The sequence below is a fragment of the Arthrobacter oryzae genome, assembly GCF_030718995.1.
Lineage (GTDB): Bacteria > Actinomycetota > Actinomycetes > Actinomycetales > Micrococcaceae > Arthrobacter > Arthrobacter oryzae_C.
The window spans coordinates 2,662,833-2,774,761 of record NZ_CP132204.1; the positions used below are offsets into that span (position 1 = coordinate 2,662,833).

Consider the following 111,929-nt stretch of genomic DNA (forward strand, 5'->3'; position numbering starts at 1 on the left):
ACGCCGGCCAAGAAGGCGGAGCATTTCTGGCCGTCCGCCAAGCGCATGATGGGCCTGCTGAAACCCGAATCCGCCGGCATCGCCCTGGTGCTCGCCATGGTGACGGTCGCCGTCGTCCTCAACGTCGTGGCTCCCAAAATCCTGGGGCAGGCCATGGATGTCATCTTCGGGGGCGTGGTGGGAAAGCAACTGCCCGCGGGGGTGAGCAAGGACCAGTTCGTGGACGGGCTGCGCGCCCAGGGCGAAAACAACTTCGCTGACATGGTCGCCAAAATGGAACTTGTCCCGGGTTCGGGAATCGACTTCCAGAAACTGTCGTTCCTGATCAGCGTGGTGCTGGTGATGTACTTCGTGGCGAACATCTTCACCTGGCTGCAGGGCTACGTCCTGAACGTGCTGGTGATGCGCGTGGTCCGCAAACTGCGTGACGACACGGAGAAAAAGCTCAACCGCCTCCCGCTGAACTACTTCGACACCCGCCAGCGCGGCGACACCCTCTCCCGCGTCACCAACGACGTCGACAACATCCAGCAGGCGCTGCAGCAGGCCTTCGCGCAACTGCTCAGTTCGGCGCTGACGGTCATCGGCATCGTGATCATGATGTTCATCGTGTCGTGGCAGCTGGCCCTCATCGCACTGGTCGCGCTGCCGCTGTCCGGCGTGGCCGCCGGCATCATCGGCTCGCGCAGCCAGAAGCTGTTCGCAGCGCAATGGAAGAACACCGGCCAGCTCAACGGCCAGATCGAGGAATCGTTCTCCGGCCACGACCTGGTGCGTGTCTTCGGCCGCGACGCTGACATCCTGGAACGCTTCGACGAACGGAACGAAGCCCTGTACAAGGCCAGCTTCGGGGCCCAGTTCGTGTCCGGCATGATCATGCCCGTCATGCAGTTCCTCTCCTACCTGAGCTACGTGGGCATCGCGGTGGTGGGCGGCCTGCGGGTGGCCTCCGGCGGCATGAGCCTGGGCGACGCCACCGCTTTCATCCAGTATTCCCGCGAGTTCACGCAGCCGCTGGGACAAATGGCGGGCATGGCCAACATGCTGCAGTCCGGCGTTGCCTCGGCTGAGCGGGTCTTCGAATTCCTGGATGCCGAGGAGCAGGATGCCGAGACTGCCACCGAGCACCTGCCTGCTAAGACAGACGGGCATGTCGAGTTCAAGCACGTCACCTTCAGCTACTCGGAGGACAAGCCCCTGATCGAGGACCTGTCCTTCACCGCCGAGCCGGGCCACACCGTGGCAATCGTCGGCCCCACCGGAGCAGGCAAGACCACCCTGGTCAACCTGGTCATGCGGTTCTATGAGCTGAATTCGGGAAGCATCACCCTGGACGGCGTGGATATCACCCACCTGAGCCGCTCCGAACTGCGTGCCAAAGTGGGCATGGTCCTGCAGGATGCGTGGCTGTTCGGCGGCAGCATCTACGACAACATCAAGTACGGTAACCTCAGCGCCACCGAGGACCAGGTCATGGAAGCGGCACGGGCAACATTCGTGGACCGGTTCGTCCGGGCGCTGCCTGACGGTTACGACACGGTCATCGATGAAGAAGGCAACAACGTCAGCGCGGGCGAGAAGCAGCTCATCACCATCGCACGGGCCTTTGTGGCCAACCCGTCCCTGCTCATCCTGGACGAGGCAACAAGCTCCGTGGACACCCGCACGGAAGTCCTGGTCCAGAAAGCCATGGCTGCCCTCCGGACGGACCGCACCAGCTTTGTGATTGCGCACAGGTTGTCCACCATCCGCGACGCCGACACCATCCTGGTGATGGAAGCCGGACGGATCGTCGAACAAGGCAGCCACCACGCCCTCCTGGAACTCAATGGCGCCTACCACCGCCTTTACATGTCCCAGTTCGCGGGCGAGGACGCTGACGCGGCCGTGGAGAATTCAGCGGATAACGCGACGGCGGTGCACAGTTGAGCGCCGCCCCGTCGGCCGACCGGCGCATCGAGGTCCTCGTACCGATGCGCTGGGGAGACATGGATGCTTATGGCCATGTCAACAACGTTCAGGTGGTGCGGATTTTGGAGGAAGCCCGCATTGCGGCCTTTGGGCCTCCCCGCGGCCCTGGACTGCCTGGCGTCGAACCGCAGGTGTCCCTTTTCAACGACGTCGAAGAGGGCACCATGGCCTTGGTGGTGGAGCACAAAATCCGCTATGTCAGGACGCTCGAATACCGGAATGTGCCGGCAGTGGTCCAGGTGTGGATCGGCGCCGTCAAAGGCGCCAGCTTCGACATCCACTACCTGCTGCAGGACCCGGTGACCCGGGAAGACTGCGTCAAGGCCACCACCCACCTGGCCTTCGTGGATGAGGGCACCGGCAGGGTGCTCCGCCTGACTCCGGAGCAGAAGGAGCGGATGGCCCCCTTTACGGCCTGAGCCCAAAGCCCCTACCCCGGGACAGGGCTGCGTCCCTATGATCGACACTAGATGACCGCCAGCACGAAGCACCAACCATCGGAAGCAAGGAGCACCGGCCATGGCCACGAAGAAGGACACCAGGAAAAAGAAGAAGGCCTGGAAGGACCTGCCGCCACTGGCACGCATCGGGACCGTCATTGTGGGGGCGGTGCAGCTTTCACTCCTGATTGCGGCCCAGCGTGACATTTCCAAGCGGCCGGCCGAACAGATCCGCGGCAGCAAGGCCGTGTGGCGCATGGTCACGCTGATCAACTTCGTCGGTCCGGGAAGCTATTTCGCGTTCGGGCGGAAGAACCTGCCCCGGCGCTCGGCGGCAACTGCCCGCTAGCCCTGCAGGCTGTACCGGCGCCGGTGCCACCGGCCCAGGACTTCTATGGCAGCGCTCCCGGCGGCTCCCACGCCGAGGGAAATGGCCAGCAGATCCGGCGGCAGGGCTGGCAGCTCGAAAAAGTCGGTGGCAGCCTGCAAGGTCAGCAGCCCCGCCAGTCCAGTGAACATGGCGGCAATGACCAGCAGCCGCCAGCCGTTGAGCGGCCGGGACCGCACTGCCAGCACCCACAAGGCAATGACCGAAAGGGCCAGCACTGAACCGGTCCGGATGACGTCCGGGGCCGCCCCGGTCAGGGCGGCAACGACATTCACCGCCAGCACTGCTGCGGCAACAACCAGCCCCGCCGGAACGGAAAATGCCAGTGCACGCCTTAGGAACCCGGGCACGTAGCGTCCGGCGTTGGGCATTAAGGCCAGGAAGAATGCCGGGATTCCAATGGTGAGGGCATCGGTGATGGACATCTGGCGCGGCAGGAACGGGAAGCCCCACAGCAGCGCGCCGAACACTACGGACAGCAATACGGCGTAGGCCGTTTTTGTCAGGAAGATCATTGCTACCGTCTCGGTGTTCGCGATGACCCGCCTGCCCTCGGCCACGATCTCCGGCAGCCGGGAGAAACTGCCGTCCAGCAGCACCAGGCGCGACACTGCCTTTGTGGCGGCAGCGGCAGTGTTCATGGCGATCCCGATGTCCGCGGCCTTCAACGCCAGGGCGTCGTTCACGCCGTCTCCGGTCATGGCCACAACATGGCCCTGATCCTGCAATGCTTTGACCATGGCCTGCTTCTGGGCGGGCGTGACGCGGCCAAAGACGTGGTGTTCCGCCAAGACGCCGGCCAGGGCATCGGCGTCCGCGGGGAGCGTTCGTGCATCGTAACCGTCCGCCGCCAGGCCCACGTCCCGGGCAACGGACTCCACGGTCCGGGGATCGTCGCCGGAGAAAACCTTCACCTGGACACCCTGCCGCCGGAAGTAGGCCAAGGTCTCTGCGGCGTGGGGTCGAACGGTTTCGCGAAAAGTCAGCAGCGCCGCGGCCCTCACAGACCGCGGAGGGCTGTCCTGCCCCGCTTCCTGTGGCGTGAGTGCGGCGGCGCGGTGGGCGAGGACCAGGGTCCGCAGTCCGCTCGCCGCCAGCCCGGCTGCCTGTTCCAGCGCCACACCGTTACCCGGGACCCCAGGGTCCAGCACCAGCTCCGGAGCCCCTAGGACCCAGGTCCCCGGTGCCGGGGTGCCGCGGCCAAGGCTCAGGGCGCTCCATTTGCGGGCTGATGAGAAGGGCACCGACACCAACGGCCGAAGCCTGCCGTCATCGCCAAACACCACGGCGAGGCTGCCGGCGGTGGCGTTGCCTCCGGTGGCGGCCAGCCTGCCCAGGGCCAGTTCCAGGCCGTCAGGCAACGCCGCTCCCACTGGATGCAGGGCATCGAATCTCATGCCTCCCTCGGTAAGGGTTCCGGTCTTATCGATGCACAACATGTCCACCCTGGCCAGGACCTCCACGGCAGGCAGTTCCTGGATCAGGACCATGTTCCGGCTCAACCGGACGGCCCCCACGGCGAACGCCAGGCTGGTCATCAGAACGAGGCCCAGCGGAATCATGGCGGTGACGCTGGCCACCGCGCCCACCAGCGCCTCCCGCCACGTGCCGCTGGCAAAGGCCGGATCCCAGCCGCCGGCGGCTTGGATCTGACCATTGGCCACCACCGCCATGATGGGCAGCAGCGCCCAGGCGATCCATCGGAGCACACGGTTCAGGCTGCCGCGGATCTCAGAGTTGACCAGCGAAAAGCGCCGGGCTTCGGCGGTCAGGCGGCCCGCGAAGGAATCGTCGCCCACCCTCACGGCGCGTGCCATGCCGGAGCCTGCCACCACGCTTGACCCGGAGAGGATTTCAGCGTCGGCGGCCTTGTCAACCGGCTTGGATTCGCCGGTCAGGAGGGACTCATCCAGCTCCAGGCCCTCTGCGCTGAGCACCACGGAGTCGGCCACTACCTGATCGCCCGCCCGGAGCAGCAGCACGTCGTCCCGCACCACGGCAGCGAACGGGATGTCCGTGACTGCCCCGTCGCGGACTACCCGGGCACGCGGCGCCGTGAGGACGGCCAACCGGTCCAGGGCTCGTTTGGCCCTGAACTCCTGGACGATTCCGATGATGGCGTTCGCGGTTGCCGAGAAGCCGAAGAGCGCATCCTTCCACTCGTTGAGCAGCAGCATGATCAGGAAACACGCGGCAATGATTCCGTTGAAAAGTGTCAGGACATTGGCCCTGAAGATATGCCAGAGCGTCCGCGACGGTCGCGTGGAGGACTCGTTGGTGTATCCCGCTTCCGTCCGTGACTGCACCTCGCGGGAACTGAGTCCGGTCAGCGGGCCGTAACTGCGGAGCGGGGCGCCAGCATGTTCAGCGCCCGTCTGCGCCGGATCTGCCTGCGTCACGTCGCGGCTCAGGTGACGGAGTCGTTACTCAGCCAGGATTCGAGGTAGATGCGGCCTGTAATGCTGTCCGGCAGGAGGATCCAGGCCCAGATGTAGAAGGTGAGGGCCGGTCCCGGCACCAGGGCCAGGACCAGGAAGACGATCCTCGCTGCGTTGGGGTCCACGCCAAGTTTGGCTGCTATTCCGCCGCACACGCCGCCGAGCCACCTGTCCGGTCCGCGGCTGAGCCCGGTGCCCCTTATGGCCGTAAACATCTTCTGGGTGACGTCTTGGAAAGTCATGGCACGCTCCTTTTGGTGCCGCCAGCCTATGGCCGGCGCTCCCGGGTTCATAGGGCCGAAAGCCACGGTGGGGCCAAGTAAACATACATAATGCCTAAAGCGCTACCAGGCAGTAACCTGCGGTGTCCGTGGTGCTGCCGCTCAGGTTAACCCTGTAAATTTGAACGCATGACCCCCACCGCGAAGCCTGCCATGACCCGCGCCCCCGGAATCTCCAAGGAGATCGAGGACGCGGCGTGGTTTGTCCTCGGGGCAGGCCTGCAGGGAAAGCCGTCAGCGCTGGACGGACGGACCCAGACGTGGACCACCGCAGCTGCCGCCGAACTGCTGGAACGGCTGGAGCGGGGCGTCGCTGATTCGAAGGCGCCCATGATGACCAACCTGCGGCAAAACCTTTCGGATGCCTCCCGCGCAGCCAAGCAGCTGGCCGTTGAGCTGTTGTTCCTCCAGTCGCTGCCGCTGGCGCACGAGGTCAAGTCGCTGAAGGTCAAGCGTGCCCGGGTGGCTGAGGCGGCCTCCTGGCTGGAGCCGCCGCTGGAACTGCCGGATGAGCTCTACGAGGGCATGACGGACCACGGTGTCATCCGCGACCGGACTGCCGAATTCAACTGGACTATCTGGGACCACCTGAAGTGGCTGTGCCGCTTCGTTCAGCACGTGGACCAGCAGTCCACGAATGCCATGACCAAGGCGTTGAAGGATCCGCTCGCCTTCCACCTGCTCGCGGCCGGGACGCCGGATGACCAGCCGGCGATCCGGCGCAGCCTCGAGTACCTTGCGTGGCCCAGCTACTTCGAGCCGGTGGTGGCCGACGTGGAGCGGCAGGAAATCCGGGATGCCTTCGCGTCGCTGGTGGGCGGCGCCAAGGGCGACAGCGAAGCAGAAATCACCGCTGACATCCACCGCATCCGTCTCTACCTGGACCAGCAGGCGGGCCAGCGCATCGACTGGTACGCCCGCCAGCTGGTGAGCCAGTGGCGCAAGGTGGGGGATCCGGGCCGCCGCGCCTGGCTCCTGCGCACGCACCATGACGTGAAGGACCTCCTCGCGGCGTGGCACGGCGAGGAAAAGGTGACGCTCGACGTCGAACATCTGCGGCTTCTGGACCCCGGGGTCACCGCGGGCGTCGTGCAGCACGCCGTGGACGAGGACTACAAGCACCTGGGCTATGTGGAGCGTGAGGACAACAAGACAGCCATTTTTGCGTTCCTGACGGTGATGAAGCCGGGCGACCTGGTCCTGTACCAGCACGCCGGCGCCGTCCGCCTGGGCGGCGTCCTGGGCGAACCGGAACACAACGAGGACAACCGCCGGATGCGCCGCAAGGTCCGCTGGTTCGACGAAGCCCACAACATGGCCGATCTTCCCCGCCACGTCCAGCGCCAGCTGGCCACGCCGGGGGTCATCGTGGACGTCACCCGGGTGGTGCAGGCGCTGCAGGCGCTGCTGCCCGCCGAAGCGGAGGCGGAGGACGACGACGCCGCCGCGCCGGCCGCCGTCGTCGAACCGGTTCCGGAGGGGTTCCGTCCGCTGACGGAGGAGTTCGCCGCGTCCCTGCACATGGACCTCGAACCGCTGCAGGAAATCGCCGAACTCCTGGAGGAGAACCGGCAGCTGGTGCTCTACGGTCCGCCCGGGACGGGCAAGACCTACCTCGCCAAGCACCTGGCGGCCGAGCTTGCGGGAGACAGCACCGATGAACGCGTCAAGCTGGTGCAGTTCCACCCGTCGTACGCCTACGAGGACTTCTTCGAAGGCTTCCGGCCGGACAAGACCGACGAGGGGCAGGTGTCCTTCAAGCTCGTGGCCGGACCGCTGCGCCGCCTCGCGGAAGAGGCTGCCAAGCCCGGGAACGAAAACAAGCCCTACTTCCTGATCATCGATGAGATGAACCGCGCCAACCTGGCCAAGGTATTCGGAGAGCTGTACTTCCTGCTGGAATACCGTGACGACCGCATTTACCTGCAGTACAGCCCGAACGAGCCGTTCACGCTCCCGGACAACCTGTACATCATCGGCACCATGAACACCGCGGACCGCTCCATCGCCATGATGGACGCCGCCATCCGCAGGCGGTTCTCGTTCATCGAGCTGCACCCCAAGACGGAACCGGTGAAGGGCTCCCTGCTGCGCTTCCTGCAGGCCCGGAACCTGGACACCACCCCGGCCCTCCTCCTCGACGCCCTCAATGATGCGATTGACGAGTGGGACCGCGACCTCATGATCGGGCCGTCCTACTTCATGAAGAAGGCAGCCCAGACTCCCTCCGGCCTGCGCCGGATCTGGAAATACGAGCTCATGCCGCTCCTGGAGGAGCACTACCACGGCCAGCTGAACCGGGCACAGCTGCAGGAGCGCTTCGGGCTCGAGCAGCTGCTGGGGCGCCTTGCATCACGCTAACGGGGTGCTCCCCGACAAGGGAACAACGCCTGTGGCCGTGCCGCCGCGGCCGGCGCGGCAGCCTTCCAGCGCCGGCAAGGCCGTGCGCCACATCATCCTGGACGAGCTGTCCGGGGGAGTCGTGGACAAGCTCGACGCTGCAAGTGCGGCGTTTGTGAACGCCAGCGGCCTGGCCAAGGCGTCGCCCATGGGCATGGGCCTGTTCAGGATCGAACCGGTGGGCATGGTGGGGTCGGTGCGTACGCCCACGGTGCAGCTGGAAGTGCGGCCCAAGGACCGGCTCGGCCTTAACCGGCTGCTGTTCCTCCTCAGTTATGCGGGGAACCAGGGTTTCCGGGACGACCCCGTGGCCGCCGTCGAAGACTCGGACCTGTGGAGTGCGCTGGCGGAATCCCTGGCACAGTTGGCGGACCGGGCGCTGAGCCGCGGCGTTCTGCAGGGATACCTCACCGTCGACGAATCGCTGCGTACGGTGAAGGGCAGGATCCGGATTTCGGACCAGATTTCGCGCCGGCCTGGAATGCTGGTGCCGCTGGAAGTTTCCTACGACGAATTCACCGAAGACATCGCGGAGAACCGCATCCTCCGGGCCGCCCTGGAACGCATGGCCCAGGTTCCGCGCGTGCGGCCCGACGTCCAGAGCCGCCTGCGGCAGCTGAAGGGAAAGCTCGACGCCGTCACGCGCCTCCAGTCCGGGGCTCCGCTGCCGTCGTGGCAGGCCACCCGGATGAACACCCGGTACCACGCAGTGCTCCGCCTCGCCGAGGTGATCCTGCGCAACGCCTCAGCCGAGGCGGGCGACGGAAAGCAACAGACGGCGTCGTTCGTGGTGGACATGGGGCAGGTGTTCGAGGACTTCGTGGGAACCGCCCTCCGCGAAGCCATGGCTGCCCATCCCGGCGAGATGCGGCTGCAGTACAACGCACTGCTGAACGAGGCCGTGCGCGACTCCGACCGGCTGACGGTGAATCCGGACGCAGTGCACCTGCTCGGCGGGCGCCCGGTGGTGGTCTATGACACGAAATACCGGGCGGCCACGGACCAGGGCGCGTCCCTGTCCGCAGACCATTTCCAGATGCTGGCCTATTGCACTGCCCTACGCGTCCCCACCGCCTGGCTTGTGTACGCAGGCGCGGGGGAAATGAAGCTCCGCCGCATCCTGAACACGGACATCGACGTGGTGGAGTACCCGCTTGATCTGTCCCTGCCGCCGGCGGACATCCTGGCAGCTGTTGCCGACCTTGCACAGCAGTCCTGGGGCGAAGTGGTGCGGCAGGCAGGACTTAATCAACGATGACGGGCTCGGAGCGGCCCGGCATTGACATGAGGTGCATGAGCAAAGCCCTCTCAGGGTTGCCTTGGTTCTTGTCAAGGCAACGGCGCAGCTGATTGCGGATTTCGGACCCTTCCGGATCGGTGTCCATCAGGATTGCATTGATGATTTCCCACGACTGGTGACGAATCGGCTCAAGATTCACGCGCCCGCGTGCGGGCCCCCCAACGGCATGGATCCCGGACCGCGCCTGCCGTGAAACGCCCTGATGGGATTCAACGGTTGACAACAATTTCTTCGGCATCTCTTACCTTCCTGTGGCACAAGCGCTCTGGCTCAAACGCTGGGAATTCGACCGACCGGAATGTAGAGAATTTTATCTCAGACAGACAAGTCTGTCTCCCCTCTGCGCTAGACTATTTGTAATGAATCCCACGCCAGACAACGCAGCGGTTGCCGCTGCAGTGGAAGAGCACGCAGTGTTAGAGGCTGCACCGGTTAAGGCCGCCCCGGAGGGCGAGGCGGCCATCAGTGGCGCCGACGCGAGGCAGCGGGTCGTTGATACGGCCTACGAGCTCTTCTCCCGCCGCGGGATCCGGGACGTGGGCGTCAACGAGCTGATCAGCCGCGCCGGCGTGGCCAAGGCAACGTTCTACCGGCACTTTTCATCCAAGGACGAACTGGTGCTTGCCTTCCTCGAACAGCGCGACCGCCATTGGACCGTAGACATGATCGTCGCTGATGCGCGCCGCCGCGGCGGAACACCCGTGGAGCAGCTGCTGGCCATCTTCGACGTGTTTGGTGACTGGTTCCGGCGCGACGATTTTGAGGCGTGCTCCTTCATCAATATTCTGCTGGAAATGGGCGCTAGCCATCCGCTGGGGCGGGCAAGCATCGACTACCTCGCCCGGATCCGCGGCCACATCCAGCAGCTTGCCGAGGAAGCGGGGCTCCGGGACACCGAGGATTTCTCCCGGTCGTGGCACATCCTCATGAAGGGGTCCATCATCTCCGCGACGGAGGGCGATGCGGACGCCGCCAAGCGTGCGCAGGCGATGGCGCGGACATTGATTGAGCAGTACCGGCCCAAAACCTGACGGCGGGCCACTTGCCGGTCCCTAGGCCGGAACCCTGACGGTGAACGTGGTGCCTTCGCCCGGCGCGCTGCGAAGGTGGATGCTCCCGCCGTGCGCTTCAACGATGGCTTTGGTGATGGACAGGCCAAGCCCCACGCCCGGGATGGACGTGTTCCGCACATTGCCGGTCCGGAAGAATTTCGTAAACACTTCCGCCTGGTCCTTGTCGCTCATGCCCATGCCTGTATCGCGTACCTCGCACACCACGTCCTGCCCCTCAGAGTCCAGCGACACCACCACGTCGCCGCCGTCCGGCGAGTACTTGATGGCGTTGGACACGAGGTTGTCCAGTACCTGCGACATGCGCCCGGAATCCACGTGCGCCTCCAGCCGTTCGGGAACGTCCGCCCGGAGCCGCACCTTCGAGGCGGCGGCGCGGGGGAGCGCGGCACTGACGCTGGCGCGCACGAGTTCGGCCACATTCACCGCCTGCGGACTGACGATGAGCTGCCCGCTCCGGCTCGCCAGCAGATCCGACACCAGCCCCAGCAGCCGCTCGGAATTACGGCGGATGATCAGGAGCGGTTCACGATGGGATTCGGGCACTCCGTCACTGTCGTCCAGCAGCAGTTCCGCATAGCCGAGGATTGAGGTCAGCGGCGTCCTGAACTCGTGGGACACGTTGGCCACGAAGTCGTCCTTGGCAGCCAGGGCGTTGACCAGGTCGGTGACGTCGCTGAACACGATCACCGAGCCGGCGAAGGCGCCGTCCTGGTCCCGCATCGCGCGGGCGCTGGTGGTGATGGCGCGCTGTCCGCTTCCGCTGCCAAGCCACACCAGGTTGTCCGTGAAGCTTTCGCCCAGCACGGCACGGCGGACCGGCCGTTCTTCGACCGGTACCTTGGTGGTCCGGTCAGGCTGGAACACCAGGAGCTGTGATTCATTTGGATCGTCGTGCCCCGGAGGCGTGGCGAGCCGGTGGTTCTCCCGCTGCTTCCGGTTCATCAGGACGTCGTGTCCGTCGGCATCCACTGCCAGGACGCCCAGGTGCACTGTTTCCAGCACGGAATTCAGCAGGCCTTCCTGCCTTTTGCTCTCTTTCAACGTGAGCCGCAGTTGGGCGTCCTTTTCTTCCAGGTCCCGTTGCTGGCGGACCATGCTGAGCGTCAGCACGCTCACCGATACGCCGATCCCCAGCATCATCACCGGCAACAGCAGGATACGCGCCAGATCCTGGCCGCTGATGTCGCCGCGGAGGAACAGGGGCACCCAGATGATGCCCAGGGGTGCGAGGAAGGAAACCAGCAGGGAAGCCCGGGGATACAGCCCCGACGCGCAGAGCCAAATGACCGGGAAGACGGCCAGCAGGCTGATCCCGGTCAGACCCTCCTGCCCGCCCTCCCTTCCCAGGGCGATGGAGACGAAGTCAAGGACGGGAATCACCAGGAAGCTCCCGAACGGCAGCCGCTCCCACGGCGTGAGGTAGCACATGCCCAGGATCACGACCTGCGAGGCAAGGAACGCGACGAACAGGGGATTACCCAGCGTCACGGGGAAGAACAGCAGCATCAGCACGGCGGTGAGCCCTGCTGTGATGGAGAGCGGTATCTGGCTGAGGGCGACGCGCCCCCGCAGCGAGTACTCATGGAATGGCCGGCGGAAGAAGAGGATCCGGTCGGATGAAAGGTCCCACGTGACGTTGCGGCTCATGGCTGGGTATTTAAAGACGTGCGGTTTACTGGGCGCATGCCTCCCACGATATCCGCCGAGCGCTATACTTCTGACGGTATCAAGCGGGCTGAGGGGGCTGCGATGAGTGAATCACGTGTGGGTCTGGTAATCGAGGATGATCACGACATCCGTGAACTGGTGCGGGTGGTGCTGGTCCAAGCCGGGTTCGATGTCCAAGTGGCCAGCAGCGGGGCGGCAGGAGTGATCGCCGCCAAGGACCTCAATCCCGCCGTCATCACGCTGGACCTGGGCCTCCCGGACATCGACGGCTTCGAAGTGGCCCGTCAGATCAGGGAATTCTCCGACGCTTACATCGTGATGCTGACCGCCCGCGCCGAAGAACTGGACACTCTTATCGGTCTCGAATCCGGTGCGGACGACTACCTGACCAAGCCATTCCGTCCCCGGGAACTGCGCGCGCGGGTTGCCGCCATGATGCGGCGTCCGCGTTCGACGTCGGACTCCGCCGCCGGGGGCAAGGCCCCCGCCGTCGCCGCGGGGACGGGCCGGACGCTGACGCACAACGGACTCGAGTTCAGCTACGACGCCCGCACCGTGAGCGTGGACGGGCGTGAATTGCACCTGACGCGAACCGAGTTCGACCTGCTGCACGCCCTCCTGGAAGCGGGCCGGATGGTGCGGACCAAATCGGAACTGGTGAGGCGGCTGCGGGACGAACCCTACGACGTCGGAGGCTACATTTCGGAAGCCGATGAGCGGTCCGTCGAGGTGCATATGGGAAACCTCCGCAAGAAACTGGGCGACAGCCCGCAGAACCCGCGCTGGCTGCAGACGGTCCGCGGTGTCGGCTACCGGTTGGCCCCTGCTGAACGCTGATCCGGGGAACGCTGAACCCGGGGTGCGGCCCGGCCGCTGGCTGTTGAAGGTCTAGGTGGCCGGGTACATCTAGGCCGCGGCGGCTGCCGAGAGGCCGGCCACGGTCTGGTCGGTGCACGCGTCCATGCTTTCCAGGAGCGCCAGCTGAAGCCTGGGCGGCTGCTCAGCCACCGTTTCCGGGTGGGACTCCAAATGCCTCAGGATGGTTTCGAGCTCATCCGCGAGCCGGCCCAGGTACGCCGCACCCACCATCATGCTGGAGGTCTTGACGCTCAGGACGGCGTCCATGGCGGCATCCAGGTCCATGGCCTCAACTGCGTGGCGGAGCCGGTCGAGCCGTCTCGGCAGCTGCTGAATGTAACTGTTGACGAACACGGCGCAGTACTCGGCGTCGGGCTCGAGTTCACAGCGAAGGGTCTGCAGCACGGAGGGGTCGACGTACGGGTGGCCGGCGCCATCCTGTCCATCCATTGGACACCCCTTCCCTTGGCCCTGCACAACCGGGATAACGGGTGCGGCCACATCCTTGCCTCTTTACAGTAGGGCTCGCCCGCGTATGGAATGCGCTTTCCGAAAAAAGTTTGCGCCAATCTTGATCAGAGTGGACCTGTTGAGCTTTAGGATCGGGACAAGTGTCTGCCGGCACCGAACTGACCTGTGGCTGTCCGGGCCACCAGCCGATTGCGGGGACCGCTGTGTTCAGGGATTCAAGGTTTCCACCACGGGCACCGTCATAGTCGGGTCCGCCACTTTTTCCTTCAAAACAGCGGCCTCCGGTGCCTTCAGCACGTCCATCACCCTGCCGGTTGCGGCCCCTGGACCGCTGACCATCACAGCGAAGACGTCCTCCATCAAAGCCTCATCCGTTTTCACCCTCACTTCCTCCGCTCCCGCCATCCCTCCCGTCAGCACGGCTGCGCTCCGCTTCGGGGTGGCAACGGCGGGCGGCCCGCTGGCCAGTGCCGAACTGGATGAAGTGTCACAGCTTGCGGGGGAAAGCCCGTCGAGCGTCCTGTTCTACAAGGACTTCCTGCAGGCTCCGCCCATCACCGAGATGAACGCCGTGCGGGCGCGCGGAGCCGTCCCGCTGGTCACGTGGGAGCCGTGGGCATGGGGCGGCGGGCTCTCGCAGCCTGCCTACGCTCTTGACCGGATCGCGGCGGGCGACTTTGACGCCTACATTACGCAGTGGGGTCAGGCGCTCGCGTCCTGGGGCCAGCCCGTCCAGTTGAGGTTCGCGCACGAAATGAATGGCAACTGGTACCCGTGGGCGGAGGGCGTGAACGGCAACCAGTCCGGTGACTACGTGCAGGCCTGGCGGCATGTGCATGATGTGGTGGCGGCCACCGGCGCCAGCAACGTGTCCTGGATATGGAGCCCGAATGTTCCGTACTTTGGCTCGACCGACATTGCGGGGCTGTTCCCGGGCGCCAGCTACGTGGACGTCGTGGCCCTCGACGGGTACAACTGGGGCGCCTCCGCGTCGTGGAGCAGCTGGTTTTCGCCCCAGGACCTCTTCGCACCCGGGATAGCCCAGCTACGGACACGCGCGCCCGGCGTCCCCATCCTGATCGCCGAGACCGCATCCGCTGAGGCCGGCGGCTCCAAGGCGCAGTGGAACACCGATCTGGTGAGCTACCTGGCAGCCCAGCCGGACGTGGTGGGCTTCGTCTGGTTCCACCTGCAGAAGGAAACGGACTGGCGCATCAACAGCAGCGACTCATCGGCGGCAGCGTTCAAAGCCGCGCTGGGGTCCCGCCGGGTGCCGTAGCTGCCGGGTCGCGGTCAGGCCAGGAACTGCTCCAGCTGCTCTTCCAGGGCAGAAGCGTCCTTCAGCTCGCATTCCCAGACGGTGAGCACCTTCCAGCCGGACGCCTCGAGGAGCCGGCGCTGTTCGGCGTCGCGGTTCCTGGTGCGCGTCCGCTTCGCTTCCCAGAACTCCGCGTTGGCCTTGGGCGCGTGCTGCCCCGCCTTGCAGTCGTGGAAATGCCAGAAGCAGCCGTTGACGAAGATGACCTTGTGCCGTCCGGCGAACACCAAATCGGGGTTCCCCGGGAGCTTGCCGCCGCGCGCGCTGCCGTGCAAACGGTAGCGGTATCCTTTCGCGTGCAGGAGGCTGCGCACCAGCAGCTCCGGCTTCGTGTTCTTGCCCCGGATCCGGGACATGTTCCAGCTGCGACGTTCGGGAGTCAGCTGGTCAGCCATAAATCAAGTCTAGGCGGCCGCAGTCCCTAGATTTCCCGCTCCGGATGTTCCCCGAACTGGAAGTGCCGTCCGCTGACAGAGACCGGCTCGATCTCGACGTAGAAGTCCTTCAGCGTGGGCACCCAGGGCTTCAATCCGAGTGATTCCGCGGCCGCGATATCCGCGGACTGGTCAAGGACCCGCGCCGTTCCGCGAAGTACCACTGACCAGGCCTCGTCGGACATGATGCCGTCCGTCTCAAAGAGGACTTTGGCATTGATCGTTAGCTCCGCAAGCTTGTTTCCCGGAGCGGTCCGGAGGTAGAGCTTCCGGTCGCTCACGGCGTAGTTGACCGGAAAGATATCCGGTTCACCGGCTACGGTCACTACCAGCCGACCATGCTTGGTGCCCTCGATGAGCTTCCACGACTGGTCATCGTCAAGATTGAGAATGGGATTGCCGTCTGCGTGTGTGAACATCATGTGCTCATTGTTCAGCCAGTGGCAGGCGTTGGCCAGTGTCTTAAGGACGCATTCTCATTTCGGTGGAGCCGTGCCGGGAGCATTCAGCCGTCCAGCCTGTCGGGGTGACCTGGACTTTCATGCGGCGCCGGCAGGCGGCGCAGTAGCGCGGCGGTTCCAGCGTGAGGCGTTCGCGGCAGCGGCGGTGAACGTCCGACGTCGGGCCGGCGCCGCCGTCGGACGGCTCGCCGCAGTGCCCGCAAAACCCGGCGGTGGTTGAGTCTTGTGAAACCCCGGTCATAGTGTTTTCTGGAGTTCCTTGATGGGCATGTTCAGTTCGACCAGCAGGTTCAGGTCCGCGGTGGCGGGGCGGCCCAGGGTGGTGAGATAGTTGCCGACGATGACGGCGTTGATGCCTCCGAGGAGTCCTTCGCGGGTGCCGAGGTCGCCGAGGGTCAGTTCCCGGCCGCCGGCGTAGCGGAGCACGGTCCGGGGCATGGCGAGGCGGAATGCGGCGATGGCGCGGAGGGCGTCCTTGCCGTCCATGATGCCCTGGTTTTCGAGCGGGGTGCCGGGGCGGGGGTTGAGGAAGTTCAGCGGGACCTCGTGGGGTTCCAGGGCGGCGAGCTGGGCGGCAAGTTCGGCGCGCTGTTCCAGGGTCTCGCCCATCCCGATCAGGGCACCGCAGCAGAGCTCCATGCCAGCGGCCTTCACCATGTTGCAGGTCTCCAGCCGTTCTTCGTAGCTGTGGGTGGTGACGACTTCGGGGAAGTAGCTGCGGGCGGTTTCGAGGTTGTGGTTGTAGCGGTGCACACCCCACTCCGCGAGCTGGTCCACTTGGCGCTGGGTGAGCATGCCCAGGGAGCAGGCGATGTTGATGTCCACGGCTTCGTTGATGCGGTCGATCGCGAACTTGATCTGGTTCATCAGCTTGATGTCGGGGCCGCGGACGGCGGCGACGATGCAGAATTCGGTGGCCCCGGTGGCGGCGGTTTCCTTCGCGGCCTTGACCAGTTCCGGGATGTCGAGCCAGACGCCTCTTACCGGGCTGTCAAAGAGGCCGGACTGGCTGCAGAAGTGGCAGTCCTCGGGGCAGCCGCCGGTCTTGATGGAGATGATGCCTTCGACCTCGACGTCCTCGCCGCAGTGCTTCAGGCGGACTTCGTGGGCCAGTTGCAGGGCGGCGGGAAGGGCTGCGTCCGGGAGGCGGAGGACTTCCTCGAGCTGCGACTGGGTCAGGCCGACGCCGTCTTCGAGGACCTGCCTGCGGGCTGTTTCGAGGATTGGGTAGGTTGTGTTGTCGCTTGTGGCGAGGCTTGCCTGAATCGTCATCGATGGGATCCTTTTGCGGGTTCGGCTGGTCTTCTCTGACGCTAGTTCGGCTTTTTGTTGTCGTTTTTGTGGGGAATCAACAAAGGGTTGGCGTTGACGTTGAGGGAGGAGGGCAGCTGTGGTCCATTCCGGCGATATGACTTTTCATCGGTGGTCCTGAGTGGTAAACCGGGAGAGTTGCCTGTGGATAACTTTGAGCATCAATGTGTGACCTCAGTTACCCTTTAATCGTTGTCCGGAATTGGTGCCGGGCGGCTCGGACGTCTTGAAACTATCGGGGGAATAGCTGCCCATGACATCTCGTACTTCTGCTTTTGCGCAGTGGCGCTATTCCGCCGCCGCAGTTTTCGCCGCTTCGGTGCTGGTGCTCTCGGCGTGCAACGGGGGCGGCAGTCCCCAGGGAACTGGCGGAGCTTCGGAGTCTGCGGCCGCGTCAGCGTCGGCAAGTCCCTCGCCGAGCGCCACGCCCACCCCGTCCGCCGTGTACAAGCCGGCCGACGCCAAGGGCAAAGCGCAGAACGTTCCCGTTCCGGTGCTGCCCGACGCGGCCAAGGCTGAGACGAAGGAGGGGCTGGAGGCTTTCGCGAAGTACTGGTACGCGACCCTTAGCTATGCGTACGAAACGGGCGACACGTCCCTTGTGAAGAATGCCAGCGGGCCTGATTGTGTTTTCTGCAGTGGTCTTGCGGGTGGAGTTGAGAGCGCCTGGCGAGACGGTAGGTGGATTGAAGGCGGAACCATTGAAACTCCTTCGATAACAGTGCAGTACTCTCCAAGTTCCGCTTCCCAAGCAACAATTCAGGTGCTTCAGAAGCAAATTGGTATTCGCAAACCGGATGGCAGTCTTTATCAGGAACCCACGAAGGCCACGAATACAGGAAGTCACGCGACGGCTACCTACGGTGCAAAAGGGTGGATCATCAGCGACCTCGGGCTGATTCGGTAAATCATGGGCTGGGCCAACAAGCTGTCGGTTGCCGTTGCGCTTTCCATGGCTGTCATCGCTGGAACCTCGTCGCCATCGCGCGCAGACGACCCACCAATTGATATTGGCTACGAAGAAACTGCTATCGCCATTGGTGCCGATGATTGGACCGTTGATCCGTCAACAGGCAAGGTCGTCGCCCGGGAACCTGGTGCCCCCACTGCGGACCCCAACCAGTACAAATACGAACTCCAGTGCCACTTGGGCGGAGCGGATTTCGACACTCCGTGTTTGGCGCGACAGTTGGAATGCAAGAACGGCCCCGACGGCAAAGAAGGAATCCCGGTCGTGTGGCTGAAAGCGCCTAAGGGAATCCCGAACCCAGTCTGGACCTTTCACTCAGGTCCAACCTGTCTTTTCGACCCCAGGCCAGAAGACTTGCTTCCCCGCATCGCGGCGATGATCCAAAGCGAGTTCCAGAAGCTTCCCGTAGCCGCAGGAACCGTCACGGCCCAGCCGAGCCCACATACCCTACGCGGAGCCGAGACGAACTTCTTTACGGACTCGGCAGAGCAGACGTTCGACGTCACCATCCTGGCCCAGAAGGTCCAGGTGGTGGCGACCCCTGTCCAGTACACGTGGAACTACGGCGACGGCACGACGTTCGGGCCGCAGCAGTCGGCCGGCGGCCCCCTCCCGCAGGACCGGTGGGGCGAAAAGACCCGCACTAGCCACGTCTACACGCAGACCGGCGACTATCAAGTGGTGCTGACAACCCATTTCCAGGGAACATACTCGGTCAACAACGGCCCGCCGCTGCCCATCCCCGGCCAAGGACAGTTCAGTTCGCCGCCGCAGACCATCAGCGTGTGGCGCTCCATCACGCGAAACTACGCCGATGACTGCATCGCGAACCCCCAAGGCCAGGGCTGCCCGGGAGTGACAGCCCCAGCCCCGTGAACAATTTGCCGGCTCAGGACTGCAGTTCCCGGTCCACTCGTTCCATCCGCGCCCGCACTAACTGAAACCGCGGATCACCCGGTCCGATGAGGCTCGCCATGGCCGCGGCCGCTTCGGTGTCCGACGCGCCCATGTCGCTCGCGCACCACCGCAGCATGAGTTGGACGTCTCCGCTGGAGCGGACCGAGGCGCCAACAGCTTCATTGAGTTCGTCCCGCATCAGCTCGACGGACAGGTTGGTCGAACGGTTGAGCAGCTTCGCGGGGTAGGCGGCCAGCGCTTCGGCCACCCTTCCGTTTCGCAAATGGTCGGCGACCACGGATACGTCCGTGGTCACGCGGATAACCGACGAGAAACGGTAAGGGTTGGGTTCCACCACGTTGCCCAGGACGCTTCGGATCCGATGCATTTCGGTCCTGATCGCCGTGGCGGCGCCGTCCTCGCCATGAAGCTGATACGCCAGTTCATCGGCGCTCCACCCCTGGGTCCGGGAGGCCAGGAGCGCCAGGATCTCGGCGCGGCGCAGCGTCAGCGGGAGCCGCGCGCCGCCGTCGAGCTCGGCACTCGGTTTGTCACCCAACAAAGTCAGCAGCAGCGTGGAACGCACCCCGCCCGTATGCGTGCCACCGCTCTGCTGCCTGGCGGCCGGAGCGCCGGACGACTTCAGCAGCTCCTCAGCCAGCCGCACCCCGCAACGCACCATGCGCAGGCTGTCCGGTGTCACGGATTCGAAGGGGCCGGACACGTCCAGTACCCCCACCACTTCTCCGGTGTACGGATCGCGGATGGGTGCAGCTGTACATGCCCAGTCGTGATGGGTACGCACCAGGTGTTCGGCAGAGAACAACTGCGCCGGCGCGCCGGTCACGAGGGCCTCGCTGATGGCGTTGGTCCCGACCCCCGCTTCGGACCAGTCGGCCCCCTCGACGAACTCCAAGGAGTCGGCCAGCCTCAGCGCTTGCCGGCTCCCCACCCGCCACAGCACTTCACCCTGCCGATCGGTGACGATCAGCAGGTGGCGGCCCGCGGCGGACTCGTCAGCCAGCAACTGGGACAACGCCGGCATCACCGTGGCCAGGCGGTGCCCGGCGCTGAGCGAGCGCGCCTCGGACACGTCGTGCCGGTGAACCGGCCTGTGCTGGTCAGGGTCGATGCCCAGCGCCAGCGAACGCTGCCAGGACTTGATCAGGGACGGAGAAATTGACGGATCAGGACTGCCCGAGATCGTGGCTTCATGGGCCTTGCGCAACGTGCGGGCGTACTCCGCAGGAGCAGTAAACCTCAGGTCGGGAAGATGGGTGATCGCGCCGGTGCCCGTCCGCATCCGCAATCTCCCAACTCGTCATCGAATCGTGCCGGACCGCCCGAAAAACCGGGAAGGGGGCCGTGTCACTCGATTGTAACCCCCGGCGCCTTTTACTTGTGATGCGGGTCACGGGCCGGTCGTCGCGAGGCGGACCGGGCACGGCCCACTGTCAGCAACGAAAAGAGGAATCATGCCTGAGACACCAAACGGCATCGTGGAGGACTGGCTGGCGCAGTTCGATGAGGCGCTGCGCACCAAGGACACGGATGCCGCACTACAGCTGTTCGAGGACGAACCGTACTGGCGCGACTTTGTTTCCTTCACCTGGAACCTCAAGACGCTCGAGGGTAAGGACGACATCAAGCGCATGCTGGATGCCACGCTCGCGGACGTCCGGCCAAGCAACTGGGCACTCGCCGAGGATGCCACCGGCGACGCCGCGAACACCGAGGCCTGGGTGGACTTCGAAACCGCCCAGGCGCGGGGCTACGCCCATTTGCGCCTCCGCGGCGGCAAATGCTGGACGCTGCTCACCACCATGAAGGAGCTCAAGGGCTTCGAGGAGAAGAAGGGCCCCAACCGCGAGAAAGGCGTGGCGCACCACATCAGCAAGGGCCGTAAGTCGTGGCTGGAACTCAAGGAGGAACAGGAAGCCCGCCTGGGCTACGAGGACCAGCCTTACACCGTGATCATCGGCGGCGGCCAAGGTGGAATCGGTTTGGCAGCGCGGCTGCGCAGGCTCGGCGTGCCCACCATCATCGTCGAGAAGAACGAGCGGCCCGGCGACTCCTGGCGGAACCGCTATAAGTCACTCCACCTGCACGATCCCGTCTGGTACGACCACCTTCCCTACATGAAGTTCCCGGACGACTGGCCTGTATTCGCCGCCAAAGACAAAATCGGCGACTGGCTGGAGCACTACACCCGGATCATGGAGCTCAACTATTGGTCCAAGACCGAATGCACCAACGCCCGCTTCGATGAAGCGTCCCGGGAATGGATCGTGCAGGTAATGCGCGACGGCGAGCCGGTCACCTTGCGGCCCAAGCAACTGGTCTTCGCACTGGGTGTCTCCGGATACCCGAACGTTCCCGCGTTCGACGGCGCCGAGTCCTTCCTGGGGCAGCAGTACCACTCGTCCAAGCACCCGGGCGGCGGGGACTGGACGGGCAAGAAGGCCGTGGTGATCGGTTCCAACAACTCGGCCCACGATATCTGCGCGGACCTGTGGGAACACGGCGCGGAGGTCACCATGGTCCAGCGGTCATCCACTCACATTGCGCGGAGCGAATCGCTGATGGACCTTGCGCTCGGCGACCTCTACTCGGAGAAGGCGCTGGCCAACGGCGTCACCACGGAGAAGGCGGACCTCCTGTTCGCATCGTTGCCGTACCGGATCCTGCCGGAAGCCCAAATCCCTGTCTACGAAGAGATGGCCAGGCGCGACGCCGGGTTCTACTCCCAGCTCGAGGCGGCCGGCTTCGACCTGGACTTCGGCGTGGACGGTTCGGGCCTGTTCCTGAAGTACCTCAGGCGCGGCTCCGGCTATTACATCGACGTCGGTGCATCACAGCTGATCATTGACGGACGGGTCAAGCTTGCGAACGGGCAAGTCACCAAGATCACCGGCAACGCCGTGGTCATGGACAGTGGCGCGGAGCTCGAGGCCGACGTCATCATCTATGCCACGGGTTACGGTTCCATGAACGGCTGGCTTGCCGACCTGGTCTCGCCCGAGGTGGCCGACGCCGTCGGCAAGTGCTGGGGCTTCGGCTCGGACACGCCCAAGGATCCCGGGCCGTGGGAGGGGGAGCTGCGCAACATGTGGAAGCCCACCAACGTTGAGAACCTCTGGATCCACGGCGGCAACCTGCACCAGAGCCGGCACTACTCCAACTACCTGGCCCTGCAGCTCAAGGCGCGGATGGAGGGGTTGCCCACTCCGGTGTACGAGCTCCAGGCCACCCACCACAAGCGCTGACCAAGCGGACCAAAGGGGCCGTGACAACTGCATTCCCCGGGACCACACTGGGGGTTACGGCCCCCTGCTGTGACACTCCAACGACATGCCGTGGATGCGCCTGACCGGGTGCATCCACGGCCACTTAAGCGAAGGAAAACACCATGAAAGCAGCACGTTTCCACGCCCGTGAGGATCTTCGGATCGAAGACATTCCGGAGCCGGAGTTGCGGCCCGGTGCCGTAAAGATCGCCGTCGCCTGGTGCGGGATCTGCGGCACGGACCTCCATGAGTTCCTGGAAGGGCCCATCTTCACCCCGCCGCCCGGCCACCCCCACGGGCTCTCGCACGAGGAGGCCCCGGTCACCCTGGGACACGAGTTTTCCGGCACTGTGGAGGAACTGGGCGACGGCGTGACCGGACTGTCAGTCGGAGACAGCGTGGTGGTGGAGCCTTACTTTGTCTGTGACGAATGCGGTCCGTGCAGAGCGGGCAATTACAACCTGTGCACCAAGTTGGGTTTCATCGGGCTTGCCGGCGGCGGCGGGGGACTCAGCGAAAAGATCGTGGTCGACTCGCGCTGGGTCCACCCGATCGGCGACATCCCGTTGGACGAAGCTGCGCTCATCGAACCTCTCGCCGTTGCCTATCATGCAGTGGGCCGCAGCGACGTCAAAGCCGGGGACGTCGCCGTCGTCGGCGGTGCGGGTCCCATCGGGCTGCTCACGGCGGCTGTCCTGAAAGGGCTGGGCGTCACCACGGTGGTGACCGAACTGTCCGCCGCGCGCAAGGAGAAGGCGGCGTCATCCGGCGTCGCGGATCACGTGCTTGACCCCAGCGCGGTCGACGTCAAGGCGCGGGTGCTGGAACTGACCGGGGGAGCAGGTGCGGACGCAGCGTTCGAATGTGCCGGTGTGAACGCGGTGCTGGACACCATGCTCGACGTCGTCAAGCCCGCCGGAGTGGTGGTCAACGTGTCGATCTGGGGTCGCCCCGCCACCGTGGACATGCAAAAGATCGTCCTCAAGGAAATCGACCTGCGCGGAACGATTGCCTACCGCGGCGATCACGCGGCCGCGATCAAACTGGTCCAGGAAGGAAAAGTCGACCTCAAGCCGTTCATCACGGGACGCATTGCCTTGGACGATCTGGTGGACAAGGGCTTCGACACCCTGATCCACCACAACGACACGGCGGTGAAGATCATCGTGCATCCGTAGTGATCCGGGTCTCGTCCGGAATAGTTGCAGGCGCCTCGCAGTTGGCCTCAGTGGACCCAATCCGCTGTGAAAGGAAATGCGCATGCTGTTTTCCCCGTTGACCCTCGGTGAGCTTGAACTGCCCAACCGCCTGGTGATGGCGCCGTTGACCCGCCTCCGCTCCGGCGAAGCGGGCGTACCCGCCCCGATCGTCGCCGAGCACTACCGCCAGCGCGCATCGCTTGGCCTGATCGTCAGCGAGGGCACGTACCCGAGCCCGGCCGGGCGCTCGTACCCGGGGCAGCCCGGCATTGTCACCCCGGAACAGATCGCCGGCTGGAAGAAGGTCACGGAGGCTGTTCATGCCGAAGGCGGCCGGATCTTCGCGCAGATCATGCACGGTGGCCGGGTTTCGCACGAGGACATCAACGGCGGACACCAGGTGGTCGCGCCGAGCGCCATCGCCGTCGAGGCGGAGACCCGCACCTACAAAGGCAAGCAGGCGCACCCCGTGCCGCACGCCCTGACCACCGACGAACTGCCCGGCGTCCTCGAGGAAATTGTCCAGGGATCGCTGAACGCGATCGAGGCAGGGTTCGACGGCGTGGAGCTGCACTCCGCCAACGGGTACCTGCTGCACGAATTCCTTGCCCCGTCGTCGAACCAGCGCGAGGACATCTACGGCGGCTCGCCCGAGAACCGGGCGCGCTTTGTCATCGAGGTTGTACAGGCTGTGGTTGCGGCCGTCGGTGGCGACCGCGTCGGCATCCGGATCTCTCCGGAACACAACGTCCAGGGCGCCCTCGAAACGGACGCCGCAGACGCCCGCGCGACCTACTCGCAACTGGTGGACGCCATCTCGCCGCTGAAGCTGGCCTACCTGAGCATCCTGCACAAGGAGCCCGCCGGCGACCTGGTCCAGTACCTGCGTTCGCGGTTCAACGGACCCTTCCTGGTCAACACCGGGTTCGGCGTCATCACCACCCGCGACGAGGCCATCGCGCTCGTGGCTGACGGCCATGCCGATGCCGTGGTGGTGGGCCGTCCGGCCATCGCCAACCCGGACCTCGTCCGCCGCTGGCGCGAAGGCCTGCCGGTCAACGAACCGGATCAGTCCACCTTCTATGCCGACGGTGCGGAAGGCTACACGGACTACCCGTTCTACGAGGAGTCCGCGAACTAGCCACTTCCGGAACAGGGCTTTCAGAGGCTTCGGGTGCAGGCGGGCGCAATTCAATTGCGCCCGCCTGCACCCGAATTATGACCGGCCAACTCTGCTGCTCCCGGCCAGCCCTATAGGATCTGAACATGCAGCGCCCCTCCCAGATCAACAGTCCCGGCAGCCGCAAGGGCCGGCCCGTGAGCCGCCAGGTGCTCGCCGACCACGTCTACGAGGAACTGCTGGAATCCCTGATGGACGGCCGGCTCGAACCGGGCGCCACCGTCAGCATTGACGGGACAGCGCGGGACCTCGACGTCTCGCCCACCCCGGTCCGGGAAGCCCTGGCCCGGCTGGAGCACACCGGCATGGTCCGCCGGGTGGCACTCAAGGGGTACCGGGTGGCGCCTGTTTTCACCCGCGAAGACTTTGCCGAACTCATGGAAGCCCGGCTCGCCATTGAGCCGGTGAATGCCCGGCTCGCCTGTGCGCGGCTCACTCCGGAACGGCTCGCGGAGTTGGAGCAGGCAGTGACCGATTTGAAGACTGCGCCGCGGGGGCCGTCGTTCGCCGAGTACCGGGACTACCTCGAAGCGGATGAGCGGTTCCACAGGCTCATCGCCGAACAGACCGGAAACCAGTTCATGGTGGCCGCGTATGCTGCCCTCGGTGGCCAGGTTCAGCGGTTCCGGTTGTTCGGCGGCGTGGGAATAACGGACGCGGAAAACGCCATCGCCGAACACCAGGCCGTCCTCGACGCCCTGGCCACAGGGGACCCCGAGAAGGCCGCGTCAGCGATGGCCGAGCACGTCAGCAAGGTCCGCGGCCGTGCGATCGCAGACGCCCCGGAAGGCTAAGCCCGCCCCACCTCCCCAAGTAAGTAGCAGCAGATGTCGTTCTGGAGGCCCATAACGACATCTGCTGCTACGTAGTTGGGCTGACACCCCCCGAAGTGTGACCTTGACAACTCTTAGTCGATAGTAAATCCTATAGGAAACAGGATTCGCACAAAGGAGTGACATCATGGCCTACACAGCCGAGAACTGGCCCATTACTGCGGCCCTGCTTCAGTTCCCGGGCACGGATGCCCAGGGAACCCACATCAACGACGCCGGCCCCGCCGCCTGGGCAGAGGTCCTCACCGAGGTCAAGGAAGCCGGGTTCGCCAACGCGGACCTCACCGACAGCTGGGTGCGCCCCGGCGACCTGGGCAAGGACCGCCTTGCGGAGTTCAAGCAGACGGCGGACAGTGTGGGGATCGGCGTCCCGGTCATCTCCGCCATCCGCCGCAGCGTCATCGAAGAAGGCCACTGGGAAGCCAACCTGGCCTACAGCCACCGCACCATCGACGCCGCCGCCGAACTGGGCTGCGAAGTTGTCTCCTTCGGCCTCCACCAGGCCATCACCCCGGAACAGCAGAAACAGCTCTGGTTCTGGACAGTCGAGGGGTACAAGGACCCGGCTGGCAACAAGGAAGCCTGGGGCAACGCCGTCAGCCGCCTCCGCGAACTGGGCCGGCACGCCGCCGAAGTAGGCGTGCTGCTCTCCCTCGAAATGTACGAGGACACCTTCCTGGGCACCGCGGATTCGTCCGTGAAGCTGGTCCAGGACATCGGCCTGTCCAACGTCGGCCTCAACCCGGACCTCGGCAACCTGATCCGGCTCCACCGTCCTATCGAGGACTGGCGCGAGATGGTGGCCAAGACCCTGCCGTACTCCAACTACTGGCACATGAAGAACTACATCCGCGACGAGGACACCGCCCGGGACATGTACGTCGCCATGCCCGCGCCGATGGAAAGCGGCCTCATCAACTACCGCGAGGCCTTCAAGCTGGCCCTGTCCGTCGGCTTCCAGGGCATCCTTTGCACCGAGCACTACGGCGGCGACGGCCTCAGCGTGACGGCCAGCAACCAGGACTACCTCCGCCGCCACGTCCTCCCCAAAACCGACGGCTACGCACTCGGGCAGAGCCAGGTGGCGCAGGGGCGCCAGCAGCCGGCCGCCGTCGAACTCGCCAGCGCCTGACCGGAGACGGCGTAACCACAGCCCGTCGGCAACCCAACACCGCATTTCCAACACGGATTCGATGAGGAAACCATGACCCAGATCTTCGACAACCCCGCAGACTTCGCGGATGAGGCACTGGACGGCTTCGTAGCAGCCAACCGCGGGTATGTTGCCCGGGTGGACGGCGGCGTGGTCCGCTCCACCGAGGTGCCCGCCGGCCAGGTAGCACTGGTGGTGGGCGGCGGCTCCGGCCACTACCCGGCCTTCGCCGGGCTGGTGGGACCGGGCCTCGCCACCGGCTCCGCTTGCGGCAACATGTTCGCCTCCCCGGCGGCCGGCCAGGTCTACCGGGTGGCCAAGGCATCCAACGCGGGCGGCGGCGTCCTGCTGAGCTACGGCAACTACGCAGGCGACGTGCTCCACTTCGGCCAAGCCCAGCTGCGGCTCAACGCGGAGGGCATCGAAACCCGCACCGTCCTGGTCACGGACGACATCGCCAGCGCCCCGCTGGACCAGATCGAGAAGCGCCGCGGCATCGCCGGAGACCTGACGGTCTTCAAGATCGCCGGCGCCGCCGCCGAAGCGGGACTGGACCTCGACGCCGTCGAACGGCTCGCCATCCGGACCAACTACCGCACCCGTTCGCTGGGCGTGGCGTTTGACGGCTGCACGCTTCCGGGAGCGGACGCGCCGCTGTTCCACGTGCCCGCCGGCCAGATGTCGCTGGGCCTGGGGATCCACGGTGAGCCAGGCATCTCCGAACACCCCATGCCCACCGCCTCCGAACTCGCCGAACTGCTGGTCTCCAGGCTGCTCGCGGACAAGCCCGACGACGCCGGAAACCGCGTGGTGGCCATCGTCAACGGGCTGGGCACGGTCAAGTACGACGAACTGTTCCTGCTGTTCGGCAAGATTGAAAAGCTCCTCACCGGTGCCGGCCTGACCGTGGTGGAACCGGAATGCGGCGAGCTGGTCACCAGCCTGGACATGTCCGGACTCTCCCTGACGCTGCTCTGGCTGGACGACGAACTGGAGCAGTTCTGGGCCGCCCCGGCCGACACGCCAGCCTTCCGCAAGGGCAACCTGGCCCCGCGGGCCCGCCGCGAACTGGCCGGACCGGATGACGCCGTGGCCGGCGAGGTGGAAAGCACGACGCCGGCAGCGGCTGACCTGGGCCGGCTGGCAGCCGCCGTGCTCGCCCAGGTGCAGGACGTCGTCGTCGAGCACGAAGAGGAACTGGGCAGGCTGGATGCCGTTGCGGGCGACGGCGACCACGGCATCGGCATGCGCCGCGGCGTGGACGCGGCAGCCGCGGCAGCCCACGAAACCTCGGCAGACGGGGCTTCGGTGGAACGCGTACTCACCGCTGCAGGGGAGGCCTGGAGCGAACGCGCCGGCGGAACGTCCGGGGCTTTGTGGGGATCCGCGGTGATCGCCGCCGGACTCGCGCTCGGCAACAGGGACACGTACCGCGGCGAGGACGCCGCGGCCGCCGTCACCGCCTTCGTGGACGCCATCACCGCCCTGGGCAAGGCCGAACCGGGGGACAAGACCATGGTGGACGCACTGCTTCCGTTCCGGGACGCCTTCCTGACCGCGTTCGACGGCGGCACTCCGGTGCCCGGGGCGCTCGCCTCGGCAGCGGCTGCTGCGCAGTCCGCCGCGGACGCCACCGCGTCGCTCCGGCCGCTCAAGGGCAGGGCACGGCCGCTCGCCGACAAGAGCCTGGGCCACCCCGACCCCGGCGCGGTTTCCTTCGCGCTGATTGCCGCCCGGATCTCCGGCTACCTCGATTCTGACCTGACAGATTTTCCACAGACTGATTCCCCGCTGGCCGCCTCCGCGGCCGGAAATGGAGCAAACTCATGAGCACCACCCCCGGCACCACGGCAGGATGGCGCATTGTCATCGGCAACGATGAAGCAGGCGTCGAATACAAGGAAGCGCTGAAGGCGCTGCTGGAAGCGGACAGCCGCGTGGCGTCCGTTGAGGACGTGGGCGTCGGAGCGAACGACTCGACCGCCTACCCGCACGTCGCCGTCGATGCCGCACGCAAAGTGGCCGACGGCGAAGCGGACCGCGCCCTGCTGATCTGCGGCACCGGGCTGGGGGTGGCCATCGCGGCCAACAAGGTTCCCGGGATCCGCGCCGTCACGGCCCACGACGGCTACTCCGTGGAGCGGTCCGTGCTGAGCAACAACGCCCAGGTCCTCACCATGGGCCAGCGGGTGATCGGCCTGGAACTGGCCAAGAAGCTGGTGGGCGAATGGCTCGACTACCGGTTCGACGAAACGTCATCCTCCGCCGCCAAGGTGGACGCCATCTGCTCCTACGAGCCCGACTACACGAAGGCAGTCTGATCATGACCGAACCAGTTAGCACGTCCGCCGCGGCAGCACTCAACAGCGCCCGCAGGATCGCCGTCGTCGGCTCCGGCTACATGGGCGGCGGGATCGCGCAGGTCCTGGCCCTCGGCGGAGCCCGCGTGGCACTCGCCGACGTGTCCGCCGAAGTGGCGCAGAGCAACTACGACCGCCTCCTGGCGGAATCAGACCAGTTCGTGGCCGACGGCCTGTTCCCCGCCGGTTCCACCGAAATCCTGAAGCAGAACCTCTGGGCCGCCAAGGACATCGAGGAAGCCGTGGCGGACGCGGACTTCATTGAGGAAGCCGTCCCCGAAGTCATCGCCATCAAGCACCAGACGCTGGCCCGCATCAGCGCCGCCGCCCGGCCGGACGCCATCATCGGCTCCAACACCTCCACCATCTCCATCGCCGAACTGTCCGAGCCGGTCACCAACCCGGAGCGATTCCTCGGCGTGCACTTCTCCAACCCCTCGCCGTTCATCCCCGGCGTCGAAATCATCCCGCACGCCGGGACCTCGGCCGCCACCGTGGGGGCAGCCCGCGACCTGGTCCATGCCGCCGGCAAGCAGACCGCCGTCGTCAAGGACGTCACCGGCTTTGTCCTCAACCGGCTCCAGTACGCCCTGTTCCACGAAGCTGCGCAGCTGGTGGAGCAGGGCATCGCGACGGCGGACGACGTGGACACCCTGGTCCGCACCACCTTCGGCTTCCGGCTGCCGTTCTTCGGCCCGTTCGCCATTGCGGATATGGCCGGGCTGGACGTCTACAACTTCTGCTACAAGTCTCTTCAGACCGACTTCCCGGAGCGGTTCGCCACCCCGAAGATCCTCACGGACCTGGTGGACGCCGGAAAACTGGGCACCAAGACCGGTGCGGGTTTCCTCAACGTTCCCGCCGAGCGCACGCCCGAGCTGATCGCCTACCGCAACAAGGCCTACGTGGCCATGCAGCAGCTGCTCGAGGACCTGGGCCCCGCGCCCATCAACTAACACAGGAGCAACCATGAGCACTTTCCCCGCGGAACGCACCGCCATCGTCACCGGAGCCGTCTCCGAGCGCGGCATCGGCCGGGCCACCGTCAACTACCTGGCCGCGCAGGGCTGGAACATCGGCATCATCGACCTCGACGACGCCCTGTGCAAGGCCGCCGCGAAGGAACTCGCCGCGGAGTACGGCATCAAGGCACACGGCGTCGGGGCCAACGTTGCGGACGAAGCCTCCGTCCGGGCCGCGATCGACTCGATCGAAGCGGAGCTGCCGCAGATCGTTGCCCTGGCCAACGTGGCCGGCGTCAGCTCACCGGTCCCGTACCTGGAACTGGACGCAGCGGAATGGGACCGCGTGCTGAACATCAACCTCAACGGCGTCCACTACGCCACCCGCCGCGTGGCCGAGTCCATGGTGAAGAACCGGATCGGACGCATCGTCAACATCTCCTCCGTGTCCGCCCAGCGCGGCGGCGGCACGTTCTCCAAGACGCCCTACTCGGTGGCGAAGGCCGGCGTGATCGGGCTGACCCGTTCCACCGCCCGCGAACTGGGGGAGTACGACATCACCGTCAACGCCATCTCACCCGGCCCCATCGACACCGACATCATGGGCGGCACGCTCAGCCCGGAACGCAAGGAGGAACTCACCAGGGACCTCGTGGTCAACCGGGTCGGATCCACGCGCGACATCGCAGCAGCCATCGCCTTCCTCATCAGCGAGGACGCCGGATACATCTCCGGCCAGACGCTGAATGTGGACGGCGGACTCTACATGCACTAGGGAAGGCCAGCCATGGCACAGCACCAACCAGCAACATCCCGGGCCACCGGACTCCGCTCCTGGAGCCGCGAACGCCGGATCTACCTCGCCGTCGGCATCCTGGCCTGCATCGCCGGGATCATGATCATCGCGTTCTCCCGCTAGGACCTGAAGTACCCCCTTCGTGTGCAACTGATTTACTCAAAGAGGAGTTTTGATGTCCCTAACAGCAACTTCCACCAAGGAGCTCCTGGATTCGCCGATCCTCAAATCGGCGATCTCCAAGGCCTCCTTCCGGCTCATGCCGATGCTGGTCATCCTGTACATCGTCGCGTTCCTGGACCGCACCAACGTGGGCTTCGCCGAAGCCGCGCTCGGTGTGGACCGGGGAGTCACGGCCGGGGCCTACGCCCTCGGCGCCGGGATCTTCTTCATCGGCTACGCACTGTTTGAAATTCCCAGCAACCTGCTGCTCACCAAGTTCGGCGCCAAGGTGTGGCTTGCCCGCATCGCCGTCACCTGGGGCATCGTGTCCGCGTGCTTCGCGTTCGTCCAGGGCGAGACCTCCTTCATCATCCTGCGCTTCCTGCTGGGTGTAACCGAAGCCGGCCTGTTCCCGGGCGTCATCATGTTCCTGGCGGCATGGTTCCCGAACAAGGTGCGCGTGAAGATGTTCGCCATCTTCTACCTGGCGCAGCCGTTCTCCCAGATGATGGGTGCCCCGCTCTCCGGCTGGCTGATCAACATCGGCGACCAGGTTCCCGGCGTGGCCGGCTGGCAGGTCATGTTCTTCGTCGAAGGCATGCTCGCAGTGGTGGCCGGCATCGCCGCGTACTTCTTCCTGATCAACAGCCCGCAGGACGCCAAGTTCCTCAACCCCGGTGAAAAGAAGGCGCTGCTGGATGTCATGGCGCTGGAGGACACCGTGAAGGAAGAAACAGGCCCCCGCGGCGTGCTCGCGGCCATGAAGAACCGCAAGGTCTGGTACTTCACCGTCATCTACTTCTGCCTGCAGGTGGCGGTGTACGGCGTGACCTTCTACCTGCCGCAGCAGGTGGCACAGCTGACCGGCCAGAAGGTGGGCTTCATGGTTGGCCTGCTGGCCGCCATCCCGTGGTTCTTCGGCCTCTTCGCCTGCTACTTCATCGGCAAGGCGGCCAACACCATCGTCCGACGCCGCGTCTGGGGCACCGGGCTGTTCATCTCCACGGGCCTGTGCATCTTCGGCTCAGCCTGGGCCGGAGCCAACCACGTGCCCGCACTGGGCATCATCTTCATCACCCTGGCGGTGTGCAGCTTCCTGTCGATCGGCCCCATCGCCTGGTCCTACCCGACGGCGTTCCTCACCGGAACGGCCGCCGCGGCGGGCATCGGCCTGATCAACTCGCTGGGCAACCTGGGCGGTTTCGTGGCCCCGATCCTGCGCACCACGGTCAACCAGGTCACGGCATCCGACACCGGCACCATGGGCGTCTACGCCCTCGGTGTGCTGCCGTTCCTGGCCGCCGCGATGATGTTCGCGACCAAGCGGTTCCGGAACAAGGCGGACGAACTGCTGGAGAAGTAAGTGGGCACAGCCAAAGACACTGTCACCAACACTGTCACCGACACAGCCACCGACTCAGTCATCTACGTCGGCGTCAGCACCAAGATGTACCTGGGCTACCGGGACACCCTGGACTGGCTGGGGCGTCTGCGGCACGAAGTGGACTCCCGCCCGGCCCTCGCGGCCGGGCGGGTTGTCCCGTTTGTGATTCCGTCCTTCCCGGTGCTTCCGGCGGCCGCGGCACTGCTGGAGGGGTCGTCGATGGTGCTGGGTGCGCAGGACTGCGGTTGGGCTGACGGCCCGTGGACCGGGGAAGTGGCGCCGTCCATGCTGGCCGAACTGGGCGTCCGCCTGGTGGAGATCGGCCACGCCGAACGCCGCGCGCACTTCGGCGAAACTGATGCCGTGGTGGCGCTCAAGGTGCGGGCAGCGGACGACGCCGGGCTGACGCCGCTGCTCTGCGTGGGAGAAGACTCAGCGGGAGAAGCCGCCATTGGCGAAAACCCGGTGGGGGAAGGGTCCGCCCGTGACGCCGCCGTGGTTGTGTACGGGCAGATCCAGGCCGCCGTGAGGGGCGACTGGGGGCTGGCCTCGCGCTTGGCTATTGCCTACGAGCCTGTCTGGGCCATCGGCGCCGCCGAGCCTGCGGACGCCGGGTACGTGTCCGACGTCGTCAGTCACCTCCGTGCGCTGCTCGCCGGGGATGGGCTCCGGGAACTTCCGATCATCTACGGCGGGTCAGCCAAGCCCGGCCTGCTTCCCAGGCTCGGCGGCGTTTCCGGGCTGTTCCTGGGTCGCTTCGCGCATGACGCGACGAACTTCGGCGCGGTGCTGGATGAGGCGCTGCTGACCGTCCCTAGGACGGAACAGACCGCTGGCACAGCCCGATGAAGCCGCCCAGCTGCTCGAGGCCTTCGGGGTGGGTGGGCAGGTAGTTGGTCAGTTCGGGTGCCCGCACCACTACTGCCCGCCATTTGCCGCGGGACACCGCCACGTTGATCCGGTTGCGGGAGAGCAGGAATTCCATGCCGCGCGGGGCCTCGGCCACTGCAGAGCAGGCCATGGACACGATCACGACGGCAGCTTCCTGGCCCTGGAACTTGTCCACGGTACCTACCCGGACCGCAATGTGGCCGGCGGAGTCGAGGGCGTCCCGGATCAGGTTCACCTGCGCGTTGTAGGCCGCGACCACCAGGATGTCTCCCGGCCCCAGGGGCCGGCGGCCCGCCTCATCATGCCAGGTCAGGCCCAGGTGCCGGCCGACCTGGCGCACCACTTCGGCGGCTTCCTCCGGCGAGGACGTGATGTTGCCGCTGTGGGGCACCATGACGGTTTCTATTCCGGCGGGGACACCGGCCAGGAACCGCAGGTCCGCAGCGCTGGCTGACTGCAGCCTGCCTTCGTAGGAGAGTTCCGAAACGGCGGCGCACAGCGGCGACGCCATCCGCCACGAATCCGCCAGGAAGTAGCCGAGTTCCGGCGGAAGGGTAGCGTGGCCCGCCGAAATCCAGCCCAGGGCGGATTCATTGACCGGCTCCGGGTGGGTGCCCTGACTGACCTGGGGGAGCTGCTGCGGATCGCCGAGCAGCAGCAGCCGCGGGCTTGCCTGCGCTACGGCAAGTGTGTTGGCGAGCGAGAACTGCCCGGCTTCGTCGATCACCAGCAGATCCAGGGACCCTGCGGGTACGGTGGCGCCGGTCATGGTCCAGGCGGTGCCACCCACCAGGGCGCCGCCGGGGGAACTGAGCAGCCGGTCCACGTCGGCGGCCGCCCGGTGGTCCCAAGGCAGGGAACCGTCGTGCTTCACGTCCTTGGCGACCCTCCGCGGGTCCACTCCGGCTTTTTCCACGGCGGTGCACAGCAGGTTCTCCACCACCGCGTGCGACTGGGCAACGACGCCCACTTTCCAGCCGCGGGCCACGAGCCGCGCAATGACATGCGAGCCGACGTGCGTCTTGCCGGTGCCCGGAGGCCCCTGGACGGCAAGGTACGAATGGTCGAGCGCCTCAACGGCTGCGGTGATGGCGTCAATGAAGCGGTCCAGGCCGCTGCCCGGTGCGGGGAGCGGACCGTTTGTCACCAGCCTCGGTGGGATCCGGCGCACCAGGTCCAGCGCCGGATGCTTCCGGAAGGAGGGCTTACCCGGAGCCTCTGCCGAGCCGTCCGGAAGGCCGGCAGCGACCTGGTCAGCCAGCCGGGCCAGTGCTTCCTCCAAGCTCTTGGTGGCGACGGGCTGGTCTTCCGTGAGCGCGATGGGCAGGCTGTTGTGCGGTTCGATCTTCCGGTGCAGCCTGTCCCGGATCACCACCGTGTCCCTGCCGTTTTCATGGCCGAGCTCCAGGACCTCCGTACCGAACCACCCGTTACGTCCGGAGCCGTCGCTGCCCGTGCCCTCCAGTCCGGCAGGCAACGGGCGGTCATACATCCGGAACCACTTGCTGCCCTCGCGCAGGTCCGAACCGGCGCTCACCGTACCGGTCAGCTGCACCCTGCGCTCCGGGAGCCTGGTGCCCACCCTGTGCCAGTCGTTAAGGATGCGGGCCTCCTCCACGAGGAAGACGTTGCGGTCCTGCTGGTGGGTGTCGGGGCCGCTTTCGCAGCGGTCAAAGTGGGCCCACCAAAAGGCCTTGCGCTCGCGGCGGTGGTAGCTCACCGCGGCATCCACCATGGCAACAGCTTGAACGTCGGGATCCGGGCCGCCGAGCCCGGCAGCCGCGCGGAACTCCGTTGCCCGGCCGAGGAAATCCCTGATGGCGGCTTCCGAAGGCCGGACCACGGCACCGTCGTCGGAATCAGAAGCCGCCCGGCCTAAATTTCCCGCAGGACCGCCACTTCCGGTACGCCCGGCTCCGCTTGGCTGCCCGGCCCGTGCCGCGCCGATTCCGCGCTCCCTGGCCAGCCGCAACAGCCAGTTCCGGAGTTCCAGCGTGGAGAGGCAGTCGTATTCGTTGTAGTCGGAGATGCCGGCGAGGATGATCTCAGCATCCTCGGCCAGCCCGGCGTCCCGCGCTTCGCAGTAGTCGGCGTACGCCACCACCGAGGCTCCGGCGTCCTTCACATCCCCGGAGCGCAGGTTGCTGCCCATATAGAGCGGCTCGAGCTTCTTGATGCTGTACGAGTTTTCGGAGATCCGGATGCTGTTCCGTACGGTCTGGTAGAGGTCCACGAGGAGCCCGTCCCGCAGCCAGTTGTCCACGGTGTCCTCGCCGGCGACGTGCATGACCGACAGCTTGCGGAGTGCGGTCTTCTCGTAGGCGGCGTAGTGGTAGACATGCATGTCCGGGTAGCGGCGCCGCCTGTCCTCGACGTAGTCCAGGAAATCGATGAAGGCTTCCTTCTCCGCCGCGCGGCTGTGGGCCCAGAACGGCTTGAACGTGGTTCGGCCATCCGGTTCCTGAGGCGTTTCGATGACCCCGAACAGGTACTCGAGGCCCCAGACCCCGGTGGCGCTGTCCTGCCACAGCGGATCTCCCTCGAAATCGAAGAAGATGTCCCCCGGACTCGGCGGGGGCAGTTCCGCCAGGGTGTTCTCCGGGATCACCCGGTAGCTGATGGTGTGCTGCTCACCCTCCTTGACGTAGCTGACGGAGCCCTCAGCCGTGCCGGAGTTGCTTTGCATCCTGGCTTGATCCTGCATCCGCAGCAGGGACGGGGTGGCGCCAGGCAGGGTTGCATCGGCCAGCTGCTTGACGGTGAAAATCTCCATTTCGTGAAGCTTCTTCCGCTGCGCCGAGTTCATCCGCGCCACCAGGAGGAGATCGTCCGTGGCCTTGACCTGTTCCTGGCAGTAGTCGCACCTGCCGCAGGCCACGACGCCCGCCGCGCCCCAGCTGACGGCGTCGGGCTGGTTGCGGTGGCCGGCCGTCAGGGCAAGGAACCTGTCCCGCCGCTCACGGAAGACCGGGAGGATATCGGCCAGGCTGTGGCTGCTCCGGACGTAGTCGAAGCCCCCTTCGGCGGTCTCCACCGTGGCACCCAGGATCAGGGTCACGGCAGGGTCCGGAGTAATTCCGGCCGCCAGCAGCTGGTCGCCGTAGGCGGCAAGCTGGAGCAACGCCGTCACTTTGGCGTGGCGTGCCAGTTTGGTGTCAAACACGGCGTAGCTGCCGTCGTGTTGTTTGACCAGGAAGTCGGAACGGCCGTGGAAGCGGCCGTCAAAGAAGGCCGCCTGGAACACAACGTCCGCCCCGGCACGCAGCGCATCAATGGATTCGGCATGCTTGGCCTGCAGCGTGGCACGGTCCATCGCGGTGGCGGCCGCGACGTCGTATACGCCGCGTCCGGTGGCCGGATTCCAAGGGCCGAACTCATCAAGGAACTTGTCCAGGACCTTGTGCTCGTGGATGTCACCAAGTTTCGCTGTGCGGGCCAGCATCTCGTCGGGCTCGAATTCGGCCTTGGCGGCCCTGCCCAGTTTTTCGTCGAGCTTGCGCAGCACCTGGTATTCGCACGTGGCCGCGATCACCAGATCGCTCGCGGAGAAGACCAGATCCTGCGCCAGATCCGGTACGTCCGGTTCAAGAAGAAACACTGTGCCTCGTTGCCCTAGAAGTTGGTCTGCTGTTGCTCTGATGGTGCCGTTGATGTCCTATTGCCAAGCTACCAAAGGCCCCTGACAGTAATGATGCTTCGGCGCTGACGCTTCGGTGCGGCACGGACCTCTGGCCCGGGCAGGCCCGCGCGGCGTAAGGTCTGAGGAACATGACTGAACAGCAGCCTTTTGACGTCGTCCAGCAGTTTCCGGATTTCGAAGTGCGCCGCTACCCGGCGCACGCCGTTGCCGAAGTAACGGTGAACGCCCCGTTTGATAGTGCGGGGAACACCGCTTTTCGGCTTCTTTTCGGCTACATCAGCGGCCAGAACACCGCACGTGCATCCGTGTCCATGACCGCCCCGGTTCTGCAGAGTCCCGCGTCGTCCCGGAAACTGGCCATGACCGCGCCGGTGGTCCAGCGCGGTGTGCTCGGCGACAGCGAGTTCGTCGTGGCCTTCGTGCTTCCGGCCGGCATCACGGCGGAGACTGCCCCGGTGCCCAGCAATCCGGAAGTGAAAATCCGGGCCGTGCCCGGCTCCGTGGCCGCGGTCCTGGGATTTTCCGGCAGGGGGTCGGAAGCGGCGTTCGGGAAGCGGAACCATGACCTGCAGGAAGCACTGGCGCAGGCCGGCCTTCGGCCAGTCGGGGCGCCCCGGTTCGCGCGCTTCGACCCGCCCTTCAAACCGTGGTTTCTCAGGAAGAACGAAGTGGTCCAGGACATCGAGGAGTCGGCAGGACTCGCAGGCAAGGGGGAAGGGGCCTCATGAACGGTCAACCACGTGAGCGCACCGCCACGTATAACGAGGCCGCATTCGAAGCGGCTGTCCAGGCTGCGCAGCAGAGCCTCAGCGAAGGCGGCATTCCCGTCGGGGCCGCCCTGGTGAGGGGGAGCGAACTGCTCGCCAGCGGCCACAACAAGCGTGTGCAGCACGGCGATCCCATCGCTCACGGCGAGATGGCGGCGCTCCGTGCGGCCGGGCGGCAGAAGAGTTACCGGGACACTACGCTGTACACCACCCTCGCACCGTGCGCGATGTGCACCGGGACCATCATCCAGTTCAAAATTCCCAGGGTGGTTGTGGGAGAGGCCAGGACGTTCCCGGGCGAATTTGAGCTCCTGCGCTCGCGGGGAGTGGACGTTCTGGTGCTGGACGACCAGCGCTGCGTGGACATGATGGTTGGTTTCCAGCGCGACAACCCGGAACTGTGGGCGGAGGACATCGCCGAGTAGTCGGACCCCTCCGACACGCCCTGTTTGAACTCCAAAATGGAGCCCGAAGCGGCCCGGGCGCGCCGTCCGGTCCCACCGTGCGACGAGCCATCATTGAGCCTAGTCAGGGCGTTTGACCGGGCGTAGGCTGACAGCATCGGCGCCGGAGCCGAAGGCCCCTGCGTCGAATCCCAACCGATGAAGGAGGACTGATGAGCGTCGTACGTGAATTCATGACCACCAACGCCCAGTGCGTCAGGGAAGACCAGACACTGCAGGAAGCGGCCGTAATGATGCGCGACCTTGACTGTGGTTCGCTGCCGATCTGTGGCAGCGAAGGCAAACTCAGGGGACTCATCACGGACCGCGACATCGTACTCAGGTGCGTTGCCGAGGGCTTGGACGCCAGGGAGGTCAGGGCCATCGACCTCGCCCAGGGCGATCTACGCTGGATCGATGCTGACGCCAACATCGACGAAGCCATCGCCGTGATGGAGCAGTACCAGATCAGGCGCCTGCCTGTCATTTCCGACCACAAGCTGGTGGGCATCATCAGCCAGGGCGACATTGCACGCAACTACTCGGAAGAGCGCGTCGGCGAACTGGTGGAACACATTTCGGCAAAGAAGCCCATGGAGAACATGGCCTAGTGCCGAAGATAAGCATCTACTGTCCGACTCACCCAAGCAACAAGCGCCGCGAACCATTTGCGGCGCTTGTTTCGTGCCGGCCGCCAGATCCTTGCCCCGGTTCTCCGATTGACCGCAAGGGTTGACCGCAGGCTACAGGACGGCCTCGCGGCCGGTTCCCTCACGCAGCAGGAGCTTGCCGTCTTCGATGGAAACGAGGAGGCTCTTCGGTTTGCCGCTGAGCTTCACGCCCCCGGACAAGCCCCGGCTGGTGACGTCGACGCCGATAAGGGCACCGCGCGCCGGAAGCTCGATCGCAACTTCTTCGGCTATGCCCAGCAGCGGGTTGGTGGAGAGAGCGGTGTCGCGCCTGGCCTGCTTGCCGTTGACGAAAACAGTGACGTTGTCCTCCTCAAAGCCGCCCTGAAGGATGATGAGCAACTCCTGCATGATGGACCGCCTCCGTTGATCGACCGGCTCCCCCAACTGCCACTACACCACGTCTTTTCCCTCGTGGGTAGCCCCAGTTTCGGCCGTGTGTGACTGCGCTGTCATGTTGCGGCAACACATACTGTCGGTCCGGTAAGGCAAAATGTTCTGGGTGAACCACATCCCGCAACGCCCGTCCGCATCCCCTGCCACCCACGTCACCGCGACCGGTAAACCCGCCGGCAAGGCTCCCGCCGGCAAGACAGCAGACACCGCCGCGGAACAGATTGCGGTCCAGATCGCCGGCGAACTGGGTGTGAAGGCCTGGCAGGTGAAGGCCGCGGTGGAACTGCTTGACGGCGGGTCGACGGTTCCCTTCATCGCCCGGTACCGCAAGGAAGCCACCGGGACGCTGGATGACACCCAGCTCCGCGAGCTCGAGGAGCGGCTCCGGTACCTCCGCGACCTGGAGGACCGCCGTCGGACGGTCCTTGAAGCGATTGCGGCGCAAGGCAAGCTGACACCTGAACTGCAGGCCGCCGTCGTCGGCGCCGATACCAAATCCCGGCTGGAAGACATCTACCTTCCGTTCAAGACCAAGCGGCGGACCAAGGCCCAGATCGCCCGTGAGGCGGGGCTGGAACCGCTCGCGGATGCCCTGCTCAAGCGTCCGGACCTGGATCCGGAGCGCGAGGCCGCCAAGTACCTGAACGCTGAACATTCCATCGAGGATGCCGCGGCAGCACTGGCAGGCGCCCGGTACATCCTGGTGGAGCGGGTTGCCCAGGACCCTGATCTTGCTGCGACCCTGCGGGAACGTCTCTGGACCCAGGGCCGGATGGTGTCGCGGGTGAAGAAGGGGCAGGAAGCCGAGGGGCAGAAGTTCAAGGACTACTTCGAGTTTTCGCAGTCACCGTCGGGGATGCCGTCGCACCGCGTCCTGGCGCTGCTCCGCGGGGAAAAGGACGGGGTGCTGGAGCTGGACCTCGCTGAAGCGGAACCGTCCGACGACGACGACCTGGCCGCCGCCCGCAGCCGGTACGAGTCCGCGGTGGCCAGGTTCCTCGGGGTTGCGGACCGCGGGCGGCCCGCAGATGAGTGGCTGCTGCAGACAGCGCAGGTTGCGTGGCGCTCACGGGTGCTGGCACGGCTGACGGCCGACCTGCGGGGGAGGATGTTCGCCGCCGCCGAGGACGAAGCCGTGCGGGTTTTCGCCGCCAACCTTCGCGACGTGCTGCTTGCCGCCCCGGCCGGGAACCGGGCAACGCTCGGCCTCGACCCGGGACTGCGCACCGGTGTGAAGGTGGCCGTGGTGGACGGGACCGGCAAGGTGGTGGCAACGGACACCGTCTACCCGCACGCCCCGGCGCGGAAGTGGGACGAAGCCCTGGCCACGCTGGTCAAGCTGGCGCGGCAGCACGCCGTCGAACTCGTGGCCATCGGCAACGGGACGGCGTCGCGGGAGACCGACAAGCTTGCCCTGGAACTGATCAAGAAACTGTCCGCGTCGGGAGCTGCGGCACCGGAAAAGCTGGTGGTGTCCGAGGCCGGTGCCTCGGTATATTCGGCGTCGGCCCTTGCTGCGGCCGAGCTGCCCGGCATGGATGTGTCCCTGCGCGGGGCGGTCTCCATCGCCCGGCGCCTGCAGGATCCGCTGGCCGAGCTGGTGAAGATCGAGCCGAAGTCGATCGGCGTCGGGCAGTACCAGCACGATGTCACGGCAGCGAAGCTCGACCGCAGCCTGGACGCGGTGGTGGAAGACTGCGTGAACGCTGTGGGCGTGGACGTGAACACGGCGTCGCCCGCCTTGCTGAGCCGGGTGGCCGGCGTGGGACCGCTGCTGAGCGAGAACATTGTGGCGTACCGGAACGAGCACGGGCCGTTCGCTAAGCGCAGTGACCTGAAGAAGGTGCCGCGGCTGGGTGCCAAGGCATTCGAACAGTGCGCGGGCTTCCTGCGGATCACGGGCGGAGCGGAACCGCTGGATGCTTCCAGCGTGCACCCGGAGGCATACCCGGTGGCGCGGAAGATCCTCGCCGCCGCAGGCGGCAAGTCAACAGGCGGCAAGCCAACTGCCGGTGCGTCCATTGCCGGAAGCCTCGCGTCCCTCAACGCGCAGGACTTCGTGGAGGGTGCCTTCGGCCTGCCGACGGTGCAGGACATCATGTCCGAACTGGAGAAGCCCGGCAGGGACCCGCGGCCGGCGTTTGCGGCCGCCAAGTTCTCGGAGGGGATCGAGAAGATCTCCGACCTCAGGCCCGGGATGATCCTGGAAGGAACCGTCACCAACGTGGCCGCGTTCGGGGCGTTCGTGGACGTCGGAGTGCACCAGGACGGGCTGGTGCACGTATCGGCACTGGCCAACCGCTTTGTGTCCGATCCGCGCGAAGTGGTGAAGTCCGGACAGGTGGTGCGGGTGAAGGTCCTCGAGGCCGACCCCGAGCGGAAGCGCATCTCGCTCACGTTGAGGCTCGACGACGAACCGGCACCTGCCGCTGGACGGCCGGCTGTCGGCGGCCGGCAAGGGAACGGGGCGCCACGTCAGGGCGCCGGTGCACCGCGGAAGGGCAACAGCCCGCCGCCGCCCAAGCCCGCACCGGCCAACACCGCCATGGCCGAGGCCCTCCGAAAGGCCGGCCTGGGAAAGTAGCCGTCACTCCGGCAAGGCCGCGGTGATGCCAATCCGGCCTTGCGCCGGCGGCCGTGGCTACAGTGGTCCCCATGACTTTCACCCCGCCCGGCCCTTTCACCACGCGCCCCACCCTGCGGGGAACCTTCGGGATGAGCGCTTCCACGCATTGGCTGGCCACGGCGGCTGCGCAGGCGGTGCTGGAGCGTGGCGGGAACGCGTTCGACGCCGCCACGGCCGGGGCATTTGTGCTCCACGTTGTTGAGCCGCACCTGAACGGACCGGGCGGGGACATGACCGGGGTTTTTGTCACCGCCCGGGATCCGGGCACGCCGGTGGTCCTGATGGGGCAGGGGCCGGCTCCGGCAGGTGCGACGCCGGAGCACTATCGCTCCGAGGGCCTGGACCTGGTCCCGGGCTCGGGGGCGCTGGCCGCTGCGGTGCCTGCCGCCGTCGACGCCGGGCTCCTGCTGCTGCGGGACCACGGAACATGGGAACTTTCGGCCGTGCTGGAGTTTGCGATCGGGTACGCCCGAGACGGCCATCCGGTGCTGGGCCGCGTCGGCGCCACCATAGCCGCCGTCTCTGAGCTGTTCCGGGAGCACTGGCCCACGTCGGCCGAGCTGTGGATGCCTGAAGACCGGATTCCGGCAGAGGGTGACCTGGTCCGGAACCCGGCGTATGCGCGGACCCTTGAGCGGCTGGTCCACGCCGGGTCCGCGGAGTCGTCCCGGCAAGCCCGCATCGACGCCGCCCGCCGGGAGTGGCGGGAGGGCTTCGTGGCGCAGGCCATGGTTGAGTTCGTGCAGACCCCGCACCGGCACTCCTCCGGGACGGACCACGTCGGCGTGCTGGCACTGGGCGACGTGGCCGCGTTCGAAGCCGGCTATGAGGCCGCCGCAACTGTTGAGTTCCGGGGCCACACGATCGCCAAGACCGGTCCATGGGGCCAAGGGCCGGCTTTGCTGCAGACCGTCGCGATCCTGGACGGGTTCGACGACGATCACCTTGATCCGTCCACCGAGCGCGGCGCTCACACCATCCTCGAGGCCCAGAAACTGGCGCTCGCGGACCGGGAGGCCTACTACGGCGATACCGATGTTCCGCTCGGATACCTGCTGTCGGCCGAGTACGCCGCTTCGCGCCGGGCCTTGATTACCGAGCAGGCGTCGCACGAGTTGCGGCCCGGCCGGGTTCCGGGACACACGCCGTTTGTCCCGCCCTTGCGGACGGAGTATGTGCCGCCGGCGCTTGCGAACGACGACGGCGGGACCCGCCGTCGCGCGCACGGCGCCGGTTCCGGAGTCGGTGAGCCGACCGTCCTGGCCACCGGCGAGACGCGCGGCGACACCTGCCATATCGACGTTGTGGACCGCTGGGGCAACATGATCTCGGCTACTCCGTCCGGCGGCTGGCTGCAGTCCTCCCCGGCGATTCCGGAGCTGGGTTTCTGCCTGGGAACGCGGCTGCAGATGACCTGGCTCGAACCAGGGACGCCGTCCACGCTCACACCGGGCAAACGTCCCCGCACCACGCTGACGCCCACCCTCGTGCTGCGGAACGGCACGGCGGTTGCGGCGCTGGGCTCGCCCGGCGGCGACCAGCAGGACCAGTGGCAGCTGCCGTACCTGCTGCGGACCATCGTGGGCGGCTACACCCCGCAGCAGGCGATTGATGCGCCAACGTTCCATACGACGTCGATGCCTGGCTCGTTCTGGCCCCGCACCTGGGAACCGGGCGGCGCCGTGGTGGAGGACCGGCTGGGCGAGGACGTCATCGCAGGTCTTGAGCGTCGAGGCCACCGGATCACTCGCGCCGGCGACTGGACGCTGGGACGGTTGTCCGCTGTCGTGCGCGATCCGTTGACGGGAGTCCTGCAGGCGGCTGCGAACCCACGCGGAGCACAGGGCTACGCGGCGGGGCGGTAGCCGCCCGCGACACTTCTTCGGAGCGCGAACGGACACTTGCGGCCCCACGTGCAGCGCGAACGGACACTTGCGGCCCGGAAGGGCTACAGGGCTGCTACGTTTCCGCCACCGCCGGCCGGACGCCCGCGGGTGATTGCTCCCGGTCGCTCAGCGTCAGGCTGAAACCAAGGTTGTGAAGTAGTGGTTCCGCCTGGGTTTTTGGTGTGGGTCGATGTGGGGTGGCGGGATGAACCAGGGGATCCCGGTTTTGACTTGGATGTGCCATTGTTCTTTGTGGATCAGGTGGTGGTGATGGCTGCAGAGCAGGGTGCCGTTGTCGGTGCTGGTGGTTCCGCCGTGTGACCAGTAGGTGATGTGGTGGGCTTCGCACCAGGGGGCCGGGATGGTGCAGCTTGGGAAGGCGCAGCCCTGGTCGCGGGCGGTGATGGCTTTGCGGATGTGGGGCGGGAAGATCCGGGTGGTGCGGCCGATGTCCAGGATGCGGCCCTGGCTGCCGAGGAGGACGGGGATGATGTCCGCGTCGCAGGCGATCTTCCGGACGGTGGCGGCGGTGACGGGTCCCGTGAACGTGAAGGAGCCCGTGCCCGGGATGCCTTGTTCGAGTTTGTCGAGCAGGTCGCGGTAGTCGATGGTGACCATGACCTGTGGCCGCAGCCCGCCGGCAGCGGGCAGGTCTCCGGTGCTGAGGCCTGCTTTGGAGGCGCCGACGAGGCCGTCGAGGAGCCGCTGCGGCCTGGTCCGCAGGTCCAGGGCATCGGCTGAAGTGGTCTCCGTGTCGCCAGGGCGGGTGCGGGGGTTGGTGGCGGTGTTCATCGCGGTCAGGAGGGGCTCGTACTGGTCCGGGGTGGCGAAGATTTCCACGTGGTGCAGTCCCCGCCGAGGTTTCCGGATGAACGCGCCTTGGCGGTGCCGGAGTTCTTCCTCGGACGGTTCAGAGCCGTCCTGGTCGAGCCCGTCTACCCAGGGCCGGGCGATCCGGGAGAGGAAATCGGTGTCGTGTTCCGCCGCTGTACGGGTCAGGGCGTGTTCCATCCGGGCCACGGCGTCGTCGGTGGCGTGGTGGCGGACCCGGTCCAACGCCAGGGTGATGATGCTCGCGGCGCGGGACGCAACGGTCCCCGCGGCCACGGCGGCGGCGAGTTCGGGCCGTTCCGGCGGCTCGGTGTGCCCGGTGATCCCGGTCGTTGGCAGCACCGCTTCGGCCAGCGCAAGCCGGCGGCGGGCTTCGCCGGCACCGATCCTCAGCCTCATACGCAGGAACTCGGTGGCATTCCGGCACCCGTCGTCACCCGGATCCGGGGCTGTGGACTTCTGGTCGCCCCACCCGGTGGTCCAATCAACCCCGGAACCGGAGCCAGAGCCAGCCCGTGCCGCAGAAACAGCCTCCCTCCGGGTCCGCTCCACAGCCCCGGCTGCGACCACTTGCAGGTATTCCATGGACCGGGCGATTTCCTCAACGTTCGCCGCGAAGTCAGCGGCCTCCCGGAAGCTCATCACGGCAGAGCCGGCGACCGCCGTCGAACTGGCACGTTTGAGCAGCCCAAGGATCCGGGCGAGATCACCGGGCTCACCGCCGTCGGACGCTATCGCCTGAGAAGGCGACGGTCCGGCGGGGACACTGCGCAGGCCTGGAACGGAAGCGGGCCGAACAGCAAAAGCGGCGGCGGGCAATTTGGCCCACCGCAACGCCCCTCCTGCTTCTGCGAGTTCCCCCAAGACCTCCATGGGATAACTCTCGCAGCGACCTACGACAAAATAGCGACTCCACGTGGGCCGACGCCGCTACGGGCATGAAAGAACCGGCATGAAAGAGTCTTCGCCTCAGAATCCGGCCTCGCGCACCGCGGCGATGGACCCCGAGAGGATGACCAGGCGCTGCTCCACGGTCGCCCCGCGTGGCGCTGAAACCTTCAAGCCGCGGTACAGGCAGCCGCGACCGCCCGGCATCTCCGCACCAGCGGCACGCGTAAACTCCGCGACGCGGTCCGCCGTCAGCAGGGAATCGGGCTCTAGCCGGGCGGGCGGCAGATGGGTGTCGTCCCAGGCGCGGCCGAACCGTGTGTCAACTGGCGAGCAGCCGGAAAGGACAGCGCCGGCTAGTACCCCCGCGTCGCCGGCGAGTTTAAGGTGGCGCACCGGGGCGGAGACGTCCCGCTGTTCAATCACCGAGCGGGCCCAGTTCACGGCAAGGCCGACGCCGGCATCGGCTGCCAGGATCGCGTCGATCTCGGCTTCAACGGGAAGGAACCCCTTGATCCACGGCCCGCTGCCTGTCCCGGCGTCGCAGTGCTCCAGCACCGGCCGGGCGCCGTCCCAGGCGTAGCCGGCCAGCTCCGCCAGTGACGCGCCCAGCGCTCCAGCAGACGCCTGGGCAGACGTTCCAGCAGGTGCGCCAGCAGCCGGGCGGGGAGCACTGAACAGATGGACCGACGTCACGGCCCGCCGCCCCAAGATGTCATTGAGGCTGCGGACAGCTTCGTCGGCCCGGAACACCGCGGCCAGGCCCGCGCGCCGCCCCTCGTCGTCCAGGGAAGCCAGCCCGAACCCTTGTTGCCCCCTCAAACAGTGCATCGTGTCCGGGATGGTTGTGACGGTGAACGCCAGGTGTGGCGGCAGGTGCCGGACAGCCTCAAGGAACCAGCCGCTGTCGTACCGATGCAATCCCCGGCCGTAGAACGGAAGCTCCAGGCCGGCGACGTGGGGGAGCGAGGCTGCGGCGGCCAGGTAGGTTGCCTCGTCCGCGCGGTGCCAGGAATCGAGGGCAGGTGCTGCCGCGTAGGCACTCAGGATCAGCCCCGGCAAGGCAGCAGGCAAGGTTGCAAGGGCCGCCGACACTGTCACACCCGCGCAACCGCGGGATTGGCCAGTGTGCCGACGCCACCGATTTCCACCGAGACAGTGCAACCCGGCCGGAGCTCCAACACCGATTCGTCGGCCGCGAACGGGGTCCCGGTCAGGATCACGTCGCCCGGGTACAGGGTCATGAACCGCGAACAGAACATCAGGAGTTCAGCCACGGAAAACACCATGTTGGCTGTGGATGATTCCTGGACCACGGCGCCGTTGATCCGGGTGCGAATGCCCAGCGACTGCAGGTCCGGCAGCTCGTCCAGCGTCACGAGCTCCGGTCCCAGCGGACAGAACGTGTCCAGGCTCTTGCCGCGGGTGGACTGGACGTCGGCCTGCTGGAGGTCCCGCGCCGAGACGTCGTTCGCCACGGTCACGCCGGCCACCGCCTCGAGTGCCTCGGATGCGCTGTGCGCATCCTTCAGGACGCGGCCGACGACGACGGCGAGTTCGCCTTCGCAGACCACCATTCCGGTCAGGGCGGGGTCCAGTACGATCGGCTGCCCGTCGCCGGCCAGGCTCCCGGGAAACTTGCCGAAGACGAGCGGAATGCGACCCGCGGCCCGCCGGTTCGGGGCAGTGCCTCCGGCGGACCCGGGAGTATTTGACCCGGGAGCATCCGGGAATCCCGGAGCAGGATCCGGGAATCCCGGAGCAGGCTCCGGCCAGTAGTTCTCGCCGATGCCGATCAGCTGGCCTGGGAGGCGGACACCGGGCAGGGCATCGCACTCCAGGTACGGCCGGGCAGCCGGGCCAGCCGCAACCACAGTGAGCGGATGGCGCGCCATCAGTGGCTCAGGTGGGAGGCGTAAACGCGGAGCCGCGGGTGCTGGAACACCTCGTCCGGGGGTCCCTCCGCCACGATGCCGCCGTGTTCCATGAAGATCACCCGGTCTGCCACTTCGCGGGCGAACTTCATCTCATGGGTCACGATCACCATGGTCATTCCGGTCCTGGCCAGCTTGGCCATGATGTCCAGGACCTCGTTGACCAGCTCCGGGTCCAGGGCGGATGTGGGTTCGTCGAACAGGATGGCCTTGGGCTCCATCATGAGCGCACGGCAAATCGCCACCCGCTGCTGCTGGCCGCCGGAGAGGTCTGCCGGGTAGGCGTCCGCCTTTTCTTCGAGGCCCACGGAGCGCAGCTTCTCCAGTGCCCGGGTTTCGGCCACCGCCCGCTTCTCGCGCTTGGAGATGACCGGACCCTCCAGCAGGTTCTCCAGGACGGTCCGGTGCGGCCACAGGTTGAACTGCTGGAAGACCATGGAGATCTCCCGGCGCAGCCACGTCAGCCGGAACTGGTCCAGGATTCCCAGCTTCCCGCGTGCGTTCGGTGTATAGAACACCTGCCGCCCGTCCACGTGGATCCGCCCGGCGTCGGGTACCTCCAGCATGTTGATGCAGCGCAGGAGTGTGCTCTTGCCGGCTCCGCTGGGGCCAATGATAGCCACCACCTCGCCCGGCAGGATGCGCAGGTCAACGTCCTTGAGTACTTCGCGGGAGCCGTAGCTCTTGGTCAACCCGGTGATGCTGATCATGCCATGCTCCCTACGGACTCGCGGAGTGATTTGGTGGTGCCCATTTTTCGGCCGGTCTTCTTTTCGATGATGATCTGCAGGACCATCAGCAGGCTCGTCATGGCCAGGTACATCGCGGCCACCACGCCCAGGGTTTCCATGACGTTGTACGTGGAGTTGTACGCCTTCTGCCCCTGGAGCATGAGGTCCGGGACGGTGATCACGGAAATCTGGGCCGATTCCTTGAGCATGATGATGCAGTTGTTGATGTACGGCGGGGTCATCAGGCGGATGCCCTCCGGGCCCGTGACGCGGAGGAACTTCTGCAGCGGGTTCATGCCCACTGAGTCCGCAGCCTCCAGGTGTCCGGTGTTGACCGACTTGAGCCCGGCCCTGATGATTTCCGAGAAGAACGACGCCGAGTTCAGGCTCATGGCGATCAGGCCCGCCGAGAAGGCGTCCAGGGTCAGTCCGAACGGCTTCGTGTAATAGAAGAAGAACAGCGAAAGCATCAGCGGAAGGCCGCGGAAGAACCAGACGTACGCCGCTGCGAAGATGCGCAGTGCGCGGATCCGTGAGAGCCGCAGCGTGGCGATCACGTATCCCAAGACGGTGGCGCAGACGATGGCCGCGGCCACGATGCCCAGGGTTGTCAGGGCGCCGTTCAGGAAGATCGGGAAGTATTCGGCTGCTACAGAGCCGGGCTCAGGGATGGTCATGGCGGCAGTTACCCCGCCGGGATTTCGACGGTGAAGCCGAACCACTTCTGGTTCAGTTTCTCCAGGGTGCCGTCCGCCTTCAGTTCGGCGATGATCTTGTCCAGCTTGGGCTTCATCTCGGTATCGCTCTTGGGAAGTCCGACGCCGGCGGGCTTGGTTCCGTACACCTCGCCCACGATCTTCAGGTCCGCGGCGAGCGGGGAGTTCTTCATGAAGTTTTCCGCGGCGATGCGGCCGGTGGCAAAGACGTCGATGCGTCCGGCTGCGACGTCGGCGAAGCCTTCGGGTGCGCCGGGGTAGGCCTTCAGTTCGGTGAAACCGCCGATGCCCTTGACGTCCGATTCGGTGCCGGAGCCGCCGATGGCGCCCACCTTGAAACCGTCCAGCTTGCTGACGTCCTGGACGGACGTGTTGTCCTTGGAGACCACCGCCACTGCGCCGTCGGCGAGGTAGGGGGCCGAGAAGGTGATGGACTGCTTGCGCGGTTCGGTCATGGTGAGGCCGGACATCACGGCGTCGAACTTGCCGCTGTTCAGGCCCGGGAGGAGTCCGGACAGCTGGCCCTCAACGAACTCCGCTTCCATGCCCAGCTTGTCGGCGATCAGCGTGCCCACTTCGATGTCGAAGCCCGTGAGCTTGCCGCCCTCGGAGAAGGTGATGGGGCGGAAGGTGCCGCTGGTGGCGATGGTGAACTTTTCTTTGGCGGCCGCGTCTGCGGAGGCGCTGCTACTGGCCGAGCAGCCGCTGGCAGCGAGGGCCAGAGCGGCCAGAGTGGCTACGACGGCGGCTTTGCTAGTGCGTGAAAACATGCGTTGCTTCCCACTTTCAGTGATCCAGGTGCCAGTGATTGAGTGCCTGACAGCTAAGACGCTATGGGTTCCGTGTGTCCGGGAATCGCCTGCTTCGTTTCGGGTATGTTAATTATGAATTCTGTAGACAATTTTACAGTTTGGGTACTGCGGAAGCCGGTGTGGCGGCCTCCTGAGCAGGGCAGCCGGGCTCCGAAACCGGCCAGAGGATGCTCAGATGTCCAGCATCTCCACCATGGCGGCGAAGTCCAGGGCGGTCAGCTCAGCGCCCGGCCCGGCCACTACCTGCACGGACAGCGGCAGCCCCTCGGCGGACAGTCCAACCGGCAGCGAGACGGCCGGGCATCCGGTCAGTGTGACGGCGCGGCAGTGCCCCATGATTTCCCAGCCTTCGGCGGTCCGGCCGTCGATGTCCAGGCGGCCGTCGGCGTCGCCCGCGGGGCCTCCCGCGACCGGGACCAGGGCGATGTCAACCGCCGCGATCTGTGCCCGGGCTGCGGCTCGCGCTGAAGTGGCGGCCCGCCAGGCAAGCTCCACGTCCGCGGCCGCGGCAGCGAACGACGCCTCGATGGTCCGGAGGTTGGCGGCTGTTACCCCGCCTTCCCGTCCCTTGACAGCCGCGGCATGGTCCACCATGGGATCCACGGCCCGCAGCCGGTTGTAAGGGGACAGGCAGCCCGCGAACAGATCCGGTTGCTCCCCGACGGCGTGGCCGGCCGCCGCCAGTGCAGCGGCCAGGCGCTCCATCAGCGCCGTGACCTCCGCCCGGACGGGGCCCAAGGCGGCGCCGTCGCTCCAGGCAATCCGGTACGCGCGCTCGCGGACCCCGGGCGTGCTGCCGGCCCCGGACATGATGAGGAATGCCGTCCGCAGGTCGCGCACTGACCTGGCCATGGGGCCGACGGTCTGGAAAGAACCCTGCATCCCCGGGCTCGCCTCGGGTACGGTTCCGTCCGCGCCAAAGTTGCCGCCGACGCCGGGAATCTGGCCGTCCCCGGGCACCGAGCCGACGCCGGGACGAAGTGCGGTGATGCCGACGCACTGTGCCGGCCAGCGGACCGAGCCGCCAAAGTCGGTGCCGACGCCGAGTGCGGAAATCCCGGCGGCCAGGGAAGCAGCCTCGCCGCCGCTGGAGCCGCCCGGCGTGTTTGCGGGAAACCGCGGGTTTCCCGTCCTGCCCAGCAGCGGGCTCTCACAGGTGACGCCGAAGGCGAACTCCGGGCAGTTGGTTTTGCCAATCAGGATCGCGTCCGCGTCCAGCAGGCGCTGGACGGCCGGCGCCGTCGTCGTCGCCACCAGGTCCGCAAACGCCTTGCTGGCGCCCGTTATCGGAAGGCCGGCGACGGTGATCACGTCCTTGACGCTGAACGGTACGCCCGCCAGCGGTCCAAGTTCCTCGCCGGCGGTGCGGCGGCGGTCGACGGCGGCAGCGGCCCGCGCGGCCCGGTCCCAGTCTTCGGTAATGAACGCGTTCATGGCCCGTCCGGCGGGGGACTGGGCGAGTGTTCGGGCGGCGGTGAGGGCGTCGACGGCGGACAGGGAACCGGAGCGGACAGCTTCCGCGATGGCAGTGGCGTCCGGCGCGTTCCCGTTGAGCTCACCCAGAACTGAAGCGCTCATCCAGCGATGCCTTCTACGGAAGGGCCGGATTCCCCGTCTGCGGCCGGGGACGCAGCGTTGCCCCGGCGCTCGAGGTAGTCCCGTTCACCGTGTTCTTCGACTTCGCGGCGAATTCGCTCGGCGTCTCCGGACCGCAGGCATTCGAGCAGGGCGGCGTGACGCTCGCAGCCTTTGCTGAGGTCGCCCTTGGTGCGGGCTTCCCCGATCACATTGGCTGCCATGCACAGCTGCATCTGGAGCATGAGTGAACGGTAGGCCTCGGTCAGCCGGCGGTGGCCCGCGGCTTCCACGACTGCCGTGTGGAAATCCACGTTTGCCTGCACCACCGCCGTCTGGTCGCCCCGCTTGGCGGCCGCGCGCATCGTGGTCATGATCGGGTCCAGGGCCGAGTAGGCCGCCGGATCTTTCCTGGCCAGCAGGAGGTCCAGGGCGAACATTTCCAGTGCCCGGCGGAGTGAGTAGATCTCGTTGATGTCCGACTCGGTCATTTCCACCACGCGGTAGCCCCGGCGGGGTGTCTGTTCCAGCAACCCCTCACTCTCCAGCATGCGCAGCGCCTCACGGAGCGGCGGCCGTGAAATGCCCAGCCGTTCGGCGAGCGGAGGTTCATTGAGTTTGTCGCCCGGAGCCAGTTCTCCGCTGACGATCAGCTTGCGAATCTCCTGTGCTGCGAGTGAAACGAGGCTTTCCTGGACGATCATGAATCCAGACTACTGTCTACAGATTATCAATCGCTCCCGGACTGTCAGGAGTTTACACAGCGTTTACACCCGGAGCCGTTCTGTAAAAATGTCTACAGTATTCTTAAGCGCATTGTCGATGCGGAGGGCACTGGTTCATGGGAGTGGCAGGAAGAGGAGCGGGCACGGTCAGCCGTCGGTTCGCCTGGTTGGATCCGTTCATAGTGCTTTTGCTCCTGACGCTGGGCGCCGCGGCGGTGTTTCCGCCCCGGGGTGACGTGGGGTCCGTCCTTGCGGCTGCGAGTGGTGTGGCGGTGGCCGTGCAGTTCTTCATCAGCGGCCTGCGCCTGTCCACGTCCGCCGTGGTTCAAGGGCTCAAGGCGTGGCAACTCCATTTGGCCATTGCGGCCACGTCTTTTGTTTTCTTTCCACTGCTGGGCCTCGGGGTGGCAGCGGGATCGTCCTGGTACCTGACCCATGAGCTGGTGGCCGGCCTGCTGTTCCTCACCATGCTTCCCACCGCCGTGCAGACGGCCATCGCTTTCACGGGCATCGGGCGCGGCAATACGGCCGCGGCTGTGTGTGCGGCCTCCATCTCCAACCTGCTGGGGATCGTGGTGACGCCGCTGCTTGTGGCGCTGGCTTTGGGTTCCTACAGCGGCATGAACCCCGCCTCCGCAGTGAAGATCGTGCTCCAGATCGTCGTTCCGTTCGTGCTGGGACAGCTGCTCAACCGGAGGCTGGGCGGCTGGGCTGCCAGGCGGGCCCTGCCCTTGAAGATCGTGGACCGCGGAGCCATCCTCCTGGTGGTCTACGCGGCTTTCGGGGCTGCGGTGGCCAACGGGCTGTGGCAAAAACTGCCGCCGGCCCAGCTGGCCGTGACCGCCGGGATCTGCGCGGTCATGCTCGCGGCCGCGTTGACGGCGACGTCCCTGGCAGCCCGGAAGCTGGGCTTCCCGCGGGCGGACGCCACGGCCATCATGTTCTGCGGATCCGAGAAGAGCCTCGCCACCGGCCTGCCGTTGTCAGCAATCCTGTTTCACGGGCCGCTGGCCGGCGTGGTGATCCTTCCGGTGATCATGTATCACGCCATGCAACTGGTGGTGTGCGCCACTATCGCCCGGAGGGTTGCCCGCAAGCATGCCCCTGATCAGGGCACTGCGGCCGTCCGCGAGTCCGCCGAGGTTTCCTGAGCCTGCAGGAAAGCGCGAACGGACACTTGCGGCCCGGCCCCTCCCGCGGCAGGCACTGCAGCAGCACCCCTAGGCAAGCACCCGCGGCCGGCCGAACTGAGTCCGGACCCCGGGGGAGAACAGCACGGAATCGGGCCGGCCCGCCACCTGCAGGCCGGCGGCGCTGATCAGCCCGTCCTTGAGCACCGTCAGCTCGGCCCGGTAGAGCGGCCAGGCTGCGTGCGTGTTCGGGATGTAGAGCGTGCGGCCGCGGAAGCGGGAGTGCAGACCGAACCTGGCTGTGAGGTGGATGGACAGCGGATCCGCCGCGACGTCGTCGAACGCCGGAACAACAGCGAAGTCGCTCGTGGCCCCGCGCCGGAACCGGCGCACCGAATAGCCGGTGGACGGGCTGCCCGGAAGGGCCGGCCGGAAGCGGGCGTGCGACCACACATACGGGATGCCGGCGGCGCGCGCGGCCAGCACCACGGCCAGCCGGTCAGCGTCCAGGCTGAGGAACACCACGCCCCGGGTGCCGTCCGGTTCCCGTGAATAGAGCCGGACGTTGATTTCGTTAAAGTCCCCGAAGAAGGGCACTGCGGGCCCGCGGCCAATGCCTGCTTTCTGCATGCGGAACCCGATCAGGCCAACCCATGCCGAGCCGTCGAAAACGTCCGGCACCACCCCGGCCGGCATGAACGCTGCCGCCTCCGCTTCGGTAATGCGCCAGTGCAGGAAGACGGCATCGGTCCACCGCTGGTCCATGATCACGGGGGAGGGCAGCTCAGGCGGATCGGGCCACGGGTCAGGGAATTCCACAGCGGACACGGGATTCAGCCTTCAGTGGATGAACTCGGGGAGCCGGCGGTTGCTGCCGCGCCGGCCGGCTGTTTCTGCCAGGGCCAGCGTCCGGTGATTTCCAGCTCCAGTGAGAAGCTCAGGAACGTCCGGATGAGCACAATGATGGCCAGCACGCCCACGCTCTCGAAGGTGGGCGTCACGGCGACCGTCCGGATGATGTCCGCCGCCACCAGCAGTTCAAGCCCCAGCAGGATGGATCGGCCCAGAAGTTGCCGGTAGGAGCGGTAGACGGAGAGCGGTTCGGAGCCTTCCGGCAGGCGCTTCGGCTGGAATCCGCGCAGTGCCATGGGGATGGAGACGACGGCGCCGATCACCATGACGGCCACGCCGGCGAAGTCCATGAACCTGCCGACCGTCTCGATAATGTGCTGAAAATCCATTGTTCCCCTTACAACGCTGCGGACACGGACAGGCCAGGCTGCGTCACGGGTGCCGGACGCCTTCGCCCGCCAGGATGGCCCGGTACCCCTCGCGGAACGTGGGGTACGCAAACTCGAACCCGGTGCTGCGAAGCAGTGCATTGCTGCACCGCTTGTTACCGCCGCGGGACGGCTCCACGCCGGCGGGACCGCCGGTCCCGGCACCGTCACCCGGAACGTCCGACGCCGGCCGCGGCAGTCCCAGCTCGTCGGCCAGGAAACGCTGGACCTCGCCGAGCTCCGCAGGATCGTTGTCCACGCCAAGGTAGACGGGGGCGGGTTCGGCGGCCATGGTGCAGAGGTGCACGATCGCCGCAGCGGCGTCGTCCCGGTGGATGCGGTTCGTGTAGCGCGGTTCGGCCGGGGCCGCGGCCACTCCGGACCGCACCTGGTCGATCAGCCGGGTCCGGCCCGGCCCGTAAATGCCGCCTAGCCGAAGCGCCACGGGAGTGATCCCGGTGCCGAGCAGCCGCTCCTGCAGCAGGTCCTCCGCCTCGCGGATGATGCGGCCGGAAAATCCGCCGGGTTCAGTCGTCGTGCTTTCATCCACCCAGCCCCCGCCGGCGTCGCCGTAAACGGCGGTGGAGGAGACGAACAACACGCGCCGGACCAGCGAGGGCAGCGCCACTGTGGGCAGCGCCGCGTCGTCGTGCTTCCGGTCGCGCTCCAGCGCATCCAGGACGTTCGACAGTCCGTCCACGTACGCCGTTCGGTAGCCCTCTTCGGTGGGGGAACCTGCCGCAATGGCGACCACGACGGCGGTGGTGCCTTCGGGGATGGCAGGCAGTGGCGGGGTGGTCAGGTCAGCCCTGGCTCCTTCGATGGCGGCCGGTAGCTTGTCCGGGGACCGCCGCCAGCCCACCACACGGTGGCCGGCGGCAGCGAAACGCAGCCCGGCCTCGGTACCCAGATCGCCGCAGCCGGCCATAAGAACAGTCATACGGGTCAGTCTGCCAGAACGGCGCCCGCCGCCCGGCAAGGGGCGCCGGAACCGCGGGTTACGGCGCAGGAATCGGGAAGAACACCCGGGGGTCCTGCAGCAGGGCGGGGTAGTTGAACGAGGAGCGTTCCACGACGTCCGTCACCTGGAAGTTCCGCGCGAAGCGGCCGTCCACGGTGATGGGCCGCCCTTGGATCTTGCCGATGGCGAACGTGGCGCCGCCGTCGAACGGGACTGCGAGTTCCGTGTTGCCCGGCAGGGTGCGGAAGGCTTCTTCCTGGCGCTGCCTCTTCCGGGTGGGCTTTTTCACGAGCTGCTTGGGCGGCCGCTTCTTGGGGTTCTTGGCCGGGCGGCGGGAGGTGTCGTCCGCATAGACGAACTCGTAGTCCTCGGACTGGGCGGCGGCCTTCGCAGCGCGGCCGACTTCCGGAAGGCTGATGGTGTCCAGTTTTTCCGGGCGGGTGTCTCCCACTGTGGCGCGCAGGATCCAGAGCCGGTCACCCACCGGGTCTTCGGGGAGGAACTCGTGGCGGGGCTCGGGCCAGACGTACTCCAGGTCCGCCGGCGTTCCGGGGAAGAGTTCGCTGTAGAAACGGGGCTCCTTCTGCATCAGCCGGGAGCGGTGGCTGAGGTGCACGTCCGGCTCGCCGAGCCACGGCGGCATGGGGATCTTGGCCGCGTAGGCAGCGTGGCCCGCCTGCGGGGCGAATTCCAGGATCTTGGCGCGCGTGGTGTCCTCGCCGCCGCGGGCGACCCACTCATCAACCATGGCCAGGCCGTACATGGTCAGGGCGGGAACGTAGCCCATCCACATGCGGATGGCGGGGTGCGACTGCCAGCCGTACTCCGGGATCACCAGCGCACGCAGGGTCTGCAGCGCCTCGACACGCTGCTTGCCGAGCCGCGCACGGTCAAGGACCGCGGCGCTCTGCTGGAAATCTGGGTAGGGAAGGAAAGTCTGCATCCTTCAAGTGTGGAGGCGCCAGGGTCCCAGACCAAATGCCGACGGCGCCGGTGCCGTGCGCAGTACGGGCGCCGCGCCGGGGCCAACTGTCAGCAGTTGGCAGTCGGGCGGCGTAGTCTACTGGACCGTATGGTGAGACGGTGGAGACAACACGGTCACAATTTGACTAAGATGACCGCAACCAAAACCCACCTCAGCCACCCTCCGGAAGATACGACATGACACTTACCCAAGCAGTTCCGTTCACGCCGAAATTCGGACAGATGCTGAGCCCGGAAGCCAACGGCATCCTGGTGCTTGACGAATTCACCCTTGACCCGGAAGCGGCCCGCAAGGAGCAGCACGGTTTCCGCGCCGCGATGGGCTCCGTGGCACTCAAACTCCGGCGCATCGTTGCCCTCCGCTTGTTCATCGCCGTGGTGGCCATCGCCAACCTGCCGCTCTTCCTGTTGTCTACCGGATGGTGGATTTACGCCGTTTCCCTCACTGTTGTGGTCGGCGTTCACGCAGGGGTTTCGTGGCTGAACAAGCACGAACCGAAGGTCCGCCAGCGCCACTCGCTGGAGCTGCACCTGCACCGTGAACGCAGCGCCAACTACCGCAAGGTGCGCGACGCCGTGAAGTTTGTGATCGATTCGCCGGCCCGCATGAACGAGCACCTGTACCTCGAGCTCCTGGCCGCCAAGCGGGTTGCCCTGCACCTGCACATCGGTACCGTGGCCGTGCTGGACACCAGCGACGACTCCGCCTGGAAAGTCCGGATCGTCCGCGAACTGCCGCAGGGGTCCTTCGCGCACGCCAGCCTGAACTAAGTAGCCAAGCAGCTGACCTAAGGAACAACTGACTTAAGGAACAACGACGCCGGAGCTCCCCGTGAAGGGGACGCTCCGGCGTCGTTGTTTAAGGCTTTTGTCGCCCGGACCAGGCGTCCCGGCTCTGTGTCCTAGCTGCGGTGCCCGAGCGGAATGACGTGCGGCCGCCCGTCCGTCGGCTCGCTAACCACCTGCGCATCCAACCCGAAGATTTCGAGCAGCCGCTCGGCGGTGACTACGTCGGCGGGACTGCCTTGGGCCTCGATGCGACCGTCCTTCATAGCCACGATGTGGTCTGAGTAGCGGGCCGCGAGCGAGATGTCGTGGAGCACCATCACTACCGTGCGGCCGTGCTCACGGTTGAGGCGGCGGACGAGTTCGAGGACATCGACCTGGTGGGCGAGGTCGAGGTACGTGGTGGGCTCATCCAGTAGGAGGATGCCCGTTTCCTGCGCCAGCGTCATGGAAATCCAGGCCCTTTGCCGCTGGCCTCCGGAGAGGTCCTCGATCGGAGTGCCGGCAAGTTCCAGGATGTCAGTCGCGCGGAGGGCGTCCTCCACAACCGACTCGTCCGCGGGGGAAAACTGCTGGTACCACTTCTGCCTCGGGTGCCGGCCGCGGGAGACGAGGTCGGCCACCGTCAGCCCTGACGGTGCAACCGGACTTTGCGGGAGCACGCTGATTCTTGTGGCGATCTGGCGCGTTGATTTCCCGGCCAGAGGCACGCCGTCCAGGATCACCTCACCGGAACGTGGTGCGAGCAGCCGGCCGAGCCCGCGGAGCAGGGTGGACTTTCCACAGCCGTTGGGCCCGATGATTGAGGTCACCTTCGCATCCGGAACGGCCAGCGATAGGCTGTGGATGACGTCCGGCCCGTCGTAGCCGAGGCTGAGGTTTTCGGCGCGGAGCCCCTGTTCGAGCAGTGTGGGATTGGTCAACTCAGCCTCCGCTGGTACTTCAGGATCAGGTGGATCAGGAATGGCGCTCCAACGACGGCGGTGGCGACGCCCACAGGAAGCGGCGCGCTGAGGGCGTTGGCCGCCACGGTGTCGGACAGCAGGACGAAGACCGCTCCCACCAGTGCCGATACACCCACCGGCGGAATGACGGTGGAGGTCAGGGACCGGGCGATCTGCGGGCTGGCCAGGGCAACGAATGCCACGGGTCCGGCCGTCACGGTGGCTACCGAGGCCAGAAGCACGGCAATGGTCAGCACGATGAGCCGGATGGCACCGATTCGGGCGCCGAGGCCGATGGCTGTGTCTTCGCCGAGGCTGGTCAACAGGAGCCAGCGGCTGCTCAACAGCGCTGCGGCGATGAGTACCGCTGCGCTGACGGCCATTGGCTGCACGGTGGCCCAATCCTTGCCGTTGAGTGAGCCTGTCATCCAGGTCAGCGCCTGGGCCGCGCTGGTCACATCGCCCAATGTCAACATCCAGGTGGTCAGGCTGGCGGCCAGCCCTGAGATACCCAGGCCTGCCAGGACCAGGCGGTAACTGTCCAGCCCGCGCCGGTAAGCGAGCAGGTACACGGCCACACCGCTCACGATTCCCGCCGTGAAGGCTGCAGCCGGCATCCCCACGGTGGCTGCAAGACCGCTGAGCCCGGCGTGCCCGCCCCCGGCGACCACCAGCACGGTGACGGCGCCGAGCGAAGCGCCGGCGGTGACGCCAAGCAGGTCGGGGCTCGCCAGCGGATTCCGGGCCACGGTTTGAGTGATGGCCCCGGCTGTTGCCAGCGCGGCACCGACGACGACGGCGGCAACCATCCGCGGTGCGCGGAATTCGGTGACGGCGAGATGGGTCCGGGTATTCGAATCATCGCCAAGGAGCGCTGCCAGCACATCCGGATAGGGCATGGGGGTTCCGCCGAAGGCGACATGCAGGGCCATGGCACCGGCCAGGATGATGCCAAGCACACACCCCGCAAGTAGAGTGCGGGGATTCAGACTGATGGAGACGGGGCCTGCCCTGAGTGCTCGGATGGTGGTGGCAGGGGAAGCCGGTTGCTTCTGTAGGAGTGTCATACTGTGGCCAGCCTCCGCCGTCGGGCAAGGTAAACAAAGAAGGGGGCTCCCACCACGGCCAGGACGACACCTACGGACAGCTCTCCGGGGCGGGCAATCACACGTCCCGCTGTGTCAGCCAGCAGGAGCACCGTGGCGCCCGTGATGGCGGAAGCGGGAACCAGCCAGCGGTAGTCCGGACCGGTCATGGAGCGCGTGATGTGGGGGACCAGGAGTCCGGCAAAGGCGATGGGCCCCGCCATGGTCACAGCGGACCCGGCCAGCAGCGTCACAGCGGCAATGCCAGCGGCCCGTGCCTTGAACACGGAGATTCCCAGCGAGACTGCAGTGTCCGCTCCAAGGGCCAGGGCATTGAGGGGCTTGATGTTCAGGATTGCCAGGATGGCGCCCGCCACGATGAACGGCCAGATCACAGTGACAACGTCGCTTCGGGTGGCAAGGGACCCGACCTGCCAGAACCGAAGGGTGTCCAACGCCTGATCGTTGAGCAGCACAATGCCGGAGACGAGCCCTGCGCACAGGGCTGTCACGGCGGCTCCGGCCAGAACCAGGGTGACCGGAGTCGCGCCACGCTGGGCGGCTGAGCCAATCATGAAAACCAGCACGCTGGCAGCCAGCGCGCCGGCAAAAGCCAGCAATGCCTGCGGCAGCGCCGTCAGTTCCCCGGCCACGGCCGTGGCGGCGACGATCGCCAGAGCGGCGCCCTGGTTGATGCCGAGCAGCCCAGGATCCGCCACCGGGTTCCGGGTATGGCCCTGCACCAGGGTTCCAGCCAGTCCCAGGCAGACTCCGGCGCACACGGCAAGCACCGTGCGGGGCCACCGCAGCTCACGGATGGTCACGTCCATAACGCTTCCATCCGGTGTGGCCACTGCGTGCCACACATCCTGCAGGGACGAGGGCTGCCCGCCGATGCAGATGCTCAGGAATGCGGCCGCAAGCAGGGCCGCCGCGGACGCCCAGAGCCAGCGGGCTGCGGGAGCCCTCCCGCGCGGGCGCGGTGGCGGGTGGGGAGTTCCTCCTGCCACCCGGGACGGGGCCACGGCCGGTTCGAGTGTCACCACGCGGCTCCGATCTATTACGTCATTCATCTGTGATGTATTTCAAAAAATCCTGCTACAGTCTACGCCAGACGCAGGTAAGCCTTGCCTAAGAATCCGAATCCCCGTCACATCGTTTGAAAGCGACCCCGTGAAAACACGCATCCTCAAGCACCTCGGCGCTGCCGCCGCCGGCCTGGCCCTTCTGGCCACCACAGCGTGCGGCGCCCCCGCCGCCACCAGCGAGACGTCCAGTGCACCGGCTGATGCAGCCGGATATCCCCTGACCATGGAACACACCATGGGTTCCACCGCCATCGACACCGTCCCCAAGCGCGTCGTTGCGCTGGACCCCAGCTACATCGACGCAGCGCTCCTGCTCGGTGCTGACCTTGTGGGCTACGTCCAGTACCGGCAGGATCCGAAGGCCCCCTTCGCGCCGTACCTGGGCGACGTCGCTGACGCCACCAAGGACTCCGTTAACGTGGGCACGCTGGCCGAACCCAACCTGGAAAAGATCCTGGAGCTCCAGCCTGACCTCATTGTTTCGGCGAAGGTCCGGCACGAGGCCCTCTACCCGCAGCTGTCCAAGATTGCCCCGACGATCTTCTCCGTCAGCACAGGCCCCACGTGGAAAGAGAACGTCGTCTTCCTCGGGGAAGCGCTGGGCAAGAAGGCCAAGGCCGAAGAACTGGTCAAGGCCTACGAGGACCGTGCCCGGAAAGTCGGGGCCGAGATCCTTGCCAAGAAGCCTGACGCCACCTACTCGCTGGTCCGCTTCACCGGCGGAGACACCGCCCGGCTCTACTCTTCGAATTCCTTCATCGGCGAGATCATGACGGACATGCGCATCCCGCGGCCCCAGGGCGCCCCGGACAGCAAGAAGGAAATCTTCGTGCCCCTCTCATCCGAACAAATCCTCCAGGGCGACGCCGGACTGGTGATGGTCAGTGCGTTCACACCCGCCGGAGCAGAGGGCGACAAGGCCCGGGCACAGCAGGAAAAGTTCCAGTCCAACCCCCTGTGGGAACGGCTTGAGGGCGAAGTCATTGATGTTGATGACTCCACCTTCCTGGCCTCCGTCAGCATCCAGGGCGCCCATGCCGTCATCACGGACCTGGCGAAGCACTACGGCGTGGATCCGCAGCTGCCGTAACGGTAGCTGCGGCAAGTGGCACGAAGGCGGCGGACGCCAGGACCGGGTTCCTGTGGCCGCCGCCTTCGCCGGCTGGTTCCGACTAAGAAGGCCAATCATCGAGTTATGAAAGCCGATCCATGACCGCAAACGCTGACTCTCCGGCCTACCCGCTCCGTGCTTTCGACGTCGAAGTCCGGCGCATCAAAGACGTGGGTCCGCACTTTCGCCGCATAACGTTCTGCGGCGATGCACTCGACCGGTTTGGGGTTCCCGGGCCAACGAGGGATCTTCGTATAAAGCTGCTCATTCCCGCGGCCGGCCAACCGCTGGCGCGACTCGGCGGACCGAACGGCCAGTTGTCCCGGGGTTGGTACCAGGACTGGCTCAAAACCGAACATTCCGGACGGGGTTTCATCCGGAGTTACACCGTCGGCGCCATTAGGGCCACCGCAAAGGGGCGTGAAATCGACGTTGATTTTGTCATCCACCGTGTTCCGGAGGGCCACGGAGCACCGGCCTCGGAATGGGCCGCCGCTGCCGAAATCGGAACGGCGGTGATCATTATCGGACCGGAGGCCAGTTCCATCACGAGTGCCACGCGGCTCAGCGAAACAGGAATAAGGTGGGAGCCGCAGGGAGCCAGCCAGGTGCTTCTGGCGGGGGACGAGACCGCGGTCCCCGCGATCAGCTCCATCCTGGAGACCCTTCCGGCCAACGTTGGCGGTCATGCGTTCCTGGAGGTGCCGGATCCCGAGGACTTCCGGACCATCAGCACCGAATCCTCAGTTCGGGTTACTTGGCTGGCCAGGCAGCCGACGCACAGCCCGCGCGGCGCTTTGCTGGACGCGGCGATCAGGAGAACTGTGCCGAAAACCGTTTCTTCCGCGGCGCCGGGCCGGGACATCTACGCCTGGGTGGCCGCCGAGGCAGCAACTGTGAAGGTCCTGCGTCGATTCCTCGTGCACGAAGCGGGTCTGGATCCCAAGCGCTCCGAGTTCAGGGGTTACTGGAGCAGGGGCAAAGCCGGTTCGGGCATCAACGGCGAGCCCCTCGGGCAGGAGCCGCAGGTCCGGCAGAGCAATCGCTGACCATTTAACAACGACTTAACAACGACGCCGGAGCTCCCCGTGAAGGGGACGCTCCGGCGTCGTTGTTTAAGGCTTTGCCGCCCGGACCTTAGGCAGGCAGCTGCAGGACCTGGCCCTCAAACACCAGGTCGGGGTCCACGATGGTGTCCGTGTTGGCGTCGGCCAGGGTCTGCCAGCCGCCGGTAACGGCCAGCTTCTCCGCAATGATGCTCAGGGTGTCGCCAGCCGCAACCGTGTAGGTTTCGCCGCTCAACGGAACCTGTGCGGCGTGGCGGGGTTCGGCGTGGACCGGGGCGACCGCCTGCACGGGAGCCTGTGCGGCCTGCACCGGCACCTCTGCAGGAGCCGGGGTGACCGGGACGCTCGGGGCGGGCGCTCCGCCGCCGCCGCTCAGGCCCAGCTCGGCGGCGCAGGCGGGCCAGGCGCCCCAGCCCTGGCTGGCCTGGACGTTTTCTGCCACGGCGATCTGCTGTTCGCGGGTTGCGTCGGCGGCCGATCCGGTGCCGCCGTAGGCTGCCCATGTGCTGTCCGTGAACTGCAGCCCGCCGCTGAACCCGTTGCCCGTGTTGGTGCTCCAGTTTCCGCCGCTCTCGCACTGGGCGAGGGCGTCCCAGGTGCTGGTGCTTGTGGCAGTGGGCACGGCCGCGTTGGCTGCTGTGGCGGAGAGCGCGAGGCCGGCCGCTGATACGGCGGCCAGGGTGACTCCGCGGCGTGCCGCGGTTCCCAGCGTGGATTTGCTCGTGCGGGTGTTCATGCGAGTGGAAGTGTTCATGAAAGTGGATGCTCCTGAGGGCCACCTGCGCTCGGTCCGTCCCCGGACGTTGTCGCGCCACTGCCCGCCCCTGACGAACTAGAGGTCATGTACGGTGTCTGCCGGCCGGGCAGTAACTGGTGGTGGCAGCACCGGGCATTCGTTGTCCCCGCTTGGCGGGACTGCATTCCACGCTAAAACAGTGCCGGCAGGTTATCAAATCGAAATAGATACCCCAGCGCCCGGGAGCCGGCCTGCGGGGACCGCATCACCGGCCCAGCGCCGTCGCCAGGTACGGCGCCGTCCGGCTTTTCCTGGAACGCGCGACGGCGGCCGGCGTCCCGGACGCCACAATCTCACCGCCGGCGTCGCCACCGGCCGGGCCGAGGTCGATCACCCAGTCCGCCGCGGCCACCACATCCATCTCGTGTTCCACGACGATGACCGTGTTGCCGGCGTCCACCAGCCCGTGCAGCTGGGCCATGAGCAGCTGGACGTCCGCAGGGTGCAGGCCGGTGGTGGGCTCGTCCAGCAGGTACAGGGTGTGGCCGCGGCTGGCGCGCTGAAGCTCCGTGGCCAATTTGATGCGCTGCGCCTCGCCGCCCGAGAGCTCAGTGGCGGGCTGGCCCAGGCGGAGGTAGCCCAGGCCGACGTCGCGCAGGGTCTGCAGGCTGCGGGCAGCGGCGGGAACACCAGCGAGGAACTCCCCGGCCGCATCCACGGTCATGGCCAGCACCTCGGCCACGTTCCTGCCGTTGTACGTGACCTCAAGCGTTTCCGGGTTGTAGCGCGACCCCTGGCATTCGGGGCAGGGACCGTAGCTGCCCGGCAGGAACAGGAGCTCCACGGCCACAAACCCTTCGCCGAGGCACGTCTCGCAACGGCCGCCAGCCACATTGAAGGAGAACCGTCCTGCGCCAAAACCACGGGCACGGGCCTCCTCCGTGGCGGCGAACTCTTTGCGCACGGCGTCGAACAGTCCGGTGTAGGTGGCCAGGTTGGACCGCGGCGTACGGCCGATCGGCTTCTGGTCCACGCGCACCAGCCGGTCGATCTGTTCCAGCCCGGAGACAGGACCCACAGTTTCAGCAATGTCCAGTGGTTCCAGGGCCCCGGCCCCGGCCTCCGCCTCCGACGTGGCGTCGGACGCCCTGTCCTCCGCCGGGTGCAGGCGGGCTCCCACCACCTCGGCGAGGACCTGGCTGACCAGCGTCGACTTGCCGGAGCCGGACACGCCCGTAACCGCGGTCAGCACGCCGAGCGGGAAGTCGGCATCGAGTTTGCGCAGGTTGTGGCGGGTGATGTCGCGCAGCCCCAGCCAGCCGGCAGCCTCCCGGCCGGCGCCCGCGGCGGAGGTGCCGCCGGCTGCGGGGGGACCGCCGGTGGCGGGAATCCCGCCGTCGGTCGTCCCGCCGTCGTTCTTCCTGCCAAAGCCGCCTGAAGCGCCCTCGCCGTCCGGGAACAGGAACGGCCGCGTGACGGATGACTCCACGTCCGCGAGCCCCGCAACCGGTCCGCTGTAGAGGATCTCGCCGCCGCCTTCACCGGCGCGCGGGCCGACGTCAACGAGCCAGTCCGCACGGCGGACCACGTCCATGTTGTGTTCCACCACGAACACGGAATTCCCGGAAGACTTGAGCGCCTCGAGCACTGCCTGCAGCGGTTCGGCGTCGGCGGGGTGGAGGCCCGCGGACGGCTCGTCCAGCACATACACCACGCCGAACAGGCCGGAGCGCAGCTGGGTGGCGATCCGCAGGCGCTGCATTTCGCCGGGGGAGAGCGTGGGCGTGGCCCGGCCCAGGGCAAGGTAGCCGAGCCCGAGTTCCAGCAGGACGGTGATCCGCAGCAGGAGGTCGCGGGTGATGGCGACCGCCACCTCGTTGGTCTCGCCCGACACGGCGGCGCGGCTGGCCGTTCCGGCGTCCTTCAGTTCGGTGGTGGGCCGGATGATCCCGGCCAGTTCGGTCATGGGCACGGCGTTGAGCTCGGCGATGGTGTGGCCCGCGAAGGTCACATCCAGGGCCTCGGGCGTCAGGCCGCTTCCGCCGCAGCGGTCGCAAGGGCCCGTTTCCATGAACCGGAGGACGCGCTGGCGCATGGTGTCGCTCTTGGAATCGGCCAGGGTGTGGAGCACGTAGCTCTTGGCGCTCCAGAAACGGCCTTTGTATGGTTTGGCCACCCGGTCCCGCTTCGGTGTCACCTCCACCACGGGCTGTTCCTCGGTAAAGAGGATCCAGTCGCGGTGCTTCTTGGGGAGCTTCCGCCACGGGGTGTTCACGTCGTAGCCCAGGTGGCTCAGGATGTCGCGCAGGTTTTTGCCCTGCCACGCGCCCGGCCAGGCAGCGATGGCTCCGTCGGCAATGCTCAGTGAGCTGTCCGGCACCAGGGATGATTCGCTGACCGTGTGGGCAATGCCCAGGCCGTGGCAGACGGGGCAGGCGCCGGCTGCGGTGTTGGGCGAGAAGGCGTCTGAATCCAGCTGCGCCTTGCCGTCCGGATAGGTGCCGGCGCGGGAGAACAGCATGCGCAGCGAGTTGGACAGCGTGGTCACCGTGCCCACGGTGGAGCGGCTGCTCGGGGTCCCGCGCCGTTGTTGAAGCGCGACGGCGGGAGGCAGCCCGGTGATCATCTCCACCTTGGGATTGTGGCCCTGCTGGATGAGTCGGCGGGCGTACGGCGCCACAGACTCGAAGTAGCGGCGCTGGGCCTCGGCGTAGATGGTGCCGAAGGCGAGGGACGACTTGCCGGAACCGGACACGCCGGTAAACGCGACGATGGCATCCCGTGGAACATCCACGTCCACGGTGCGCAGGTTGTTTTCCCGGGCACCGCGCACCCGAACAAATCCATCCGTGTGGTGGTCCGGGGTCAGAAAGGGAACATCGGAAGCCTGCTTATTGTGTTGCATTGATTCGACTCTATCGGTGCAGGGGCACAGCGGGCATATCCTTACCGGATGGAAACTTACGACGACGCGCCCGGACCCGGCGGTGCGTCAGCACTCAGCGATGCCCCTGTTCCCGATGCCAAACAGGCAGTGTCCGAACAGGCAGTGTCCGAAGAAGCAGCGGCCGAACAAGCAGCGGCCGAACCGGCTCTGTCCGAAGAGGCAGTGTCCGACGAAGCAGCGGCAGAGCCGCCCGTCAAGCTACTGCCGGTGGCGGAGCTGCACCTCCACATCGAGGGGACCCTGGAGCCGGAGCTGATTTTCGCCCTCGCTGAGCGCAACGGGATCGAGCTGCCGTACGCGGACCTCGACGAGCTGCGTGCCCGCTACGAGTTCACGGACCTGCAGTCGTTCCTGGACCTGTACTACGCCAACATGGCCGTGCTGCAGACCGAGCAGGACTTCGCGGACATGACCCGCGCCTATCTGGAGCGTGCGGCGGCCGCCGGAGTGCGGCACGCGGAAATCATGATGGACCCGCAGGCCCACGTATCCCGTGGCGTGCCGCTGGAAACCTGCGTGAACGGGGTGGCCTCCGTGCTGGCCAACTCCCTGGAAGAGTTCGGTGTGTCCACGCTGCTCATCGCGGCGTTCCTGCGCGACCTGTCCGAGGAATCGGCCCTCGACGTCCTGGAGCAGCTGCTGGCCATGAACGCGCCCATTGCCGGCATCGGTCTGGACTCGGCCGAGGTGGGCAACCCGCCGGCCAAATTCGAACGGCTGTTCGCCCGGGCGAAGGAAGCCGGACTGCACCGGATAGCGCACGCCGGCGAGGAGGGCCCGCCGTCGTACATTATCGACGCGCTGGAACTGCTGGATGTGGAGCGGATCGACCACGGCATCCGGTGCATGGAGGACCCCGACCTGGTGGAGCACCTTGTGGCGGAGCGGGTGCCGCTGACCGTGTGCCCATTGTCCAATGTGCGGCTCCGTGCGGTGGACACCCTGGCCGAGCACCCGCTGCCGGCCATGCTCGCCGCGGGTCTGAACGTCAGCGTGAACTCAGACGATCCCGCGTACTTCGGCGGGTATGTGGACGACAACTTCGTGCAACTGCAAGCCGTCCTGGGCCTCTCCGAGTTCGACCGGGTCCGGCTGGCCTCCAACTCCATCCGGTCCTCCTTCGCAGGCGAAGAGCGCAAGACCGAGCTGCTCGCGGAGCTCGGCTACTCCTGAGCACGGACGGCCGGGCCGAATGCTTGCGGGGCCCTGTCATACCTGCTAATCCTGAGGAAAGATCGTGTCCGTGGGGACGCTTCTCCAGGGTGACATCAGTTCAAAGCAGCACTGATCAGCAGGTTCCGAGTCAGGGAGGCGCAGCATGCCGCGCAAGAATCCGCACGTGGAAGAAGCCGACGAAAATAACCTGGAAGTGGGGAAGCCCAAGGACTGGGCCGCCGGCATTCCCGGCGTCTACCACTCGATGCAGCCGGCCCTGAAACACATGGGCGTGGGGCGTGCCGGCAAGACGCTGCTGGGGCTGAACCAGAAGGACGGCTTCGATTGCATGAGCTGCGCCTGGCCGGATCCCGGGCACCGGAAGACCTTCGAGTTCTGTGAACAGGGCGCAAAGGCGGTCACGTGGGAGGCGACTCCGGTGGTGGTGCCCTCCGAGTTTTGGGCCGCGAACCCCGTCAGCGAACTGCGGGAGCGGTCCGAATACTGGCTCGGGATGCAGGGCCGCCTTACGGAGCCGGTGTACAAACCGGCGGGGGAGGACCACTACCGGCCGGTCACCTGGGACGAGGCCTTTTCCATCATCGGCAGCAAGCTCCAGGGCCTGGACAGCCCGGACGAGGCCGCGTTCTACACCAGCGGCCGGACCTCGAACGAGGCGGCGTTCCTGTACCAGCTGTTCGTGCGGGCCTTCGGGACCAACAACCTCCCGGACTGCTCCAACATGTGCCATGAGTCCTCCGGCTGGGCCATGGGCCAGACCATCGGCGTGGGCAAGGCCACCGTCTCCTATGACGACTTCGCCAAGGCGGACTTGATCATCATCATGGGCCAGAACCCCGGCAGTAACCATCCCCGCATGCTCACCGCACTCGAGGACGCCAAGGAGGCCGGCTGCGAGATCGTGGCCATCAACCCGCTGCCCGAAGCCGGGCTCATGCGGTACAAGAACCCGCAGAAGATCAACGGAATCGTGGGACGCGGCACGGAGCTGGCGGACCAGTACCTGCAGATCCGGCTGGGCGGTGACATGGCGCTGATGCAGGCCCTGTCCAGGCGGGTGCTGGACGCAGAGTCCAAGCGCCCCGGCAAAGTGCTGGACCACGAATTCCTCCGGGAGCACTGCGAGGGCCTGGACGAACTCAGGGCGCACCTTGCTTCCCTGCAGGAAGCCACCGTGCTGCGCGCCACCGGCCTGAGCAGCATGGAGATCGACGAACTCGCCGAACGGTACCTGCGTGCCGGCAAGGTGATCATCACCTGGGCCATGGGCATCACGCAGCACAAGAAGGCCGTGCCCACCATCAAGGAGATCATCAACCTTCTGCTGCTGCGCGGAAACATCGGCAAGCCCGGCGCCGGAGCCTCGCCGATCCGCGGCCACAGCAACGTCCAGGGCGACCGCACCATGGGCATCTGGGAGCAGATGCCGCCCGCCTTCCTGGACGCGCTCGGCAAGGAATTCAGTTTCAAACCGCCCCGGGAACCCGGCGCTGACGCCGTGGAAGCCATCCGCAGAATGCGCGACGGCGGGATCAAGGTTTTCGTCGCGATGGGAGGCAACTTCGTGGCGGCCATCTCGGACACGCACGCAGCCGAGGCGGCCGTGTCGGCCACCGAAATGACCGTGCAGATTTCCACCAAACTGAACCGTTCGCATGCGGTCACAGGCGAGGAGGCCCTGATCCTGCCCACGCTCGGGCGGACGGAAATCGACCTGCAGGAAACCGGGCCGCAGTTCGTGTCCGTGGAGGACACCGTGTCCGCCGTGCACGCCTCCGAGGGAAAGGTGAAGCCGGTGGCGCCCGGGCTGCTGTCCGAGGTGGCGATCGTCAGCCGGCTTGCCCGGGCAACCGTGGACAGCCGGATCAACGCCGACTGGGCCGGGTTCGAACGGAATTACGACCTCATCCGGGACCACATCTCGCACGTGGTGGCCGGCTGCGAGGACTACAACCGGAGGATCCGGGAATGGGGCGGGTTCGTGCTGCCCAACGGTCCGAGGGACTCACGCAGCTTCCACACCCCGACGGGCAAGGCCATGCTGACCGTCAACGAGCTGGAGCACGTGGAGCGGCCCGCCGGCACGCTGATCCTGCAGACCATGCGGTCCCACGACCAGTTCAACACCACCATCTACGGGTACAACGACCGGTACCGCGGGGTCAAGAAGGGCAGGGACGTTGTCTTTGTCAGCCCCGAAGACATCACCGAACTGGGCCTCGCGGACGGGCAACTCGTGGACATCCACGGCGTCTACGGGGACGGCACCGAGCGGGTGATCCGGAAGTTCCGGGTGGTGTCCTACCCCACGGCGCGGGGGTGCGCCGCAGCCTACTACCCGGAAGCGAACGTCCTGGTGCCCCTGGAGAGCGTTGCGGAGGGCAGCCACACGCCTGTCTCCAAGGCCGTCATCGTGCGCCTGCAGCCGAGCCTGGCCTGAACGGAGGCAGTCATGGCCATCGTCACCGTGGGCGACGTCGACCTGTTCTATGAGGAGGCAGGCCGCGGCCCGGGCCTCGTGCTGGTGCACGGGTCCTGGGTGGACCACCACGAATGGGATCAAATGATGCCACTGCTCGCCGGGCATTTCCGGGTTGTCAGCTACGAGAGGAGGGGACACAGCGGCAGCTCCGCGCCGGACCGGCAGGGATCGGTCCGCGAGGATGTCGAGGACCTCTTCGGGCTCATCCGCCTGCTGGGCCTTGACCCGGCCGTGGTTGTCGGCAATTCGTTCGGCGGACTGGTGGCGCTGCGCCTGGCCGCGGCCCATCCGGAGGTGGTAGCAGCGATCGTTGTGCACGAACCGCCTGGACTGGGGCTGTTGGCTGATGACCCCGTCCATGCGGAGGTCCTCCAGGGCTTCACCGCCCGCGTGGGCGAAGTTGCGGCAGCGCTGAAGGCGGGGGAGTACGCGGAAGGTGCCGAACTTTTCGTTGATTCGATCGCGCTGGGTCCCGGAAGCTGGGAACGCCTTCCGGTGGCGCAGCAGGAGACGTTTATCCGGAATGCTCCCACCTTCCTGGACGAACTCGGTGACCCGGACAGCCTTACCCTCGATCTCGGCCAGTTACAGAAATACACCGGCCCCGTCCTCCTGACACAAGGTGACCAGAGCCCGCCGATGTTTGCCGCCGTCCTGGACCGCATCCACGGTGCCCTGCCGCACGCCCAGCGCCTCACCTGCTCCGGAGCCGGCCACATCCCGCACCTGACGCACCCGCAGGACTATGCAGAATCCGTGATCAAATACGCCGTCCAGGACGACGGCGCCTCCTGACAGAACCGAATGCCCCGGGAGGGCAGCATGAGTAATTTCCTTTTGTACCTTGATGCGTCCGACGTTCGGCCCGGGAAGCTGAACGAACTGAAGACCGCCATGGAGGACCTCACGCGCTTCGTCGAAGCCACCGAGCCACGGATCATCGCCTACAACGTCTATTTCTCAGCAGACGGCACACGCATGAACGTCCTTCACATCCACCCGGACGCAGCATCGCTGGAGTTTCACATGGAGATTCTCGGCCCGCGCCTTCCCCCGATAGCGCCCTTCGTCACGCTTCGGACCATTGAAATTTTCGGCACGGTCGGCAACGGGCTGAGGCAACAGCTTGAGGTAAAGACGCAACTGCTCGGCGGGAGCGTCATTGTCCTCGACCACCACGCGGGCTTTGCTCGAGTGCCCACCGCGTGACTTCGGGCACAGGCGCGTTGTCAACAGGTCCAAAGTCCCGAAATTTCCGGCTTCAAGCTGAGACCCTTGGATCACTTGCGTCGCATTCCGCGTCATAGTGGGTCACGACACACATTGTTAACCCGCATAGTCGCCTCTGGTTACAGTTCACTGGCAAAATGCTGAGTGATCACATGCTCGAAAGGACAAACATGCCCACGGCTATTGCAGACACCACCACGGTTCGACTCAAGTCAGTGCTCGACATTCTCGCAGAAAGCGTCCTGTCAGGTGAGACCCTCGGCGCAGGCGCCGTCCTGGCCCAGGCCACGGTTCGCGTCCCGCTGAACGAGAAGGAAAGTGAACTGCTCAGCGGAGGCATTCCCCGGGGACACAAGGCGCTTACCACCGCCACCAGCAAGCTCGTCAAGGCCGGCTGGCTCGTCAAGGGACGCAGCGGCTGGACCATTACCGAAGACGGACTCCGTGCCACTGTGGCATTCCCGGATGCCGACTCATTTGCCACCGCACTCGCCGAGGGCACTCCGGTTCCGTCCGATGTGCCGGTACCCACGGAGCTCCCGGCCCGCGCGGCAGCTCCGAAGGCCGCAGCCGCTAAGGCTCCCAAGGCAGCACCGAAGAAAAAGGCGCCGTCCAAGGCTGCCAAGGTGGTTGAAAAGGCGGCCGAGCTGATCGAAGAGGCAGTGGCACCGGTGGCGAAGGCCGTGCGCACGCGCAAGGCTGCCGCCAAGCCGGCCACAGCCGGCGAGGAGGCTGCAGAAGCCCAGGCTGTGGCGCAGGGTGCCGAGTCGATCGACCAGCCGGAAGCAGTTGCGATTGCCGGCGACTTCAACGTCCTGCTCGGCGCACCGGCGAACTGGGCACCGCAGTACGATGAATCGCAGATGAAGCTGGACGCAGTGGACAAGCTGTGGAAGCTCACCACCGACCTTCCCGCCGGGCACTACAGCTTCAAGATCGCGCTCAACCGTTCCTGGGACGAGAACTACGGCGCATTCGGCGCGTTCGATGGTGCAAACCACGAACTCCACCACCCGGGCGGTCGCATCACGTTCAACTACGACCACCGGACGCGGGACATCACGCTCGTCTAGGGGTCATACCCTGCGCAGGCCCCCGCTCCTGTAGGCAGCTGACCCTGATCGGCCTAGAATCAGAGCCATCAGGGTCAGCTCCAAAGGAGCAGTGCGGCATGCACTCCGTTGAGGTTTCAGGACTGCGGATCGGCTATCGGCGTGAGGGCCAAGGCCCTCCGCTGGTGCTCCTTCATGGTGCATACGAGGACAGCCGCATCTGGCGACAGCAGCTTGAAGGGCTGTCCAAAGAGTTCACCGTCATTGCCTGGGATGCCCCGGGCTGCGGCCGTTCCGACGATCCCCCTCCCGACTTCTCCGGCCGGGAGCTTGGCGACGCGCTCGCGGGCTTCCTCCATGAGGTAGCGCCGCGAAAGCCGCACGTCCTGGGGCTCTCTTGGGGCTCTGGCGTCGCCCTGGAGCTGTACCGGGGCCACCCGAACATGGTCGCGTCCCTGTTGCTGGTCTCGGCCTACGCAGGCTGGGCCGGTTCGCTTGCCCCGGAGGAAGTGGAGCGGCGCTACGCTCAGATCCAGGCCGAACTCGACCAGCCCCCGGAGCAATTCATCCCCGCATGGCTGCCCACGCTGTTCACGGCGCGGGCCGATCCTGCCGTCGTCGATGAAGCCAGCGCCATCATGGCCGACTTCCACCCCGCCGGCATGCGGGCCTTGCTGAATGCCAGCGGACATGCCGACTACCGCGACGTGCTTCCCACCATCAGCGTGCCCACACTGCTGCTCTACGGGGAAGAGGACGTGCGGTCACCGCTGGCGGTGGCGGAAGAAATGCACCGCCAGATTCCCGGTTCAGAGCTCGTGGTGATTCCCGACGTCGGCCATCTGGCCGCCGCCGAGACGCCCGAGGCGTTCAACGCCGAAGTCCGCCGGTTCCTGCACAGCATCGGCGATTGAAGCCCCCGGAAGCCTGCAATCCTAGAACCGTGTGGGGTCCGGATTCGGGGCAGGCGGCACGGGCGGCATTGGGCCGGGGTCCGGAATCGGCAGCGGCCCGGGCGCCGGCGACGGTTCCGGACCGGGGTGCGGCGGGCGCGGCTCTGTAGGGTCCGGCCTGTTAGGCGGAAACGGGTTGTCCGGGTCCGGCGGTCCGGTGGGTCCGGGTTCCGGCGGAAACGGATCCGGCTCGGGCAGCGGTGGGATAGTCATGATGCTCTCCTTGCTTCGCTGGTGTTTGGATAAAAGCTCAGCTGTTGTGTTGCCGGCGGAAGACCTTCAGCTCCCAGGGGCGCAGCGATATGGCAGCGTGTGACCCTGCTCCGTCGACCGGATAGTTTCCCAGGATCAGCTCGGCCGGGTAGTGGCCCAGTTCCGGTTCATCCGCGCCGGCTTCGGTGTCACCCCAGCCGCCGCCGTCGAGCTCCACGGTCCGGTCTTCGCCGGAGAAGTTGCCCAAAACCAGCAGCTGGACGCCCGGCGTCGCGTCGGGTCCCGGCAGCGACCGCCGGAAGGCGTAGACGTGCTCATCGTCGGGCAGCAGCATGGTGAAATCGCCTTCCGCCACCACGGGCTCGGCGTGCCGCAGGGCGATGACCTGGCGGTAGAAGCTGAACACTGAGTCCGGATTGTCTTCCTGCTCCGCGGCGTTGATGTGGCTGGTGTTCGGGTTGACGGCAATCCACGGGGCGCCGGTGGTGAAGCCCCCGTGCCGGGTGGCGTCCCACTGCACCGGGGTGCGGGCATTGTCCCGGTTCAGGGGCGCCAGGGCGGCCAGGACGTCGGCGTCGGTGTGGCCCATGTGCGTGGTGGCCTCGCGGTGGTGGTTGAGTACCTCGATGTCGCGGTAGTCGCTGATGGCCCCGAAACTCATGTTCGTCATGCCAAGTTCCTCGCCCTGGTACACGTACGGGGTGCCGCGGTGCAGGTGCAGGATGCCGGCCAGCATCTTGGCGGAGAGTTCGCGGTGCTGCCCGTCATCGCCAAAGCGGGACACGGCACGGGCCTGGTCGTGGTTGCCCCAGTAGAGGCTGTTCCAGCCGCGCTCAGCCAGTGCTTCCTGCCAGCGGCCGAGGGACTGCTTCAGGTCGGTAAGCCGGAGCTTCCTGGGCCGCCATTTGTTGCCGTCCTCCTGGTCCAGGGCCACGTGCTCGAACTGGAACACCATGTCCACCTCGCGCTGGGCGGGGTCCGTGAACAGGACTGCGTCCTCCACCGTGACGCCGGGCATCTCGCCTACGGTCAGCAGCGGCTTGTCCCGGCCGGCGAAGACCTCGAGGTGCATTTCGTGCAGGAACTCGTGGATCCGCGGTCCGGACATGAAGTGCGGGCTGCCGTCGCCGAACAGCATGCCGTCCGCCCGCGGCCCGTCCGGAAGTGCGGTGTCCTTGGAAATGAAGTTGATGACGTCCATCCGGAAGCCGTCCACACCGCGGTCCAGCCACCAGTTCATCATGTCGTAGACGGCGGCGCGGACCTCCGGGTTTTCCCAGTTCAGGTCCGGCTGCTTCCGGGAGAACAGGTGGAGGTAGTACTCCCCGGTTGCCTGGTCGAACTCCCAGGCCGGGCCGGAAAACGCCGAGCCCCAGTTGTTGGGTTCCGCGCCGGTGGCAGCTACCGGGCCCGTGGAGGCATCGGCGCCGGCTCCCGGGCTCTCGCGGGGCGGCCGCCACCAGTACCAGTCGCGCTTGGGGTTGTCCTTGGACGAACGCGATTCCACGAACCACGGGTGCTCGTCCGAAGTGTGGTTGACCACCAGGTCCATCACGAGTTTCATGCCCCGCGAGTGCAGCCCGTCGGTCAGTGCCTGCAGGTCGGCCAGGGTGCCGAAAATGGGGTCCACATCGCGGTAGTTGCTGATGTCGTAGCCGTTGTCGTCCTGCGGCGAGGTGTAGATGGGGGAAAGCCAGACGACGTCGACGCCCAGCTTCTGGAGGTAGTCCAGCTTGCTGATGATGCCGGGAAGGTCGCCGATGCCGTCGCCGTCGGAGTCCGCGAAACTGCGCGGGTAGATCTGGTAGACCACCGCTTTGTGGAACCACCCGGGGTCCGTGGTCACCTCGTCGTCGTTGTCCTCGGCAGCGCTGACAGGGGGTTCCGTTGCGGGGTCCGCGTGGGTGGTCATGGCCTGGTCTCCTCAGTTGCTTGCGGCTGGTCTGATGGTGGGGCTCGGTTCGATTATTGTTCAGATCCGCCGGGCAGGAAAGGGCCCGTCCCGGCCGTGGAGGAACGGTGGCGGTGGAGTGCAGGGGGCGGCTAATTCCGTGCGGAGAGTGTTTTGTCGCGGTCCTCGAAGACTTCCTCGCCGGGGCCGGTGAAGGCGCGGGAGCGCTGGATTGCTTCGATGGAGCCGGTGAAGAGCTGGGAGTCCTGCGGACCGGCTGGCTGCCGGGACTCCGCAGCAGGCTGCCGGGACGTTCCCCGGGCGGGCGCGGGCTGCACGGGTTCCCAGCGCACGTGCGGCAGCGACTCCGGGTGGCCCTGCTGCAGGAAGGTGACCATGGCCTCGCGGATGAGGCAGCGCAGGTCGAACAGGGCGGCGCTGTCGGCTGCGCTCACCAGGATCCGCACCCGGACGTAGCCGTTGGTGGCATCCGTGATCTGCAGGATTCCCACGCGTTCATCCCAGAGTTCCGTTCCGTCGAGAACGGTCCGCAGTTCGCTGCGCATCTCCTCGATGGGCGCGCGCCAGTCGAGGTCGAACTCAACGGTGCCCATCACCTCGGACTGGCGGCGGGTCCAGTTCTCGAACGGCGTGGTGGTGAAGTAGGTGGAGGGCAGGATGAGCCGGCGGTCGTCCCAGATGTGGACCACCACGTAGGTCAGGGTGATCTCCTCGATCCGGCCCCACTCTTTCTGCACCACCACCACGTCGTCCACGCGGATGGCGTCGGTGAAGGCCAGCTGCATGCCGGCGAACACGTTCACCAGCGACGTCTGGGCGGCGAGGCCTGCCACGATGGAGATCACGCCCGCGGAGGCCAGCAGCCCGGCGCCAAGCGCCTGGATCGCGGGGAAGGTCAGCATGACGCTGCCCACCGCAAGCACCACGACGAGGGCCACGGCGATCCGGCGGGCCAGGATCATCTGGGTCCGCAGGCGCCGGGCACGGCGGTTGTCTGCCACGTCCACGCTGTAGCGGCTGAGGACTAGGGCCTCCACGATCAGCAGCACCGCCACCGCGAGCCAGGCAAGGGAGGCCATGAGGGCAATCAGCAGGAGATGGTCGACGGCGGCTCGCCACCCGCCGTCGTCCATGGTCAGCGCCAGTGCGATGCGGACGCCGATCAGGCAGAGGGCAAGGCGCAACGGAAGCCGGGCCACGCGGGAGGTGGCCTGGAGTTCGGGGCGGCGGCGGTTAAGCCGGAGCACCGTCTTGCGGATCAGCCAGGAGAGGACCAGTCCTGCCGCTACCGCGAGAGCCATGGCCAGGAAGGGCATTGCCGGGATGAGGAATTCTTGCATTGGTTAAGCTCTATCAAGCTTCGGGGAAGGGCTGAAATCACGTCGGCCATCGGCGCACCGGTAACATTTGGACATCGATTGGATTTATTCCTTGGGCGGCGGCCCGTGCCAGTCCAGAATTGAGGAATTATTCGCGGTCTCATGAAATTCAGGAGAACAGATGCACCGCTCAGCACCCTCGGCCATCACAGTATCAGGGGCCATCTGCCTCGCGTTCCTGCTGTCAGCCTGCGGCCCGTCCGCCTCGTCACCGTCGACGAGTTCCCCGGACGCCACCGCCACCTCAACCCCTTCGCCCACCGCCACCTCCACAACTTCGGCTTCGGCCACCGCCTCGCCCTCGTCCTCAACCGAGGCGGGCTGGAAGTCCTACACCACGACGGACGGCCTGACCTTCGACTACCCGGAAGACTGGAAGATCACGGACAAGGCGGCAGATGCAGCACCCGGGGGCGTGTTCCTGAACATCACGAACGCCAACGGCAAGAACCTGGCGGACCTCCGGACGAACATGGTCACCGGGGCCGAATGCACTGTGAAGCAGTCGTACGGCGTGTACGAAACGCAGCCCCTGCCGGCACTGGAACAAAACGGAACCGTACCCCGGTATGTTTTCGAGACCCGGACAGACACCACCGCCACCGATCCGAAGCTCATGACCATGTTCGCGTACGGCATCACCGCGGCACCTGAACCCTCCGGAACGGAAGCGTGCCCCGTTTTCCACTTCTTCAACTGGCCGCCCAGCGGTGCGATGTTCGGCGGCGTCTACGATCCCTTTGACACCACTCCCGGTAATGAGATGCACGTGGATACTCCGGAGGTCTACATGGGCACGCAGGAGTACAAGAACATCAAGAAGATGATCACCTCGTTGAAGCCCGCCTAGATATCCAGGGTTACGTCGCAAAGGTTGCGCACCGCGGACTGTCCGCGGTGCGCAACGTTTTGGCGGCAAATTCCTCCGCTGCCGGGCGAGTCGTTTCGGGACCGGGCCACAATGAAGTCCTCAGCTCTTTGGGGAGGATTGCATGCGCCGATCAACGATGCCCGGCTATGGATCATCTGAACCGGCACGACCCTGGGCAGCGGCGGCTGCCGCTGCCTGCCTTGCGGTACTCCTGGCAGCCTGCGGGTCGCCTCCCGCACCACCGGATGCGGGATCGGCGACTGCCAGTGCGTCCACCGCTTCGGACGGCGCCACGGCGGACGGAACGGCGACCGGAACGGCGGACGGAACAGCCTCTGACCCGGTGACCGGAACTGCCGTCCCGCCCAGCGCGACGGCGGGCGCCGCGCCGGGTGAACCGCCGCCGTCGGCCTCGTCCCCGAGCCGGCTGCCGTCGCCTACGGCGTCCGGCTGGAAGACGTTCACGACGCCGGACGGTGACCTGACGTTCGACTATCCGGGGGAGTGGACCATCAAGGATCCGCGCGGAAAATCACCGCTCGGCGGAGCGTTCGCGGAGGTTGTGAACGCGGCAGGAAAGACGATGGCGGTCCTGGAGACCAGGATTGTGACCGGTTCGGAGTGCGTGCAGAAGTACCCGTTTGCGGTGCTGGATTCCGAACCCATGGCCGGCCTGGCTGAGAAGGGCGTAGCGGACGACAATGCGCCGCGGTTCATGTTCGAGACGCGTGGGGACGCCCTGGCCGCCGCCCGGACGGCTGAAACCATTGCGGCCTACGGCATCACGATGATCCCGGAGGAGGCCGGGACGCTGGCGTGTCCCATTTTCCTGCTGTTCCGCTGGCCGCCCAGCGGGGCGATGTTCGGCGCCGGTTATGACCCCGCAAACAATGCCACGCCGGGGAATCCGTCGCTGCCGTACTGGGAGAGGGCCAAGCTGTATGCGGAGACGGGAGAGTACCGGAACATCCGGCGGATGATCACCTCGCTGCGTCCCGCGCGGTAGCTGATGGCGCCTTAATCTGGCTCCTTGACTGGCCCAGTGCGCCCGCGCAGACTCGAATCAGGACGCAGTCCGATCTGTCGGAGTTCTGATGTACGCACTGGGGAAGCAGCGGCTCGCGAGCGGTGCGCAGGCAATGGCATCCGCCCTGATGGCGGCGTGCGTGGCGGTGTGCGTAGCGCTGGTTGTCGTGCTGGGGCTGGCCGCGTGCACGCCGGTCCCGAATGGGCCCGGCCCGACTTTCACCGCCACGACAGCCACACCCACCACGCCGTTGTCCACCGGACAGCCGACTGTCACGTGGTCCACCGCGACCCGACCCCTTCCCGGTGAGAGCGGCCCTCAGGGCAGCAAGCCCGGCGCCGGCCCAACCCCCGCTGTTATCGAACGGGCCAGGCGTGCCAAGGAAATCCTGGAAACGTGCCTTCAGGGTGAGCTGACGTTCCGGCCGCCGTCGCCCATGCGGCAGGGCGAGACCAGGGAGTTCGTCCTGCACGTCACCCTGGGCGATCCCGGGGAGGGCCACGAGAAGAACATCCCCGGACCCAATCCGGTGCAGACCCGTGAACCGATTGTGTGCGAGGAGATGCGGGCGGATCTGTCCGGCCCGGGCATGACCATTGAGCGGGCGGGAAATCCGAGCGGTGAGATGCTGGTGCCGGTGGAAGGCGTGGCGGAGTGGCGCTGGTGGATTACGCCCAAGGAGTCGGGGCGGAAGACCATGACCCTGCAACTGTTCGCCACCGCGGAGGAGGGGCCGGACCTGAGCCTGGAGACGTTCCGGGAGGACATCCAGGTGGAGATTGAACTGGGCTATGTGCTGAATGCGCTCGTGAAGGACTGGGCGCAGCCGCTTGGCCTGACCATCCCGGTGCTGATCGGTGCCATTGGTGCCCTCCTCGTGTGGTCGCGGTCCAAGCGCCGCAAGGCCAAGCACGCCGCCAACACAACCCCTTGAAACCCCGGGCCACCGCACTACATTGGAACCATGGCTCATGCAGCAGACCAGAACCCGGAACGGGACCCGGCCCAGGACGCAGGGCCGGACGTCCGCTTGCGCGCCCGGGTGGAGGGCGTGGTCCAGGCGGTGGGGTTCCGGTACTGGACCGTGCGGAAGGCTGAGGAACTCTCGTTGACCGGAACGGTGCGGAACGACGACGACGGTACGGTCGCCGTCGTCGTCGAAGGTCCGCAGGCGGTGGTGCTGGAGTTCCGCCGCTGGCTGTGGTCCAGTGACACGCCGGGGCGCGTGGATCACGTGGAGGAGTCGGTGTCGCCGGCGACCGGGGAGTTCAGCAGCTTCGACGTCGTGTATTGAGCCGGACCGATGCCCTGCCGGACTCAACCCTCGGACCGCGCTCCGGCCGCCGCTGCTAGGAGCGGCCCTCCCGCTGCAGCGCCGCGTCGTGCTCGGCGTGGGCCTGCTTGAGCAGGTCCATGAACTCGGTCTCGTCGCGGATGAGCCGCTTGTACTTCTCGGGGAGCTTCCTGAGCTCGGCTTCCTCGCGCACCATCTTGTTGAAGATTTCCTCGCGCTCTGCGATGCCCGTCTCGTAGTTCAGGTCCACGTACTCCGTGGCGTGCCGCTTGGCGCCGGAGACCATGTTCTTCGCCTTGCCCTTGGGGCTGTAGATCGAGGCGAGGACCGTGACCACCAGGACGCCGATAATCACGGACAGCGACAGGCCGGTGCTGATCTCGATGACGGTCACGTGTTCGCCGCCGTTGATGAACGGCAGGTTGTTCTCGTGCAGTGCGTGCAGGATGAGCTTCACGCCGATGAAGCCGAGGATCGCGGCCAGGCCGTAGGAGAGGTAGATCAGGCGGTCCAGCAGTTCGTCGATGAGGAAGAACAGTTGGCGCAAGCCCATGAGGGAGAACGCGGTGGCGGTGAAGACGATGAAAACGTTCTGGGTGAGGCCGAAGATGGCGGGGATGGAGTCAAGGGCGAACAGGATGTCGGTTCCGCCGATGGCCACCATCACCAGGAGCATGGGGGTCAGGACGCGTTTGCCGTTTTCCACGGTGAAGAGCTTGTCGCCGTCGTAGTGCTGCGACGCCGGGAGGAACTTCCTGGCGAGCCGGACCACCAGACCTTCGGACTCGTCGTCGTGCGAATTGGGCCGGAGCAGGTTGCCGGCGGTGATCAGCAGGATGAGACCGAAGATGTAGAACACCCAGGCGAAGCTGTTGATCAGTGCAGCGCCGAGGAAGATGAAGCCGGTGCGGGCGATCAGGGAAAAGACGATGCCGAACAGGAGCACTTTTTGCTGGTCGGCGCGCGGAACCTTGAAGCTGGCCATGATGATCAGGAACACGAATAGGTTGTCCACGGACAGGGCCTTTTCGGTGACGTAGCCGGCGAAGTATTCCGTGCCCATGGTGGGGCCGCCGAACACCAGGACGCCGATTCCGAAGACCAGCGCGATTCCCACGTAGATCGCTGACCACGTGGCCGATTCCCTGAGCTTCGGTGAGTGCGCCTTCCGGACGTGGAAAAAGAAGTCGAAGGCCAGCAGGCCCACGATGCCGATGACGGTCAGAATCCATACGTAAAGGGGGACCTGCATGCTGCGTGCCTTCCGGTCGGTGGGTTGCTATCAACCCTACCGGGCGGCGCTTACCGGGTGCCTGCTACTGGGCGGTGTCTGCCCAGCCGGTGCTGGACGGGCCGCCGTCGGCTCCGTCCTCGCACAACCTGAGGGCGACGTCGGCGGCCTGGGCAATTGCTGCGGCGGACGCCTCCTTGGACCCGGCGCTGCCGGTGCCTCCGCTGGTGCCCGCAGCGAGTCCGGCCGCGTAGCCCACCATGAGCGTGGTGATGGGCGCTGCAGCGTGCGTGACCGACCGTGAGGACTCGCCGGCCAGGTCGAGGATGAGTTCCCGGTCAAAATCGAGGTCCAGGAGCTGCAGGGCCTGCGCCAGCCGGTGGCTCCATTGGTCCAGGATCTGTGCTTCGTCTTCGGTGGCGGCCATGTTCTCTCCTAAGTCGTATGTACGGTCAGAAATAACGGCAGATGCCTTGAGGTTAGGCTGTAGCAAGAGCCGCTATCAAGGAGAATCCGATGACTGATGTGACTATCCGCCATAATCCGGAGCGCGAGCGCTTTGAAGTGCTCGTGGCCGGCAATGTGATCGGCAAGGCCGCGTACAAAACGTACGACGCCGGCGACTCGCCGCAGCGGATTTTCTATCACACGGTGATCAACGAGGAATTCGGCGGCCAGGGCCTTGCCGGCAAGCTTGCCACTGCGGCCCTGGACGCGACGGTGGCCGACGGCCTGGCCATTGTGCCGGTGTGCCCGTACATCAAGAAGTTCCTGACCACGCATCCGGAGTACGCCGGCAGCACCGCCGCCATCACGCCGGCCCACCTTGAGTTCCTCAGCGGGGCGCTGGCTGCGCGGGCACGGGCTTAATCCGGGGCGTCATCAGGGCTCGGCTACCAGCCCGGCTGACCGGCCCGGGAAGAAACGAAGAAGCGCGCCGGTTAGCGGGGACCGGCGCGCGCCAGCCAGAAGCGAAAGCTGAGGGATGACATGGCGGACACTGTTGAGGCCGTCCTCCACGACGGCTCGAGCATCACCGTCACCATGCAAGGGGACGGGCCGGCGTTGCTCTTGCCTGTCCGGCTGGAGCCATATCCCCGCGCAGAGGCCGGGACCATCCGCAAATGGGGTGGCGACCCGGACTTGGGGCCCGCCCTGGTCCGAGTGCTGTCCGGGTCAAACAGGGTGATCGCGGCTGACTATGAAGGCCACAGGATGGCCCATCCGGCGGCGGATACGCTCAGCCCGGACAACCTTGCCGCCGATCTCCTGGCCATTGCAGACGCTGCCGGAGCCGACGTCTTCGGCTACTACGGCTACTCCTGGCTGGCGTTGAGCGGCCTTCAGCTCTCACTCCGCACGGACCGTCTCCGTGCCCTGGCCATGGGCGGTTTTCCGCCCGTGGAAGGACCCTACCGGAGCATGCTGGCGGTCACCCGCGCCGCGCACGCCATGTCCGGCCAGGAGCCTGGCCCTTCGGCCGCTCCTGTCGCCGACGCCGAACCCGGGGACTGGGACAGCGTCTCCGTGCAGACAACGGAGGCGCAAACACGCCAGTTCGTCACCCTCTATGAAGCGCTTCAAGGTTTCGACGACGTCACCGCCGCAGTTCCGCGCGGGTTGCCGAGGCTTGCCTTTGCCGGCGCGGACGACCACATTGACTACAGTCCCCAATGGGGCGGAGTCCAAGTGCAGATCGGTGAACCGTTGGCCCGACACCAGGAAGAACTGATCGCCGCCGGGTGGGATGTCCAGGTCCTTCCCGGGCTGGACCACCTCGGGGCCATGCACAGCTCCGTGGCGCTGCCCCTTTTGACCGGCTGGTTGCGGAAGGTCGGCTGGGTGAGGCAACAGGCGGCTGGCTAGGCTGGAAGGATGGATTACCGAATTCGTCGGGCCACTCCCGGGGACGCCGATGCCATAGTGCGCATGCACACCCTGGCCCACGAGGAGTGCTACGCGCACCAGTTGTCGACGGACTTCTTCCGTTTCCGCAGGGCCAGCATTCCCGAGCGTGTTGAACAGCGTCGATCCTTCCTGGCGAGCCCTGACCCGAGGATTGTTGCGCTGGACTCCGGCGATGAAGTGGTGGGATTCGCCGACGCGGGTCCGGGCCTTGAAGCGGACCCGCCCGAACAGTTGGAGCTGTATGCGATCTACACCCTCCGACGCACGTACGGCAGCGGCCTTGGCGCAGCCCTGCTGCATGCCGCCGTCGGCGATTCCCCGGCGTACCTCTGGTTGCTCGAGGACAATCCCCGGGCGCTGGCCTTCTACCTCAAACATGGCTTCCGGCCCGACGGCACACACAAACTGCTTCCGCCTGAATGGGAGGAGCTGCCCGTGATCCGGATGGTCCGGTCAGCCAAGCCGTAGGTTAGTCCGCCCGATTGCCAGGCTCCGCCTGATCACGGAGCCCCGCTGACTCCTCGGGTGCCGCCGTCGCCTCGGGTGCCGCGTCCGCGTCAGGTTCCCAGCGCAGCAGGTCGCCGGGCTGGCAGTCCAGCACCTCGCACAACGCCTCCAGGGTGGTGAAGCGCACCGCCTTGGCCCGGCCGTTCTTGAGCACCGCCAGGTTGGCGGGCGTGATCCCGACCCGGTCCGCCAGCGCGCCGACGGGCATCTTCCGCTTGGCCAGCATCACGTCGATGTCAACGACGATCGGCATCAGATCACCACGTCCAGTTCGTCCTGCAGGTGCCGGGCTTCAGCGTCGCGCGCCACCGCCTGTGCCAGCAGCATGCGCAGTACGACGACGACGAGCGCCACTCCGGCGATCAGCACACCGGCGCCGCCAATGAGCAGGACAACGCCGGGGGCAACGGATTCACCCGGTGCGAGGACGACGCCGAGACCGAAGGTCAGCAGGGAGGCCGCCGCAATGGCGCCGGTCACCACGTCAACGTTACGGAAGGCGGCGTGCGAGAACACTGTTCCCCGCCGCACCATGGTGAGCAGTCGCCAGACACACACCATGGTGACCTGGACGGTGACGATGCCCAGCAGGACGATCACGATGACCGGAACGCTCACGCCGGCTATGCCGGGGCCCATGTCCTCGTTCAGGTCGCGGGCCAGCAGGGGAACCATCACCGCCTGCACAAAAACTGAACCGGCAATGCCCATCGCGAGGACAATGCGCAGCGCGAGGACGGTGAGCTTTCCCATGAGGTCTCCTATGGTGTCGAATAACAGTTAGATACTATCGATAGTCGATAGGTTGAGCAACGTGGTTGGTGCCTCGGACTTTTAGGGTTGGCTCATCCGAACGCTGGCCGTGCCCGATGACCTGGCCCCATGACCTGGCCCGATGGCCGTGGTAGCGTGCCGGGCATGGCCGTGGACCCTTCCCTGCTCAATTGGCTGCTCGACTCAGACCCCGCGCTGCGCTGGCAGGTCGAGCGCGCCACGGACCCGGGGTAGCCATGGACCGCTACGACGTGGACGCTAAACACTCTCCGCGACTGGGGCCTCGATGCGGCTGCCCTCGCGGGAACCGCCGAGCTGCTTGCCGCGAATAGCCGCTGGGAGTACGACGACCTCCCGTTCTGGGGCGGCGAGGTGGACTGCTGCATCAATGGGTACACGCTCGCTAACGGGGCGTGGCTCGGGGCGGACGTCTCCGGAATCGCCCGGTGGTTCCTCGACCACCGCATGGCCGACGGCGGCTGGAACTGCGAGTGGGTGGAAGGCTCCACACGGTCCTCCTTCCATTCCACGCTCAACTCCCTGAAGGGGCTGCAGTACTACGAGGCCGCGACCGGTGGAACCAGCCGGCTGCGCGCTGCCCGCCGGGCCGGTGAGGAGTACCTGCTGCAGCGCCGGTTGCTGCGCCGCCTGTCCACGGACGAGATCGTGGGACCCTGGGTGGCAAGGTTCGCTTACCCGTTCCGATCGTTCTACAGCGTGCTCAACGCGGCGGACTACTTCCGGAAGGCAGCCGCTCACGACGGCGTCGCACCGGATCCGCGGCTGGCCGACGCTATCGAACTGGTACGGGCCGCCCGGCTCCCTGACGGCACGTGGCTGCAGGGGCATCGCCACCCGGGGCGGGTGTGGTTCGAGGTCGACGTTGCGCCGGGCCAGCCGTCCAAGTGGCTGACATTCTTCGGCACACGAGTACTTGAATGGTGGGACGGCGCGAACGGACACGTGAGGCCCCGATAAGCCGCCCGGATCCAAAGGGCCTCAAGTGTCCGTTCGCGCTAAGCCCATCCCGAGGGATGCAGGACCACCGGCCTATACCGCATGAAGGCCCTTGTGGGTACCGTGGCCTCATGCAGAAGATATCGATCGAGGCCCTGGCCCGGCAGCAGCTTGCCGCGGCGCTTGCAGCGAGCAACGGGCGTGCTGCGGACACCGTCTATGGCGGGCATGAGAAGGTGCTCCGCCAGACCGTTATGGCGCTCAAAGCCGGCACACAGTTGAGTGAGCACCAGAACCCGGGGGACGCCACGGTCTACGTCCTGCAGGGCAGCCTCCGACTGCGCGCGGGCCAGGAGTCGTGGGAGGGCAAGCCCGGTGACCTGCTGATCGTGCCGGACGGACTGCACAGCCTCGAAGCCGAAGAAGATTCGGCCTTCCTGTTCACCGTGGCGAAGGGCGCGAGGTAGCCGCAGCAGGGCCCAGCGGGAACACGCAGCAGGCAACAGGCGGCAAGCGACTACGTTGTGCCTATCTACGCGGCGAGCCACATTTCCCAGTCGGGCAGCGGGTCAACCAACGCGGGGTCGGGAAGGTATGCGCCAATGTCGGGCGCGTCGGGCGCGTCGGGCGCGTCGGGGGCATCGGGCGTGTCGGCCGGTGGCCAGAGATTGGCGTCCGGCTGCCAGGCGGGCTCCCAGTCTTGCTCTTCGCTGGTGTAGCGGCGTCCTGACGGGGCCATCCAGCCGGGTGGTGCGTCGCGGCTGGCGTCCATCGGCTGCCAGCCGGTGGTGTGCTTGAGCCGGTGATGCTTCCGGCAGGGCTGGCTGAGGTTGGAGACACCAGTGGTGCCGCCCTCGTGCCACGCCAAAGCATGATCCGCCTCGTTGTCGAGGGACTGGTTGTTACAGCCGGGAAACGGGCACTTGCCGTCGCGGAGGCGCAGCCATTGGCGCAAGGCGTTTGGGACGCGGTAGCTGGATCGTCCGATCTCCAGCGGGGCGCCCGTGGCAGGGTCGGTCAGGACACGTTGGAACGAGGACGCGCCGTCCGCGACGAGCTGCCTGGCCATGCTGGGCGGGATCGGTCCGTAGCCGTCCAGCATCGCCGGCTCTTCGGTGGCGCCCAAGAGCGATAACGCCGGCACGGTCACGAGGACCTGCGCCTTCGGCGATGGCACACCCTCTGCGACGCCGGCGATGAGCCAACTTGCGGCGGTGTCGGCCCGGAGCTGGGAGAGGTTCCGGGATTCGTCGGGGCCCTGGAGGTCCCTGGCCGCCGCCGTGGCACGGTTCCAGATGGACGCGGCAGTGTCGGCGGGCAAGTAGGCAGCGAGCCACGCCATGCCGTCGCGGTCCGGGGTGAACTCGAGCCGCCGGTCCCGGGCGCTGGCCCGGTGGCGACTTTCGATGCTCGCGGAGTGATGACGCTCCCGCCAAGTGCGTGCCTTGGCGCGGAAACGGGAGGGCACGAGCTCCCCGGCAGGGCAGCCCCGGGCAGGGTTCTCGGCGTCCGGGTCCAGAAAGTGCGCTTCCAGTCCCGCGGTGGACGCCCGGTCCAGGCCGGAGGTCTCGTCCACGAGGATCCGGGCGTGCTGCCACGAGATGGTCCCCGCCTGGAGGGAGGCGAGTGTCAGGGGCAGTGCTGTGGTGAGTTGCCGCGCCTCCTGCAGGAATGCGCCCGCGGTCCGTTCGCTGACGGTCAGGACGCAGGCCACTTCGGCCACCAGGGCCATATCCGTGGCGCACCGCTCCTGCGGGGAGGCCGACGGGGATTCCATCGCCTTGGTGGCTTCGACAAACGTTGCTGCCAGTTGAACCTTGAGGGCTGCGCTCGCGGCTTCCAACCGGCTCGCTATGGTGAGCCCGTCGAGGCAGTCATCGGCCATTTGTCGCAAGTGATCCGAAGGTGCGATTCCGGCAGGGAGCGCACCCTTAATGAGGCCGGACAGCGCAGCGACGGACGCCGCGACGGCGTCCAATGCGTCAGCTACTGCGGTGCTTTCCATACTCAAAGTTTGGTGGGAGGGTCTGACATTTAACGGACGACGCCGTCAAGGAGCTACGCATGAGTGGAGGGTCATGAGCCAATCAACGAGTAACCTGCTGGAATGACTGGGGAAGAGCAGGAACTGACGGGCGGAAATGCCTCAGACAGTGTTGTGCGCGTGGGCGATACTGTCCGCAAGCCGTGGCTGGCTAATTCATCCATGGTTCAGGGCTATCTCAGTATCCTCCGGTCCTCGGGACTGGATGTTCCGCAGCCCCTGGGCAGGGACGGAGAAGGCAGGAACATCGTTGAATATGTGGAAGGCATTCCTGCCATTGACCAGTTGCCGCTGAGCCAGGATGACCTGCAGCGGGTCGGGCAAATGATTCGGCAAATCCATGACGCCAGCGAAAAGGTTGAGATACCCGGCCGGGACCAGTGGAATATGCTGTTGCCGGCCGACAACCCGGACCTGATGTGCCACAACGACCTTGCCCCATGGAACCTCATCATCGGAGAGCGTTGGGTATTCATCGATTGGGACGGAGCAGGTCCGAGTACTCGGCTATGGGATTTGGCCTACGCCGCGCAGTCGTTTGGGTTGCTTTTCGACGGTCAACCCGTTCACGACGCCGCTAACAAGTTGCGCGCCTTCGTTAGCGGATACGACGCTGACAATGAATTGCGCAGGGCGCTGCCCTCCGCCATGGGGAAGCGAACAGCGGCGATGTACGAACTGCTAAGGTCCGCCAACGAAAGCGGATTCCAGCCATGGTCGGACATGTACCTGAACGGCCACGGCGAGCACTGGCGCGCCGCTGCCACTTACGTCCGCCGACATCAGAAAGTCTGGGAACAGGCCCTCTCCTGACAAGCCCTGCCGGCCACTGAAGCCGGAAAAGGGGCTTAGCCGGCCTCGTACGGAGTGCGGAAGAGCGTGATTCCCCATTCAGGGTTGTGCAGCGCGATCCCCGTGTCCTTCTCCACGAACTGAAGCGGCGCCTGAAGATACTGTGTCATCCGCTGCTGTTCCTGGTCCCACGGGAACTCGCACGTTCCCGCGGAACTCTCCATGGTCCCCGGAACAGGCGTGATGGTTTGGCCGGTAATGCCGACCCTCACCGCATAGGAAGCGCACGGAATCCGGACTGTCATCAACGGACTGCCGCCTATGGAACTGAACCTTATGGCGTAGTCGCCTGAGCTCAGTCCCTCACCAGCAGGTACGCCGGCCGGGACCATGGAACCGGACGTGAAGTACTGGCACACCAGCTGTCCATTGGCCGCGGCGGCCTGCAACCCCGGGTCCAAGCAGTCGTCCAGATCTTGGCCGGCGGGAGCCGGGGGAACGGAAGGAACCGGAGCGGGAGTCATGCCCGGGGACAGCCCGGCAGTCGACGCCGCACCCGGCTGTGGAGACGAGCCACATCCTGCGGCGAAGACGACGACGGCGAGGCACGCCACCGCCAGCGTCGCGGTGCGCAGTCGATGATGAGCGGTTCCCCCGGACGCGGCCATGGTCCGAACACTACGTGGCGGCCCCACAAACCGCTACACCGCTGCTGCGTACGCCTTCGGCAGCTTCAGGCCGCGCTGTTCCATGAGCGTGCGGAGGCGGGTGGGGTAGTCCGTGATGATGCCGTCCACGCCGAGGTCCATCAGGCGCGCCATGTCCGCAGGCGTGTTGACGGTCCACGGGACGACGGGCAGGCCGAGTTCGTGGGCTTCGGCGATCATCTGCGGGGTGACGGAGCGGAACGTGGGGGAGATGACGCTGTATCCCTGGGCTGCCGCTGCCTTTGCGAGCGAGCCGCCGAAGTCATCAATGTCGATGCCGCCAAGCTGCGGGGAGGCGCCGGGCTGGCCAACCTGCAGCCACGCGTCGCCGCTGGAGAGGGCAACAAGGGGGAGCTGCGGGGCGATCTTCCTGGTCAGGTTGAGCGAGGACCAGTCGAACGACTGCACGGTGCTGCGCTCGGACATGCCGGCCTTGTAGATCTCGATGACCACGGCCTTGGTGAGCGCTTCCATCCCCGGCCCGGCCACCATGCTGGACTCCACCTTGGTCTCCACGTTGAAGCGGACCTTCTTGGCGTCGGCGTCGTGGACCAGTTGGAACACGTCCTTGAGTTCGGCGATGCGGTTGCCCTCGATGACCTGCTGCTCCGGGTAGCCGGTCAGCTGGGTGTAGCCGCAGTTGAGGGTCTTGACCTGGGCCAGGGACAGCTCGGCCACCCGGTCCCCGACGTACGGGAATTCGGCGTCGCCCGGGGTGGCCGGTGCGGTGTCCGCGCACTTGGCCGCCTGGATGGCGTCGTCGTGCCAGACGATCACCTTGCCGTCCTCGGTCAGGTGCGTGTCCAGTTCAAGGGTGCTGACGCCCAGCGTGATCGAGTTTGCAAAGGCGCCCAGGGATTCCTCGGTCCACTCGCCGCGGCCGCCGCGGTGGGACTGGAGATCGAACGAGCCGTTGCGCTCGTTGGTCTTCGGAGCAGTGTTCGACGACGGCGTGTTCGACGGCGGCATGCCGGCACCGGCGTCCTCGGCAGGGGCGGCGACGGCGGGGGTCGCCAGGGCGGCGATCAGCGCGGCGGCGGCCGCGGCAGTCAGGATGGTGCGCATGGGGATGGTTCCTCCTGTGTAGGACACGTGCCGGCTGGGCCGGCGGACCCGTCCACGTTAATCACACCAAATGGATTTTGACCGGCGGGAAGTTGACCTGTGGGTGAACACGGCCTGCGTAACGTAGTTCGTCCGGACGCCCATGTGGGACAGACTGTTTCCGTGAGCAACAAACCCCGGACAGCCCTCGCCGTTGCCGGCCTCAGCCTGGGCACGTCGCTGAACCCGCTGAATTCGTCCATGATTGCGGTGGCCCTGGTGGTGCTGCGCGCGGACTTCGGGCTCGACGTCGCCACCGTCACCTGGGTTATCACCGCTTTCTACCTCACCTCGGCGGCCGGCCAGCCGCTGATGGGCAAGCTGGCAGACCGCTTCGGACCGCGGCGGCTGTTCAGCTTCGGGATGGTGCTCGTCGCGGTGACCTGCGCACTGGCTCCGTTCGCCCCGAACTTCGCCCTGCTCTGCGCGGCCCGGGCGCTGATGGCCCTCGGCACGGCCACCGCGTACCCGAGTGCCGTCGTCATTGTGGGGGCGCTGGACCGGACGGCGAAGGTGAAGTCCACGCGGCCGCTCGGCCGGATCCAGATGGCCAACACGTCCGCGGCCGCAGTTGGTCCCGTGGTGGGCGGGCTGCTGGTGAGCCTGGTCGGCTGGCAGGCGCTTTTCCTGGTCAACGTGCCGTTGGCGGTCGCGGCCCTCCTCATCGTCCGGAAGTACGCCCCGGCGGACGAGGACCGGGAACGCGGGAGCGCCTCGGAACTGCTGCGCGACTCGGACATCCCCGGCATCCTGGGCTTCGTCGGCTCCCTGACGTTGATCATGATGGCGCTGCTGAACGTGCTGCCCGGCGCGCGCTGGTGGCTGCTGGCCGGCGGCACGGTGCTGGCTGCGCTGTTCGTCTGGCGTGAATTGAAGTTCAGCCCGCCCTTCCTGGACCTGAGGCTGCTTGGCAGGAACCGGCCGCTGATGCTGGTCTACCTGGGCTTTGCAGTGTTCAACGGCATCTACTATTTCGCGTTTTTCGGCCTGCCCCAGCTGCTGCAGGAAGCGGCAGGCTACGATCCCGGCGTCGTGGGCCTGCTCATGCTGCCGCTGGCAGCAATGTCCGTGATCGCGACGCCGTTCGCGGTCCGCGCGATCGAACGGTTCCGGGTGCGGCGGGTGCTGATCGCCGGGGTGCTGTTCCTGGTGGCGGCCGCGGGAGCGATGTGGCTGTTGACCGCCTCTTTCGCCATCCCGCTGGTGCTGCTGCTCACTGCGCTGATGGGCATCCCCTGGAGCGTGGTGAGCATCGCCTCCAGCCAGGGCATGTACGTCTCCACGCAGCCGCAGGAGCGCGGGGTGGCTGCGGGTATCTTCCAGACGTGCCGGTACCTGGGCGCCATCATGGCCACGGTGATGATCGGCATCTTCTACGGCACCGGCGTCAACCAGGAAAACTGGGGCCTCATGGTGCTCACCATGCTGGTGCTCGGTGCGGTGGCTTTCGGTGTGACGCTGCTCTGGCGGGAGCGGAAATAGGCGGCCCGGAGCACGCCAAACGGGCCCTCCGGACGGCACCATCCGGACCCGGTTTCCTTGTTTTCACGCCATATTGACACGCGGATGGCGCGGGAATACTGTCTGCCTTAACGGGGCTTTCCGCCCCGTTTCCATTATTCTCGGCGCTGACTCTGGGCCGCTTCTGCTTGGCGACGGCGCCAGCGAGGAGGGTCCCATGTCTTGGGAAATTTCGGGAACATACGTTGGCAGCTGCAGTTGCCAGTTGATCTGTCCGTGCCCGGTGGACGGCTTGCCCACCGGACCGGACGGCGAGTGCCGCGGCCTGAACGTCTTTCATATCGCGAGCGGGAAGATGGACGACACGGACCTGTCCGGCGTCGACTTCGCGTTCGCCAACTGGTTCCCCACCCACCTGTCCGCAGGCGGCTGGAAGGTGGGGGCCGTCGTCGACGACGGCGCCTCGGACGCGCAGGTGAGCGCCCTCGGGAGCATCCTTAGGGGTGAGGCCGGCGGGCCGTTCGGCGACTTTGCCGCGCTGTACGGCGAATGGCTGGGACTGGAACGCGCGAATGTCACGTTCTCCGACGGCGAGACGCCGTCCGCCTCGGTGGCGGGCCGTGTGCTTGTTACCTTCGAGTCCCTGCCCGGACCCGACGGCGGCGTGACCACCGTGAAGAACGCGATGTACGGTTTTGCGCCCGAATTCAAGATCGGCAAGGGGCCGGGTCACCCGGATCTTTTTGGCTTGGAATTCGACGGCGTGTACGGCGAGACGTCCGATTTCAGCTTCGCCAGCGAAATGGCGGAGGGCGCCCCCAAGGGCCGCGGCTAAATCCGGCCGTGCGATGTATCACAGGAGGTTGCTGAGGAAGGGCGGTGCGCGGCCGGCCGTGCGCACCGCCGTCGCAGGTTCCGGCGAGATAGAGGCATTGTCCGCGTCCCGGATCGACCCGCGGGAGGCCGGCCTCGTCGCGGTCCTGCTGGTCCTTGCCGCGGTGAGCTGGGTCGTCACCTCAACCCAGCTGGGCGGGATGGACATGGGCCGCTGGACGGACCCGGGGCCGCTGGGGTTCTTCGTCGTCACGTGGGTGGTGATGCTGGCGGCCATGATGTTTCCCTCCGTGGCGCCCATGGTGGTGGCGTACGACCGGATCCAGCAGCACCGGCGCAAGACAGGGCGGTACGCGCCCGCAGGGGCAACCGCCGTCTTCGTGGCCGGGTACCTGGTGTCGTGGACGGCCTTCGGGCTGGTGGCGTACTCGCTGTATATGTCGGTTGCGTCGCTGGCCCCCGGGCTCTTCGGTTCGGACCAGGGCGGCCGCTGGCTGGCGGTAGGCGTCATACTCTTCGCAGCGGTTTACCAGCTGACTCCCGCCAAGAACGTCAGCCTGATGAAATGCCGGACGCCCATGGACTTCATCCTGCACCGCATGCGGCCCGGCTACCGCGGCGCGCTGGTGATGGGCGTGGAGCACGGCGCCTGGTGCGTCGCGTGCTGCTGGGCGCTGATGGTGGCGCTGTTTGCGCTCGGCGTGATGAGTGTCGGCTGGATGGCGCTGATCGGCGCCTTCATCGCAGGGGAGAAGATGCTGCCCTGGAAGCGGCTGGCCAACCGCTCCGTTGCTGTGGCGCTGGCCGTCATTGCGCTGGGCGTGGCCCTCGCGCCCGCGGCGATGGACGGGATGGGGATGTGACATCTCGTTTCCGCCGCGGGCGCTAGCGGCGCATGAACCGGGGGGATTCTGACCGGTCTCACCCAACAAGAAGGAGCGGACAATGTCTGAAGGAACTGGACTCCTCAGGCGGTTTTATGAAGAAGTGCTGGCGGGCGGAAATCTTGCCCTGATCGATGAATTTGTGCTCGACGACATGCATGACCACGAGGACCCCATGCCGGGTCAGCCGCAGGGAAAGGACGGCGTGAAGTTCTACACCAACGCCATCCGGACGGCGTTCCCCGACCTCAGCGTGACGCTCGACCCGGCGATGGCCGACGGCGACCTGGAAGCCTCACGCGCGGTACTGTCCGGCACGCACAAGGGCGAGTTCATGGGGATTCCGGCAAGCGGCAAGAGCGTGCGCTTCAGCAGCGTGGACATCATCCGCATCCAGGACGGGAAGGTGGCAGAGCACTGGGGTTCCTCCGACACGCTCAGCCTGATGCAGCAGATCGGAGCCATGCCGGCTCAGACAACAGGAGCAAGCGCTGGCTGAAATCGCGAACGCCGGCTGACGTCAGGTTCCCGCCGAAAGAGTTTCCCGCCGCCGCTCCTAGCCGACGGCGGGAGGCACCACGTGCGGCACCGTCCCGTGGCGGTGCCGCACCCTTATGCGCGCGAGGCTGTTCTGGCGGCAGCGATCGGCTGCTCCGTCGACTTATCAGCCGCAACGAACCCGTCCTCCTTCGGTCCGGGCGGGTAGGCGTGCTCGCGCCCGGCCACCACAATCACCAGCGCGACGACCACCGGCAGCGCAGCCGCGACCGGCACCATGAGCGGACCCAGCGTTGTGAGGGCGGCCGCGCCGTAGAGGGCGCCGATGGTGATGCCCAGCTGGATGGTCAGCACGGTGAGTCCGTTGGCGGCTTCCCGGTATTCCTTGCCTGCGCGGAGGATGGCGGACTGGTTGTAAATGCCGATCGCGCCGAAGGCGGCGCCCCATACCGCCATGAGCACCAGGGCGCCCGGGACGGTGGTGCCGCCCATGGGAAGGAGGACGTACGCGGCGGCGATGACCGCCGTCGTCATCAGCAGTGAACGGCGCGGCCGCAGGTCCACGGTGATGCCGGCGATCCAGATGCCCACCAGCCCGGAGAAGCCAAGGACCGTGAGGGAGAGGGTGATGCTGTAGTCGGGCAGGCCGGCCTCGCGGAGGAACGGTGCGATGAAGGTGAACAGTGCGAAGTGCGCCATCAGCATCAGCGGCCAGGCGATGGCAACCGACTTCACGCCGGGCAGGCCCACCGCCTTGCGTAGTGACGGGCGCGGGGCGTCCGGGACCCGGCGCACGGCGGGCAGCAGCCACAGGGCCAGTCCTGCGAGGACTACGCCGGCGCCCGCCAGCAGGAGGAACGACGCCCGCCAGCCGACCAGCCCGCCCAGGGCGGTCCCCAGCGGGGCGCCGATGGCCAGCCCCAGGCTGTTGCCGCTGAAGACGATGGCCATTGCCTTGCCCACCTTGTGGGCGGGAACGATGCGGGCAACGAACGGTGCCATTGCGGTCCACAGGAGGCCGTGGGCGATGCCGCCCACCAGCCTGGCAGCGAGCGCGGCGCCGAAGTCGGACACCAGGCCCACCAGCGCGTTGCTGATGGCGAACGTCAGGACCAGCGCCATCAGGAGGATGTGCCGCGGAATGCGGGAGAGCAGCATGGATGCCGGGATCACGGTGGCCACAATGATGGCGGCATACCCGGCGGTGAGGTAGCCCGCCACGGGCTCGGACACGTTGAGGCCGGCGCTGATCTGGGGGAGCAGGCCGGAGGGCAGCAGTTCGGTGGTGATGGCGGTGAAGCCGATCATCGACAGCACCAGCAGCGCGCCGAAAGGCATGCGGTCGCGTGCGGAAGCAGGGGTCGCGGAGGACACGGGTGAAGGATCCTTTTCAGGGGGAGTGGGACGAGGAACGCGGCGCCAGTGCCGGAGTCGTCCACTCAAATTACCTGATTTATGGGACCTAAGGCAGGGTCTGTCAGACCCTGCCTTAGGTCGGTCCTGAAGACACCGTTGGCCGACTTTGCAGTACCCATTGTTAGCCCGGTGAGGGGAGCCTACGCTGTGCCCACGGCCCCAATCCGGGGACCCGCTCCAAGACAGGAAAAACCATGACCAAATATCTGTTTGAAGCGAATTACGTGGGTGAGGGAATCAAGGGGCTCATGCGCGAAGGCGGCAGCAAACGGCGTGATGCGCTGGTGGAGGCCCTCAGCTCCGTGGGTGGATCGCTCGAGAGTTTTTACTATGCCTTTGGGGACACCGACGTCCTGGGCGTTTTCGATGCCCCCAGCCACGCCGACGCCGCCGCTCTTTCATTGATGATCAATTCGAGCGGCTCGGTGAACGTGCGCCTGAAGCCGCTCCTGACGCCGGAAGACATCGACGAAGCAGCCAAGAAGACGCCGGCGTACCGGGCGCCGGGGCAGTAGGGGAGTACGACGACGGCGGCGGCCGTTGGGTGCCGCCGTCGCCTCACGTGAACATCTAGGTGTACATCAGCGAACCGGGCGTGGTGAGGAGCTCGCCCGTTTCCAGCCAGGTCTTCAGGCCGGAGAGGATCATCGGCCAGCCGCCAAAGAGCTGGTCGTTGGCGCCTTCGCGGAGCTGGTCGTGGGTGACGGTCAGGCGGCAGGAATCGCCCACCGGCTCGATCTCCCAGGTGACCCGCGACGTCCCTTCGGCTTTGACGTCCTCGCCCCAGAGCGCTCGCATGCTCTGGACCAGCCGGCGGGGCGGGTCCACTTCCAGGTTCTCGCCCTCGCCCAGGAGCTCGCCGCCCTTGGGTGCCATCTCGAACCGGCTGCCCGGCGTCCAGTCCGAGGTGATGACGGATCCGAACTGGTACTTGCTGCGGATCTCGCCGTCCGTGATGGCTTCCCAGAGCCGTTCCGGGGTGGTCTTGATGTAGATTTCGAAGATCTTTTCCATGGGACTTTCCAATCTGGTTTTGAGGTCGCTGAGGCCAGCGGCCCATGGTTCGGCGTATTTGCTCACCCAGCGGTCGTGGACCAGCCGGATAGGCACCGGATTCAGGAAGTGGAGTTTCTCGCGCCCGCGACGGCGGGTGACCACCAGCCCGGCGTCCTCCAGGACCTTGAGGTGCTTCATCACGCCGTAGCGCGTCATCTCGAAGCGGGCCTCAAGGGCGTGGAGCGTCTGCCCGTCGTTCCGGTATAGCTCATCCAGGAGATCGCGGCGGGTGGCGTCGGCCAGGGCCTTGAATACGGCGTCCACACCTCCAGAATAGGTGACTAATTGGTCACATGTCTAGGGTCCGTATCTAGGGTTGCTGCAGGACCCACGCCGCGTTGTCCGGCGGAGTCCGACGGCGGCAGTCACCAGCGCGAGCACGTCAGAAGACGGCATGGGAGCATTAAGTGTCGGGACAGCTCTGCTTCCAGGCATGCTGCGAACCGACAGGCAGAAGGTTGTCCGATGGCTGCGGCTCTGGCGGGCGGATCGTGGATCCGTGCTGCGCGCGTTGCCTTCGTTGTCGTAGCCTCTATAGTGCTGGGCGGATGCACCTTCGGCCCGGTCCCGGGCCCCACGGAGCCGGCATTGCCGACGTCGACCTCCCTGCCCACCGCGTCCGGTCCGCCGTCGGGACCCACTCGAGACGTGAGGGCGCAACTCGAGCAGTACAGCCTGGGGTTGATCGACGCCGGCGCTCCCGCGGTCCTCGTGGAGCTGCATGTTGGCGCGGAGGTCTGGACACATGCCGTGGGTGTCCGGAACCCGGCGGGGGAAGCCGCCCGGGCCACCGACGCCGTTCACGTCGGCCACATCACGCAGTCCCTGGTGGCCGTCTCCGTGCTGAAGCTCGCCGAGGAAGGCAGGCTTTCCCTTGACGAACCGGCCAGCACCTACCTGCCGGAGCTCCAGAGCCTGCTCCACCAGCCCGAGCTCTTTACAGTGCGGCGGCTCCTCGGCCACACCACGGGCATGCCCGACTACTACGCCGCCCTGCTGGATTCGCTTCCTCCCCGGCAGGCCCTCGCCACCCGGATGAGCCCCGAAAACAGGCTTGCGGTGGCCGCAACGCTCCCGTGGCACAAGAGCAGCGCCCAAGGCCTGAGCTACTCGAATTCGAACTACCTTGCCCTCGGCCTCATCGTAGAACGTCTCCGGGGGCGGCCGCTCGCTGACGTCCTGCGGGCGGACGTCGTGCAGCCCTTGAGGCTCGGCGGTACCCGCTTGACGGACGACGGACCGGTGCCGGAGGGCATGGTCCACGGCTATACCCTCGTCGACGGTGAACCTGCCGACACCACCTATGCCGCCCTTCACCGTGGTTCCGCGGCCACCGGCCTGGTGTCGACAGTGGGGGACCTCAACGCGTTCTTCGAGGCGCTGTTGAACGGTCGGCTGGTGGGCCGCGACCTGGTGGGAGAGATGCTGGCACCCGTCTATGCCGAATACGGACTCGGCCTGTATCAGTGGAACGACGCCTGCACCAACGGCTTTTACAACGGCTACGTGGGCGACGTCCCGGGATACGGCACCGTCGCAATGGCCAGTGCAGACGGGAGCCGGCGGCTTGCCCTGGCAGTGGCCTACCCGCCGTCGCCGTTGTCCAAAGACACCAACGCGATCGCTCTTGAAATGACCGGACTTGCCGAAGAAGCCCTCAACGGCAGCTGCCGCTTAGGTGGAGGGTTCCTTCGGGGAGTAGCCGGCGCCTCGAAGGGCGCAGATGTTGCCGTCCAGCACGAAGTAGGGCTGGACGGTGCGTTTGATGGTTTCCGCGACGGCGGGATCGGCGGCGTGGACCAGGTCGCGGACCTGCCGGCAGACGGCCTGCTGCCAGGGCGGGAGTGCGTCGATGTACTGGTCCACGCGAGGGTCCTTGGTGTAGTCCATGGCTGCGTCCCCGTTACTGGGCCGAGCGGCGGTTGCGTGCCAGGCGAACCAGCTGGCTGAAAGCAAACACGAAGACGGCCTCGATCGGCACCATGAGTCCGAGCAGGAGCCACTGACCCTGGCTGATGAAGACGACGGCGCCGGTGACCACCAGCACGGTTCCGAGGACCAGCGCATACACGGCGAATCCGAAGGCCACCTTGGCGCTGCGCACGCCGGTGCGGAAGCCAAAGCCCAGCGGCTGTCCTCCGGGCAGGCCTTCAACACGGTCGGGGCCTGCGGGTTGGAGCTTGTCGAACTCCTCCCACGGATCCCGGTCCTGATCCTGATCGGTCATAACTCCATTATCCCGCGCAACCGGGCTGGTGCCCGGGCCTATCCGGCGGCCCGGCATCCGTGCGAGCATGGGCCTCACCGAAACTGCAGAGTGAGGGGACCCGATGAAATCCAACGAACTGCTGCTGGACGCCTTTGGCCGGATCCACGAGACGGTGGCCGACACCCTGGAAGGGGTGGACGACGACGTCCTGGTCCGCCGGCCCGCGGGCACCGGAAACTCGATTGCGTGGCTGATCTGGCACCTGGGCCGGGTGGAGGACGCACAGGTGGCCGCAGCCGCAGGCCTGGAACAGGTGTGGACCTCGCAGGGGTTCGTGGACCGTTTCGACCTGCCGCTTCGCGAGCGTGACACCGGTTACGGCCATTCGAGCGCTCAGGTCGATTCCGTGAAGGCCCCGGCGGCGCTGCTGCTGGAATACTACGACGCCGTCCACCAGCAGACCGCGGACTTCCTGCGCACCCTCGGTGACGAGGACCTGGACCGCGTCGTCGACACCCGCTGGGACCCGCACGTCACCCTCGGGGTACGGCTGGTCAGCACCATCGCCGACTGCCTCCAGCACGTGGGCCAGGCCGCCTATGCGAAGGGCCTGAAACACTGACTGATGCGTCTTGCATCCATGACGGCGTGCCATGGGCGCACCTTATCTGAATACATCGATGGATGTATCCTGAACGCATGGAAACACTGACGCAGGCTCCCGTGCTGGCACGCTTCGGCTACGCCGTCTCGGACCCTACTCGTGCCCGGATCCTTCTGGCACTGTCAGACGATCCCTGCTATCCCTCGGATCTGGCAGATGCCCTCGGGGTGTCCCGCCAGAGCATGTCCAACCACCTGACGTGTCTTCGCGGCTGTGGCCTGGTGGTTGCCCTTCCCGACGGGCGGCGAACCCGGTATGAACTGGCGGACGCCCGGCTCGGTCACGCGATCAAGGACCTGATCGGTGTTGTCCTCGCGGTGGATCCGGCCTGCTGCGCTCCGGACGGGGAGTGCATCGCATGACGGCGCCGCTGCACGCACCAAGCTCGGAACGCCGTGCGGTGCTGAGCCTCAGGATCAGGCTGCTTGCCGCGGCGACGATCACCTACAACCTCATCGAAGCCGTGGTGGCGCTCTGGGCCGGAGGGGTCGCCAACTCTTCGGCGCTGCTCGGCTTCGGCCTGGACTCGGTCATTGAGGTGAGCTCCGCTTTGGCATTGTCCTGGCAGTTTTCGGCCAAGGACCCGGAACGGCGTGAGCACCTGACCCTGCGGATCATCGCCATCTCTTTCTTCGCCCTCGCGGCGTTCGTCACCGTGGACTCGGTCCGGGCACTCACTGGGGGAGAAGCGGCGCAGCATTCGACGCCGGGCATCGTGATCGCGGCCCTCAGCCTGGCCATCATGCCCGTGCTGTCCTGGGCGCAGCGCCGGGCCGGGCGGGAACTTGGTTCCCGCACAGCCGTGGCCGATTCCAAGCAGACGCTGCTGTGCACCTACCTTTCCGCCGTCCTGCTGGCTGGGCTGGTCCTGAACAGCGCCCTGGGCTGGTGGTGGGCCGACGCCGGGGCCGCGCTTGTTATCGCCGGTATCGCGGTCCGCGAGGGCATGGAGGCCTGGCGTGGCGAAACCTGCTGCACCATCCCGAACGTCATTGACGGCCAGGCGGCGGAAGGCGACGATTGCTGCGCAGAGGCCGGTGACGCAACGAGGCGTCATTCCGCCTCAGGGCCGGCCACCGAATAACGCCCGCAGTTTCTCGAACGATTCAGTCCAGCCGCTTCGGTGCAGGGCCAGCCGCTCCTCCGTCAGGAAGGGGCCCTGCGAGAGCGCCAGGCGGGTGCCGCCGTCGGCCCTGTGGAGCGTGACGTCAACAACGGTTTCCCGGTCGTCCGGCGCCGGTTCCTCCCAGCGGAAGGTGTAGACAAGGCGCCAGGGCGGGTCGATCTCCAGGTATTCGCCCGAGAGGTGGAAGGGTTCACCGTCCGGCGGTGTCATGCGGAACTTGTAGCGGCCGCCCTCCACGAGGTTGAGTTCGGCGTCGGGGATGATGAAGCCGTGCGGGCCCCACCATTTCACCAGTTCGGGCGGCTCCGTCAGCATCCTGAAGACTTTGTCCGGCGGAACCGGGAGCGTGCACTCCAGGTTCAGGACCAGCCCGCCGCTTTCCTCGTTCCCGCTTTCAGCGCTCATTGCCCAACTCTGGCATCCGGCCGACGCTGACGGAAGGGCGCGGGGTCGACATTGCACTTGAAACGACCAGGTACGCTCAACGTTCCCCAGGCCGCCCGTCCACCGGTGTCACCCTGATCCGCGCGATGCGGAGGCGGTCCATCGCCAGGACCGTCAGCATATGGCCGGCTATTTCCACTCGGTCCCCGACGCGCGGCAGGCGTCCCAGGCGGTCGATGACGAACCCGGCCACCGTCTCGTAGTGGCCCTCGGGCAGGTCGATGCCGGAGGCTGTCTCGAACTCCTGGAGGATCAGGCCGCCATCCACGTCGAGGGAGCCGTTGGCCATGGTGACGCGGTCCTCGTGGTCTGCCCCGGTGTCGTATTCGTCGTAGATTTCCCCCACCAGTTCCTCCACCAGGTCTTCCAGGGTGACGATCCCGTCCGTACCCCCGTACTCGTCCACTACCAGAGCTATGTGATGGCCCTCCTTGCGCATCCGGGACAGCGACGGCAGCACCCTGTTCGTCCCGGGAAGCGGGAGAATCTGGCGCACAATGTCCTTCACCTGGCCCCGGTCAAATTCAGTATCGCGGGGCATCAGGTCCCGGATGTGCACGAAGCCGAGGACGTCATCCGGGGTCTTCCCGATCACGGGAAAACGCGAGTAGGGGCCGTCCCGCACCATGCTGCGTGCCTCCGCAATGTTGAGGGTGCCGTCAATGAACGTCACCTCGGTGCGGGGCCGCATGACCTCCTGCAGGGTGCGGTCCCCGGCACCGAACACGTCGGCCAGGATGCTTCGGCTGCTTTCCTCCAGCATGTCGTTCTCCGCCACCATGTCCCAGAGTTCCTCGGAGGTGATGCTCTCCTTTTTTACGTGCGGATCGCCGCCGAACAGCCTCACCAGGGCATCGGTCGAAACGGAGAGCAGCCAGATGACGGGCCGCATGATTTCCGAGAGGACGATCAGCGGCGGGGCGAGTACTTTCGTGAAGCCGACGGCGCTTTGCATGGCAAGCCTCTTGGGCACCAGCTCTCCCAGTACCAGGGAAAGGTAGGCCACCAGCAACGTCATGCCGATAAAGGCCGCAGATTCAGCCGCGGACCCAAACCCCGCGCCTTCCAAGAGGGGTGTGACATCGGGTGCAATGGTGGACGCGCCATATGCGGCTGAAAAGAAACCGGACAGCGTCACGCCAATCTGGACGGTGGAGAGGAAACGGTTGGGATTCCTGGCCAAAGCGGCAGTCCTGGCGCCGCCTTTCCCGGACTTTTCAATCTGGCGCACCTGGCTCTCGCGCAACGAAACGAGTGCCATCTCGGTGCCGGCAAACACGCCGCCCAGGAGCACGAAAAAGAGCACCAGCGCGAAATTGACCAGGGTCTCGCTATCCATGAACTGACACTACCGAACGTGCGACGGCGGGAGGCCACCGTTGGCGGCTCAGCCCACCGGGGGTGCCGCGTCCGGTGCGTGGTCCAAGAGGGGGACACGCCGGTGCGGGATCGAGGAGGCGAGGGCCAGCACCACGATGAACGAGACCGCCAGCACAGCCACCCAGGCGCCGCGCGGTTCGGTGATGGCGAGGCTGGGCCCGGCGATCCCAGGACCAGTCAGGGCGAGCGCCGCCGTGAGCGCAGCAGTGACGAGGCCGCACAGAAGCCGTGCCCAGAGCGGCCCCCTGCCGGAGAGGGCGTAGCCGCCGCCGATCCCCATTAGGGCGACGGCGATTGCACCTCCGCCGAGGCCTTGGGTCAGGAGGGTGGTCACCGCGCCGGGCAGGAACATCGGGGCGATGGCGAAGGCGAGCGGCGCCAGGGCGAGCCACCGCCACCCCCGCCGGCCGCCGGAGTGCCGGAGTGCTTCCGCCCAGCCGAGGAGTCCTCCGGCAATGGCTCCGGGCAAGAGGAGCGCGCCGAAGGTTCCCCACCAGCTGAAGGTGGAGGCAGGACCCGCGAGTTCCACCATGTAGGCACGGAACCCTGCTGCCCAGGCGACGCCGCAGACCACACCGACGGCCACGATCGCAGCATTCCGACGGGAAGCGGGGGCCCGGGTCCCGTGCGGGGCAGGTGAAGCAACTTTCTCAGGCATGGTCGTCTCCACGGAGGTGGTGATGCGCTAAATATGGCCCCGGAGCCACCGCCCGTCAAGGGCACCGGCAGGAAGAAATCGGAGGCCGCCGGCCGCGGGCAACCGCCCGTCACGTCGCGAGCGTCAGCAGTTTCCCGTCCGCCACGGCCCGGCGGGACAGCGTTTTGTAGCCTTCGTTCTCGAACAACACCGTGATCACGTCCTCCTCGTGCCGCATCACCAGGCCCGGCCCCCATTCCTTGTGGACAACGGCGGCCTGGAGCGGAAAAGGGTCACCGCCCGCGGCGGCCGCGGCGGCGTCGTCGTAATCCTCTTCGTAGGCGGAACCGTCGGTGCAGGTATCGCAGTTGCCGCAGGGCTCGGGGAGGTCCTCGCCGAAGTAGCCCAGCAGGAACTGGCGTCGGCAGGCGTCCGTTTCGGCGTAGCCGCGCATCATCTCGATGCGGGAGCGGTCCACCCGCTGGCGTGCTGCGGCATGTTCGACGGCGCGTTCCACCACCGCGGGCAGCTTGGCGTCCGCTTCCAGCCGGATGCCGCGCTTGCCGGCCTTGACGGCGCGGGTTTCCTGCAGCTGGTTCAGCAGTCCGGTGAGCCTGCGCGGGGAGAAGCCGGTCTGCTCGGCGAGGGCCTTCTGCTTCACCGGCCCGCCGGCGTCGCGCAGTGCCTGGAGGACGGCCAGGAGCGATTCCTCGTCCGGGGTGTGGGTGCCGAAGAACGTGCGCAGGCCCAGGTCTTCGGAGCGGTAGTGCAGGACGGCGGAGGCGGGCTGGCCGTCGCGACCGGAGCGGCCGATCTCCTGGTAGTAGCTGTCCAGCGAATCGGGGATGTCCGCGTGGATGACGAAGCGGACGTTGGGTTTGTCGATGCCCATGCCGAAGGCGGTGGTCGCCACCACCACGTCGAGTTCATCGTCGAGGAACTGCTGGTGGACGCGGTCCCGCTCGCGCTGCTTCCGGCCCGCGTGGTACGCCGCGGCGCGCAGGCCCAGGGCGCTGAGCTTGGCGGCGTAGGCCTCGGTGTCCTTGCGGGTGGCGGCGTACAGCAGGCCGGGGCCCTTGAGCTCGGCCACCTGTTTGACCACGGCTCGGCGCTTGTCCTTGTCCGTATGGTGGCGGATGATCTCCAGCCGGATGTTGGGCCGGTCGAAGCCGTGCACCAGTACCAGCGGGTCCACCATGTGCAGGCGCTGCTGGATTTCCTCGCGCACCGGGGGAGAAGCGGTGGCGGTGAGGCCGACGACGGGCGGATTGCCCAGCTGCTCGCGGACCTCGCCGAGGCGCAGGTAGTCGGGGCGGAAGTCGTGGCCCCAGGAGGACACGCAGTGTGCCTCGTCCACCACGAACAGCTGGACGTCCAGTGCGGCAAGCCGTTCCACGGTGTCGGCCTTCGCGAGCTGTTCGGGGGCGAGGAAGACGAAAACGGCCTCGCCGCGCTCGGCGGCTTCCCAGGCATGGTGGTTTTCGGTATCGCTGTGGCCGGAGTTGATGGCGACGGCGGCAGTCCCGCCGAGCGTTTGCAGAAGGCCGTCCAGCTGGTCCTCCTGCAGGGCGATCAACGGGGAAACCACGACGGCGGGACCGCGCCGTGCGCCGTTCCGGTGCAGCTGCAGCGCGGCCACCTGGTAGATCGCTGACTTGCCGTAGCCGGTGGGCATCACGGCGAGGACGTCCCGGCCGGCGACGAGGGCGCGCATTCCGGCCAGCTGCCCGGCGCGGAGGCGGGGGAGTCCGAAGGTGTCCGCCGCGAGTTGGCGGAGGCCGGCGTCGGGATCCGGGCTGACCTCAGTGGTGTCGGTGGGGACTGCGGGGGCAGGGGCCTCGGCCATGATGGCAGCTCCGTGGGGTGCGATCCGATGGCCGGGTGTCTTCAGCCGAGGGGTTCAGCATAACGTGTGCCGCCGGCGGTGCCCCAGGAACTGAGCAGGGCCAGGCCTGCCGCGGCCGCCGCGCTGAGTACCACCGCCCCCAGCCAGAGCGACACCGGCCAGCGGATTCCGTCCGCCACCGCGAAGGCCACCAGCTGGCCCGTCCACACGAGCGCCGCGATTCCGGCTGTCACCGCGGGCAGGCGCCGGTCCAGCCAAACACTTGGCAGGCGGGCAAGCAGCACGTCCGCAAGGATGGCGGCCGCTGTCGCTCCTGCAGCTCCGGCGACTGCGGTGGGGCGGAAGCCGATCATCGCCACGGGCAGCCAGGCGGCAGCGGCCACCAGCATGGTGACAATCCAGCGGGCGGGTCGCCGGGCGGCGGAGAGCGTAAAGAGGAAGGGCGCGATGATCAGCGCAGTGGTGAGCAGATAGCTGGTCAGGGCGATGACCACCGGCATCTCAGCCTCCAGGCGGCCAGGGGTTCCCACCGGCACCGGGGTGAAGAGGGCCGTCGGGCCGGGCCGGAGGAAGGCGGAGCAGTAGATGAGGAAGAACGCCCCCAGTCCCGTCATCAGGACGACGGCGAACAGCGCCGCCGGGGTCCACTCGAAGTTCCGGGCGCGGCCGGCTGCCCGGGCGCTTCGGACCGCCGTGCCCAGGATGAGGAAAAGGCTGAAGCCGAGCAACAGGTGGGTGGGGCTGACCAGGGCATCCAGCGTGACTTCGATGCCCAGGAGTTCGTGCCACAGCATATCCAGGCCGCCGGCGACGGCGAAGAGGACAACGCCCGCGACGGTCCCGCTATAGCCCGGCGGCAGGGCCCGCGTGAGCGGCTGCCCGGGTTTGCGGTTTCGCCAGGCCACGGCGGCCGTCCATAACGCCGTCGCTACCATTCCGGAGTAGAGGGCCGCGTGCCACGGCGTGAAGAACGTCTCCAGGCTGGGGAGGTTCAGGTGCGCCCAGCCGTCCAGGAAGACGGCCAGCACCAGCCAAACACCCAGGAGTTCGGTGACCAGGTCGCGGCGTGCGTTGATCACCGGGTTTTCTGCGGTATCGAGCATCGTTGCCCACTTCCACGGAGGTGTTCGGTGAAGGGATGGTACTGCTCTCACCGAGCGCCTACAAGGGAAGGGCCGATTGCTGAGGGCGCCCACCCCGTCGCGGGCCCGGCCCACAGGATGGTTCGCGCGGGAGCAAATTAGCGGGGGTAAATTAACGGCCCGAGGCCTATACACGACGACCCTTAAAGAAAGCTGGGAATTCCCTAGACATTGGATAAACGCAGGTTTAGGCTGAGCGCCATTGGGGGGCCCAATAAAATACTCAGCTGGAGGCGAAGCATGCCACAACGCAGCAGATTGGTCTTATTTTCAGCATTAAGTACTTTGGCGCTATCAGCATTAGGGCTGACCGGCGCGACAGCGCACCCGGACGGTCAGCACGGTATGGACGAGGGGCATCTCCTCGGGACCGGGGCGTTCGGAAAGATTGAACTCGTGGATGTCGTCGGCCTGACAGACACTCCCGATTTGATCGCAGACGTCAGTGTCTCGCCGGACGGCAATACAGCCTTTCTCGCCAACTGGGGCGAGCCCGACTGTGCGGGGCCGGAAACCGGCGGCCAAACCAGCCCGGATGCCGGCGTCTACATCGTTGACATCACCAGCGTGGACCAGGCCGCGCCCGCAGAGGGATCGGAACCGAAACAGGTCGGGTTCATCCCGTCGCATCAGGACACCCGCCCGGGTGAAGGCCTGCAGGTGGTGGAAATTACCACGGCAAACTTCAGCGGTGAAGTCCTGGTGGTGAACAACGAAGCGTGCGGCAAGAACGGAAAAGGCGGGGTTTCCCTCTTTGACGTTACGGACCCGCTGAACCCAAAGAAACTGTCCGAGAATTTCGGCGACCGCGAACCGCGCAACAGTGATTCCAACGAGATCCACAGCGCCTTTGCGTGGGACGCAGGAGACAACGCCTACATAGTGCTCACCGATAATGAAGAGTTCACAGACGTGGACATTCTCGACATCACCAATCCCCACCGGCCGCGTCTTATCGCGGAATACGATCTCAACGACTTCGACGTGCAGCAACCCGAACTGGGGCTTACCGATTCCTTCCTGCACGACATGGTGGTTAAGGAAATTAACGGTCAATTCATCATGCTGCTCTCCTACTGGGACGGTGGCTACGTTCTCCTGAATGTCGATGATCCCGCCAACGCCGACGTCCTTGGCGACTCGGAGTTCGCCGCCGTTGACCCCGAGTTACTTGAATCGCTGGGAGTGTCCCTTACCCCGGAGGGCAACGCGCATCAGGCGGAGTTCACGGCCGACAACCGGTTCATCATCGGTACGGACGAGGACTTCGCGCCTTACCGCACCGATGATTTCACCATCACCAGCGGCGCCCATCAGGGCACCTATCCCTCGGTGATCGTTTCCGGCGGTCAGGCCCCGGCCATTCTGGACGACCTCACCCTGAACGGCCCCGTGGTCTATGGCGGCTACGGCTGCCCGGAATCTGCAGCGATTCCCACTCCAGCGAGCATCCCGGGATACGTCGAATCCTTGGAACCCGGGGAGGAAACCACCCTTGTGCTCCAGAGAGGTCCCGTCGGTGACCCCGGTGCCACGGAAGAAGCTTGTTTCCCCGGCGAGAAGGCACACCAGGCAGCGCAGGCTGGCTGGGACGCAGTGGTTTTTGTCAACCATCACAGCGGCGAAGCTGTCCCAGGCGAGCCCTTCTGCGGCTCGGGCGCCTTCGTCGACGAAATCGTTGCCGTCTGCACCACTCATGCGGCCTTCCACCGGCTCTTCGACCTGGCACCGTTGGATGCGCCGTGGACCTACCCCGAAAACCTGGCCATCGGGACCGTCGGCGCTGACATTGAAGTGGGCTCGGTCTTTGATGGCTGGGGCTACGTCCACCTGCTGGATGCCAACACCCTTGAGGAGCTGGACACCTACGCCATCCCGGAAGCCCACGACCCGGCGTTTGCCCTCGGTTTCGGTGACCTGAGCGTCCATGAAGTAGCCGTGGACCCGCAGGATCCATCCCTGGCATACCTGTCGTACTACTCCGGCGGCCTCCGTGCGGTCCAGATACAGTGCAGCAACCCTGCCGACACCGCCACCTGTGAGCTCGTGGAAGTCGGCGGGTACCTCGACTCTGGAGGAAACGACTTCTGGGGAGTGGAGACGTTCATCGGTGAGGACGGTATGACCTACATCCTCGCCAGCGACCGGGATAGCGGTCTTTGGATCTTCAAGGATCCGTAAACGAGGAACAACCCTAGTGATCCTGAAAGCGGAGCGGGCGGCCGAACGTGTACGTTCGGCCGCCCGCTCCGGGACACAAGGCGATTACTGTGCGGGTGTCACCGTCGCCTCGTAGGTGAGGATTTCCGTGCCGTTGCCTTCCTCGGCATCGTCCGGCGCCACGTGCATGGTCAGGTGGTTGCCCTCAGCCGTGAGCTTGAAGGGGTTCCGGGTGGCCACGTGGCCTGCCGTGGACCACTTCTGGAACGGCACGTCATGCAGGGTTGTCTTCTTAGTGAGGTCGAGAAGGGCCATGCCGCCCAGTTCGTAGGTGGCCGCCGTGCCGCCTGCCGCCGGGTTCTGGGGCAGGTTGGCAACGCCTGCGCACAGGGCCTGCGAATCGGCCACGTACTGGCAGTCCTGGTAGTCGATGAAGTGGTTCGGGTTCTGCCAGGTGCTGAGCTGTTTGCCGCTGAGGTTCCATTCGGCAAACCTCCGCGAGCCCCAGGTGTTTCCGACCAGGTGCCCGGTCTGGCGGTCCATGACGATGCCGCCAAAGTGGTCCGGGGCCTCGAACTGCTTGTGCGCCTCGAGGGTGGCGGCGTCAACGCGGTAGATGATCGAGCTGCTGTTGGGCCGGTACTGCGCCACGCTCACCCAGACATTCTCTCCGTCGAAGTCCAGCCCGCCCGGGTGGTACATGTCGCCTTCGCCCAGGATGATGTCCTTCTGCAGGTTCCCGGCCTTGTCCATGACGAACAGGTGGCCGACGCCCTTCCCGGCCGTGCGGTCGTACCCGTCGCGCGGGGCCGGGTATTTGACGGTGCGCTCAATGATCTCCACGGACGACAGGAAGATGTGATCCTCCGTGTAGGCGATGCCCTGGGGATGGAAGGTGGGGAAGTCGAGCTTCAGCTTGCCTGTCAGCTCCCAGTTGGTGGAGCGGTCCACGGCCTTAAAGCTGTCGGCCAGTGCCGTGTCGGCGGCGCGGCGGTCACTGTCACTGGACTGGGGCGCGGCCTGGGCGGCAATGCCGCTGCCTGCAGCGAGGGCGATGACGGCAGCGGCGGCTGTCAGGACGCCGCGGGTGCGAATGCGGTTCATGGGGATGCCTTTCAAGAGTCAGGTGGTACGGACTGGCGTGCGGGGCGTTTCTTTAGACGGCGCCCGGTTCCAGCGAGTACTGCTTCGGCAGCTTCATCGAGTGCTCGGCCATGACCTCACGCAGGCGGTCGGGATAATCCGTGATGATGCCGTCGACGCCGGCGGAGATCAGGGCGCGCATGGTCGCCTTGTCGTCGACAGTCCACGGGACGACCTGCATCCCGGCGTCGTGGGCACGGTTGACCATGTCCGCCGTGACGTAAGGAACGTATCCCGGGTCCGCCACGGTTCCGTTTTGGGGTGTTCCGTGGACCGGGGAGACGGCGTCGAAGCCCAGGTGGGAAGCGGCGGTTACGAGGTCGCCGCCAAAGTCGTCGGCGTCGATGCCTCCAAGCCACGGGGAACTGCCGGGCTGGCCGACCTGCAGGAAGTCTTTGTTTGTCAGCGCGACGGTGCGGATCTGGGGGGCAGCCGCCTGGACGAGCCGCAGTGCGCCCCAGTCGAAGCTCTGGATGGAGGCGCGGTGCTGCATCTTGGCGGCCTTGATTTCCTTCAGCGCGACGGCCACGAACTGTTCACGGGGAGCTGTCTGCTCCGGGGCGCCTGCCTCCACCTTCGTTTCGATGTTGAACTTCACCTGGCTGGCCCGGTAGGAGTCCACCAGCGCGAAAACTTCCGCGAGGGTGGGCATCTTTTCGCCGGGGGCGGCCTGCTGCCCGGGGAACTGGGGGAGGGTGAGGCTTCCGCAATCGAGGGAGCGCACCTGCTCGAAGGTCAGGTCCTTGACGTATTTGCCGGCGTAGGGGAACTGCGGGTCCCCGGGCGTGACGGGAGCCGTGTCAGCGCACTTCTTGTCGCTGATCTTGCGGTCGTGGGTGACCACTTCCCGGCCGTCCTTGGTGATCTGGAGGTCGAGTTCCAGAGTGGTCACACCCGTTTCGAGCGCCTTGGCAAACGCAGGAAGAGTGGACTCGACCGTCAGCCCCAGTCCTCCGCGGTGGGCCTGGAGGTCAAAGTGGTTGTCGGCGCCCTTCGGGTTGGTATCGGCAGCCTGCGCCGGAAGGGGTGTCCCCAGCGCCAATCCTGCGCACATGGCGGCCACGGTCAGCAGCTTTGCGTTGTTCATCGGTAGGTCTCCAGATCGGTGTCATGCCCGTTTACGAGCGGCATCCAGTCTGGTCACCTAGCGGAAACGGGCGACTGCCTGCCGATGGAGGAAATGTGACGGGCTGGTGAACGCAATCCGCTCCGCACGCTCAAGGTCCGATCAAGACTCAGTCAAGGTTGTCCGAAGATCTCCGCAGATTCGCGGTTATCCAGTTACCGGAGAAATAGGCTTTTCATTAGCAACATTTCGGCTTCGCAAAAGGCCCGGCTCATCGCCGGGCCTTTCCAATGGGGGAAAACAATGTCGAACTACGAAACGCTTCTGGGTCCAGCGTCATCGGGCCCGGGACCGGGCCCGAGGGGGCCGAAGAAGCCACGCGTTTCCACGTACATCGTCGCCACCGTCACGGCACTAGCCGTTTCCTTCGCCCTCTTTATCGCAGGTGCCTCCATGGTTCCGCGGACTACTGACTGGAACGTTCAGGCCGCTTCATCGGAGGGCACGGCGTCGCCGGCCACCGCCACGGCGAGCCAGACAGCGAAAGCCACGCCGACGTCGTCGTCCGCTCCAGCGGTCCAGGAGACGGGCGCCCCGCTGGACCCGGACAGCCCTTACCTGCTGGCGCAGGGCGCCAGCGTCACGGCTCCGAAGACGCAGCCCGCCTTCGCCACCAAGGCGATCGACCTGCTGGCCACCCTCCCGATCAAGGGCAGGGCACCCAAGACCGGCTATGACCGCGCACTGTTCGGGCAGGCCTGGGCCGACGTTGACCGCAACGGCTGCGACACCCGGAACGACACCCTCAAGCGCGACCTGACAGGCATTAAGTACACCAACAGCGTCCCCTGCAAGGTGCAGTCAGGCACGCTGGCGGACCCGTACACGGGCACCACCATCAACTTCCTGCGCGGATCAGCAACAAGCAGTGCCGTGCAGATTGACCACGTCGTGGCGCTCAGCGACGCCTGGCAGAAGGGCGCCCAGCAGCTGACCACGGAACAGCGGACGGCCTTCGCCAACGATCCGCTGAACCTCCAGTCGACGGACGGTCCCACGAACATGAAAAAGGGCGACGGCGACGCGGCCACCTGGCTGCCGCCGAACAAGGGCTTCCGGTGCGAATACGTCGCCCGCCAGATTTCGGTGAAGGCAACGTACAGCCTGTGGGTCACCCAGGCGGAGCACGATGCGATGGCCAGGATCCTGGGCGACTGCGCCGGCCAGCTGGCGCCGACGAATGAGAAAGCGCCGGTGGTTGCCTCGCCGGCGCCTGAGCCTGCACCAGTGGTGGCGCCCGTTCCGGTGGCGCCCACTCCCGCGCCGGCCGTTGTGGTCCCGGTCCCGGCTCCAGCCGCTCCTGCGCCTGTAGTTCCGGTCCCGGTTCCTGTTGCGCCGGCACCGGCCGCCGCCTACTACGCCAACTGCGCCGCCGCCAAGGCTGCAGGTGCCGCCCCGCTGTACGCCGGGTCGGCCGGCTACCGCCCGGCGCTGGACCGTGACCGCGACGGCGTTGCCTGCGAAAGCTAGACCAGTTCCATCACTCCACAGATTCAAACTTTCCAAGGGGGAAAAATGAAGAAGACGTTGACACTAGTAGTGCTTGCCGGTCTCATGCTCACGGGATGCGGTGGCCAGAAATCGGCAGTGCAGCCGACAGAAACCGCAACCGCCGTTGCAGCGGTTGATGAAACCGTCACGGTTCCTGGCGTGCTGGGCCTGACCCTGGATAAGGCCACGGATCAGCTGAAAGATCTCGGGCTCAAGGTCGAGGCTGTGGACACCGTCGACGGCAAGACGATCATTTCAAAGAAGAATTGGCAGGTGACATCCCAGGACCCCGCGGAAGGTGCGCAGGCGGCCAAGGGGTCAACCGTGAAGCTCGGCGTCAAGAGCCTTGAAAAGATTGCAGCCGAGAAGGCCGCGGCGGACCAGGCGGCAGCCGAGAAGGCGGCGGCAGAAAAGGCTGCGGCGGACAAGGTTGCGGCTGATAAGGCTGCGTCGGACAAGGCTGCAGCGGATGCTGCTGCCGCAAAGGCAGCCGCCGAACAGGCGGCTGCGCAGCAGGCCGTCCCGCAGGCTCCGGCTCAGGTTCCCGCTGCGCCCGCACCTGCGCCGGTTGTTCCGGCGCCCTCCTCTGTCCAGTACGCCAACTGCACTGCGGTGCGTGCAGCCGGAGCCGCACCGATTTATGCCGGTACGCCTGGTTATGGCAAGCATCTCGATCGGGACGGCGACGGCATCGGGTGCGATAAATAGGTTTCAGGCGCAATAAAGCCGTGGGTACCTTCTTTTCCGGAGGTATCCACGGCTTTTCCCGCCCCGGACGGGTGTCAATGAACCGGGCCAACGCCCTGGCAACACGTAGGGTCGTGTGCATGTTCGAACTTGTTGCCCCGGATGCGTCCTTCTACCCGTCGTTTGCCGAGTCCCACTGCGAGTGGGGCGGCTCGCACCAGGACGGTGCCGGGCTCTCGCCAGACGACGACATCACGAGCCAGGAGGGGTTCGCTGCCTGGGTCCGAAGGCTGGCCGAAGCTGAACGGGCTCCCGGGACGGACGGCATTGTTCCTTGCACCTATCGTTGGATCACGGAGGGCTCCCGGTATGTGGGAGCGATTGCCTTCCGCCACTACCTCACCCCGGCCCTCCTGAACTCCGGCGGGCATATCGGCTACGGGGTCCG

General features: G+C 66.3%; 107 protein-coding genes and 1 pseudogene (2 of these 108 cut by a window edge). 60 read left to right on the forward strand and 48 right to left on the reverse strand.

Annotation, left to right across the window (positions count from 1 at the left end; all coding sequences use genetic code 11):
• The 3 genes from Q8Z05_RS12275 to Q8Z05_RS12285 all read left to right on the forward strand — a co-directional run.
• Positions 1-1,929 carry the 3' portion of an ABC transporter ATP-binding protein gene (locus Q8Z05_RS12275; protein WP_305939914.1) on the forward strand. It extends 114 nt beyond the left edge of the window, so 1,929 of the gene's 2,043 nt are visible here — the last part of the coding sequence; its start codon lies beyond the left edge, outside the window; the stop codon is at positions 1,927-1,929.
• 44 nt (positions 1,930-1,973) lie between these two features.
• Entirely contained in the window at positions 1,974-2,390 is a 417-nt protein-coding gene (locus Q8Z05_RS12280; protein WP_305943552.1) for an acyl-CoA thioesterase, read from the forward strand.
• Between the two features lie 100 nt (positions 2,391-2,490).
• Positions 2,491-2,760, forward strand: coding sequence for a PLDc N-terminal domain-containing protein (locus Q8Z05_RS12285; RefSeq protein WP_305939915.1), 270 nt, complete (start codon positions 2,491-2,493; stop codon positions 2,758-2,760).
• Here the strand turns inward: Q8Z05_RS12285 and Q8Z05_RS12290 are convergent.
• Together Q8Z05_RS12290 and Q8Z05_RS12295 are read right to left on the reverse strand one after the other, a co-directional pair.
• Entirely contained in the window at positions 2,757-5,198 is a 2,442-nt protein-coding gene (locus tag Q8Z05_RS12290) for an HAD-IC family P-type ATPase (protein ID WP_305939916.1), read from the reverse strand. The genes Q8Z05_RS12285 and Q8Z05_RS12290 overlap by 4 nt on opposite strands.
• 8 nt (positions 5,199-5,206) lie before the next feature.
• Positions 5,207-5,479, reverse strand: a complete 273-nt coding sequence (locus Q8Z05_RS12295; protein ID WP_305939917.1) for a PspC domain-containing protein — start codon at positions 5,477-5,479, stop codon at positions 5,207-5,209.
• Between the two features lie 168 nt (positions 5,480-5,647).
• On the opposite strand from Q8Z05_RS12295, the gene Q8Z05_RS12300 reads away from it, so the two are divergent.
• Together Q8Z05_RS12300 and Q8Z05_RS12305 are read left to right on the forward strand one after the other, a co-directional pair.
• Positions 5,648-7,879 (forward strand): McrB family protein, encoded by a 2,232-nt coding sequence (locus Q8Z05_RS12300; protein ID WP_305939918.1) that lies wholly within the window; start codon positions 5,648-5,650, stop codon positions 7,877-7,879.
• 37 nt (positions 7,880-7,916) lie between these two features.
• Positions 7,917-9,176: an McrC family protein gene (locus Q8Z05_RS12305; protein ID WP_305943553.1), complete on the forward strand. Its 1,260-nt coding sequence runs from the start codon at positions 7,917-7,919 to the stop codon at positions 9,174-9,176.
• Here Q8Z05_RS12305 and Q8Z05_RS12310 read toward each other — a convergent pair.
• Positions 9,163-9,456 (reverse strand): hypothetical protein, encoded by a 294-nt coding sequence (locus Q8Z05_RS12310; RefSeq protein WP_305939919.1) that lies wholly within the window; start codon positions 9,454-9,456, stop codon positions 9,163-9,165. The genes Q8Z05_RS12305 and Q8Z05_RS12310 overlap by 14 nt on opposite strands.
• 121 nt (positions 9,457-9,577) lie before the next feature.
• Between Q8Z05_RS12310 and Q8Z05_RS12315 the strand changes: the two genes are divergently transcribed.
• Complete coding sequence (locus Q8Z05_RS12315) at positions 9,578-10,249, forward strand: TetR/AcrR family transcriptional regulator (RefSeq protein ID WP_305939920.1); 672 nt, start codon at positions 9,578-9,580, stop codon at positions 10,247-10,249.
• Positions 10,250-10,270: 21 nt separating this feature from the next.
• Here the strand turns inward: Q8Z05_RS12315 and Q8Z05_RS12320 are convergent, their stop codons facing one another.
• Positions 10,271-11,938, reverse strand: a complete 1,668-nt coding sequence (locus Q8Z05_RS12320) for a sensor histidine kinase (RefSeq protein ID WP_305939921.1) — start codon at positions 11,936-11,938, stop codon at positions 10,271-10,273.
• Between the two features lie 102 nt (positions 11,939-12,040).
• On the opposite strand from Q8Z05_RS12320, the gene Q8Z05_RS12325 reads away from it, so the two are divergent.
• The gene (locus tag Q8Z05_RS12325) at positions 12,041-12,796 is read left to right on the forward strand and encodes a response regulator transcription factor (protein ID WP_305939922.1); all 756 of its coding nucleotides are present in this window, start codon (positions 12,041-12,043) and stop codon (positions 12,794-12,796) included.
• A 69-nt stretch (positions 12,797-12,865) separates the two neighbouring features.
• Here the strand turns inward: Q8Z05_RS12325 and Q8Z05_RS12330 are convergent, their stop codons facing one another.
• Positions 12,866-13,267 carry an Hpt domain-containing protein gene (locus Q8Z05_RS12330; RefSeq protein ID WP_305939923.1) on the reverse strand — a complete coding sequence of 134 codons (402 nt, stop codon included), beginning with the start codon at positions 13,265-13,267 and terminating at the stop codon, positions 12,866-12,868.
• 184 nt (positions 13,268-13,451) lie between these two features.
• Here Q8Z05_RS12330 and Q8Z05_RS12335 point away from each other — a divergent pair, with 184 nt between their 5' ends.
• The gene (locus Q8Z05_RS12335; RefSeq protein WP_305943554.1) at positions 13,452-14,567 is read left to right on the forward strand and encodes a glycoside hydrolase family 26 protein; all 1,116 of its coding nucleotides are present in this window, start codon (positions 13,452-13,454) and stop codon (positions 14,565-14,567) included.
• 14 nt (positions 14,568-14,581) lie between these two features.
• On the opposite strand, the gene Q8Z05_RS12340 is transcribed toward Q8Z05_RS12335, so the two are convergent.
• From Q8Z05_RS12340 to bioB, 4 genes are read right to left on the reverse strand one after another with little or no spacing between them, the layout of a single operon-like run.
• Positions 14,582-15,001, reverse strand: a complete 420-nt coding sequence (locus Q8Z05_RS12340) for a very short patch repair endonuclease (protein WP_055797805.1) — start codon at positions 14,999-15,001, stop codon at positions 14,582-14,584.
• Between the two features lie 26 nt (positions 15,002-15,027).
• Positions 15,028-15,462, reverse strand: a complete 435-nt coding sequence (locus Q8Z05_RS12345; protein ID WP_305939924.1) for a pyridoxamine 5'-phosphate oxidase family protein — start codon at positions 15,460-15,462, stop codon at positions 15,028-15,030.
• 40 nt (positions 15,463-15,502) lie between these two features.
• Positions 15,503-15,742, reverse strand: a complete 240-nt coding sequence (gene bsaP / locus Q8Z05_RS21540) for a biotin synthase auxiliary protein BsaP (protein ID WP_442781321.1) — start codon at positions 15,740-15,742, stop codon at positions 15,503-15,505.
• Positions 15,739-16,773 (reverse strand): biotin synthase BioB, encoded by a 1,035-nt coding sequence (gene bioB / locus Q8Z05_RS12350; protein WP_305939925.1) that lies wholly within the window; start codon positions 16,771-16,773, stop codon positions 15,739-15,741. Before bioB ends, bsaP begins: the two co-directional genes overlap by 4 nt.
• Before the next feature lie 292 nt (positions 16,774-17,065).
• On the opposite strand from bioB, the gene Q8Z05_RS12355 reads away from it, so the two are divergent.
• A complete protein-coding gene (locus Q8Z05_RS12355; RefSeq protein WP_305939926.1) occupies positions 17,066-17,719 on the forward strand; it encodes a DUF6318 family protein in 654 nt (217 codons plus the stop codon).
• A 417-nt stretch (positions 17,720-18,136) separates the two neighbouring features.
• Positions 18,137-18,658, forward strand: a complete 522-nt coding sequence (locus Q8Z05_RS12360) for a PKD domain-containing protein (protein WP_305939927.1) — start codon at positions 18,137-18,139, stop codon at positions 18,656-18,658.
• A 13-nt stretch (positions 18,659-18,671) separates the two neighbouring features.
• Here Q8Z05_RS12360 and Q8Z05_RS12365 read toward each other — a convergent pair whose 3' ends face one another.
• Positions 18,672-19,982, reverse strand: coding sequence for a helix-turn-helix domain-containing protein (locus Q8Z05_RS12365; RefSeq protein WP_305939928.1), 1,311 nt, complete (start codon positions 19,980-19,982; stop codon positions 18,672-18,674).
• A 172-nt stretch (positions 19,983-20,154) separates the two neighbouring features.
• On the opposite strand from Q8Z05_RS12365, the gene Q8Z05_RS12370 reads away from it, so the two are divergent.
• From Q8Z05_RS12370 to Q8Z05_RS12425, 12 genes are all read left to right on the forward strand, one after another.
• A complete protein-coding gene (locus Q8Z05_RS12370) occupies positions 20,155-21,945 on the forward strand; it encodes an NAD(P)/FAD-dependent oxidoreductase (protein WP_305939929.1) in 1,791 nt (596 codons plus the stop codon).
• 143 nt (positions 21,946-22,088) lie between these two features.
• Positions 22,089-23,144: a 2,3-butanediol dehydrogenase gene (locus Q8Z05_RS12375; RefSeq protein WP_305939930.1), complete on the forward strand. Its 1,056-nt coding sequence runs from the start codon at positions 22,089-22,091 to the stop codon at positions 23,142-23,144.
• An 82-nt stretch (positions 23,145-23,226) separates the two neighbouring features.
• The gene (locus Q8Z05_RS12380) at positions 23,227-24,306 is read left to right on the forward strand and encodes an alkene reductase (RefSeq protein ID WP_305939931.1); all 1,080 of its coding nucleotides are present in this window, start codon (positions 23,227-23,229) and stop codon (positions 24,304-24,306) included.
• A gap of 125 nt (positions 24,307-24,431) precedes the next feature.
• Positions 24,432-25,139 (forward strand): GntR family transcriptional regulator, encoded by a 708-nt coding sequence (locus Q8Z05_RS12385; RefSeq protein ID WP_305939932.1) that lies wholly within the window; start codon positions 24,432-24,434, stop codon positions 25,137-25,139.
• A 166-nt stretch (positions 25,140-25,305) separates the two neighbouring features.
• Positions 25,306-26,310 carry a sugar phosphate isomerase/epimerase family protein gene (locus tag Q8Z05_RS12390; RefSeq protein ID WP_305939933.1) on the forward strand — a complete coding sequence of 335 codons (1,005 nt, stop codon included), beginning with the start codon at positions 25,306-25,308 and terminating at the stop codon, positions 26,308-26,310.
• 72 nt (positions 26,311-26,382) lie between these two features.
• Positions 26,383-28,161, forward strand: coding sequence for a dihydroxyacetone kinase subunit DhaL (dhaL, locus tag Q8Z05_RS12395; protein WP_305939934.1), 1,779 nt, complete (start codon positions 26,383-26,385; stop codon positions 28,159-28,161).
• Positions 28,158-28,652 (forward strand): ribose-5-phosphate isomerase, encoded by a 495-nt coding sequence (locus Q8Z05_RS12400; protein WP_305939935.1) that lies wholly within the window; start codon positions 28,158-28,160, stop codon positions 28,650-28,652. Before dhaL ends, Q8Z05_RS12400 begins: the two co-directional genes overlap by 4 nt.
• A gap of 2 nt (positions 28,653-28,654) precedes the next feature.
• A complete protein-coding gene (locus tag Q8Z05_RS12405) occupies positions 28,655-29,647 on the forward strand; it encodes a 3-hydroxyacyl-CoA dehydrogenase family protein (RefSeq protein ID WP_305939936.1) in 993 nt (330 codons plus the stop codon).
• Positions 29,648-29,660: 13 nt separating this feature from the next.
• A complete protein-coding gene (locus tag Q8Z05_RS12410) occupies positions 29,661-30,428 on the forward strand; it encodes an SDR family NAD(P)-dependent oxidoreductase (RefSeq protein WP_305939937.1) in 768 nt (255 codons plus the stop codon).
• 12 nt (positions 30,429-30,440) lie between these two features.
• Positions 30,441-30,572, forward strand: coding sequence for a hypothetical protein (locus Q8Z05_RS12415; RefSeq protein WP_305939938.1), 132 nt, complete (start codon positions 30,441-30,443; stop codon positions 30,570-30,572).
• A 52-nt stretch (positions 30,573-30,624) separates the two neighbouring features.
• Complete coding sequence (locus tag Q8Z05_RS12420; RefSeq protein WP_305939939.1) at positions 30,625-31,974, forward strand: MFS transporter; 1,350 nt, start codon at positions 30,625-30,627, stop codon at positions 31,972-31,974.
• An 84-nt stretch (positions 31,975-32,058) separates the two neighbouring features.
• Positions 32,059-32,844, forward strand: coding sequence for a triose-phosphate isomerase family protein (locus Q8Z05_RS12425; protein ID WP_305943555.1), 786 nt, complete (start codon positions 32,059-32,061; stop codon positions 32,842-32,844).
• On the opposite strand, the gene Q8Z05_RS12430 is transcribed toward Q8Z05_RS12425, so the two are convergent.
• Positions 32,810-36,484 carry a TM0106 family RecB-like putative nuclease gene (locus Q8Z05_RS12430; RefSeq protein WP_305939940.1) on the reverse strand — a complete coding sequence of 1,225 codons (3,675 nt, stop codon included), beginning with the start codon at positions 36,482-36,484 and terminating at the stop codon, positions 32,810-32,812. The genes Q8Z05_RS12425 and Q8Z05_RS12430 overlap by 35 nt on opposite strands.
• 170 nt (positions 36,485-36,654) lie before the next feature.
• Between Q8Z05_RS12430 and Q8Z05_RS12435 the strand changes: the two genes are divergently transcribed.
• The 3 genes from Q8Z05_RS12435 (at position 36,655) to Q8Z05_RS12445 (ending at position 38,347) form a co-directional block, all read left to right on the forward strand.
• Complete coding sequence (locus Q8Z05_RS12435) at positions 36,655-37,254, forward strand: SOUL family heme-binding protein (protein WP_305939941.1); 600 nt, start codon at positions 36,655-36,657, stop codon at positions 37,252-37,254.
• Entirely contained in the window at positions 37,251-37,718 is a 468-nt protein-coding gene (locus Q8Z05_RS12440) for a nucleoside deaminase (protein WP_305939942.1), read from the forward strand. Before Q8Z05_RS12435 ends, Q8Z05_RS12440 begins: the two co-directional genes overlap by 4 nt.
• Positions 37,719-37,909: 191 nt before the next feature.
• A complete protein-coding gene (locus Q8Z05_RS12445) occupies positions 37,910-38,347 on the forward strand; it encodes a CBS domain-containing protein (protein ID WP_305939943.1) in 438 nt (145 codons plus the stop codon).
• Positions 38,348-38,479: 132 nt separating this feature from the next.
• Here Q8Z05_RS12445 and Q8Z05_RS12450 read toward each other — a convergent pair whose 3' ends face one another.
• Positions 38,480-38,776: a hypothetical protein gene (locus Q8Z05_RS12450; protein WP_305939944.1), complete on the reverse strand. Its 297-nt coding sequence runs from the start codon at positions 38,774-38,776 to the stop codon at positions 38,480-38,482.
• 142 nt (positions 38,777-38,918) lie between these two features.
• On the opposite strand from Q8Z05_RS12450, the gene Q8Z05_RS12455 reads away from it, so the two are divergent.
• Together Q8Z05_RS12455 and Q8Z05_RS12460 are read left to right on the forward strand one after the other, a co-directional pair.
• On the forward strand, positions 38,919-41,405 hold the full coding sequence (locus Q8Z05_RS12455) for a Tex family protein (RefSeq protein WP_305939945.1): 2,487 nt from the start codon (positions 38,919-38,921) through the stop codon (positions 41,403-41,405).
• A gap of 71 nt (positions 41,406-41,476) precedes the next feature.
• Entirely contained in the window at positions 41,477-43,312 is a 1,836-nt protein-coding gene (locus Q8Z05_RS12460) for a gamma-glutamyltransferase family protein (protein ID WP_305939946.1), read from the forward strand.
• A 153-nt stretch (positions 43,313-43,465) separates the two neighbouring features.
• Here Q8Z05_RS12460 and Q8Z05_RS12465 read toward each other — a convergent pair whose 3' ends face one another.
• The 8 genes from Q8Z05_RS12465 to Q8Z05_RS12500 all read right to left on the reverse strand — a co-directional run bounded on the left by Q8Z05_RS12465 (position 43,466) and on the right by Q8Z05_RS12500 (position 51,524).
• Entirely contained in the window at positions 43,466-45,037 is a 1,572-nt protein-coding gene (locus tag Q8Z05_RS12465) for an HNH endonuclease signature motif containing protein (RefSeq protein WP_305939947.1), read from the reverse strand.
• Between the two features lie 96 nt (positions 45,038-45,133).
• Complete coding sequence (locus Q8Z05_RS12470; protein ID WP_305939948.1) at positions 45,134-46,147, reverse strand: DUF4862 family protein; 1,014 nt, start codon at positions 46,145-46,147, stop codon at positions 45,134-45,136.
• Positions 46,148-46,149: 2 nt separating this feature from the next.
• The gene (locus tag Q8Z05_RS12475; RefSeq protein WP_305939949.1) at positions 46,150-46,947 is read right to left on the reverse strand and encodes a fumarylacetoacetate hydrolase family protein; all 798 of its coding nucleotides are present in this window, start codon (positions 46,945-46,947) and stop codon (positions 46,150-46,152) included.
• A complete protein-coding gene (locus Q8Z05_RS12480; protein WP_305939950.1) occupies positions 46,947-47,696 on the reverse strand; it encodes an amino acid ABC transporter ATP-binding protein in 750 nt (249 codons plus the stop codon). Before Q8Z05_RS12480 ends, Q8Z05_RS12475 begins: the two co-directional genes overlap by 1 nt.
• On the reverse strand, positions 47,693-48,394 hold the full coding sequence (locus Q8Z05_RS12485; RefSeq protein ID WP_305939951.1) for an amino acid ABC transporter permease: 702 nt from the start codon (positions 48,392-48,394) through the stop codon (positions 47,693-47,695). Before Q8Z05_RS12485 ends, Q8Z05_RS12480 begins: the two co-directional genes overlap by 4 nt.
• 8 nt (positions 48,395-48,402) lie before the next feature.
• Positions 48,403-49,203, reverse strand: coding sequence for a transporter substrate-binding domain-containing protein (locus tag Q8Z05_RS12490; protein ID WP_305939952.1), 801 nt, complete (start codon positions 49,201-49,203; stop codon positions 48,403-48,405).
• Between the two features lie 213 nt (positions 49,204-49,416).
• Positions 49,417-50,823 (reverse strand): amidase, encoded by a 1,407-nt coding sequence (locus Q8Z05_RS12495; RefSeq protein ID WP_305939953.1) that lies wholly within the window; start codon positions 50,821-50,823, stop codon positions 49,417-49,419.
• Positions 50,820-51,524, reverse strand: coding sequence for a GntR family transcriptional regulator (locus Q8Z05_RS12500; protein ID WP_305939954.1), 705 nt, complete (start codon positions 51,522-51,524; stop codon positions 50,820-50,822). The genes Q8Z05_RS12495 and Q8Z05_RS12500 overlap by 4 nt, the downstream gene beginning before the upstream one ends.
• A 203-nt stretch (positions 51,525-51,727) precedes the next feature.
• Between Q8Z05_RS12500 and Q8Z05_RS12505 the strand changes: the two genes are divergently transcribed.
• Positions 51,728-52,696, forward strand: coding sequence for a bile acid:sodium symporter family protein (locus Q8Z05_RS12505; protein WP_305939955.1), 969 nt, complete (start codon positions 51,728-51,730; stop codon positions 52,694-52,696).
• Positions 52,697-52,765: 69 nt separating this feature from the next.
• On the opposite strand, the gene Q8Z05_RS12510 is transcribed toward Q8Z05_RS12505, so the two are convergent.
• The 4 genes from Q8Z05_RS12510 to Q8Z05_RS12525 all read right to left on the reverse strand — a co-directional run bounded on the left by Q8Z05_RS12510 (position 52,766) and on the right by Q8Z05_RS12525 (position 55,859).
• Positions 52,766-53,440: a YqjF family protein gene (locus Q8Z05_RS12510; protein ID WP_305943556.1), complete on the reverse strand. Its 675-nt coding sequence runs from the start codon at positions 53,438-53,440 to the stop codon at positions 52,766-52,768.
• A gap of 68 nt (positions 53,441-53,508) precedes the next feature.
• The gene (locus tag Q8Z05_RS12515) at positions 53,509-53,916 is read right to left on the reverse strand and encodes a DUF1622 domain-containing protein (protein WP_305939956.1); all 408 of its coding nucleotides are present in this window, start codon (positions 53,914-53,916) and stop codon (positions 53,509-53,511) included.
• Between the two features lie 43 nt (positions 53,917-53,959).
• Positions 53,960-54,895, reverse strand: a complete 936-nt coding sequence (locus Q8Z05_RS12520; protein ID WP_305939957.1) for an NAD-dependent epimerase/dehydratase family protein — start codon at positions 54,893-54,895, stop codon at positions 53,960-53,962.
• A gap of 58 nt (positions 54,896-54,953) precedes the next feature.
• Positions 54,954-55,859: an MSMEG_6728 family protein gene (locus tag Q8Z05_RS12525; RefSeq protein ID WP_305939958.1), complete on the reverse strand. Its 906-nt coding sequence runs from the start codon at positions 55,857-55,859 to the stop codon at positions 54,954-54,956.
• A gap of 218 nt (positions 55,860-56,077) precedes the next feature.
• Here Q8Z05_RS12525 and Q8Z05_RS12530 point away from each other — a divergent pair, with 218 nt between their 5' ends.
• The gene (locus Q8Z05_RS12530; protein WP_305939959.1) at positions 56,078-56,671 is read left to right on the forward strand and encodes a hypothetical protein; all 594 of its coding nucleotides are present in this window, start codon (positions 56,078-56,080) and stop codon (positions 56,669-56,671) included.
• A gap of 131 nt (positions 56,672-56,802) precedes the next feature.
• On the opposite strand, the gene Q8Z05_RS12535 is transcribed toward Q8Z05_RS12530, so the two are convergent.
• The 3 genes from Q8Z05_RS12535 to Q8Z05_RS12545 form a co-directional block, all read right to left on the reverse strand.
• The gene (locus tag Q8Z05_RS12535; RefSeq protein ID WP_305939960.1) at positions 56,803-57,609 is read right to left on the reverse strand and encodes an ABC transporter ATP-binding protein; all 807 of its coding nucleotides are present in this window, start codon (positions 57,607-57,609) and stop codon (positions 56,803-56,805) included.
• Positions 57,606-58,589, reverse strand: coding sequence for a FecCD family ABC transporter permease (locus tag Q8Z05_RS12540; RefSeq protein WP_305939961.1), 984 nt, complete (start codon positions 58,587-58,589; stop codon positions 57,606-57,608). The genes Q8Z05_RS12535 and Q8Z05_RS12540 overlap by 4 nt, the downstream gene beginning before the upstream one ends.
• 104 nt (positions 58,590-58,693) lie before the next feature.
• Entirely contained in the window at positions 58,694-59,758 is a 1,065-nt protein-coding gene (locus tag Q8Z05_RS12545) for a FecCD family ABC transporter permease (protein WP_305939962.1), read from the reverse strand.
• 130 nt (positions 59,759-59,888) lie between these two features.
• Between Q8Z05_RS12545 and Q8Z05_RS12550 the strand changes: the two genes are divergently transcribed.
• Positions 59,889-60,893 carry an ABC transporter substrate-binding protein gene (locus tag Q8Z05_RS12550; RefSeq protein ID WP_305939963.1) on the forward strand — a complete coding sequence of 335 codons (1,005 nt, stop codon included), beginning with the start codon at positions 59,889-59,891 and terminating at the stop codon, positions 60,891-60,893.
• A 119-nt stretch (positions 60,894-61,012) separates the two neighbouring features.
• Positions 61,013-61,963, forward strand: a complete 951-nt coding sequence (locus tag Q8Z05_RS12555) for a siderophore-interacting protein (RefSeq protein WP_305939964.1) — start codon at positions 61,013-61,015, stop codon at positions 61,961-61,963.
• Positions 61,964-62,051: 88 nt separating this feature from the next.
• On the opposite strand, the gene Q8Z05_RS12560 is transcribed toward Q8Z05_RS12555, so the two are convergent.
• Together Q8Z05_RS12560 and Q8Z05_RS12565 are read right to left on the reverse strand one after the other, a co-directional pair.
• Positions 62,052-62,735 carry a LysM peptidoglycan-binding domain-containing protein gene (locus Q8Z05_RS12560; protein WP_305939965.1) on the reverse strand — a complete coding sequence of 228 codons (684 nt, stop codon included), beginning with the start codon at positions 62,733-62,735 and terminating at the stop codon, positions 62,052-62,054.
• A gap of 247 nt (positions 62,736-62,982) precedes the next feature.
• Positions 62,983-65,622 carry an excinuclease ABC subunit UvrA gene (locus Q8Z05_RS12565; protein ID WP_305939966.1) on the reverse strand — a complete coding sequence of 880 codons (2,640 nt, stop codon included), beginning with the start codon at positions 65,620-65,622 and terminating at the stop codon, positions 62,983-62,985.
• Between the two features lie 48 nt (positions 65,623-65,670).
• On the opposite strand from Q8Z05_RS12565, the gene Q8Z05_RS12570 reads away from it, so the two are divergent.
• The 6 genes from Q8Z05_RS12570 to Q8Z05_RS12595 all read left to right on the forward strand — a co-directional run bounded on the left by Q8Z05_RS12570 (position 65,671) and on the right by Q8Z05_RS12595 (position 72,518).
• Positions 65,671-66,837, forward strand: coding sequence for an adenosine deaminase (locus Q8Z05_RS12570; protein WP_305939967.1), 1,167 nt, complete (start codon positions 65,671-65,673; stop codon positions 66,835-66,837).
• Positions 66,838-66,982: 145 nt separating this feature from the next.
• Entirely contained in the window at positions 66,983-69,280 is a 2,298-nt protein-coding gene (locus Q8Z05_RS12575) for an FdhF/YdeP family oxidoreductase (RefSeq protein WP_305939968.1), read from the forward strand.
• Between the two features lie 12 nt (positions 69,281-69,292).
• Positions 69,293-70,117 (forward strand): alpha/beta fold hydrolase, encoded by an 825-nt coding sequence (locus Q8Z05_RS12580; protein WP_305939969.1) that lies wholly within the window; start codon positions 69,293-69,295, stop codon positions 70,115-70,117.
• Positions 70,118-70,144: 27 nt separating this feature from the next.
• Positions 70,145-70,531 (forward strand): hypothetical protein, encoded by a 387-nt coding sequence (locus Q8Z05_RS12585; protein ID WP_305939970.1) that lies wholly within the window; start codon positions 70,145-70,147, stop codon positions 70,529-70,531.
• A gap of 191 nt (positions 70,532-70,722) precedes the next feature.
• Positions 70,723-71,625 carry a pullulanase X25 domain-containing protein gene (locus tag Q8Z05_RS12590; protein ID WP_305939971.1) on the forward strand — a complete coding sequence of 301 codons (903 nt, stop codon included), beginning with the start codon at positions 70,723-70,725 and terminating at the stop codon, positions 71,623-71,625.
• A gap of 98 nt (positions 71,626-71,723) precedes the next feature.
• Positions 71,724-72,518: an alpha/beta fold hydrolase gene (locus Q8Z05_RS12595; RefSeq protein ID WP_305939972.1), complete on the forward strand. Its 795-nt coding sequence runs from the start codon at positions 71,724-71,726 to the stop codon at positions 72,516-72,518.
• Positions 72,519-72,807: 289 nt separating this feature from the next.
• Here Q8Z05_RS12595 and Q8Z05_RS12600 read toward each other — a convergent pair whose 3' ends face one another.
• Both Q8Z05_RS12600 and Q8Z05_RS12605 read right to left on the reverse strand, forming a co-directional pair.
• Positions 72,808-74,682, reverse strand: coding sequence for a glycoside hydrolase family 13 protein (locus Q8Z05_RS12600; RefSeq protein WP_305939973.1), 1,875 nt, complete (start codon positions 74,680-74,682; stop codon positions 72,808-72,810).
• Between the two features lie 131 nt (positions 74,683-74,813).
• On the reverse strand, positions 74,814-76,022 hold the full coding sequence (locus Q8Z05_RS12605; RefSeq protein ID WP_305939974.1) for a mechanosensitive ion channel family protein: 1,209 nt from the start codon (positions 76,020-76,022) through the stop codon (positions 74,814-74,816).
• 160 nt (positions 76,023-76,182) lie between these two features.
• On the opposite strand from Q8Z05_RS12605, the gene Q8Z05_RS12610 reads away from it, so the two are divergent.
• The 4 genes from Q8Z05_RS12610 to Q8Z05_RS12625 all read left to right on the forward strand — a co-directional run bounded on the left by Q8Z05_RS12610 (position 76,183) and on the right by Q8Z05_RS12625 (position 79,253).
• Positions 76,183-76,911 carry a hypothetical protein gene (locus Q8Z05_RS12610; RefSeq protein ID WP_305939975.1) on the forward strand — a complete coding sequence of 243 codons (729 nt, stop codon included), beginning with the start codon at positions 76,183-76,185 and terminating at the stop codon, positions 76,909-76,911.
• 142 nt (positions 76,912-77,053) lie between these two features.
• A complete protein-coding gene (locus Q8Z05_RS12615) occupies positions 77,054-77,938 on the forward strand; it encodes a hypothetical protein (RefSeq protein WP_305939976.1) in 885 nt (294 codons plus the stop codon).
• Between the two features lie 88 nt (positions 77,939-78,026).
• Positions 78,027-78,893, forward strand: coding sequence for a hypothetical protein (locus Q8Z05_RS12620; protein WP_305939977.1), 867 nt, complete (start codon positions 78,027-78,029; stop codon positions 78,891-78,893).
• A 30-nt stretch (positions 78,894-78,923) separates the two neighbouring features.
• Positions 78,924-79,253 carry an acylphosphatase gene (locus tag Q8Z05_RS12625; RefSeq protein WP_305939978.1) on the forward strand — a complete coding sequence of 110 codons (330 nt, stop codon included), beginning with the start codon at positions 78,924-78,926 and terminating at the stop codon, positions 79,251-79,253.
• Positions 79,254-79,308: 55 nt separating this feature from the next.
• Here Q8Z05_RS12625 and Q8Z05_RS12630 read toward each other — a convergent pair whose 3' ends face one another.
• Entirely contained in the window at positions 79,309-80,505 is a 1,197-nt protein-coding gene (locus Q8Z05_RS12630) for a TerC family protein (protein ID WP_305939979.1), read from the reverse strand.
• Positions 80,506-80,569: 64 nt separating this feature from the next.
• The gene (locus tag Q8Z05_RS12635) at positions 80,570-80,911 is read right to left on the reverse strand and encodes a DUF6457 domain-containing protein (RefSeq protein ID WP_305939980.1); all 342 of its coding nucleotides are present in this window, start codon (positions 80,909-80,911) and stop codon (positions 80,570-80,572) included.
• A gap of 89 nt (positions 80,912-81,000) precedes the next feature.
• Here Q8Z05_RS12635 and Q8Z05_RS12640 point away from each other — a divergent pair, with 89 nt between their 5' ends.
• The 3 genes from Q8Z05_RS12640 (at position 81,001) to Q8Z05_RS12650 (ending at position 82,860) form a co-directional block, all read left to right on the forward strand.
• Positions 81,001-81,354, forward strand: coding sequence for a GNAT family N-acetyltransferase (locus tag Q8Z05_RS12640; protein ID WP_305939981.1), 354 nt, complete (start codon positions 81,001-81,003; stop codon positions 81,352-81,354).
• A 120-nt stretch (positions 81,355-81,474) separates the two neighbouring features.
• Positions 81,475-82,350: an alpha/beta hydrolase gene (locus Q8Z05_RS12645; protein ID WP_305939982.1), complete on the forward strand. Its 876-nt coding sequence runs from the start codon at positions 81,475-81,477 to the stop codon at positions 82,348-82,350.
• Positions 82,351-82,359: 9 nt separating this feature from the next.
• Positions 82,360-82,860, forward strand: a complete 501-nt coding sequence (locus tag Q8Z05_RS12650; protein ID WP_305939983.1) for a GNAT family N-acetyltransferase — start codon at positions 82,360-82,362, stop codon at positions 82,858-82,860.
• Between the two features lies 1 nt (position 82,861).
• On the opposite strand, the gene Q8Z05_RS12655 is transcribed toward Q8Z05_RS12650, so the two are convergent.
• Positions 82,862-83,152 (reverse strand): helix-turn-helix domain-containing protein, encoded by a 291-nt coding sequence (locus Q8Z05_RS12655; RefSeq protein WP_305939984.1) that lies wholly within the window; start codon positions 83,150-83,152, stop codon positions 82,862-82,864.
• Entirely contained in the window at positions 83,152-83,652 is a 501-nt protein-coding gene (locus Q8Z05_RS12660) for a DUF2975 domain-containing protein (RefSeq protein ID WP_305939985.1), read from the reverse strand. The genes Q8Z05_RS12655 and Q8Z05_RS12660 overlap by 1 nt, the downstream gene beginning before the upstream one ends.
• Before the next feature lie 165 nt (positions 83,653-83,817).
• On the opposite strand from Q8Z05_RS12660, the pseudogene Q8Z05_RS12665 reads away from it, so the two are divergent.
• Both Q8Z05_RS12665 and Q8Z05_RS12670 read left to right on the forward strand, forming a co-directional pair.
• Positions 83,818-84,651 (forward strand): annotated as a pseudogene (locus Q8Z05_RS12665) (squalene cyclase).
• A gap of 110 nt (positions 84,652-84,761) precedes the next feature.
• Positions 84,762-85,097, forward strand: a complete 336-nt coding sequence (locus Q8Z05_RS12670) for a cupin domain-containing protein (RefSeq protein ID WP_305939986.1) — start codon at positions 84,762-84,764, stop codon at positions 85,095-85,097.
• A gap of 65 nt (positions 85,098-85,162) precedes the next feature.
• Here the strand turns inward: Q8Z05_RS12670 and Q8Z05_RS12675 are convergent, their stop codons facing one another.
• Positions 85,163-86,635 carry an HNH endonuclease signature motif containing protein gene (locus Q8Z05_RS12675; RefSeq protein WP_305939987.1) on the reverse strand — a complete coding sequence of 491 codons (1,473 nt, stop codon included), beginning with the start codon at positions 86,633-86,635 and terminating at the stop codon, positions 85,163-85,165.
• Positions 86,636-86,737: 102 nt separating this feature from the next.
• Between Q8Z05_RS12675 and Q8Z05_RS12680 the strand changes: the two genes are divergently transcribed.
• Positions 86,738-87,487, forward strand: a complete 750-nt coding sequence (locus Q8Z05_RS12680) for a phosphotransferase (RefSeq protein WP_305939988.1) — start codon at positions 86,738-86,740, stop codon at positions 87,485-87,487.
• 35 nt (positions 87,488-87,522) lie between these two features.
• On the opposite strand, the gene Q8Z05_RS12685 is transcribed toward Q8Z05_RS12680, so the two are convergent.
• Positions 87,523-88,134, reverse strand: coding sequence for a hypothetical protein (locus Q8Z05_RS12685; RefSeq protein ID WP_305939989.1), 612 nt, complete (start codon positions 88,132-88,134; stop codon positions 87,523-87,525).
• A 33-nt stretch (positions 88,135-88,167) separates the two neighbouring features.
• Positions 88,168-89,238 carry a glycerophosphodiester phosphodiesterase family protein gene (locus Q8Z05_RS12690; protein ID WP_305939990.1) on the reverse strand — a complete coding sequence of 357 codons (1,071 nt, stop codon included), beginning with the start codon at positions 89,236-89,238 and terminating at the stop codon, positions 88,168-88,170.
• A gap of 162 nt (positions 89,239-89,400) precedes the next feature.
• Between Q8Z05_RS12690 and Q8Z05_RS12695 the strand changes: the two genes are divergently transcribed.
• The 4 genes from Q8Z05_RS12695 (at position 89,401) to Q8Z05_RS12710 (ending at position 92,955) form a co-directional block, all read left to right on the forward strand.
• Entirely contained in the window at positions 89,401-90,759 is a 1,359-nt protein-coding gene (locus Q8Z05_RS12695) for an MFS transporter (protein WP_305939991.1), read from the forward strand.
• 262 nt (positions 90,760-91,021) lie between these two features.
• Positions 91,022-91,573 (forward strand): DUF1326 domain-containing protein, encoded by a 552-nt coding sequence (locus Q8Z05_RS12700; RefSeq protein ID WP_305943557.1) that lies wholly within the window; start codon positions 91,022-91,024, stop codon positions 91,571-91,573.
• A 28-nt stretch (positions 91,574-91,601) separates the two neighbouring features.
• Positions 91,602-92,435 (forward strand): DUF2182 domain-containing protein, encoded by an 834-nt coding sequence (locus Q8Z05_RS12705; protein WP_305939992.1) that lies wholly within the window; start codon positions 91,602-91,604, stop codon positions 92,433-92,435.
• Positions 92,436-92,517: 82 nt separating this feature from the next.
• Positions 92,518-92,955 carry an ester cyclase gene (locus Q8Z05_RS12710; RefSeq protein ID WP_305939993.1) on the forward strand — a complete coding sequence of 146 codons (438 nt, stop codon included), beginning with the start codon at positions 92,518-92,520 and terminating at the stop codon, positions 92,953-92,955.
• A 113-nt stretch (positions 92,956-93,068) separates the two neighbouring features.
• Here Q8Z05_RS12710 and Q8Z05_RS12715 read toward each other — a convergent pair whose 3' ends face one another.
• Complete coding sequence (locus Q8Z05_RS12715; RefSeq protein WP_305939994.1) at positions 93,069-94,328, reverse strand: MFS transporter; 1,260 nt, start codon at positions 94,326-94,328, stop codon at positions 93,069-93,071.
• A gap of 236 nt (positions 94,329-94,564) precedes the next feature.
• On the opposite strand from Q8Z05_RS12715, the gene Q8Z05_RS12720 reads away from it, so the two are divergent.
• Positions 94,565-94,885: a GYD domain-containing protein gene (locus Q8Z05_RS12720; protein WP_305939995.1), complete on the forward strand. Its 321-nt coding sequence runs from the start codon at positions 94,565-94,567 to the stop codon at positions 94,883-94,885.
• Between the two features lie 55 nt (positions 94,886-94,940).
• Here Q8Z05_RS12720 and Q8Z05_RS12725 read toward each other — a convergent pair whose 3' ends face one another.
• Positions 94,941-95,690 carry an ArsR/SmtB family transcription factor gene (locus Q8Z05_RS12725; protein WP_305939996.1) on the reverse strand — a complete coding sequence of 250 codons (750 nt, stop codon included), beginning with the start codon at positions 95,688-95,690 and terminating at the stop codon, positions 94,941-94,943.
• Between the two features lie 384 nt (positions 95,691-96,074).
• On the opposite strand from Q8Z05_RS12725, the gene Q8Z05_RS12730 reads away from it, so the two are divergent.
• Complete coding sequence (locus Q8Z05_RS12730; RefSeq protein ID WP_305939997.1) at positions 96,075-97,376, forward strand: serine hydrolase domain-containing protein; 1,302 nt, start codon at positions 96,075-96,077, stop codon at positions 97,374-97,376.
• Here Q8Z05_RS12730 and Q8Z05_RS12735 read toward each other — a convergent pair.
• Complete coding sequence (locus Q8Z05_RS12735; protein ID WP_305939998.1) at positions 97,330-97,653, reverse strand: hypothetical protein; 324 nt, start codon at positions 97,651-97,653, stop codon at positions 97,330-97,332. The two genes, Q8Z05_RS12730 and Q8Z05_RS12735, sit on opposite strands and share 47 nt — an antisense overlap.
• Positions 97,654-97,756: 103 nt before the next feature.
• Between Q8Z05_RS12735 and Q8Z05_RS12740 the strand changes: the two genes are divergently transcribed.
• The 3 genes from Q8Z05_RS12740 to Q8Z05_RS12750 all read left to right on the forward strand — a co-directional run bounded on the left by Q8Z05_RS12740 (position 97,757) and on the right by Q8Z05_RS12750 (position 99,383).
• Positions 97,757-98,257, forward strand: coding sequence for a mycothiol transferase (locus Q8Z05_RS12740; protein ID WP_305939999.1), 501 nt, complete (start codon positions 97,757-97,759; stop codon positions 98,255-98,257).
• Between the two features lie 77 nt (positions 98,258-98,334).
• Complete coding sequence (locus tag Q8Z05_RS12745; protein WP_305940000.1) at positions 98,335-98,661, forward strand: ArsR/SmtB family transcription factor; 327 nt, start codon at positions 98,335-98,337, stop codon at positions 98,659-98,661.
• Positions 98,658-99,383, forward strand: coding sequence for a cation diffusion facilitator family transporter (locus Q8Z05_RS12750; protein ID WP_305940001.1), 726 nt, complete (start codon positions 98,658-98,660; stop codon positions 99,381-99,383). Before Q8Z05_RS12745 ends, Q8Z05_RS12750 begins: the two co-directional genes overlap by 4 nt.
• Here Q8Z05_RS12750 and Q8Z05_RS12755 read toward each other — a convergent pair.
• The 5 genes from Q8Z05_RS12755 to Q8Z05_RS12775 form a co-directional block, all read right to left on the reverse strand.
• The gene (locus Q8Z05_RS12755) at positions 99,363-99,830 is read right to left on the reverse strand and encodes an SRPBCC family protein (protein WP_305940002.1); all 468 of its coding nucleotides are present in this window, start codon (positions 99,828-99,830) and stop codon (positions 99,363-99,365) included. The two genes, Q8Z05_RS12750 and Q8Z05_RS12755, sit on opposite strands and share 21 nt — an antisense overlap.
• Positions 99,831-99,906: 76 nt before the next feature.
• Positions 99,907-101,208, reverse strand: coding sequence for a hemolysin family protein (locus Q8Z05_RS12760; RefSeq protein WP_305940003.1), 1,302 nt, complete (start codon positions 101,206-101,208; stop codon positions 99,907-99,909).
• A 48-nt stretch (positions 101,209-101,256) separates the two neighbouring features.
• On the reverse strand, positions 101,257-101,907 hold the full coding sequence (locus Q8Z05_RS12765) for a hypothetical protein (RefSeq protein ID WP_305940004.1): 651 nt from the start codon (positions 101,905-101,907) through the stop codon (positions 101,257-101,259).
• 109 nt (positions 101,908-102,016) lie between these two features.
• A complete protein-coding gene (locus Q8Z05_RS12770) occupies positions 102,017-103,732 on the reverse strand; it encodes a RecQ family ATP-dependent DNA helicase (RefSeq protein ID WP_305940005.1) in 1,716 nt (571 codons plus the stop codon).
• 41 nt (positions 103,733-103,773) lie between these two features.
• Positions 103,774-104,835: a hypothetical protein gene (locus Q8Z05_RS12775; protein WP_305940006.1), complete on the reverse strand. Its 1,062-nt coding sequence runs from the start codon at positions 104,833-104,835 to the stop codon at positions 103,774-103,776.
• Positions 104,836-105,219: 384 nt separating this feature from the next.
• Here Q8Z05_RS12775 and Q8Z05_RS12780 point away from each other — a divergent pair, with 384 nt between their 5' ends.
• The gene (locus Q8Z05_RS12780; protein WP_305940007.1) at positions 105,220-107,055 is read left to right on the forward strand and encodes a hypothetical protein; all 1,836 of its coding nucleotides are present in this window, start codon (positions 105,220-105,222) and stop codon (positions 107,053-107,055) included.
• 84 nt (positions 107,056-107,139) lie between these two features.
• Here Q8Z05_RS12780 and Q8Z05_RS12785 read toward each other — a convergent pair whose 3' ends face one another.
• Entirely contained in the window at positions 107,140-108,138 is a 999-nt protein-coding gene (locus tag Q8Z05_RS12785) for a DUF6454 family protein (protein WP_305940008.1), read from the reverse strand.
• Positions 108,139-108,190: 52 nt separating this feature from the next.
• Entirely contained in the window at positions 108,191-109,264 is a 1,074-nt protein-coding gene (locus Q8Z05_RS12790; protein ID WP_305940009.1) for a glycerophosphodiester phosphodiesterase, read from the reverse strand.
• A gap of 282 nt (positions 109,265-109,546) precedes the next feature.
• Here Q8Z05_RS12790 and Q8Z05_RS12795 point away from each other — a divergent pair, with 282 nt between their 5' ends.
• From Q8Z05_RS12795 to Q8Z05_RS12805, 3 genes are all read left to right on the forward strand, one after another.
• Positions 109,547-110,773 (forward strand): GmrSD restriction endonuclease domain-containing protein, encoded by a 1,227-nt coding sequence (locus Q8Z05_RS12795; protein WP_305940010.1) that lies wholly within the window; start codon positions 109,547-109,549, stop codon positions 110,771-110,773.
• A 45-nt stretch (positions 110,774-110,818) separates the two neighbouring features.
• Entirely contained in the window at positions 110,819-111,502 is a 684-nt protein-coding gene (locus Q8Z05_RS12800) for an excalibur calcium-binding domain-containing protein (protein ID WP_305940011.1), read from the forward strand.
• A 119-nt stretch (positions 111,503-111,621) separates the two neighbouring features.
• Positions 111,622-111,929 carry the 5' portion of a GNAT family N-acetyltransferase gene (locus Q8Z05_RS12805; RefSeq protein WP_305940012.1) on the forward strand. Its footprint extends 238 nt past the window's final position, so 308 of the gene's 546 nt are visible here — the first part of the coding sequence; it begins with the start codon at positions 111,622-111,624; its stop codon lies beyond the right edge, outside the window.

Bases quoted from the DNA above. Each gene is read 5' to 3' on its own strand.
- Q8Z05_RS12390 (WP_305939933.1), top strand. From the start codon at position 25,306: ATGGCCTACACAGCCGAGAACTGGCCCATTACTGCGGCCCTGCTTCAG.
- Q8Z05_RS12380 (WP_305939931.1), top strand. From the start codon at position 23,227: ATGCTGTTTTCCCCGTTGACCCTCGGTGAGCTTGAACTGCCCAACCGC.
- Q8Z05_RS12640 (WP_305939981.1), top strand. From the start codon at position 81,001: ATGACTGATGTGACTATCCGCCATAATCCGGAGCGCGAGCGCTTTGAA.
- Q8Z05_RS12375 (WP_305939930.1), top strand. From the start codon at position 22,089: ATGAAAGCAGCACGTTTCCACGCCCGTGAGGATCTTCGGATCGAAGAC.
- Q8Z05_RS12400 (WP_305939935.1), top strand. From the start codon at position 28,158: ATGAGCACCACCCCCGGCACCACGGCAGGATGGCGCATTGTCATCGGC.
- Q8Z05_RS12755 (WP_305940002.1), bottom strand. From the start codon at position 99,830: ATGAGCGCTGAAAGCGGGAACGAGGAAAGCGGCGGGCTGGTCCTGAAC.
- Q8Z05_RS12645 (WP_305939982.1), top strand. From the start codon at position 81,475: ATGGCGGACACTGTTGAGGCCGTCCTCCACGACGGCTCGAGCATCACC.
- Q8Z05_RS12310 (WP_305939919.1), bottom strand. From the start codon at position 9,456: ATGCCGAAGAAATTGTTGTCAACCGTTGAATCCCATCAGGGCGTTTCA.
- Q8Z05_RS12460 (WP_305939946.1), top strand. From the start codon at position 41,477: ATGACTTTCACCCCGCCCGGCCCTTTCACCACGCGCCCCACCCTGCGG.
- Q8Z05_RS12570 (WP_305939967.1), top strand. From the start codon at position 65,671: ATGGAAACTTACGACGACGCGCCCGGACCCGGCGGTGCGTCAGCACTC.
- Q8Z05_RS12620 (WP_305939977.1), top strand. From the start codon at position 78,027: ATGTACGCACTGGGGAAGCAGCGGCTCGCGAGCGGTGCGCAGGCAATG.
- Q8Z05_RS12745 (WP_305940000.1), top strand. From the start codon at position 98,335: ATGGAAACACTGACGCAGGCTCCCGTGCTGGCACGCTTCGGCTACGCC.
- Q8Z05_RS12440 (WP_305939942.1), top strand. From the start codon at position 37,251: ATGAACGGTCAACCACGTGAGCGCACCGCCACGTATAACGAGGCCGCA.
- Q8Z05_RS12285 (WP_305939915.1), top strand. From the start codon at position 2,491: ATGGCCACGAAGAAGGACACCAGGAAAAAGAAGAAGGCCTGGAAGGAC.
- Q8Z05_RS12630 (WP_305939979.1), bottom strand. From the start codon at position 80,505: ATGCAGGTCCCCCTTTACGTATGGATTCTGACCGTCATCGGCATCGTG.
- Q8Z05_RS12780 (WP_305940007.1), top strand. From the start codon at position 105,220: ATGGACGAGGGGCATCTCCTCGGGACCGGGGCGTTCGGAAAGATTGAA.
- Q8Z05_RS12795 (WP_305940010.1), top strand. From the start codon at position 109,547: ATGTCGAACTACGAAACGCTTCTGGGTCCAGCGTCATCGGGCCCGGGA.
- Q8Z05_RS12610 (WP_305939975.1), top strand. From the start codon at position 76,183: ATGCACCGCTCAGCACCCTCGGCCATCACAGTATCAGGGGCCATCTGC.
- Q8Z05_RS12450 (WP_305939944.1), bottom strand. From the start codon at position 38,776: ATGCAGGAGTTGCTCATCATCCTTCAGGGCGGCTTTGAGGAGGACAAC.
- Q8Z05_RS12580 (WP_305939969.1), top strand. From the start codon at position 69,293: ATGGCCATCGTCACCGTGGGCGACGTCGACCTGTTCTATGAGGAGGCA.
- Q8Z05_RS12340 (WP_055797805.1), bottom strand. From the start codon at position 15,001: ATGGCTGACCAGCTGACTCCCGAACGTCGCAGCTGGAACATGTCCCGG.
- Q8Z05_RS12345 (WP_305939924.1), bottom strand. From the start codon at position 15,462: ATGATGTTCACACACGCAGACGGCAATCCCATTCTCAATCTTGACGAT.
- Q8Z05_RS12385 (WP_305939932.1), top strand. From the start codon at position 24,432: ATGCAGCGCCCCTCCCAGATCAACAGTCCCGGCAGCCGCAAGGGCCGG.
- Q8Z05_RS12415 (WP_305939938.1), top strand. From the start codon at position 30,441: ATGGCACAGCACCAACCAGCAACATCCCGGGCCACCGGACTCCGCTCC.
- Q8Z05_RS12475 (WP_305939949.1), bottom strand. From the start codon at position 46,947: ATGGCGCGCCATCCGCTCACTGTGGTTGCGGCTGGCCCGGCTGCCCGG.
- Q8Z05_RS12635 (WP_305939980.1), bottom strand. From the start codon at position 80,911: ATGGCCGCCACCGAAGACGAAGCACAGATCCTGGACCAATGGAGCCAC.
- Q8Z05_RS12295 (WP_305939917.1), bottom strand. From the start codon at position 5,479: ATGACTTTCCAAGACGTCACCCAGAAGATGTTTACGGCCATAAGGGGC.
- Q8Z05_RS12740 (WP_305939999.1), top strand. From the start codon at position 97,757: ATGAAATCCAACGAACTGCTGCTGGACGCCTTTGGCCGGATCCACGAG.
- Q8Z05_RS12520 (WP_305939957.1), bottom strand. From the start codon at position 54,895: ATGACTGTTCTTATGGCCGGCTGCGGCGATCTGGGTACCGAGGCCGGG.
- Q8Z05_RS12500 (WP_305939954.1), bottom strand. From the start codon at position 51,524: ATGATCGTCCAGGAAAGCCTCGTTTCACTCGCAGCACAGGAGATTCGC.
- Q8Z05_RS12495 (WP_305939953.1), bottom strand. From the start codon at position 50,823: ATGAGCGCTTCAGTTCTGGGTGAGCTCAACGGGAACGCGCCGGACGCC.
- Q8Z05_RS12455 (WP_305939945.1), top strand. From the start codon at position 38,919: ATGTTCTGGGTGAACCACATCCCGCAACGCCCGTCCGCATCCCCTGCC.
- Q8Z05_RS12420 (WP_305939939.1), top strand. From the start codon at position 30,625: ATGTCCCTAACAGCAACTTCCACCAAGGAGCTCCTGGATTCGCCGATC.
- Q8Z05_RS12435 (WP_305939941.1), top strand. From the start codon at position 36,655: ATGACTGAACAGCAGCCTTTTGACGTCGTCCAGCAGTTTCCGGATTTC.
- Q8Z05_RS12560 (WP_305939965.1), bottom strand. From the start codon at position 62,735: ATGAACACTTCCACTCGCATGAACACCCGCACGAGCAAATCCACGCTG.
- Q8Z05_RS12615 (WP_305939976.1), top strand. From the start codon at position 77,054: ATGCGCCGATCAACGATGCCCGGCTATGGATCATCTGAACCGGCACGA.
- Q8Z05_RS12405 (WP_305939936.1), top strand. From the start codon at position 28,655: ATGACCGAACCAGTTAGCACGTCCGCCGCGGCAGCACTCAACAGCGCC.
- Q8Z05_RS12590 (WP_305939971.1), top strand. From the start codon at position 70,723: ATGCCCACGGCTATTGCAGACACCACCACGGTTCGACTCAAGTCAGTG.
- Q8Z05_RS12690 (WP_305939990.1), bottom strand. From the start codon at position 89,238: ATGCGCACCATCCTGACTGCCGCGGCCGCCGCCGCGCTGATCGCCGCC.
- Q8Z05_RS12355 (WP_305939926.1), top strand. From the start codon at position 17,066: ATGACATCTCGTACTTCTGCTTTTGCGCAGTGGCGCTATTCCGCCGCC.
- Q8Z05_RS12425 (WP_305943555.1), top strand. From the start codon at position 32,059: ATGTACCTGGGCTACCGGGACACCCTGGACTGGCTGGGGCGTCTGCGG.
- Q8Z05_RS12480 (WP_305939950.1), bottom strand. From the start codon at position 47,696: ATGATCAGCATCACCGGGTTGACCAAGAGCTACGGCTCCCGCGAAGTA.
- Q8Z05_RS12365 (WP_305939928.1), bottom strand. From the start codon at position 19,982: ATGCGGACGGGCACCGGCGCGATCACCCATCTTCCCGACCTGAGGTTT.
- Q8Z05_RS12325 (WP_305939922.1), top strand. From the start codon at position 12,041: ATGAGTGAATCACGTGTGGGTCTGGTAATCGAGGATGATCACGACATC.
- Q8Z05_RS12555 (WP_305939964.1), top strand. From the start codon at position 61,013: ATGACCGCAAACGCTGACTCTCCGGCCTACCCGCTCCGTGCTTTCGAC.
- Q8Z05_RS12735 (WP_305939998.1), bottom strand. From the start codon at position 97,653: ATGACCGATCAGGATCAGGACCGGGATCCGTGGGAGGAGTTCGACAAG.
- Q8Z05_RS12670 (WP_305939986.1), top strand. From the start codon at position 84,762: ATGCAGAAGATATCGATCGAGGCCCTGGCCCGGCAGCAGCTTGCCGCG.
- Q8Z05_RS12720 (WP_305939995.1), top strand. From the start codon at position 94,565: ATGACCAAATATCTGTTTGAAGCGAATTACGTGGGTGAGGGAATCAAG.
- Q8Z05_RS12525 (WP_305939958.1), bottom strand. From the start codon at position 55,859: ATGCAGACTTTCCTTCCCTACCCAGATTTCCAGCAGAGCGCCGCGGTC.
- Q8Z05_RS12595 (WP_305939972.1), top strand. From the start codon at position 71,724: ATGCACTCCGTTGAGGTTTCAGGACTGCGGATCGGCTATCGGCGTGAG.
- Q8Z05_RS12625 (WP_305939978.1), top strand. From the start codon at position 78,924: ATGGCTCATGCAGCAGACCAGAACCCGGAACGGGACCCGGCCCAGGAC.
- Q8Z05_RS12600 (WP_305939973.1), bottom strand. From the start codon at position 74,682: ATGACCACCCACGCGGACCCCGCAACGGAACCCCCTGTCAGCGCTGCC.
- Q8Z05_RS12770 (WP_305940005.1), bottom strand. From the start codon at position 103,732: ATGGCCGAGGCCCCTGCCCCCGCAGTCCCCACCGACACCACTGAGGTC.
- Q8Z05_RS12750 (WP_305940001.1), top strand. From the start codon at position 98,658: ATGACGGCGCCGCTGCACGCACCAAGCTCGGAACGCCGTGCGGTGCTG.
- Q8Z05_RS12680 (WP_305939988.1), top strand. From the start codon at position 86,738: ATGACTGGGGAAGAGCAGGAACTGACGGGCGGAAATGCCTCAGACAGT.
- Q8Z05_RS12445 (WP_305939943.1), top strand. From the start codon at position 37,910: ATGAGCGTCGTACGTGAATTCATGACCACCAACGCCCAGTGCGTCAGG.
- Q8Z05_RS12790 (WP_305940009.1), bottom strand. From the start codon at position 109,264: ATGAACAACGCAAAGCTGCTGACCGTGGCCGCCATGTGCGCAGGATTG.
- Q8Z05_RS12465 (WP_305939947.1), bottom strand. From the start codon at position 45,037: ATGGAGGTCTTGGGGGAACTCGCAGAAGCAGGAGGGGCGTTGCGGTGG.
- Q8Z05_RS12485 (WP_305939951.1), bottom strand. From the start codon at position 48,394: ATGACCATCCCTGAGCCCGGCTCTGTAGCAGCCGAATACTTCCCGATC.
- Q8Z05_RS12765 (WP_305940004.1), bottom strand. From the start codon at position 101,907: ATGCCTGAGAAAGTTGCTTCACCTGCCCCGCACGGGACCCGGGCCCCC.
- Q8Z05_RS12565 (WP_305939966.1), bottom strand. From the start codon at position 65,622: ATGCAACACAATAAGCAGGCTTCCGATGTTCCCTTTCTGACCCCGGAC.
- Q8Z05_RS12760 (WP_305940003.1), bottom strand. From the start codon at position 101,208: ATGGATAGCGAGACCCTGGTCAATTTCGCGCTGGTGCTCTTTTTCGTG.
- Q8Z05_RS12315 (WP_305939920.1), top strand. From the start codon at position 9,578: ATGAATCCCACGCCAGACAACGCAGCGGTTGCCGCTGCAGTGGAAGAG.
- Q8Z05_RS12685 (WP_305939989.1), bottom strand. From the start codon at position 88,134: ATGGCCGCGTCCGGGGGAACCGCTCATCATCGACTGCGCACCGCGACG.
- Q8Z05_RS12585 (WP_305939970.1), top strand. From the start codon at position 70,145: ATGAGTAATTTCCTTTTGTACCTTGATGCGTCCGACGTTCGGCCCGGG.
- Q8Z05_RS12655 (WP_305939984.1), bottom strand. From the start codon at position 83,152: ATGCCGATCGTCGTTGACATCGACGTGATGCTGGCCAAGCGGAAGATG.
- Q8Z05_RS12675 (WP_305939987.1), bottom strand. From the start codon at position 86,635: ATGGAAAGCACCGCAGTAGCTGACGCATTGGACGCCGTCGCGGCGTCC.
- Q8Z05_RS12775 (WP_305940006.1), bottom strand. From the start codon at position 104,835: ATGCTCGATACCGCAGAAAACCCGGTGATCAACGCACGCCGCGACCTG.
- Q8Z05_RS12660 (WP_305939985.1), bottom strand. From the start codon at position 83,652: ATGGGAAAGCTCACCGTCCTCGCGCTGCGCATTGTCCTCGCGATGGGC.
- Q8Z05_RS12515 (WP_305939956.1), bottom strand. From the start codon at position 53,916: ATGGATTTTCAGCACATTATCGAGACGGTCGGCAGGTTCATGGACTTC.
- Q8Z05_RS12330 (WP_305939923.1), bottom strand. From the start codon at position 13,267: ATGGATGGACAGGATGGCGCCGGCCACCCGTACGTCGACCCCTCCGTG.
- Q8Z05_RS12650 (WP_305939983.1), top strand. From the start codon at position 82,360: ATGGATTACCGAATTCGTCGGGCCACTCCCGGGGACGCCGATGCCATA.
- Q8Z05_RS12710 (WP_305939993.1), top strand. From the start codon at position 92,518: ATGTCTGAAGGAACTGGACTCCTCAGGCGGTTTTATGAAGAAGTGCTG.
- Q8Z05_RS12800 (WP_305940011.1), top strand. From the start codon at position 110,819: ATGAAGAAGACGTTGACACTAGTAGTGCTTGCCGGTCTCATGCTCACG.
- Q8Z05_RS12410 (WP_305939937.1), top strand. From the start codon at position 29,661: ATGAGCACTTTCCCCGCGGAACGCACCGCCATCGTCACCGGAGCCGTC.
- bsaP (WP_442781321.1), bottom strand. From the start codon at position 15,742: ATGACCGGGGTTTCACAAGACTCAACCACCGCCGGGTTTTGCGGGCAC.
- bioB (WP_305939925.1), bottom strand. From the start codon at position 16,773: ATGACGATTCAGGCAAGCCTCGCCACAAGCGACAACACAACCTACCCA.
- dhaL (WP_305939934.1), top strand. From the start codon at position 26,383: ATGACCCAGATCTTCGACAACCCCGCAGACTTCGCGGATGAGGCACTG.
- Q8Z05_RS12605 (WP_305939974.1), bottom strand. From the start codon at position 76,022: ATGCAAGAATTCCTCATCCCGGCAATGCCCTTCCTGGCCATGGCTCTC.
- Q8Z05_RS12320 (WP_305939921.1), bottom strand. From the start codon at position 11,938: ATGAGCCGCAACGTCACGTGGGACCTTTCATCCGACCGGATCCTCTTC.
- Q8Z05_RS12300 (WP_305939918.1), top strand. From the start codon at position 5,648: ATGACCCCCACCGCGAAGCCTGCCATGACCCGCGCCCCCGGAATCTCC.
- Q8Z05_RS12490 (WP_305939952.1), bottom strand. From the start codon at position 49,203: ATGTTTTCACGCACTAGCAAAGCCGCCGTCGTAGCCACTCTGGCCGCT.
- Q8Z05_RS12280 (WP_305943552.1), top strand. From the start codon at position 1,974: ATGCGCTGGGGAGACATGGATGCTTATGGCCATGTCAACAACGTTCAG.
- Q8Z05_RS12785 (WP_305940008.1), bottom strand. From the start codon at position 108,138: ATGAACCGCATTCGCACCCGCGGCGTCCTGACAGCCGCCGCTGCCGTC.
- Q8Z05_RS12575 (WP_305939968.1), top strand. From the start codon at position 66,983: ATGCCGCGCAAGAATCCGCACGTGGAAGAAGCCGACGAAAATAACCTG.
- Q8Z05_RS12530 (WP_305939959.1), top strand. From the start codon at position 56,078: ATGACACTTACCCAAGCAGTTCCGTTCACGCCGAAATTCGGACAGATG.
- Q8Z05_RS12370 (WP_305939929.1), top strand. From the start codon at position 20,155: ATGCCTGAGACACCAAACGGCATCGTGGAGGACTGGCTGGCGCAGTTC.
- Q8Z05_RS12510 (WP_305943556.1), bottom strand. From the start codon at position 53,440: ATGGACCAGCGGTGGACCGATGCCGTCTTCCTGCACTGGCGCATTACC.